The following is a 111,801-nucleotide window of genomic DNA, read 5'->3' as shown; positions in this document are numbered from 1 at the left end:
CAGCTGTCGGGCGGGATGAAACAGCGGGTGCTGATCGCCATCGCCATCGCCCTGCAGCCGGATCTGATTATTGCCGACGAGCCCACCAGCGCCCTCGACGTTACGGTGCAAAAGCGCATCCTCGATCTGCTCGACATCCTGCGGCGCGAGTCGGGAACCGCCGTGCTGTTTGTCACTCACGATCTGGCGCTGGCCGCCGAACGCGCCGACCGGATCATGGTGTTTCGCCAGGGCGAGATTCAGGAACAGGGCGCCACCGAGGCGATTGTCCGGCGTCCCCAGCACCCTTACACCCGCCAGTTGCTCCACGATCTGCAGGACGCGCCGCTGAGGCTGACGGCGGATCGTCACCGTCCGCTGGCCACGCCGGCCATTCGCGTCGAAGAGATCAGCAAACGCTTCTCGCTGGGCAAACAGGCCCTGCAGGCGCTCGACAGCGTCAGCTTTGAGGTCAGACGCGGCAGCACCCATGCGCTGGTGGGCGAATCCGGCTCCGGGAAAACCACCCTGGCGCGGATCCTGCTGGGCTTCGAGCGCGCCGACGCCGGACAGGTGACCATCGACGGTATTGACGCCGGGCATCTCAGCCGCGAGGCGCAGCGTCAGCTGCGGCGCAAAATCCAGTTCGTCTACCAGAACCCCTTCGCTTCGCTCGACCCGCGCCAGACGCTGTTTGCGATTATCGAAGAGCCGTTAAAAAACTTTGAGCGCCTCAGCGCGGCGACGCGTCGCCAGCGTGTGGAGAGCGTCGCCGCCCGGGTAGCCCTGGCCCCGGAGCTACTGTCGCGGACGCCGCGGGAGCTTTCCGGCGGCCAGCGGCAGCGGGTGGCGATTGCCCGGGCGCTGATCCTCGAGCCGGCGATACTGGTTCTTGACGAAGCGACTTCGGCGCTCGATGTCACCGTTCAGGCGCAGATCCTCGCCCTGCTGCAGCAGCTACAGCAGCAGCTTGGTCTGAGCTACCTGTTCATTACCCACGATCTGGCGACGGTGAGGCGGATTGCCGACAGCGTCACGGTGCTGCGCGCCGGCCAGGTGGTGGAGCATGGCGACGTTGGGCGCCTGTTCGCCGCTCCGCAGCAGGCCTACACCCGCGAACTGATCGCCGCCATTCCCCAGGTATCCCCACGCCTGGCTCAGGCCCACATGGAGAACGCATAATGCCTAAACGCCTCGGCTTTTTTACCCGTCTGCTCGATCAGGGCTCCGCACAAACGCGCTACCGGCTGGCGGCCGAACAGATCCGCCACGCGGAGCGCGTCGGCTTCGACAGCGCATGGATTGCCCAGCACCATTTTCATGAACAGGAAGGCGGCCTGCCTTCCCCGCTGGTGTTCCTCGCCCACGTGGCGGCGCAGACTGACCGCATTCGCCTCGGCACAGCGATTATCACGTTGCCCATGGAGAATCCGCTGCGCGTCGCCGAAGACGCGGCGGTGCTGGATTTACTCACCGACGGGCGTCTGGAGGTGGGATTTGGTTCCGGCGGCACGCCAACGTCGTTTCTGCCCTTCGGCCTGACCAGCGAGCAGCGCGGGGCGGTGTTTGCCGACCATCTGCACCTGATCCACAGCGCCTGGCGCGGCGACACCCTCAGCCACCCGGACAACCGTCTCTATCCGCCCGCGCCGCAGCTGGCGGCGCGCATCTGGATCGCCACCTTCTCGGTGGAAGGCGCCATCCGCGCCGGTCAGGCGGGGCACGGGCTGATGCTGTCGCGCACGCAGCCCCGGCCGCCCGGTGAGCCGCGCCTGCCGCTGGACGCCATTCAGAACCCGATCGTCGACGCCTATCTGGCGGCGCTGCCGGACGGCGTTGCGCCGCGGATCCTCGCTTCGCGCACCGCCTTCGTCGCCGACAGTCACGCCCACGCCCTGCAGATCGCCGAACCCGGCCTGCGTAAGCAGGCGGCACAGCACCGGGCTGCGGGTCATCTGATAGAAGGTGACAGTGTCACTGACTATCTGCAACAGCTGGATGCCCACGTGGGCGATCCTGAACATGTTGTTGCCTCCCTGGCGCAGGACAGCGTGCTGGCCCGCGCCACCGATGTTTCGTTCCAGGTGCACTCGGTGGAGCCTTCGCACCGGGATACGCTGCGTTCCATTGAGCTGATCGCTCAGCATATTGCCCCCCACATCAGATAAGGAGTCACCATGACGCTGAGTCAGGATATTCTGGGCGAACTGGCGGAGATCGCCGCCGGTTCCCCGCTCGACCAGGCGCGCGCAGTCCGCGATGCCGCTACCCGACATGCGCAGGGAAGTTATGAAGTGCTGTTCAGCCAGCAGGACGCCGATTTTCCCCTCGATGAACGCTTCGCGGTGGCGGCAAAGGTGGCGAAGCTCCATCAGGCGGACGCGCTGGCGGCGCACTATGCCGGCTTCGGCCTGGCCGATCCGACCACGGATCGTCTGGTTCCGGCGCTGGCCTTTGCCCGCCTGCTGACCTTCACCCCCGTCGAAGCGACACCCGGCGCGCTGCAGGTTCTGACAAACGCAGGCTGGAGCCTGCGGGGCATCGTCACCCTGGCGCAGCTGGTGGCCTTTGTCAGCTTCCAGAGCCGCCTGCTGCTGGGTCTGCGGGCGCTCAACCACCAGCCCATCGTTAGCGCCGATACGCCGGTGGTGGCCGGGTACTGGCACACCACCCCGCACGCGCAGAGCGGTAAAGCGGCCCCGGTGCGCTTCACCCGCGAGGAGCTGCACTGGGAACCCTGGCTGGCGGATAAACCGCTGGCGGAATTTAGCGCTGAAGAACAGGCGATTCTGGCCAAATATGGCCATAGCGATTCGCCCTACTTCCGCCTGCTGGCGCGCAACCAGCCGGTGCTGGAGCAGCGGACGCTGACCGATAAAGGCATTTTCTATACCCCGGGGGGATTGCCGCGCGCCGAACGTGAACTGGCCGCCACGGTGGCCAGTAAAATCAACGGCTGTATTTACTGCGCCTCGGTGCATGCCCGCAAAGCGGCGCAGCTGGCGAAGGACGAGACCGCCGTCGACACGCTGCTGGCGGTGACGCCGGGAGAGGATCTGCGCGGCGGGCAGTCGCCGCGCTGGCAGGCGGAAATTGACGCCGCCGCCGCGCTATCGGTGACGCCGCCCGCGCTGAATGCCAGCCATCTGGCAGCGCTTGATGAACAGGGCTTAGATACTCTGGCCCAGCTGGATCTGCTGCAGTCAGCGGCCTTTTTCGCCTGGGCCAACCGGCTGATGCTGACGCTCGGCGAGCCCTGGCGTGAGTAAGCGTCGTTAGCAAGCCTGTCGGCGCTGATGGCGGCCGTAGATGAGCAAGGCGCTCATCGCCAGAAACGACAGCGTGGCGGCGGGGAGCGCCACGCTGTTCCAGCCGAAGCCCTGGGCAATCATCATTCCGCCGCAGAAGGCGCCGATGGCGCTCCCGAGGTTAAAGGCGATCTGCCCCCCAGCCGCCCCCAGCATCTCGCCGCCTTTGGCGTTCTGCAGCAACAGGATCTGCAGCGGCGCCGACAGGGCGAACAGCCCGGCACAGCAGAAAAACGCCAGCGTCAGCGAAGCGATTTTATGCTCCCCGAAGGCAAAGATCAGCAGCAGCGTCACAGCGATCGCCCCGTCGGTGATGGCTGCGATGCGCAGCGGACTGTAGCGCCCGGAAATTTTGCCGCTGAACAGGTTGCCGACCACCATCCCCAGCCCCGCCAGCATCATAATCAGCATCATCCGGCTTTCGGCAAAGCCGGAAACGTTGAGCATAAAAGGCTTGATATAGCTGAACCACGCGAACACCCCGGCGTTGCCGAACATGGTGGCGGCAAAAATCAGCCACGGCGCCGGGGAAGCGAGGAAACGGAACTGCTCGCGCAGCCGGGTGGTGGCCCGATCATACAGCGTAGGGACCCAGCAGAAGATGGCCATAAACACCGCGACGTTAAACACCGCGATAAGCGCGAAGGTATAGCGCCAGCTAAAATGATGCCCAAGCCAGGTGCCCCCGGGAACGCCCACCAGGTTAGCCACCGTCATGCCGCCGATCATCCCCGCCACCGCGGCGGTCACCCTCCCCGGCGGCGCGATTTTCGACAGGATAATCGCCCCCACGCCGAAGAAAGCCCCGTGGGGAAACCCGGAAACCAGCCGGCCAAGCGCCAGCATGGCGTAGCTGCTCGAGAAGGTAAACAGGGTATTGCCGAGAATGCACAGGGCGGCGAGAAACAGCATCACCGATTTCAACGAAAACCGACTGGAGAGCAACGCCATGATCGGCGCGCCGATCACCACGCCGAAGGCATACCAGGCAATCATATTGCCGGCGGCGGGGATTGAAATCCCGACATCGCGCGCCATGTCCGGCAGCACGCCCATAATGCCAAATTCCGCCATGCCGAGTCCGAAAGTGCCCAGCGCCAGTGAAAAAATCGTTTTTTTCATACATCTTATAGGGGTATTGAGAGACGGCCGGCATTATTGACCATCCCGCCTCGCCACACCAGCTAAAAACGCCCGACGGCAGTATCCTCCATACAACGGCCTGATTCGTTCATGCGCTCGCCAGCGCCACCATGGCGGTCCTGCTGGCGGCAGAGGCGCCGGGCGGTGGATAATTCCCTGTAAAAATTGGTGGGCACGCAGGGACACATTGTGGATTGATCTCAAGTTAACTTGAGGTTGTAAAGTCGAGACATCGTTCACCTCGGGAGAATCATCCATGCAAAATGTTGATGTTGGCTTTACCCATGTCGCCTTTACCGTCCGCTGTCTGGCCAGCAGCATCGATTTTTATACCCGCTACACGGCGATGACCGTTATTCACCAGCGCGAACCCAACCTCCCCTCGGCGCGTAAAGTGGCGTGGCTCAGCGATCGCACCCGACCTTTCGCCCTGGTGCTGGTGCAAAGTGATGACCCTGCCGACACGCCGCTGGGTCCGTTCGGCCATCTCGGCGTCGCCTGCGCCACCCAGGCGGAGATCGATGAGAAGGTCGCCCAGGCGCGGCGGGAAGGCGTTCTGCGCCGGGAACCGGAGCAGCTGGGCGATCCTGTGGGCTATTTCGCTTTCTTTGCCGACCCGGACGGTAACACCCTGGAGCTGTCATGGGGGCAGCGAGTGGGGCTGGAAGTCATTGCCGCGGGGAACGTCAGCTAGCCCGTCCCGGGCGCGAATATTTTCCACCGCCACGCCAGTGAAGGATTACACTTCAAAGGGATACCTCGGCAACACGGAGCATGGCGATGGGTAATAAGAAAAGCGGTCATCCTGTCGACGCGGCGGTGAAGATCGCCCCGCTCGACAATAAAGCGTACGAGAAGGCGCTGCGCAAGCTCCACGTTGAGCTGGTAAAACTGCAGCGCTGGGTGGTGCATAAAGGGCTGAAGGTATGCATCGTCTTTGAAGGCCGGGACGGCGCCGGCAAAGGCGGCACGATTAAGGCGATCACCGAGCGCGTCAGTCCGCGGATCTTCCGGGTCGTCGCCTTACCCTCGCCCACCGAACGCGAGAAAAGTCAGCTCTATTTTCAGCGCTATATCAAGCACCTCCCGGCGGCTGGCGAAATCGTGATTTTCGATCGCAGCTGGTATAACCGCGCCGGCGTCGAACGGGTGATGGGCTTTTGTACCCCGGAGGAGGTGCAGAAGTTCCTCGACGGCGCGCCGATGGTGGAGCGCGGCATGGTCGAGTCGGGCATTATCCTGCTCAAGTACTGGCTGGAGGTCTCTCCGCAGGAGCAGGAGCGGCGCCTGCGGGATCGCATCGACGACGGGCGCAAGATCTGGAAGCTCTCGCCGATGGACATCAAGTCTTTCAACCGCTGGGATGAATATACCGCTGCCCGCGACGCCATGTTCGCCGCCACCGACACCGCCTGGGCGCCGTGGTTCGTCGCCCGCTCCGAAGATAAAAAGCGGGTGCGTCTGAATATCATCACCCACCTGCTGTCGCAGATCCCCTACGAAGCCTTGCCAGTGGAGCATGTTACGCTGCCGAAGCGCAAAATGGGCAAAATGAAACAGACCAATTTCCCCTTCCGCTTTATTCCGGAGAAGTTCTGATTATTTCCCGCCGCGCTGGTTAATGCCAGCGCCGGCTTTATTACCATAACCATGAATATTTCATGCGGTTGCTTTCCTCTGGAACTTGTCTCGCAAAATAAATATTAAATTTACTGCTGGGATTTATTTTTTAGTGAGTAAAGAGAATAATCACGGAACCAACCGCAAGGAGCCGATGATGAAAAGTAATACGTTACGTAAAAGACCTACCGACGTACCCGTCCAGAAGGCGTCAGCGCAGGCAGGTAAGGATCTACGGGAAGCCGATAAACAGCAACAGCATAAGGAATTCATTACCGCAATGAATGACTTTATTGCAAAAGCAGGCACTCTCACGGATGATGAATTTTTCAGGGTACTATGATGCTTGAGCAATTCAATATCTATCGAAACTGTTCTGCTCAGACAAATAAAACCCTGCCGTATTATATGATCGTGCAGAATGATTATTATGCAGACCTGGCCACGAGAGTCATTATTCCATTAATGCGACCGCAACAGTTACCTCGCTGGCATCAGCATGTCACACCAAGGATAAATATAGAATTTGACAGCTTTTTACTTTGTACGCCGATGATCAGTAATTTAAATAATAAACGGATCCAGCCACAGGATTTCGTCTGCAATCTGAGTCATGCGCGCCAGGGCGTTATCGATTCAATCGATACACTGATCACGAACTGCTGACTGCCGGGAACCCGCTCCGACATATCCGGAGCGGGTTTCGCGCTGTGACGGCTTAATTCATCCCTTCGCGACTCTCTTTGATCGCCTCCAGACGTTCGACATCGCGATACCAGCGCGGGTGATGTTTCTTCGCCCAACGGCGGCTGACCTTGCCTTCAATCATCCCCTTAATCGACCCCTTCACCCAGAACGCCATATACATATGGATAAGGATCGCGTGGATCAGAATAATGGCCGACGTCGCGTGAATTAACAGGCTGTAGCGAATCACCTGAATCGGGAAATAGTGGGCAAACCAGGGACGCCAGATAATCACGCCGGTCACCAGCAGCACAAAAATCATGCTCATGATGGTCCAGAACATCATCTTTTGCCCGGCGTTATATTTACCGACCCGCGCCACTTTATGCTCGTTGCCTTTCAGCACCTCCACAATGCCTTTCAGCCAGGGGATATCCTGTTTATCAGGGATGTTGTGATGGACAAAACGCACGAACATAAACATCAGGGCGATAAAAATCAGCACTCCGAAGAAGGGGTGCAGAATACGCCCCATCTGCGGGGTACCGAAGGTTTCCGTCAGCCACTGCAGGGTCGGGAAGAAAAACGAAATACCCGATAGCGCCACGAGGAAGAAAGCGATCACCACCGTCCAGTGACAGGCGCGATCGATAAAGGTCGTGCGCACTATCATCTTCGATTTACTCATCATGCTCCTCCTCGTCGTCGTCAACTTCCTTATTTGGCCCGATACCGATGTAGTGATAGATAAGCCCGGCAAAGGTAGCGATAAAGCCCGCCGCCGACAGCGGCTTCAGGATCCCTTTCCACAGCTCCACCGAGGTATCAATCTTCGGCGCAGCAGGCAGCTTGTGATAAAGCTCGGGCTGGTCGGCATGATGCAGGACGTACATCACATGGGTGCCGCCGACGCCCTGCGGGTTGTAAATCCCGGCCCTGGCATAGCCGCGTTTTTTCAGCTTAGCCACCCGCTCCTCGGCCACCTCCAGCATCTCTTTCTTCGTACCGAAGTGGATCGCGCCGGTCGGACAGGTTTTCACGCACGCCGGTTCCTGACCGACGCTGACCCGGTCCACGCACAGGGTGCATTTATAGACCCGGTTATCCTCTTTATTGAGACGCGGGACGTTAAACGGACAGCCGGCAATGCAGTAGCCGCAGCCGATGCAGTTTTCCTGCTGGAAATCGACGATGCCGTTGGCGTACTGAATAATCGCCCCGGCGGACGGGCAGGCCTTCAGGCAGCCCGGCTCTTCGCAGTGCATACAGCCATCCTTACGGATAAGCCACTCCAGTTTGCCGTTCTGTTCGGTCTCGCTAAAGCGCATCACCGTCCAGGATTTAGCGCTGAGATCCGCCGGGTTGTCGTACACCCCGACGCAGTGCCCCACCTCATCGCGGATGTCGTTCCACTCGGAGCAGGCCACCTGGCAGGCTTTACAGCCCACGCAGGAGGAGACATCGATAAGCTTGGCGACTTCCGCCTTATGATCCCGCGCGCGCGGCGCGGGCGTGATCGGGTTGGTCGCGGAGCGTTTAATAATGTCTTGTGTTTCCATCGCCATTGAATCGCTCCTTACGCTTTCTCGATGTTGACCAGAAACGCCTTGTACTCCGGCGTTTGCGAGTTGGAATCGCCGACGTTCGGCGTCAGGGTGTTGGCGATATAGCCTTTGCGAGCCACGCCTTCAAAACCCCAGTGCAGCGGGATCCCGACGGTCTCCACCTGCTGGCCGTTGACGTTGAGAGTTTGCAGACGGCGCGTCACCACCGCCACCGCGCGAATAAAGCCGCGCTGGCTGCTGACTTTTACCCGGTCGCCGTTGGCGATGCCTTTCGCTTTTGCCAGCCCTTCGCTGATTTCGACAAACTGTTCCGGCTGCGCGATGGAATTGAGCAGCGCATGCTTGGTCCAGGTATGGAAGTGTTCGGTAAGACGATAGGTGGTCCCGACGTACGGGAACTTATCCTTCTTACCTAAGCGAATGGCGTCCTCTTCATACACACGCACCACCGGGCTGGAGACCACCTTCGGGTGCAGCGGGTTAGTGCCAAGCGGGGTTTCCATCGGCTCGTAGTGTTCCGGGAACGGCCCTTCCGCCAGCTTATCCAGTGCGAACAGGCGACCCAGCCCCTCCTGCTGCATGATAAACGGCCCGGTGTTGCTCCCCGGCGGCGCGGTATTGAAGTCCGGAATATCATTCCCGACCCACTTGCTGCCGTTCCACTGGATCAGCATCCGCTTCGCATCCCACGGCTTGCCGTTGATGTCGGCTGACGCGCGGTTATAGAGCACCCGGCGATTGAGCGGCCACGCCCAGGCCCAGCCCAACGTATTGCCCAGACCCGACGGGTCGGCGTTATCGCGGTTCGCCATCTGGTTGCCCTGCTCCGTCCAGCTGCCGCTGTAGATCCAGCAAGACGACGCGGTGGTGCCGTCATCGCGCAGCAGCGCGAAGCTATTGAGCAGTTGCCCTTTTTTCGCCAGCGGCGCGCCGTTAGCGTCGTAGAGATCCGCCAGCGCGTAGCCGTTGTTCTCTTTCGCCACCTCTTCTGATTCCGGACGATCCGGCTGCTTGTAGTGCCAGCCCATCTTCAGCAGCGGCTCAGCGCCTTTACCACCTTCGGTGCGGTACAGTTCGCGCAGACGATGGTAAATCCCGGCCAGGATCTCGCCGTCGTTACGTGCTTCACCTGGGGCATCCTGACCTTTCCAGTGCCACTGCAGCCAGCGGCCAGAGTTAGCGATCGAACCGTCCTCTTCGGCAAAGCAGGTCGATGGCAGGCGGAAGACTTCGGTCTGAATGGCTGCCGGGTCGACATCGTTCGACTCACCGTGGTTTTGCCAGAAGGTCGAGGTTTCAGTCACCAGCGGGTCGATAACCACCATATACTTCAGCTTGCTCAGGCTGCGAACCACCTTGTTTTTATCCGGGAACGACGCCACCGGGTTAAAGCCCTGGCAGATATAGCCGGTGACGTTGCCGTTATCCATCATGTTGAAGTACTTGATCACGTCGTAAGCCTGGTCCCACTTCGGTAACCACTCAAAGCCCCAGTCGTTCTCTTTTTGCGCCGCCTCGCCGTAGAAGGACTTCATCAGGCTGACAAAGAATTTCGGGTAGTTGCTCCAGTAGTTCACCTGGTCCGGCAGGGTCGCTTTTGGCGTGTTGGCCGTCAGATACGTCTGCAGATCCGGCTGCTTATCAGAAGGCAGCGTCAGGTAGCCCGGCAGGCTGGTGGACAGCAGGCCAAGGTCGGTCAGTCCCTGAATATTAGAGTGACCGCGCAGGGCATTCACGCCGCCGCCGGCCATGCCCATATTGCCGAGCAGCAGCTGGATCATCGCCATGGTGCGAATGTTCTGCGCGCCGACGGTGTGCTGCGTCCAGCCCAGGGCATACAGGAAAGTGGTGGTGCGATCGGCGGCGCTGGTTGAGGCCAGCACGTCGCACACCTTGAGGAAGTCCGCTTTCGGCGTACCGCAGATGTTTTCGACCACCTCCGGCGTGTAACGGGAAACGTGCTGCTTCAGCAGGTTCCACACGCAGCGCGGATGGCTGAGCGTCTCATCGCGTTTGGCGTAGCCGTTTTCATCGAACTGGTAGTTCCAGGACGATTTATCATACTGGCGTTTGTCCGCATCATAGCCGCTGAACAGCCCCTCTTCGAAGGCAAAATCATCCCGCACCAGCAGGCTGGCGTTGGTGTAGTGCTTCACGTACTCGGCATTGATTTTGTTATGTTCGATCAGGTACAGCAGGACCCCCGACAGGAAGGTAATGTCGGTACCGGAGCGAATCGGCGCATAGATATCCGCCACCGACGCCGTACGCGTAAAGCGCGGGTCGACAACGATAAGCGTGGCGTCGTTGTTGTTTTTCGCTTCCATCGCCCAGCGGAATCCCACCGGGTGGGCTTCCGCGGCGTTGCCGCCCATCACCACCACGACGTTCGCGTTTTTGATATCCACCCAGTGGTTGGTCATCGCACCGCGACCAAATGTTGGAGCAAGACTTGCTACCGTTGGTCCGTGTCAGACGCGTGCCTGGTTGTCTACCGCCAGCATGCCGAGCGAACGCACAAATTTTTGCGTCAGCATGCCGGTTTCATTACTTGCTGCCGAAGCGCACAGCATGCCGGTGGAAAGCCAGCGGTTAACCGTCACGCCCTGTTCGTTCTTTTCCATAAAGTTGGCGTCGCGGTCGGCTTTCATCAGCCGGGCGATGCGGCTGAAGGCTTCATCCCAGGAGAGTCGCTGCCATTTATCAGATCCCGGCGCGCGGTATTCCGGGTAGCGCAGGCGGTTGTCGCTGTGGACATAGTCCAGCAGGCCGGCGCCTTTCGGACATAACGCGCCGCGGCTCACCGGATGGTCCGGATCCCCTTCAATATGGTAAATCGCTTCTTTGGCGTTTTTCGCGCCGTCGCCGAGGCTATACATTAATAGCCCGCAGCCAACGGAGCAGTAAGTGCAGGTGTTGCGGATCTCTTTCGCACGCAGCAATTTGTAGTTGCGTGCCTGAGCTAGCGCCATTTTGGGGGCAAAGCCCAGGGCGGCAGCTGTGGTTCCGGCCATACCGCCTGCGCAGATCTTAAAGAACTTTCTGCGGCTGACGTCCATTGCATTCCTCCATGCAGGATGTTGATTCATCGCGCGGAGGAAACTAACAGCAAAATCCCGGGAAAATTTGCGTCAAATCAAGGAGCAAAACCAACGCCCCCTTAATCGCCAGCCGCGGCCGTTTTCACTAATCCCTAGGGGTTACCCATGGCGGAAAATTTCGCCCCGCGGCGGTAAAAAGATGATATATATGCCGGCTGCATTTGCGTAACCCTCAGGATAAGCATGGAGAAAAAGAGAGCCACGACCATCGGCTTCGCCGCCATTATTTTATGGAGCACCATGGTCGGATTGATTCGCGGCGTCAGCGAAGGACTGGGACCGGTCGGCGGCGCGGCGATGATTTACAGCCTCAGCGGCCTGCTGCTGATTTTTACCGTCGGTTTCCCTAACCTGCGCCAGATCCCGCGCCGCTATCTGCTGGCCGGCAGCGCGCTGTTCGTCAGCTATGAAATCTGCCTCGCGCTATCCCTGGGCTATGCCGCCAGCCGTCAGCAGGCCATTGAAGTGGGGATGGTCAATTACCTGTGGCCCAGCCTGACCATTCTGTTCGCCATCCTGTTTAATGGTCAGAAAAGCAGCTGGCTGGTGATCCCCGGTTTGCTTCTCGCCCTGCTTGGCGTCGGCTGGGTGTTGGGGGGTGAGCACGGCCTGCAGCTGGACGAGATTATCAGCAACGTCATCTCCAGCCCGCTCAGCTATCTGCTGGCCTTTATCGGCGCCTTTATCTGGGCGGCCTACTGCACGGTGACGGCCAAATATGCCCGCGGCAAAAATGCCATTACCCTGTTCGTCCTGTTAACCGCGCTGACGCTGTGGCTGAAGTTTCTCGCCACGCCGCAGCCGCCGGTGGTCTTCAGCTGGCCGGTCAGCATCAAGCTGCTGACGGTAGCGGTGGCGCTCGGTCTGGCCTACGCCGCGTGGAACGTGGGGATCCTCCACGGCAACGTCAGCCTGCTGGCGGCGGCCTCCTACTTCACGCCGGTGCTCTCCTCCGCGCTGGCGGTGATCCTGCTTAGCGCCGCGCTATCGTGGCCCTTCTGGCAGGGGGCCGGGATGGTGTGTCTCGGCTCCCTGCTCTGCTGGTACGCGACCCGCCGTTAGCCGAGATCCCCGCCCGCCACCGGGAGGGTCACGCCGGTGATATAGCTGGCCTCATCGCTGGCGAGGAACAGGATCGCATTCGCCTGTTCCGCCAGCGTGCCGTAGCGGTGCATCAGGCTGCTGGCCACCGTCTGATCGACCACCTGCTGATACCATACCTTCTCCTGCTCACCGGGCTGCTCGTCGTTACGCGGCGTCAGGCGCGGCGGCGCCTCCGTCCCGCCCGGCGCGACGGCATTGATGCGGATGCCGCTGCCGCTGTACTCCATGGCGATCGACCGGGTCAGCGCATTGACGCCGCCTTTCGCCGCCGAGTAAGGCACCCGGTTGACCCCCGCCGTCGCCACCGATGAGACGTTGACGATGCTGCCTTTGCCCTGCTTGAGCATCCAGGGCAGCGCCGCGCGGCAGCCCCACAGGGTGGGAAACAGCGAGCGGCGGATCTCTTTCTCAATCTGGTCCGGCTGGTATTCGGCAAACGGCCGCGCCCAGATAGTCCCCCCGACGTTATTGATTAGCACATCGATGCGGCCAAAATGCGCGACCCCGTCGGCAAACGCCTGCTCGGCGCTCGGCCACTGTTCCAGGTCCGCCTCCAGCGCCAGCACCTGACTGCCGGACTGCGCCAGGGTCGCCGCCAGCTCGCGCACCCAGGGCGCGCGATCGATGAGCAGCAGAGCCGCGCCTTCCGCAGCCGCCTGCTCCGCGGTCTGGCGGCCAATGCCCTGGGCCGCGCCGGTGATGGCGACCACTTTATCGCGAAAACGCATACTACCTCCTTATGCCGCCGCGCTCTGGCTGGCGATAAATTTCTCGTACCAGAAGCCCGCCGGGGCGATCCCTCGCTCGCGCAGCGCCGTGGCGACCGCGTTGACCATCGGCGGCGGGCCGCAAAGGTAGATATCGACCTCGCCATTATTCAGCATGGCGTCGTCAAGATGATCGGTGACAAAGCCGCGCTGCGGGCAGGCGCTGTTTTCCTCCGCCACCACCGGCAGCCAGCGAAAATGGGTTAACTGCTGACGGAATGCCTCCAGCGCCTCGGTCTTCACCAGGTCGCCGTCGCGCGTGACGCCATACAGCAGGGTCACCGGGCGCGAGCTGTTCTGCGCCTGCAGGGTCTCGAGCATGGAGAGCAGCGGCGCCAGCCCGGTACCGCCGGCCAGCATCAGCAGCGGACGTTCGCCATGGCGCAGATAGAAGCTGCCCATCGGGCCGCTGAGGATCAGGCGATCGCCGGGCCGCGCCTGCCGGGTTAACCACTGGCTCATCATGCCGCCGGGCACGTTACGGATCAGGAAACGTCCTTCTGCCGAGCCTGGGCGGGAGCTGAAGGAATAGGCGCGAACGTGCGGCGTGCCTGGCACCTGGATGTTGACGTACTGCCCCGCCAGGAAGTCCAGCGGCTCATCGAGGGCGACCACCAGCTCGACGGCGGTATCGGACAGACAATTCACCTGCCGCACCTGCGCCCCGGTGTTCGTCAGGGCGGTTTTACACTGGGCGGCAGTCACTGGCACATCGATAACGCAGTCGCTGGTGGGCACCATCTGACAGGTCAGCACCTGGCGGGCCTGCGCTTCCTCGTCGCTTAGCGCTTCGTCGAGATACTCGTCGCCGAGAGCGTATTCCCCGCTGGCGCAGTGGCATTTGCAGGTGCCGCACACGCCGTCCGAGCAGTCCATCGGCAAATTCACCTTCTGCCGATAGGCGGCATCCAGGACTTTCTCTCCGGCATGGCATTGAATAAAGCGGGTAATACCGTCCTCAAAATTAAGAGCAATAGTGAAGGTCATAAGCGCCTCTTAAATGTGGTAAACGTCGATCACCTGACGGATATAATCGTTATTCAGGCGCACGGTTTTGCGCACGATCTGCGGTCTGCCGTCCTGCTCGGTCAGCGTGCAGCAGGTGGCGCCGAAAAAGGCGTCGGTGTGCTGATAGCGGTGGCTCCAGGTCACCCAGCTGTAACGCACCTCCAGCCCTTCATCGTTCTCACCCAGCAGCTCGACGTTGCTGATGATATGGGTGGTTCGCGGCTCCGGCGTGCTGGCCCCTGAGCGCTCGGTTTTAATGCGGTAGACGCGATCCTCCAGCCCTTCGCGGTTGGGATAGTAGATCAGCGAAATCTCTTTTTGCGGATCGCGCGTCAGCTGGTCATCGTCGCCCCACGCCGGCATCCAGTAGACGACCTGCGGGCTGTAGCAGCTGAGCCATTCATCCCACTGACGATCATCCAGCAGACGGGCTTCGTAGTAGAGAAACTGGCGTACCTGTTCGAGGTTCAGCATCAGGCCACCTCCACGCGCTGGGTGATCGACTGGTCATAGCGTTGCTGCTCTTGTTCAATCGCCGCCAGCATCAGCGTCTGCCAGTGATGGTGATGGGCGATATACAGCGCCTCGTCCTCCGATTTCACGCCGCTTAAGCGCGGATGAAATCCGGCGTGCTGCGCATGCTCATCCGGACCGTCGACCCAGCGCAGCGCGCCGCGGCTGAGATCGCTCCACGCCAGATTTTCGCCGAGATAGCCGCGCTGACAGGCGCTGAACTCTTCGAGGTCGTCCGGGGTGCCCATCCCGCTGACGTTAAAGAAATCCTCGTACTGGCGGATGCGCAGGGCCCGCGCCTGGTCGGATTCCCCCTTCGGCGCAAAGCACCAGATAGTGACTTCGGTTTTGTCCACCGCCAGCGGACGAATGACGCGGATCTGGGTGGAGAATTGATCCATCAGATAGACGTTGGGGTACAGGCACAGGTTGCGGGTTTCGTTGACCATCTGGTCGGCGCGGAGTTCGCCGAATTCCGCCTGCAGGCGCTCACGGTGGGCATACACCGGGCGCACCTCCGGGTTCAGCGCCCGGGTCCACAGCAGCATATGGCCGTTATCAAATCCGTAGCCGCCGCCGAGGCTTTTTGACCAGCCGTTGGCGTCCACCGCATGGGTGCCTTCCGCTTCATAATTGCGCCGCGACATGGTGGAGGCATAGTTCCAGTGCACCACGCTCACGTGGTAGCCATCAGCGCCGTTCTCTGCGCCCAGCTTCCAGTTGCCCTCGTACACATAGCTCGACGATCCCTTGAGCACCTCCAGCCCCTCCGGCGCCTGGTCGACGATCAGATCGATGATTTTGCAGGTTTCCCCGAGATAGGCTTCCAGCGGCTGCACGTCGGCATTGAGGCTACCGAATAAGAAACCGCGATAGGACTGAAAACGCGGCAGCTTTTGCAGGTCGTGCGATCCTTCCTGTTTGAAAGTGTCAGGATAGCCGCCGGTGCTTTCATCTTTGGCTTTTAATAGTTTGCCATTATTGCTGAAGGTCCAGCCGTGAAACGGACAGGTAAATGAGTTTTTATTCCCGGTTTTCCGTCGACATAACATCGCGCCGCGGTGGGCGCAGCTGTTAATTAACGCATGCAGCTCGTTCTTTTTATCGCGGGTAATAATGACCGGCTGACGCCCCAGCGTCAGGGTATAATAATCCCCCGGCTCGGCTATTTGGCTTTCATGGGCGAGAAACGCCCAATTACCTTCAAAGATATGCTTCATTTCAAATTCAAACAGCTGCGGGTCGGTAAATATCGAACGGTGGCAGCGGTAAATATGGTTTTCACGATCGACAATTAAGGCGTTGTTAATTTTGTCTTTAAGCGCTGATAGCGTTTTTTGCATGAGTCAGTCCCTCCTGCAGTATTCAGGATGAAAGAAACCGGGTGAATTGTTTGCTTTCAGGTGCAATGTCTGGCCCGGGCAACCGCGTGCCCGGGGCCGTTACAGCAGATTACGCTTTGGCGCGCAGGCGGGCGCCGCGCTGCTCTTCGTCGGCGCTGAGCGCTTTACACAGGGTGAAATCAAAACAGACCTCAGTGTGCTCTCCCTCAAGGTCGCGCATCGCGATAGTCTCGCGGTCCGTCACTTTGATCGGGTCGGCAATCAGGCCGTCGCGGGTGGCAAAGGCAAAATCATCCCACAGGTATTTATCGCCGCTGAGGTTGATCTGGCTGGTGAGATGTTTATGCCCCGGCGCGGAGACGAAGAAGTGAATGTGCGCCGGACGGTTGCCATGGCGGCCTAACCGATCCAGCAGCTTCTGCGTCGGGCCATCCGGCGGACAGCCGTAGCCGGAAGGCAGGATGCTGCGCACGCTGTAGCGGCCATCGGCGCCGGTGCGGATCCGCCGGCGCAGGTTGTATTCGCTCTGGCTCGGGTCGAAGAAGGAGTAATTGCCGAGGGTATTGGCGTGCCAGATATCGACAATGGCGTTGGCCACCGGCCGGCCCTCGGTATCGTTGACCTGGCCATGCAGCCACATCACTTCCCCGGCGTCGGCGCCATCATCCATCCGGGCGTGGCCGTCCGCCAGCGGCGCATTAGCCACATACAGCGGCCCTTCGATGGTGCGCGGGGTGCCGGTTTCCCGGCGCGCCGCCGCGTCAATGGCGTCCTGACGCAGGTCGAGGAAATGCTCCAGACCCAGTCCCGCCGCCAGCAGCGCCGCCTCCTGACGGCCGCCCAGCGCATGCAGATAGTTCACCGCATGCCAGAACTCTTCTTCGGTGACGTTATAGTCGTCGATCAGCGTACAGATATTCTCCAGCAGACGGTGAATAATGGCTTTAAAACGTTCGTTACCGCCAGGGACATGTAAACCCGCGCCTTCACGTAATAATTTCTGCACGGCTTCTTGTTGTACGAAAGCATTACTCATCATTATTCTCTCTTATCGTTGTAGGGTATTTCCCGGGTCACCCCGGCATAAGGTCAGGTGTTATTATTATTAGCTATCGTCGTCACGAACAGACGAGGGATGACGGCACAGCGCCTCGACGCGAATATCCATAAAAGGATACAGCGGCAATCCCATTAATATTTGATGTAACTCTTCGGCATCGTTGACATCGAAAATACTGACATTGGCGTAAAGACCGGCGACGCGCCAGATATGTCGCCATTTGCCTTCCCGCTGTAATTGTTGTGAATAGGCTTTTTCGCGTTGCTTTATTTCCTCCGCTTCGGCGACGGGAAAGCCAAGCGGAATATTCACGGTCATCTCCACTTTAAATAGCATGTGTTTCTCCTGTTACCCGCTACGCCTGGCGGGTGTAAAAACGCAGTTTGTCTTCATCCAGCTCGACGCCAAGACCCGGGGTTTGCGGGAGCACCACCTCGCCGTCGGCAAAGGAGAGCGGTACGCGGACGATATCGTCTTTCAGCAACAGCGGGCCGAACATCTCGGTGCCCCACTGCAGCGGCAGCGTCGACCAGGCGTGCAGCGAGGCGACAGTCCCCACGGTCCCCTCCAGCATGGTGCCGCCATACAGGCCTATCCCCGCCGCCTGGGCGACGCGGGCCAGCGCCAGTACGCTATTCGGTCCGCCGGCCTTGGCTATTTTCAGCGCGTAAGCGCCGGTAAAGCCCTGCTGCGCCAGTTGATAGCCATCGTAAGCGGTGGCTACCGCTTCGTCGGCGAGGATCGCGGTTTCAATATGCTGGCTCAACCGCACCAGCGCCGCGTTGTCGTGGGCGCTGACCGGCTGTTCGATGAGGTCGACGCCCATCGCCGCCAGCTCGCGGCAGCCTTTCGCGCCGGTCGCGGCGTCCCAGGCCTGGTTGACGTCGACGCGGATGCTGGCGCGATCCCCTAACGCTTCCACAATGGCGCGGGTATGGCGCAGGTCGGTAGCTAATTCGCGGGCGCCAATTTTCAGCTTGAATGCCCGATGGCGGCCCTCTGCTAACAATTTTTCCCCTTCGGCAATATCTTTTGCGGTATCGCCGCTGGCTAACGTCCACAGCACCGGCAAGGACGTTTGCAGCGCGCCGCCGAGCAGCGCCGACACCGGCAGGCCCAGCGCTTTGCCCTGGGCATCCAACAGCGCGGTTTCAATGGCGGACTTCGCAAAGGTGTTGCCTTTAATGGCGCTGTTCATGCGGGCGGTCAGCGCATTCAGGTTATCGGCCGGTTGCCCCAGCAGCAGCGGCGTCAGGTAATGCGTTATCGCCGACGAGATAGCCTCCGGGCTCTCGACGCCATAGCTCAAGCCGCCGATGGTGGTGGCCTCGCCAATGCCGCAGATGCCGTCGGAGCGAGTAAGGCGCACGATCACCAGCGTCTGACATCCCATGGTGGTCATCGACAATTTATGTGGCCGGATGGTTGGGACATCCACAATCCAGCTCTCAATACCTTCTACGGTGGCAGTCATTTTCGCTTCCTGATGAGATGTATAACTTTTTGTACCCACTTCCATAACGGGGAGGGCTGTGCCATTGACAATAGGGTTCGGTCTGGCGGGTGGTCAACGGCGATAATCGAAATGTTGTGCGATTATCGGCACGTTTGTTAAAAGGCGGTTAATAATGTGATCGCGGTGGTAAAACCGGCACAATTCAGGACGGTGCGGTTTGCGCACGGTATAGTGATGCCCCGTGAGCTTTGCAATGCAACGGAGAGGGAATCCATGCGTGACCATACCCCCACCACCCTAAGCGCCAGGCAGGCCGAGCACGATCCCAACTTTATGCTGTCTCTGGCTCGCGGGCTGGAGGTGCTTAACGCCTTTACCCCGCAGCGTCAGCGGCTGACCATTTCCCAGTTAAGCCAGAAAACGCAAATTTCCCGCGCGGCGGTGCGCCGCTGCCTGTATACCCTCGCCGCGCTGGGCATGGTCCATAGCCCGGATGGCCGCCATTATGAGTTGTTGCCCCGGGTGCTGGCGGTGGGCCATGCCTATCTCGCCGGCACCCCGCTGGCGAAAGTGGCGCAGACGGCGCTGGATAGCCTCGGCAAAGCCCTCGGCGAATCCTGTTCGGCGGCGACGCTCGATGGGGATAACGTGCTCTATATCGCCCGCGCCGCGGTGAATAATTTACTGAGCGTCGATCTCGGACGCGGCAGCCGTCTGCCGGCGTGGGCGACGTCGATGGGTCGCGTATTGCTCAGCGCGCTGCCGGAGGAGCAGCTGTAGGTGACACTGTCACGCGCCGTGCTCATTCGCTACACCCCACACACCCTATGCGATATGGCCGGGCTACGCGCGGAGATTGATCGGGTGCGCATGCAGGGCTATGCCCTCGCCGACCGCCAGATAGAGGTGGGCCTGTGCTCGCTGGCGGTGCCGGTGCTGTCGCGTCATGGCCAGGTGGTGGCCGCGCTGAATGTCGGAGTGCCGGCCGCGACGGTCAGCGCCGGGGCGTTAAAAGAGAAGGCCCTCGCCCCGCTACGCCGCGCGGCGATGGACCTGTCGCTACAGCTATAGCGCCGACGGCGGCTTCGTCGCCGTGGCGAGGCTGCGCCAGATCCCGGCGGCCAGCAGCAGCAGCATGACCCCCGCTGTCGCCAGCACCAGGCTGTGCGCCTGGGTAAAGGCCGCCTTCGCCGCCGCCATTAGCGCCTCCGCCACCCCGGCGGGCAGCGCCTGGGTCAGGCTGACCGCCTCGCCGATCGATGACGACGCCTGCTGCGCCATCGTCTCATTCAGCCCGGACGGTAGCACAATGGTGGCGCTGTAGCTGCGGGTGAGGATCAGGCCGAACAGCGCAATGCCGAGTCCGGCGCCCAGCTCATAGGCCATGGTTTCGATCGCCCCGGCCGCCGCCGCTTTCTCCTTCGGCGCCGCCGCCATAATGGCGGAGCTGGAGGCCAGCAGCGCGCTGGCGACGCTAAAGCCCAGCAGCGTCATCAGCCCCCAGGCCAGCCAGTGTTGAGTGCTGAAATCGGTCAGCGCCAGGCCCAGAAAGCTGAAGGCGCTCAGCAACATCCCGCCGGTAGCCACCTCGCGCAGTCCGAGCTTTGACACCAGCATCCCGGCAATCGGCCCGCTAAAGCCGCTGGCCACCATCACCGGCAGCATAAACATCCCCGCCTCGAACGGCGTTTTCTGATGCACAAACTGCAGCTCCTGCGCCATCAGCAGCTCAAAACCCACCAGGGTAATCAGGGCCGTCATCGCCATCATCACCCCGCTTAAAATAATGCGATGGGTGAACAGGCGCATATCCACCATCGGCCGGGCCGCCGACAACTGTTTGCGGATAAACCAGGTCAGCATCGCCGCCCCGCCGATCGCCACCAGCGCGGTGAGCCACAGCGCCAGCTGGCCCTTTAGGGCCGATTTGGCGCTAAACACCAGCATCAGGATCGCCGCAATCAAAATGAGCGCCTGCAGCAGGTTCAGCGGCTGGTCGCGGCGCGCGGGCTGGCGCGGCACCACTTTCGCGTTAATGGCGATAACCACCAGCACAATCGGCACGTTGATCAGGAACACTGATCCCCAGTAGAAATGCTCCAGCAGCATGCCGCCCACCAGCGGGCCAAAGGCCGCGCCGCCTGAGCCCACCGCCGCCCACAGCCCCAGCGCCATATTGCGCTGGTTGGCCTCGGCGAAGGTGCTGCGGATCCCGGCAAGCGTCGCCGGAACGATCATCGCCGCCCCCACCGCCAGCAGGGCGCGGGAGGCAATCAGCGTCAGGGCGGTCGGCGACAGCGCGGCGCACAGCGAGGCGACGCCAAAAATAGCGCTGCCGAGCAGCAGCAGACGTTTAAAGCCGATTTTATCGCCAAGGGCGCCCATCGGCAGCACCATCCCGGCCATCACCAATGAATAGATATCAATGATCCACAACAGCTCATTACCGCTGCTGCCCAGCGCGACGCTGAGGGTCGGCGCGGCCACATGCAACACCGTGGCGTCAATCGCCACCGGAATATAAACCAGCAAAATCGCCATCAGCGTCATCCATTGCCGTGACATAGCGTGTACCTCAATGTTAGAACTTGGACACATGTCCAGGATGGCGATCCTGCCGGATTGTTGAACACATGTCCAACTTTTTGTTACACTCGGCCAAAGCCAGATATCAGCGGGGTTCTATGCACTATTTACAGCGGGATGTGCGACGGGAAGGAATTATGCAGGCCGCCATGCGTCTGGCGCTGCGCGGCGGCTTCAGCGCCATGACCGTCCGGCAGATCGCCCGCGAGGCGCAGGTGGCCGCCGGACAACTGCACCACCACTTCGCCTCCATTGGCGAGCTGAAGTCCCAGGTGTTCATCCGTCTTATCCGCGAGATGCTGGACATGCCGCTGGTGGCGGAGGATGCCAGCTGGCGCGAGCGGTTATTCTCGATGATCGGCAGCGAGGATGGCCGGCTGGAACCCTATATCCGCCTGTGGCGGGAAGGCCAGGTGCTGGCCGACAGCGACCCGGACATCAAAGCGGCCTACCTGCTGACCATGACCATGTGGCATGCCGAGACCGTGGCGATCGTGGAACAGGGTCTCGCCTGCGGTGAGTTTCACTCGACCGAGCCGCCGGTGGATATCGCATGGCGTTTTATCGCCCTGGTGTGCGGCCTCGACGGGATTTACGCCCTCGGCACCCAAACCCTGGACGAGACGGCGTTTAGCCGTTACGTCAATAAGATGATTACGCTGGAGTTATTTTAGTTAAATTTTACATTTAGTAACAATTAATCCCGCTACGCTCTCCACGTGCTCTCCGACAGCACGTTTTTTTTATCTACGCTTTTTAGATAACGCCAATTAAGGGTTATTCACCGTCACCTTGTATTCAGCTGTTGACCTTATTTATTTACTCCATTCCGGGCAATTAGAGGGCAATATGTCGGTACAAAATGAGAAAGATAATCATTACCTTTTGAAAAACTGGCGGCCAGAAAATAAGGCCTTCTGGGAAAACAAGGGTCAGGCCATTGCGAGAAGAAACCTCTGGATATCAGTCACCTGCTTACTACTTGCCTTCTGCGTATGGATGTTATTCAGCGCCGTGGCGGTCAACCTTAATAAGGTCGGTTTTCATTTCACTACCGACCAGCTTTTTTTATTAACCGCACTTCCTTCACTTTCCGGCGCGATATTACGGGTCCCCTACTCCTTTATGGTACCCCTCTTCGGCGGGCGCTACTGGACCGTATTAAGTACAGTGATCCTAATTGTGCCTTGTATTTGGTTAGGCGTGGCGATCCAGAATAGCGCTACTCCATTCTGGGTATTTATTGTTATTGCGCTGCTGTGCGGTTTTGCCGGGGCTAATTTTGCTTCCAGTATGGGAAATATCAGTTTCTTTTTTCCCAAAGCCAAACAGGGCAGCGCGCTGGGGGTCAACGGCGGCCTGGGCAATCTCGGGGTCAGCGTGATGCAGATGGTCGCCCCGGCGGTGATCTTCCTGCCGATCTTCACCTTCCTCGGCGTCCATGGCGTCACCCAGCCCGATGGCTCGACCATGGCCCTGAGTAATGCGGCGCTCGTCTGGGTACCCCTCCTGCTGCTTGCCACCGCTGCCGCCTGGTTCGGTATGAATGATATCGCCAGTTCGAAGGCCTCGATTCGCGATCAGCTTCCCGTACTCAAGCGCCCGCATATGTGGCTGTTGAGCCTGCTCTATCTGGCGACTTTCGGCTCATTTATCGGCTTCTCCGCCGGCTTCGCCATGCTGGCGAAAACCCAGTTTCCTGCGGTCGACATTCTCAAGCTGGCTTTCTTTGGACCGTTTATTGGCGCGCTGGCGCGCTCGTTCGGCGGGATCATCTCCGACCGTCTGGGCGGTGTGCGGGTGACGCTGGTCAATTTCGTGCTGATGGCGCTCTTTACCGGTCTGCTGTTCCTCACCCTGCCGGGCAGCGGATCCGGTAGCTTCCTCGCCTTCTACGTGGTGTTTATGGGTCTGTTCTTAACCGCCGGGCTCGGCAGCGGCTCCACCTTCCAGATGATCGCCGTCATCTTCCGTCAGCTCACCATCGAGAGCGTGAGGCAGCGCGGCGGCAGCGAAGAAGAAGCGCAGCATGAAGCCGTGACCGATACCGCTGCCGCGCTGGGCTTTATCTCGGCAATTGGCGCCATCGGCGGCTTCTTTATCCCGAAAGCCTTCGGCACCTCGCTGGCGATGACCGGTTCGCCGGTCGGGGCGATGAAGGTCTTCTTCGTTTTTTACGTGGTTTGCGTATTGGTGACCTGGCTGGTCTACGGCCGTCGTAAACCCGCTTAACTATAACGATTTATCTGCCGGATGGCGGCTTCCGCCTTATCCGGCGTACGCGTTCGTTCGCTCATCCGGCCGGGTGGCACGATGCCGGACTTTATCGGAGCAGGAGAAATGTCATGAGTAAACTACTGGATCGCTTTCGCTACTTTAAGCAGAAAGGCGAAACCTTTGCCAACGGCCACGGTCAGGTCTACAACAACAACCGTGACTGGGAAGACAGCTACCGTCAACGCTGGCAGTTCGACAAAATTGTCCGCTCCACCCACGGCGTGAATTGCACCGGCTCCTGCAGCTGGAAAATTTATGTCAAAAACGGTCTGGTGACCTGGGAAACCCAGCAGACCGATTATCCGCGTACCCGCCCGGATCTGCCGAACCATGAACCACGCGGCTGCCCGCGAGGCGCCAGCTACTCCTGGTATCTCTATAGCGCCAACCGTCTGAAGTACCCGCTGGCGCGTAAACGGCTGATTGCGTTGTGGCGCGAAGCACTGGCTGAGTTTCCCGACCCGGTGCAGGCCTGGGATAGCATCATGCAGGATCCGGCCAAAACCACCAGCTATAAAGCGGCGCGCGGCAAAGGCGGCTTTGTCCGCTCCAGCTGGAAAGAGCTGAATCAGCTCATCGCCGCCGCCAACGTCTGGACCATCAAACACTACGGCCCGGACCGTGTCGCCGGGTTCTCGCCGATCCCGGCGATGTCGATGGTCTCCTACGCGGCGGGTACCCGCTATTTATCCCTTATCGGCGGCACCTGCCTCAGCTTCTACGACTGGTACTGCGATCTGCCCCCGGCCTCGCCAATGACCTGGGGCGAGCAGACCGACGTGCCGGAATCCGCCGACTGGTACAACGCCAGCTACATTATCGCCTGGGGCTCCAACGTGCCGCAGACCCGGACCCCGGATGCCCACTTCTTCACCGAAGTACGCTACAAAGGCACCAAAACCATCGCCATCACCCCGGACTATTCGGAAGTGGCCAAACTGTGCGACCACTGGCTGGCGCCGAAGCAAGGTACCGACAGCGCGCTGGCGATGGCCATGGGCCACGTCATCCTCAAAGCCTTCCACCTTGATAACCCGAGCGATTACTTTCTTAACTACTGCCGCACCTATACCGACATGCCGATGCTGGTGATGCTTGAGCCGCGCGACGATGGCAGCTATGTGCCAGGCCGCATGCTGCGCGCCTCCGACCTGCTGGATGGACTGGGCGAAACGAATAACCCGGAATGGAAAACCGTCGCCTGCACCGCCGACGGCAAACTGGTGGCGCCAAACGGTTCCATCGGCTTTCGCTGGGGCGAAAAAGGGAAATGGAACCTCGAACCGCTGGCTGACGGCAAAACGGTGGAGCTCACGCTGTCTCTGCTGGATATTCGCGACAGCGTGGCGTCAGTCGCCTTCCCCTACTTCGGCGGCAATGAAAACCCGCATTTCCGCAGCGTGCCGCAGGCACCGGTAACCCTTCATCCGCTCCCGGTGAAACAGCTGACGCTGGCCAGTGGCGAAAGCGGCCTGGTGGTCAGCGTATATGACCTGATTCTGGCTAACTACGGCCTGGACCGAGGGCTTGATGATGTCAATGCGGCGAAAGATTTCGCCGAGGTTAAAGCCTATACCCCGGCGTGGGCGGAGCAGATCACCGGCGTGCCGCGCCAGCATATCGAACAAATCGCCCGCGAGTTCGCCGATACGGCGCATAAAACCCATGGCCGTTCGATGATTATCCTCGGCGCCGGGGTAAACCACTGGTACCACATGGATATGAACTACCGGGGGATGATTAACCTGCTGGTGTTCTGCGGCTGCGTCGGCCAGAGCGGCGGCGGCTGGTCGCACTATGTCGGCCAGGAGAAGCTGCGCCCACAGACCGGCTGGCTGCCGCTGGCGTTCGCGCTGGACTGGAACCGCCCGCCGCGGCAAATGAACAGCACCTCCTATTTCTACAATCACGCCAGCCAGTGGCGCTATGAAAAACTGACCGCGCAGGAGCTGTTGTCGCCGCTGGCCGACGCCAGCAAATTTAGCGGCAGCCTTATCGACTTCAACGTCCGCGCGGAACGGATGGGCTGGTTGCCTTCTGCGCCACAGCTCAACGTCAACCCGCTGACCATCAAGCAGCAGGCCGAGGCCGCCGGGCTATCGCCCTCGGAGTTCACGGTGCGGTCGCTAAAATCCGGCGAGATCCGCTTTGCCGCCGAGCAGCCGGACAGCGGTAAAAACCATCCGCGGAACCTGTTTATCTGGCGCTCTAACCTGCTGGGATCGTCCGGTAAGGGGCATGAGTACATGTTGAAGTACCTGCTCGGGACCGACAGCGGTATTCAGGGGGATGAACTGGGCGCCAGCGATGAGGTGAAACCTGAGGAAGTCGAGTGGCAGACGGCGGCTATCGAGGGCAAACTCGACCTGCTGGTGACGCTGGATTTCCGCATGTCCAGTACCTGTCTCTTTTCCGATATTGTTCTACCGACCGCCACCTGGTACGAAAAAGACGATATGAACACCTCGGATATGCATCCGTTTATCCACCCGCTTTCCGCCGCCGTCGACCCGGCGTGGGAGGCAAAGAGCGACTGGGAGATTTACAAAGATATCGCCAAATCCTTCTCGCAGGTCTGCGTCGGCCATCTCGGGAAAGAGACCGACGTGGTGCTGGTCCCGCTGCAGCATGACTCTCCGGCTGAGCTGGCGCAGCCGTTCGAGGTGCTTGACTGGCGCAAGGGCGAATGCGATCTGATCCCCGGGAAAACCGCTCCGTCGATTGCCCTGGTGGAGCGCGACTATCCCGCCACCTGGGAACGCTTCACCTCTCTCGGGCCGCTGCTCGATAAGCTTGGCAACGGCGGAAAAGGCATCTCGTGGAATACGCAAAGCGAAGTCGATTTCCTCGGCAAGCTTAACTACCTCAAGCAGGACGGTCCGGCCAAAGGCCGGCCGCGGATCGACAGCGCCATTGACGCCTCCGAAGTTATTCTCAGCCTCGCGCCGGAAACCAACGGCCAGGTGGCGGTGAAAGCCTGGCAGGCGCTGGGAGAATTTACCGGTCGCGACCACACTCATCTGGCGCTGAATAAAGAGGATGAGAAGATCCGCTTCCGCGATATTCAGGCGCAGCCGCGCAAGATCATCTCCAGCCCAACGTGGTCCGGACTGGAAAGCGAGCACGTCTCCTACAACGCCGGTTATACCAATGTGCACGAACTGATCCCGTGGCGCACCCTCTCCGGGCGGCAACAGCTGTATCAGGATCATCCGTGGATGCGGGCTTTCGGCGAAAGCCTGGTGGCTTATCGCCCGCCCATTGATACCCGCAGCGTCAGCCAGATGAAGGCCGTGCCGCCGAACGGTTTTCCGGAGAAAGCGCTGAACTTCCTGACCCCGCACCAGAAATGGGGGATCCACTCCACATACAGCGAAAACCTGCTGATGCTGACGCTGTCGCGCGGCGGGCCGATCGTCTGGCTCAGTGAAACTGACGCCAGAGAGCTGGGCATTGAAGATAACGACTGGATTGAAGCGTTCAACGCCAACGGCGCCCTCACCGCCCGGGCGGTGGTGAGCCAGCGCGTGCCGCCGGGGATGACCATGATGTATCACGCTCAGGAGCGGATTATGAATATCCCGGGTTCGGAAGTGACCGGCCGCCGCGGCGGCATTCATAACTCCGTCACCCGCGTCTGTCCGAAGCCGACGCACATGATCGGCGGCTACGCCCAGCTGGCCTATGGCTTTAACTACTACGGCACCGTCGGCTCCAACCGCGACGAGTTCATCATGATCCGCAAAATGAAAAATATTGCCTGGCTGGATGACGAAGGTCGCGATCAGGTACAGGAGGCGAAAAAATGAAAATCCGTTCTCAGGTTGGAATGGTGCTGAATCTGGACAAATGCATCGGCTGTCACACCTGCTCGGTCACCTGTAAAAACGTCTGGAGCAGCCGGGAGGGCATGGAGTACGCGTGGTTCAATAATGTGGAAACCAAACCGGGCATTGGCTACCCAAAAAACTGGGAAGATCAGGAGCAGTGGCAAGGCGGCTGGATCCGCGGCATCAGCGGTAAACTGACGCCCCGCCTCGGCAATCGGGTTAGCGTGCTGTCGAAGATATTCGCCAACCCGGTGCTGCCGGCGATTGACGATTACTACGAACCTTTCACCTACGATTACCAGCATCTGCACAACGCGCCGGAGGGAAAATATCTGCCTACCGCCCGCCCACGCTCGCTGATCAGCGGCGAGCGGATGGATAAAATTGACTGGGGCCCGAACTGGGAGGAACTGCTCGGCGGTGAGTTCGAGAAACGCGCCCGCGACCGTAACTTCGAAGCCATGCAGAAAGAGATGTACGGCCAGTTCGAAAACACCTTTATGATGTACCTCCCGCGCCTGTGCGAGCACTGCCTCAACCCGAGCTGCGTAGCCACCTGCCCGAGCGGCGCCATCTACAAGCGTGAGGAAGATGGCATCGTGCTGATAGACCAGGACAAATGCCGCGGCTGGCGGATGTGCATCAGCGGCTGTCCATATAAAAAAATCTACTTTAACTGGAAGAGCGGCAAGTCGGAAAAATGCATCTTCTGCTATCCGCGCATTGAGTCCGGGCAGCCAACGGTGTGCTCCGAAACCTGCGTCGGGCGCATCCGCTATCTCGGCGTCTTGCTGTATGACGCCGACCGTATCGAAGAGGCTGCCAGCGCCGAGCATGAAACCGACCTCTATGAGCGCCAGTGCGAGGTATTCCTTAATCCAAACGATCCGGCGGTCATCGAGGAAGCGTTAAAACAAGGCATCCCCCACAATGTCATTGAGGCGGCGCAGAAATCGCCGGTCTATAAGCTGGCGATGGACTGGAAGCTGGCCCTGCCGCTGCATCCGGAGTATCGCACCCTGCCGATGGTCTGGTATGTGCCGCCCCTGTCGCCGATCCAGTCGGTTGCCGACGCCGGCGGCCTGCCCAACAACGGCGCCATCCTGCCGGCGGTTGAGAGCCTGCGCATTCCGGTCCAGTACCTGGCGAACCTGTTGAGCGCCGGGGATACCGGACCGGTATTGCGCGCGCTGAAACGGATGATGGCAATGCGCCACTACAAGCGCTCGCAAACCGTCGAGGGCGTGACCGATACCCGGGCAATTGAAGAGGTGGGACTCAGCGTTGAGCAGGTCGAAGAGATGTATCGCTATCTGGCGATCGCCAACTACGAAGACCGCTTCGTGATCCCCACCAGCCATCGCGAACTGGCGGAGGACGCCTTCCCGGAACGCAACGGCTGCGGCTTTACCTTCGGCGACGGCTGTCACGGGTCAGATACGAAATTCAACCTGTTTAACAGCCGGCGGATTGACGCCATCGACGTCAGCGGCGTGCGTAAGCATGGGGAGGGAGAGTGATGCGGATCCTGAAAGTGCTCGGTCTGCTGCTGGAGTATCCCGACGAGGTGCTGTGGGAGAACCGCGACGAAGCCCTGGCGCTGGTCAGCGCCGATATCCCTTCACTGACGCCCTTTGTCGGGGAGCTGCTGGCGGCGCCGCTGTTGGATCGCCAGGCCGACTGGTGCGAGGTGTTCGAGCGAGGGCGCGCCACCTCGCTGCTGCTGTTTGAACATGTGCATGCTGAGTCCCGCGACCGTGGCCAGGCGATGGTGGACCTGATGAATCAGTATCAGCAGGCAGGTCTGCTGATCGATTGCCGTGAACTGCCCGACTATCTGCCGCTGTATCTGGAGTATCTCAGTATTTTACCCCTCGCCGACGCCCGCGAAGGGCTGCAGAATATCGCGCCGATTCTGGCGCTGATCGGCGGCCGCCTGAAGCAACGAGAATGCTCGTATTATCAACTGTTTGACGCTCTGCTGGAACTGGCAAAAAGCCCGCTCAACAGTGACAGTGTCACCAAACAGGTGGCGGGAGAAAAGCGCGACGATACCTGTCAGGCGCTGGACGAAGTGTGGGAAGAAGAGCAGGTGAAGTTTATTGAAGATAATGCGACCGCTTGCGACAGCTCGCCTATGCAAGCTTATCAACGACGCTTTAGCCAGGATGTGGCGCCGCTGTACGTCGACATCCGCGCCGGAGGCCCGAAATGATCCAGTATCTGAACGTCTTCTTTTACGATATCTACCCTTACCTTTGCGGCGCCGTGTTTCTGCTCGGCAGCTGGCTACGCTACGACTATGGGCAGTATACCTGGCGCGCGTCATCCAGCCAGATGCTGGATAAACGCGGGATGGTGCTATGGTCGAACTTGTTTCATATCGGCATTCTCGGCATTTTTTTCGGCCATCTCTTTGGCATGCTGACCCCGCACTGGGTCTACTCGTGGTTCCTGCCAATGTCGCAGAAGCAGCTGATGGCAATGATCCTCGGCGGCGTGTGCGGGGTGCTCACCCTGGTGGGCGGAATCGGCTTGCTGGCGCGCCGCCTGACCAACCCGCGCATTCGCGCCACCTCCACCACGGCAGATATTTTGATCCTGTGCATTTTGCTGATTCAGTGCGCGCTGGGGCTGACGACGATCCCCTTCTCCGCCCAGCATCCGGACGGCAGCGAAATGCTCAAGCTGGTGGACTGGGCGCAGGCGGTGGTCACCTTCCACGGCGGCGCCTCGGCGCATCTGGACGGCGTGGCCTGGATTTACCGCGTCCACCTGGTGCTGGGGATGACCATCTTCCTGATCTTCCCGTTCACCCGTCTGGTTCACGTCTGGAGCGCGCCGGTGGAGTATTTCACCCGCCGCTACCAGGTGGTGCGCTCCCGACGCTGAGCGCTGGCGGCTGTTATCCTTCATCCTAACCGGTAGCCCGGACGCGGCCTTCGCGCGAGTCCGGGTAGTTATCGACCCGGCTCCAGCCGTTATGCCGGGCGGCGGCTGTCGCCTTACCCGGCCTACAGGGCCCTCTCACAGAGCTCATACCCCGTAGGCCCGCGCAAGCGCAGCGCCGCCGGGCAAGATATCAGGCACGGTACCTGTAATTTCGCCGGGTGGCGGCTGTCGCCTTACCCGGCCTACAGGGCGCTCTCACAGGCTCATACCCCGTAGGCCCGCGCAAGCGCAGCGCCGCCGGGCAAGATATCAGGCGCGGTACCTGTAATTTCGCCGGGCGGCGGCTGTCGCCTTACCCGGCCTACAGGGCCCTCTCACAGGCTCAGACCCCGTAGGCCCGCGCAAGCGCAGCGCCGCCGGGCAAGATATCAGGTACGTTACCTGTAATTTCGCCGGGTGGCGGCTGTCACCTTACCCGGCCTACAGGGCCCTCTCACAGGCTCATCCCCCGTAGGCCCGCGCAGGCGCAGCGCCGCCGGACAAGATATCAGGCGCGGTACCTGTAATTTCGCCGGGCGGCGGCTGTCGCCTTGCCCGGCCTGCAGGGCCCTCTCACAGGCTCATCCCCCGTAGGCCCGCGCAAGCGCAGCGCCGCCGGGCAAGATATCAGGCACGGTACCTGTAATTTCGCCGGGTGGCGGCTGTCGCCTTGCCCGACCTGCAGGGCCCTCTCACAGGCTCATACCCCGTAGGCCCGCGCAAGCGCAGCGCCGCCGGGCAAGATATCAGGCTCAGTACCTGTAATTTCGCCGGGTGGCGGCTGTCGCCTTGCCCGGCCTGCGGGGCCCTCTCACAGGCTCATCCCCCGTAGGCCCGCGCAAGCGCAGCGCCGCCGGGCATGAGGAGATTTACTTCCCGGCTTCCGGATGGGTATCGAACGCCGCCATTACCGCCGCCAGCGCCGCTTCACTAAAGCCATGTTTAGGATCGTCCACGCCCAACCCGAAGCGGGTTTGCAGCCCTTCGTACAGCGCGGAGACATCGGCAAAATCGACCTTCTCCACCACGTGGTTATTCTCCCAGTGGGTAAAGTGGAAATTGGTGAGGGTCATTTTGCCGCCGTCAGGCAGATGACGGCACATCAGCAGGTGGTGACGGAAGTGGGACTGCGGCCAGTGCGCCGACCAGAAGTTACCCATCACATAATCAGACGCATACTGGCGGCCTAAATCGAAATGGTACATCGACTGCCAGTGCTCGTGATGGTTGAACTGCAGCGTCCACTCATCACCTTCATGCACCAGACGATAGCTGCCGTGCGGCGTCTGCTGCGGGATATCGGCCAGCAGCTTGATCGGCGCGGTCAGCGTCTGGCCGCCGAAGCCAACGTCGGCTACCCAGCGCTCGCCCGCCACTTCCACCAGCAATAAACGGTGAGTGCGCGGCGGCATCTGCGGCGGATTGGCCAGCACCACCCGGCCAAGCAGGCTGCGAACATTAAAGCCTATTTCGCGCAGCGCGCGCTCCAGCAGGCCATTTTGTTCAAAACAATACCCCCCGCGGCGGCCGGCGATCAGCTTCTCTTCCAGCGCCAGGTCGTCAAGATGGATCTCGCGCGGCAGCAGGACGTCGAGGTTTTCAAAGGGGATGGCGCTGTTATGCTGCAGATGCAGTTGGCGCAAGGTATCAATGGAAACATCAGGCTCGCCCGTCCAGCCCAGACGGGAAAAATAGGCGCGTAAAAAGGGACTCATCAGGGTCTCCAGCTGTAGGTGTCCGACATTTATAGCCTATTTTTCCGCGCCGACCCTCTTTTTTGTGCGCTTGCCGTTAACCGCGCGTGCTGCGCTGCATCAGCGCCAGCGCCGTCAGCATCAGAACCAGACCGGTCAACAGCGTCAGGCTGGCCATCGCCATGCCCTGACCAACGGATCCCTGTTCAAACTGGCGCCAGATAAACACCGCCACGGTCTGCGTGCCGGCGGGCGACAGCAGCAGCGAGGTCACCAGCTCCCGGGACGCCACCGCGAACACCATCAGCATCGCCGCCAGCAGCGCCGGAAAGACCAGCGGCAGGACAATCAACCGCAGCGCCCGCAGCGGCGACGCGCCGTGCACCCGGGCGGCGGGCTCAAGGTTCGGGCCCAGCTGGCGCAGCGCGCTGCCGACATAGCGCACCGGCCAGGGCAGCAGCAGGCAGCAATAGGAGAGCAGCAGCATCCACAGCGTGTTGTAGGGCGAACGCGGCCAGAAGGGCTGATTCCACAGCAGGATCAATCCCACCCCCACCACCACGCCGGGCAGCGCCGCCGGCATCAGCGACAGCGCATCCACCACCCCGCGCCCTTTGATCTTCTGCACCATTACCAGCCAGGCGGCCAGCAGCCCCAGCGCGCCGACGATCAGCGCCGAACCTAACGCCAGCGACAGGCTGACGCCGAGGGCCGACAGGGCGTCGCCCTGCTGGTCGAACAGCGCCGCGAAGTGACGCAGCGTGACATTCTCCAGACTCACCCCGCCCGAGAGGGTGCCCATCAGGCTGGTGAGCATCATCGAGACGGCGGGGACCCCGACCGCCAGGCCGCCGACGGCCGCCATCACCAGCAGCGCGGGCAGCGTCATCCAGCCCAGCGACGCTCCGCGGTTTTCTCCCGGTTTACCGGTGACGCTGGTGACCTCCTTCTCCCCCACCAGCCGCGTTTGCAGCCACCAGGCGAACAACGCCACCGCCATCAGCAGCAGCGACAGCAGCGCAGCGCCGGTGAGATCCACCGGCCAGTCGGCCAGCTTTTTCTCAATGCCCACCGTCAGCATCACTACTCCCGCCCGACTGCCCAGCGCCGCCGGGACGCCAAACTCCTCAATGGCGAGAGTAAACGCCAGCAGCATCCCCGCCGCCAGCGCCGGGGAGAGCATCGGCAGCGTCACGTGCCAGAAGGCGCGCCAGGCGCTGGCGCCATGGACACGGGCAACCATCGCCAGCCGTTGCCCGCTCGCCAGCAGGCTGCGGGAGACGGCAAAGTAAACCACCGGAAAAATGTTAAAGGTCATCACCAGCACGATCCCGCTGCGGCTGAACAGCAGATCGTTTAGCTGCCAGCCGGTCAGCTGCTGCAGATAGCCGTGGCTTTGCAGAGCCAGCATCCACGAGAGCGCCGAGATATAGGGCGGCGTCAGAAAGGGGATCAAAAACAGCAGGTCCCACAGCCGGGGCAGCGGCAACGAAAACATACCGCGCAGAATACCGAGCGGCAGGCCGATCATCACGCTGGCCAGCGCCACGCCGCCGGCAATCCACAGCGTACCGCCGAGCATCGACGGCAGCTGGGGGTCGGCCAGCAGCGGCGCGACGCCGCCAAAGGCGTCATGGAGCGAACCGGCGCTAAAATGGGGAAAAATCGCCTGCAGCAGAATAAACAACAGCGGTAACGCGACCAGCAGCGTCAGGGCGGCAAGCGTCACGCCGGAAAGGAATTTTTGTTTCACAGCGGTTCCTGAAACGAAGCGTTCTCCGGCGGCCAGCGCCGGAGAACCGTGTCAATTAGTGGGCATACAGCTGACTGAAGCGGCTGAGGACGGCGCTACGCTCGCTACTCCCCTCGCCGCTGGTGGGCAAGACCTTCAGCGCGTCCAGCAGCGGGCGTTTGGCGGCCACATCGCGGCGAGCGGGCATCAGCCAGGCGTCGGCGACCCGCGCCTGACCTTCCGGCGACAGCACGTAATCGATAAAGGCTTTGGCCTCATCGGCATGCTGGCTGGTTTTGAGGATCATCATCGGGCGCGGGGCGATCACCGTCCCGCTGGCCGGGAAAATCACCTTCAGCGACTCGCCCTGCTGAATATTGCCGTAGGAGACATAATCCACCGCGCCGAACACCGCCGCTTTCGCCCCCTGCATCACCGGCGTCACCGCCTGGGCGTTGGGGCCGCTGACCACCATGCCGTTCTTTTTCAGATCGTCAAACAGCTGCCAGGCCTGGTCGCCCATGCTGTTTTGCAGGCCAATCAACAGATCCAGCGACGCGCCGGAGAGCGACGGGTCGGGCGTGGTCACCTTGTCTTTAAACGCCGGCTGGGTGAGGTCGCGCCACTCTTTCGGCTCCGGAGTGCCGCTTTTGCTGTTCCAGACGATGCCAAGCGCCGAGACTCCCTGGGCGATATAGTCCGCCGATTTCAGATTAGCCGGTACCTTGTCGGCATTGGCGCTGTGAAAAGGCAGCAACCAGCCCCGGTTGTGCAGATCCTCCGCGGTATCCCATGAAGCGGAGATCAGCACATCCGCCTGCGGGTTGGCCTGCTCGGCCTCCAGACGGGCCATCACTTTGCCGGTGGTGGCCTGAAAAACGGTCACCTTCACCCCGGTCTGTTGTTCAAAACCACTGGCCAGGTTTTTCGCCAGCGAGCCGGGGCCGGCAGTGTAAACGGTCAGCGCATGGGCGCTGGAGAGCATCATGGCGGAGAGAGCCATCGCGAGTACCACTCCTTTCTTAACGGTCATAACGGTGTTCATGCAACTTCCCCTGAGGTTGGCGTAACGGCGCGGACAGCGGCCACGCGGCCCGCGGATAAATGGACGATCCGGTCGGCTAACAGGTCGGCTTCACGGCGGTCGTGGGTGACATACACGGCGGTGGTGCCGAGCTGTCGCAGCAGGCGGCTCATTTCGCCACACAGCGATTCGCGCAGTTCGCTGTCCAGGTTGGAGAGCGGCTCATCAAACAGCAGCACCCGAGGCGCGGCGACGATCGCCCGCGCCAGCGCCACCCGCTGCTGCTGGCCGCCGGAAAGGCCTGAAGGTTTACGTTCCGCAAAGCCGTCGAGGCCCACCCGCGCCAGCGCCTCGCTCACCCGGCGCTCGCGTTCGGCACGGGCAACGCCGCGCATGCGCAGCGGAAAGGCGACGTTCTGCGCCACGCTCATATGCGGCCAGAGGGCGTAATCCTGGAAAACCATGCCGATATCGCGCTGTTCCGGGGGCAATCCCCATCCTGCGCGGGCGACCAGCCGATCGCCAAAGCGGATTTCACCGCTGGCCGGCACGCTCAGCCCGGCCAGCAGGCGCAGCAAGGTGCTTTTGCCGCAGCCGGACGGGCCCAGCAGCGCCACAATGCTGCCGGGTTCGATATGCAGCGAGAAGCCATCGAGAATGGGGGTCTCTGCGAAGGCGAATGAGACCGCCTGCAGAGTGATAGGGGTCAGCGCGCGCATTGTCTCCCTCCCTTGCGGGAAAGCAACCCGTGCCCGGCGGTCGACATCCGACGGGGCGCGCTCACCTGGGATAACATCAGGGGAGCCAACATATTGTGATCCTCTTTGGGACTTTGTGCTGGCGACTATAGTCAGACGAGATGACGTATTGATTACATTTTCATTGCGGCTTAACGTGTTACCTGCCAACCGACCCATTACTCAAGGAACGCCTATGAGCCGCTTTCGCCACGTGGAACTCCAGTATGCCAGCCGCCTGCTCAACCACGGCCCGACCATTTTGATCACCAGCTACGACGCTGCGTCCGACCGGCGCAACGTCATGGCCGCCGCCTGGTCGATGCCGGTGGAATTCGCCCCGCCGCGGGTGGCTATCGTGGTGGATAAAAGCACCTGGACGCGGGAAATCATCGAGCGCAACGGCACCTTCGGCATCGTGGTTCCCGGCGTGGCCGCCGCCAGCTGGACCTACGCGGTCGGCAGCGTCAGCGGCCGCGATGAAGACAAATTCAATGCTTACGGAATTCCGGTGGTGAGCGGCCCGGAACTGGGACTGCCGCTGATCGAGGAGAAGTGTCTGGCATGGATGGAGTGCCGTCTGCTGCCGGCGACGGCGGCCCAGGAGCAGTACGATACGCTGTTTGGCGAAGTGGTTTCCGCCGCCGCCGATGAGCGCGCGTTTGTCACCGGACGCTGGCAGTTCGATGACGATAAGATCAATACCCTGCATCATCTGGGAACCGGCAATTTTGTCGCCAGCGGCCGCCACGTGCGGGCCAATACTCCGGAAGAGTAGCTCTCCTCGCCTCCGGGGCAATCCTTCACCACCCTGCGCGTCTCTCCCGGGGGCGGCGCGCAGCGCCTTGCCCGGGCTACCGGATCGCAGACCGCTGAGGACGCGTAGCCCGGACAGATGCGCAGCATCTCCTCCGGGGAGAGAACTAGCGCTGCAAACGCCGCCGGTCTTCGCTGGGCGTCAGGCCAAAAACCTTTTTATATAAAGTGGTAAAGTGATTACTGTTGGCAAAGCCGCATAGATAGGCCACTTCGGTAATCGTCATATCGGTCTCGCGTAATTTTACGCGCGCCGAAACTAATCGCAGACGCTTTAAATAATTATCCGGCGTCAATCCCGTCGCCTCTTTAATATGGCGAAATGCGGTCCGCGTGGTCAGATGGAATTTCTCCGCCAGTTGCTGCCAGTTATGCTCTTCAAAACAGTGCTCCTGTAACCAGGTCAGCAATTTATGCAGCTTATATTTGGTGGTGCTATATTCGGCTTCGGTTTCGGCATGCAGAATCGTCGTCACCAGCTGGAAAAACGCGGCTTCGCGCAGAGCAATATTTTGCTCCTGCCGCAGCTCGGCAGAAAATATCTTATCCACCAGTTCCTTGCAGATATGGCGGGTGTCCGGCGCCAGCCAACCGTAGCAGGACGCATTCTGCGCAGAGAAAGTCTGTAATAAGGTATCGAGAGGCTGTAAATAATGAAAGCCTACCAACGGATTAATCAGCACATTAATTAACTTAAGCGTCCCCAGCTCATCATAATAATGAACGTCGCCAGGCTGAACGTAAAAAACGTCGCCCTGTTGAATATATAGTGGCCTGCCATTAATAACGTGTAAACCGTGCCCTTCCTCAACGATCACCAGCTCAGCAAATTCATGACTATGTTCATGGCTATTATCTTCCGGATCGCTGGCATACATGCCCAGCTTATCCTGCGGATGGGTGAAATAATACTCAACGGTCAACATCATCATCTGTAAAGTCCAAAACGGCTTACGGCGCAGAGGCAAGATAATGCATTTTCCCGACCGCCACGAGCAAGATGTTTGGAATTGTGATCGGCAACTCGCCCATCTCATTATCAGTGCCAATCTGGCAAATGCATTGGCATTGCCAGAGTGGTTGCCCCCGTGGCCGGCATCTTATGCTGCGGACAAATAAATACAGAGGATGCAGTATGTCACAGGCAATTCAGCATAATTCTCAGGTCTCGATGACCCGCCACCCGGATTTTCTACGCACCGCCGAGACGCTCCGGCCCGCGCTACGCCGCCAGGCGTACCCGCCGATCGCCGTGGTGGAAGCCCACGCCGACGCCACGGCGCTGTTTGGCTGGCGCGCTGAGCCGGTAAGTTCCCTGGCCGCGTTTTATCAGCGCGAGCTGAGCAGCGGCGATAGCGTCATTATTGATTTTGGCAGCCACTTTGTTGGCTACCTGCATTTTCTCTGTCAGAGCGTCGGGAGCCCGCCGGACGCTCCGGCCCATCTGCAGTTCACCTTCGGCGAAACGCTGAGCGAAGTATGTGAGCCGTTCAGCGATTACCAGGGCTGGCTAAGCAGCAGCTGGCTGCAGCAGCAGGATCTGTGGCTTGATGTCCTGCCGGCCAACGTTGATCTGCCGCGCCGCTACTGCTTCCGCTATCTGAAGGTGGAGGTCAAAGCCGTGTCGCGAAAGTTTCGTCTGCAGTTCAACCAGATTCAGGTGAATGCCGTTACCTCCGCCAGCGGCGCATGCCCGGCAGCGACAACCGCCGACCCGCAGCTCAAGGCCATCGACAGCGTTGCGGTTCTGACTCTGCAAAACTGCATGCAGGAGGTGTTTGAGGATGGCCCCAAACGCGACCGCCGCCTGTGGCTCGGCGATTTACGTTTGCAGGCGCTGGTGAACGATGTGACCTTCGCCCGTCACGATTTAGTACGCCGCTGCCTGTACCTTTTCGCCGGGCATACTCGTGAGGACGGTATGGTATCGGCCAACGTGTTCGTGCAGCCGGATGTCATTGCTGACGATACCTTTCTTTTTGATTATTCTCTGTTTTTTGTTGACGTTCTCTACAACTATCTGCAAAGCGCGGAGGATATTGCTACGGCCCGCGAGCTGTGGCCCACGGCCCGTCGTCAGATTGAACTGGCGCTGAAACGCTGCAACGCCTCCGGGGTTGTGCGCGAGAGCGACGACTGGTGGGTGTTTATCGACTGGCAGGCATCGCTGAATAAACAGGCTTCAGCGCAGGGCGTGCTGATTTACTGCCTGCAGCGCGCCGTCTGGCTGGCGGAGCGTTTCGAACCTGAGCTGGCCGTCCGCTATCGCCAGCGTTTACAGCAGCTTAAAGCTGCGGCCCTCGATGTCTTATGGGACGAGCAGCAAGGCTTCTACATCAGCGGCGAGCAGCGGCAAGTCTCATGGGCATCGCAAATCTGGCTGGTACTGGCGGAAGTCGGTACTCCTCAGCAGCGCCGGGAGATCATGCATAATCTGGAGCAAAATCCCCCCGCGATCGCCATGAACACGCCATACCTGCGTCACCACTATATTGCCGCTCTTCTGCAGTGCGGGCTGCGCGAAGACGCTATTGCGCAGATCAAAGCCTACTGGGGAGCAATGGTCGACTACGGCGCCGATACCTTCTGGGAAATCTTCGACCCGGCGCATCCTGATTTTTCCCCTTATGGCAGCAAGCTGATAAACAGTTATTGCCATGCGTGGAGCTGCACCCCGGCCTGGTTTATTCGCCAGTACGGACTTTAACAACAACGATAAGCGAGTTTACTTTTATGGCAGAAACAACCTTTACCCTTTGGCGGCAGCGCCTTGGCTATGGCATCGCCGACCTCTCCTGCAACCTTGTGTGGCAGATGATCTCTCTTTATCTGATGTTCTTTTACACCGACGTGATGGGCCTGCCCGCTTATTACGTAGGACTGATGTTCCTCGTGACGCGCCTGGTGGACGGCGTTGCCGACGTGCTAATGGGGCTGGTTATCGACAATACCGCCACCCGCTGGGGGCGCTGCCGTCCGTATCTGCTGATTGGCGCGATCCCCTTCGGACTGCTGTGTATTCTGGCCTTCTACGTGCCTGATTTCGGCACCACCGGTAAGCTGATCTACGCTTTTGTCACCTATCTGTGCCTGTCGTTTCTCTATACCCTCGTTAATATTCCATTCTGCGCCATGCTGCCGTTTCTGACGAACGACTCGCGGGAGCGCACGACGCTGTCGGCGGTACGTATTCTGCTCGGCTCGCTCGGCGCGACTATTGTCGCGGTCGCCACGCTGCCGCTGGTTGGCGCGCTGGGGAAAGGCAATCAGGAGCACGGCTTCTTCTATACGGCGGTGATTTTCGGCGTGATTGCCACCTTTTTTCTGCTGGTGAGCTTCCGGAACGTTAAGGAAAATATCAGCATTACTCAGGAGCGCATGACCTTAAAACGCGCCTGGGTCAGCCTGCGCGCCAACCAACCATGGTTCGTCTTCGCCATCAATATTTTCCTGATGTGGGGCGCGTTTTTCTTCCAGACCGGGGCGCTGGTCTACTTCTTCCATTATTACGTCGGTAATAACGATCTCACGGCGATCGTCGCCGGGATCTCCACCTTCGTTCCTCTGCTGGGTACCCTCACCGTTCCGCTGCTCGCCAGCCGGATGAAAAAGCGCCACGTCTATCTGGTCGCCAGCGCGATCAACCTGGTCGGCATGGTCATGATGATGGCGGCAGGCGTTAACAGCTGGGGTCTGGTTGCCGGAGCGGTCGTACTCTCGCTTGGCGCCGGACAGCGCACGGCAATTTACTTCTCTATGCAAGCCGATCCGGTGGATTACGGAGTATGGAAAACCGGCATCAATACCGCCGGCATTTTAACCTCCATCAACGGCTTTCTTGGCAAGGTGGCGATGGCGGGCGCGGGAGCCATTACCGGGGTCCTGCTCTCATCCGGCGGTTATATCGCTAATCAGACGCAAAGCGACGGCGCGATGCTGGCGATAAAAGCCTGCTACCTCTATATCCCGGCGCTGCTGATTGTCGCCTCAATGCTGTGGATGGGTCGCTTCTACCGACTCGACGACCAGTACGAGCAGATCCGCGCCGACCTTGACGCTGGACGCCGTGCGCCGTCGAACCCATCGTCCGTTGCTGGAGAAAACCACGCCCTGTAAGGCGCAGCACCCCCTACATACCTCTGAAAAAAATAAGGATTGATATGCGTATCTCTTTGATTAGCGCAGCGGTTTGCTGCGCCCTTTTTTCGGCTTACGACGCGAGTGCGGCCCCGCTCACCGTCGAACAACGGCTGGCGCAGCTGGAGGCCCGGCTTAATCATGCGGAGCAGGAGGCCGGAGAGGCCAAACGTCGGGCGCAGCAGGCGGAGCTGCGCACCAGCGCCGCGGAACAACGCGCGGCGGCAGCGGAAAAGCAGGTGCAGACCCTCAGTCAGCGCACCGCAGCGACCGAGCAAAAGCAGCAGGCTGCCGACAAACAGCTGGCGAAAAGCAGCCTCAGCGATGGCTTCGAGTTCAACGCCTACGCGCGCTCCGGGATGCTGGTTGACAGTCATGGTAAAGGCGCGCGCGGCGGGCCGGGAATCTCCCCGGCCAGTTCGCTCAACGGCGATGCCCACGTTGGCCGTCTCGGCAACGAGAAAGATAACTACGTGGAGCTCAGCTTCGGCAAAAAAATGACCTTCAGCGACGGGTCATGGGCGCACTTTAAAACCATGCTTGCCGACGGGGCAACCAACCCGGATCCATGGGTACAGGATAACGACAGCCACCACCTGAACGTGCGTCAGCTGTACGTCGAGATGGGCAATTTCGCCGATTTTTCCGGGCCGTTCAGGAGCGCGTCCATCTGGGCGGGCAAGCGTTTCGACCGCGATAATTTCGATATCCACTTTACCGATAGCGATATAATGTTCCTCGGCGGTACCGGCGGCGGGATCAATGACGTGAAGTGGGGCGATACGCTGCGCGGCGATTACTCGGTCTATGCGCGTAACTTCGGCGATCTGGGTAGCGATAACTACCAGGATAACGATATACAGAACCTGATGTTCACCGCCAACAACTTCTGGAACAACTGGCAGCTGATGACCACGGCGATGACCGCCCAGGGCAATGATGATCTGAAAGATAATACCTCGACCACCGGCAGTTACGCTCTGCGCAGCGATAATACGGCGAAAAACGGCTACTACGCGATGCTGGCGTATCACGACAAACAGCAATTCTATGGCCTCGCGCCGGGCGTATCTGAGAGCGCCCTGCAGTATGGCGGCGGGCTGGGCGCCGAGGCGCGCCAGCCCGGTAGCGATGGCGATCTTACCGAGAACGCAAAGTCCCTGCGTTTTGCGTCCTACGGCATTTTGCCGTTGGGGAAAAACTGGCAGCTTGCACCATCGGTTATCGCCCAGCATAGCGAAGATCGCTACCGCGATGGCGACCGCTACGATTGGGCAACCTTTAACCTGCGGGTTTCCCAGGGCATCACCCGCAACTTCGCCCTGCTATACGAGGCGTCCTGGCAATATATGGACCTGAATCCCAACGGCCGAACCTATCGCTATAATGACAACGTGCATCAATACCAGGCGGTGAGCGGCGATTTTTACAAGCTGACCTTCGCCCCGACGTTCAAAGTTGGCGATGTGTTGGATATCAAAGCGAGGCCGGAGATCCGCTTCTTTATCACGTGGATGAACTGGGATAAAGACCTGGATCGCTATGCGATCAACGATGATTTCGGCAGTAAAGGCTTTACCGCCGGAGGAAACTGGAACTTTGGCGTGCAGACGGAGATTTGGTTTTAATAAAGGAGCCCGTCCGGGGCAAACGCCTGGACGGGTTGATTTAAATACACGCTGTTACTTAACGCCAACGGCCGCTGCAAAGTCCTGCTGTTTTAAACCTGTGGCTTCACGTATCGCTTTCACGTCAATTTCGCTGAAGGTATGAACGTTCTGCTCCTTCGGCATTTGTTGACCTTTCTCGATCCTGACCATTTCTTCTGCACTCGCCAGCAGATCGGCAAACAATTCGTCTTTCATACCCACCTCGGTTGGCTCTCTGGCGCTTAGGATAGATGAACATGCTGTTTCTCTCAGTGCGTCGCCGGAGAAGCCCCTCCCCGGGGGCGGCGCAAAGCGCCTTGCCCGGGCTACGGAACTGCAGACCGCTGAGAACGCGTAGCCCGGACAGATGCGCAGCATCGCCTCCGGGGCGCCGGGTTACATGCTATAACCCGGCTTCTTAATCAACTGCGCCATCTGCGGGGCGATCTCACTGTCCCACACCGCCTGCCACGCGTCCGGCTCAACCTGAGTGAGCGCGACGCTGACCGCGCCCTCTTTACTGTTCAGATGGCGGATCAGCACCTCGGTAATATCGGCGGCCAGCGCGGTTTTTTGTTCGTCAGTCAGTTCACGGGGAAAGCATTTAATATCAACATGCGGCATAGCAAAGACTCCTTGTGGTGAAGGCCATAACGCTACCACAGAATGGCGGTTGCGGTTGGCATCGCGTGCGTTAAATCAGCTTGTTACGTCGTAGCGCCGCGGCCAGCTCCGGTCGCTGATAGACCGCCAGGGCGACGGCGGCAAATTTGGGCGTATGGGCGTTAAACCACGCCTGCCTGGGCCCCCAGCTATACATCGCCGCGATATAGCAGTCCAGGAGGGTAACCGACGCGCCCAGCGCCCAGGGCCCGGCGACCAGCTGCTGTTCGAACCAGAGATAGAGGTTGTTCCGGTACTGGCGACAATTTTCCACCAGCTGCTCCGCCGCGGCGGGCGCCCAGCGTTCCGGGTAGTCGGCATAGGTAAAGGTGGGATAGACATTCGCCACCAGCCAGATCAGCAGACGCTGAAACTGCTGACGCTGCGGCGTCCCCGGCGCGGGGGCCAGATCGGGGCGCTGGTCGAGGATCATCAGCGCGATGGCGGCGGTTTCGGTCATGATGCTGCCGTCGGCCAGCCTGAGGGTGGGCACCTGGCACAGCGGGTTAATCTGCCGCAGGCGCTCGCGCGCCGGGCCGGGCTGGTCAAAGCCCTCGACGTCAACCACCTCGTAGGGAATATCGGCCAGGGAGAGCATCAGCTCGCTAATCGTCGAGCCCCATCCCGGCACGCCATATACGGTAATCATGGTCTGCCTCCAGGGTAAAGCCTAAGTGTAGGCAGAAAATTGCCGCTCACCCACCCGGCATACCCTGGCCCTGGCGGTTAGTAGGTGATCCCCGGCGGGTTGACCACCGACTGCGCCACCGCTTCGCCCTGCTCTCCCCAGCGCGCCAGCACCTGTTGATATTCACCGCGGGCGATCGCCCCGTCGAGGGCGGCCTGCAGGGCAAAGACCAGACCGTTGCCTTTTTTAGTGGTCGTCGCCACCCACGCTTTTTTCGGCCCCAGGCCTACCACCCGGGTCTGGCCGTTAAGGGCCGCTTTATAGGCGGCCACCGACTGCGGACCGAAAAAAATATCCGCCCGCCCGGACTGGATATAGAGGTTGCCGGAGGCATCATCGGTCAGGTAGACCGGCTGGGCCGGCGGCCGCCCGGCGGCCCGGTTGTCCTCATTCCAGCCCAGCAGGATCCGCTCCTGATTGGTGCCGGACCCAACGATCACTTTGCGCCCGGCAAGGTCCGCAGGTCCATGCACCGCGGCGATGTCGCTGGTGGATTTCACCGAGAAGGCCAGAGAGTCCACCCGATAGGTGGCGAAATCGAACTTCTCTTTGCGCTTCTCGGTTACCGCAATATTAATCAGCGCCACGTCATAGCGGCCGGCGGCGATGCCCAGCGGCCAGTCCTCCCACGCGGTGGGCACCAGCCTGAGCTTCAGGCCAAGTCTCCCGGCCAGCAGGCGGGCTATATCCGGGTCGCTGCCGATCCGCGTGCGGTTGTCGCTGGCCAGCAGCGCCAGCGGTGGCGAATTGAGCGCCGAGATCGCCACCGTCAGCGTTCCCGGTTCCACGAAGCGGTAGCCCGGCGGAATTTTCGCTATCGCCTGCGGGTCGCGGGTGACCGGCAATGGCTGCTCATTGGCGCGCAGATCCAGCGCCGCGTGAGCGTCCAGCGCCAGGGCGCTGAAAACAAGGGTCGCTATCGCTCTGTTCATGACGGCAGCACCCTGGATAAAAACTGCCGGGTACGCGGATGCTGCGGATGGTTGAGCACCTCGTCGCTGCTGCCCTGCTCGACGATCCTGCCGTCGACCATAAACACCACCTGGTCGGCCACCTCGCGGGCAAAGCCAACCTCGTGGGTGACCACCACCAGCGTGGTGCCAGAGCGCGCCAGCTTCTTGATCACATCCAGCACCTCGCCCACCAGCTCCGGATCCAGCGCCGAGGTGGGCTCATCAAACAGGATAACCCGCGGGTCCAGCGCCAGCGCCCGGGCTATGGCGATACGCTGCTGCTGGCCGCCGGAGAGATGCCGCGACCAGGCGTCGGCTTTATTGCGCAGTCCGACGACGTCCAGCAGCTCCCAGGCACGGGCAATGGCTTCTTTGCGCGTGACCTGCCTGTGGGCGATCGGCGCCTCTATCAGGTTCTCCAGCACCGTCAGGTGCGGAAACAGGTTAAAGTTCTGGAACACGTAGCCGACGTTGATCCGCTGGCGGAGGATCTCCTTCTCTTTCATCTCATACAGCTTGTCGCCTTTGCGGCGATAGCCAATATAGTCGCCATCAATCTGAATAAACCCCTCATCGACGCGCTCGAGGTGATTAATGGTGCGCAGCAGCGTGGACTTGCCCGAACCGGAAGGGCCGAGGATCACCGTCACCGTGCCCGGAGGTATCTCCAGCGACACATCGTCCAGCGCCTTGTGGCGGCCATAGTATTTGCTGACCCCGGTGATAGAGATATGGCCATTACGAGAGCTGGGCATGGACGGCCTCCTGGGGCTGTGGTTGACGTGCGGGTTGATTCAGACGGCTGCTGCGGGCGCTGTTCACCGCCGAGCGGCGCTCACTGCGCGCCAGGCCACGTTCCACCAGGTACTGAATGGCGGAGAGGACGCTGGTGATCACCAGATACCAGGCGGCGCCGACCATCAACAGCGGGATCACCTCCTGGGTACGGTTGTAGATCATCTGGATGGTGTAGAACAGCTCCGGCATCGCCAGGACGTACACCATCGCCGTTCCTTTCGCCAGACTGATGATCTCATTGAAGCCGGATGGCAGGATGGTGCGCAGCGCCTGCGGCAGAATAATGCGCAGCGTGCGTCGCCAGGCGGGTAGCCCCAGCGCGGCGGCGGCTTCATACTGCCCGTGGTCAACGCCGAGGAAGCCGCCGCGAATAATCTCCGCGGTATAGGCGCTCTGCACCAGGGTCAGGCCCACCACCGCCGTGGAGAATTGCCCCAGCACGTTTATCGTCTGGTAGCTGGCCCAGGTGACGCCGGTAAACGGGATCCCCAGCGACAGGGTGTCGTAGAGATAGGAGAAGTTGTAGAGAATGATCAGCACGACAATCAGCGGCAGCGAGCGAAACAGCCAGATATAGCCCCAGGCGAGGCTGCTGAGCAGCCACGATGAGGACAAGCGGGCCAGCGCCAGCAGGCCGCCGAAGATCACGCTCAGCACCGTGCCAAGCAGGGTCAGAAGCAGGGTTTGCCCCAGCCCTTCGAGGATCACCGGGTCGAAGAACCAGCGGGCGAAGACGCCCCACTCCCAGCGCGGGTTAAAGGCCACCGACTGGATCACCACCGCCAGCACCAGCAGGGCCACCAGGGCCCCGACTACCCGCAGCGGATAGCGCGCCGGCACCACTTTGATCGTTTCAGATGAATGCATCATGCCTCCTCAGGCGCTGTGGCTGAAGGCGCTCACCGCCAGCGCTTTAGTGAACCGCAGTCGGCCATCGTAGGGCGGCTGACTGTACTCTTCGGGGTCTCGCGCGAGGTCGAACTGCGCCTCATACCCCTGGCTGAGATAGAGCTTGACCGCCTCCGGCTGACGAAAGCCGGTGGTCAGGTAGATATGGCTGTACCCGGCCAGCACCGCCCGCCGCTCCAGCTCCTGAACCACTTTCGCCGCTAGCCCCTGCTGGCGCAGACGGCGGTGCGTCCAGATACGTTTGATCTCTGCGGTGTGGCGATCCTTCGGCTTATAAGCGCCGGTGGCGATAATTTCGCCCTCACGCTCAAGGACGATAAACAGCCCCTGCGGCGGCAAATACCACTCGCTCAACTCCACTTCCGCATCGCGGGAAAAATAGTCACCGTAGCGGGCGGCGTATTCGGCAAACAGCCCGCTAATAATCGGCTGCAGCTCCGGTGCGTCCGGAGAAATATCGCGGAATGCTTCGCTCATCGCGCCTCCTGTCAGTCGCCCAGTCCGGGCGGGTTGATCTCCGATTGCGGAATGCTTTCCACTCCCTCTCCCCAGCGGTTAAGCACGTTGGCGTAGTCCCCGCTGGCGATAGCGCCGTTCAGCGCCGCCTGGACGGCATTCACCAGCCCGCTGTCTTTTTTCAGCGTCACCGCGATATGCGCCGCTTTCGGCCAGCCGCCGTCAACGCTGCCCACCAGTTTGGTTTTGCCGGTCAGCGCCGCCTTCCACGCGCCAATCACATTGGGGCCGAAAAAGGCATCGGCTCGTCCGGTCTGCAGCGCCAGAGTCTGGGCGGCATCATCCTTGGTGTAGACCGGGGTAAACGGCTTCAGCCCTTTTTTGACGTTCTCCGCGTTCCACGCCAGCAGGATCGCCTCCTGGTTGGTACCGGAGCCGACGATAATCTTCAGCCCGGCGATGTCTTCCGCCTTGTCAATCTTGCTCAGCGGACTGCTGCTTTTGACGTAGAAGCCCAGCGAGTCTTTGCGGTAGGTGGCGAAATCGAACTTCTCTTTCCGCGCTTTGGTGACCGTAATATTGCTGATCGCGGCATCATATTTGCCGGAGGTAACCCCCAGCGGCCAGTCTTCCCAGGAGGTGGGAACCACGTTCACCTCCAGCCCGAGACTCTCCGCCACCAGCCGGGCGATATCCGCCTCGCTGCCGAGCAGGGTTTTGTTGTCATCGGCGAAGACCGTCAGCGGCGGTGAGTTCAGGGCCGCCACCGCGACGGTAAATTTCCCCGGCACCGCCAGATGCAGATCTTTCGGCAACAGGGCAATGGCCTGCGGGTTTTTCGCTGTGTGAATGGGCGTTTTGTTGGCCTCAAGGCTTACCCCGGTGCCATTGATCTTGACGTCCTGTGCCCACGACGAGGCGCTAAATGCCAACGCGACGGCCAGCAAGAGTGTTGTTTTCTGCATAGCGTGATTCTCTTTTCTTATTTTTGGAATTGATTAGCGGGTAGCGCCAGTCCCAGACTTTCCCGCAGGGTGGCGCCCGGATAGTCGCGACGGAACAGGCCGCGCGCCTGTAACAGAGGCACCACCTCATCCACAAAGCGCGGAAAGGTTTCCGGCGTGCCGCCCTGAATAATGAAGCCGTCCGCCGCGCGCTGTTCGAACCACAGTTGCAGACCGTCGGCGACATCGCTGGCGGTGCCGGTAAAGCGCGGACGCGGGCTCGCTGCCTCCAGGGCCACCTGGCGCAGGGTTAATCCGCGCTCGCGGGCGTGACGTTTAATCTCGTCGGTGGTACTGCGGAAGCTGTTTTGCCCGAGGTCGCCAATATCCGGGAACGGTTCATCGAGCGGATACTGCGAAAAATCATGGTGTTCGAAATACCGCCCCAGATAGTTCAGCGCATCCTCGATGGAGACCAGCGCCGCGGTGGTCTGGTACTGGCGCTCCGCGTCTTCGGCGTCATCGCCGACAATGACGCTGACGCCCTGGAAAATATGCAGCTGATCCGGGGTGCGCTGCCAGGCCGCCAGCTGGCTTTTCACGTCCTGATAAAATGCCTGCGCCTCGGCCAGCGATTCCTGATGGGTAAAAATGGCATCGGCGTGGCGTGCGGCTAATTTTTTGCCGTCGTCCGACGCGCCAGCCTGGAAAATAATCGGTCGTCCCTGCGGCGTGCGGGCAATATTCAGCGGTCCGGCCACTTTAAAGAAATCGCCGTGATGATCGAGCGTATGCAGCTTATTTTTGTCAAAGAACTGTCCGGTCGCTTTATTGCGCACAAAGGCATCTTCTTCCCACGAATCCCACAAGCCTTTCACCACCTGCAGATATTCATCGGCAATGCGATAGCGCAGCGCATGATCCGGATGCTGGGCCCGGGAGAAGTTTTTCGCTGATCCTTCCAGCGGCGAAGTGACCACGTTCCAGCCCGCCCGCCCCTGGCTTAAATGGTCGAGGCTGGCGAACTGGCGGGCGGTGGTAAACGGCTCGCTGTACGAAGTGGATAAGGTCCCCACCAGCCCCAGCCGCCGGGTGACCGCGGCCAGCGCGGAAAGCACCGTTAAAGGTTCGAAGCGATTTAAAAAATGGGGAATCGATTTTTCATTAATATATAAACCGTCGGCGACAAAAATAAAATCCAGTTTTCCCGCTTCCGCTTTTAACGCCGTCTCTGTAACAAAATCAAAATTAATACTGGCGTCCGCTTGCGCCGCCGGATGACGCCAGGCGGACATATTTCCCGATGCGCCATGTAATATCGTCCCCAGACGCAATTGTCGATTTTCAGACATAGCTACCCCTTCCCCTGTCATCCATTAAATGTGTTGTAATGCCTGCTCCGCCAGACGGGCGAAATAGTGCGCTGCGGGCGCAATAAGCCGTTCGTCCGGATTAAATGCCGGATGGTGCAGACCATATTCGCTGGCGCTGCCGATACTGACGAACGCCCCGGGAATATGCTGAAGATAGACCGCAAAATCTTCACCACCGAGATGCAGATCGGCGTGGTGGGTGCAGTACCCGGCCTGGGCCGCTACCTCGCTGGCGAAGTCGGCCCAGCGGGCGTCATTGACCAGCGCCGTCGGGCCGGCATACCAGAAGACGTCAATCTGCGCGCCAAAGGCGCTGGCGAAACCGGCCGCAATCTCGCTGACCCGGGCCTTGACCCGCTGCTGCACTTCACTGCTGTGGGTGCGCAGCGTCCCCTCCAGCTCGACGCTCTCCGGCAGCACGTTCCAGGTATTGCCTCCCTGGATCCGCGTCACGCTGAGCACCACCGAGTCGAGGGTGTTCACTTCCCGGCTGGCCACGCTCTGCAGCACCGTCACCAGCTGGCTGGCCAGCAGGATCGCATCCTTGCCTTCGTGGGGGCGGGCGGCATGCGCGCCCTTTCCGGTCACTTTGAAGACGAAGCGGTCGACGTTGGCGTAGAACGCGCCGCCGCGGGTGGCAAATTCGCCCACCGGCAGGCCGGGCTCATTGTGCATGCCAAAGATCGCCGACACCTCCTCCAGCGCCCCGGCGCGGATCAGGGTTTTCGCCCCGCCAAAATTTTCTTCCGCCGGCTGGAACAGGATCCGCACCCGCCCCGGGAGTTCCGCTTCCCGATCCTTCAGCAGCAGCGCCGCTCCCAGCATTACGCTGGTGTGAATATCGTGCCCGCAGGCATGCATCACCCCTTGATTCTGCGAGCGGTAAGGCAGACCGGTCGCCTCCTCGATGGGCAACGCGTCGATATCCGCCCGCAGGGCTATCACCTTGTCGCCGCTGCCGACTTCGGCCACCAGCCCGGTTTTCAGATCGTAAGGCAGCAGGGTCAACCCACCGCTTTGCAGCCAGTCGCGGATCCGCGCAGTGGTGGCCACCTCCTGCAGGGAGAGCTCCGGGTTCTGGTGCAGCTCGCGCCGCCAGCTAATCAGTTGTTGTTCAAAGGACATTCAGCACCGCCTTGCCGTAGTGAGCCTGCGCCAGCAGGCGCAGGGAGCGCAGGCGCGCAGGCCCGTCGCTAATAGGGGTATCAATGATGAGTTCATCCAGCTGATCTTCCGCCTGCAGCGCGTCAAGCCGGGCTTTAACCTCTTCGGGAGTACCGGAGATCAGTGAGGATTCGCGGCGGTGGATGCGTGTCGGCCGGCTGCCAGCCTGGCGGGCAAAGGCGACGGCCTGCGCCTCACTGCCGACGGTCACCCGCTGGCCGTTCTCCAGCTCAACGCCCCACGCCTCCACCTGCTGCGCCAGCGCGGCGGCGGTAGCGGGATCGTCGGCGACCACCACCTGCACGGCGACAATCGCCTCGCGCGGGCTCAGCTCGCGCCAGCGGTTGAGCACCGTGCGGCGCAGCGCGCTGTCGCCATTGAGATGGGCGGCAAAGACAAAGTTCCAGTCAAGGCGGGCCGCCAGTTCAGCACTCTCCAGGCTGGCGCCGAGCAGAAAACCGTCTGCCCGGCGCGGCGGGATCGGCGTGGCGCGCAGGCTCTCTTCCCCTCCGGGCTCAGTCAGCGACAGCCAGTTATCCAGCTGCGCCAGCTGGTCGGCAAAGGCGCCTTTCTCTTCCTGATGCAGGCCCTGCTGCAGGGCGCGGGTGGAGAGCGGCAGGCCGCCAGGCGCCTTGCCGACCCCGAGATCGATGCGGCCCGGCGCGAGGGCGGCCAGCAGGTTGAAGTTTTCCGCGACCTTATAGGGGCTATAGTGCTGGAGCATGACGCCGCCGGACCCGAGGCGGATCCGCCGGGTGTGGCCCACCAGCCAGGCGATAACCAGCTCCGGCGAGGGGCTCGCCAGCTGATCGGTATTGTGGTGTTCGGCGACCCAGAAGCGGTGATAGCCCCAGGCTTCGGCGTGTTGCGCCAGCGTTAATGTACGCGCCAGCGCCTGCGCGGCGGTTTCCCCGGCGGCAAGCGGACTTTTATCCAGGATACTGATTCGATAAGACATTTCGCAGGCTCATATGAAAGTACGTGCCTGCATTATTAAAATCTCTGCTAACTATTGAGAAACAATTAATTCACATGTGTACTGCTGAAAATTAGATATGCCCGCCTGACCGCTGCGCTTCCAGCTCGCGGAGCAGCGCCTCGGCCTGCCGCGGACTGCGCAGCCGGACGAAGCGAATATGACGATATTGCGGATCCTGCATATCGGCCAGATAGCGTCGGCGATTCTGCCGCCAGGTTTTCAGCGTCCAGAGGATGATGGATTCCCGGCTGCAGAACGAACGGCGGAAACTCTCGCGGTTGCCGGTGCCCGGCCACAGCTCCTGACGGCGCCACGCCCGGCTCGCGGCCCGCCACACCGCCTGGCGCAGCGTGCGCCAGAGGCCATAATCCAGCCAGATCACCAGATCCACCTCGCGCCATTTGACCCCGCGGCTGCGATTGTAGTTGCCATCCAATACCCAGCCCGGGGTGGCCGTCGCGGCGGCAATGGCGGCGAAAAACGCCTCATCCGGCGCGCCCTGCCAGTTCGGCCGCCAGTACAGGCGATCCAGTTCGATGCACGGCAGCCCCAGCCTGTGCGCCAGGCGACGAGCCAGGGTGGATTTGCCTGAGCCGCTGGTGCCGACCACATTGATGTTCATCTCTGTTTCTCCCTGATAGCCATTTCCGTTGTTTGCCGCCTTTGCCCGGATGGGAAAAGGCAGTATGTACAGCCGCTTACGACAGCAAGCGAAAGGCAAAAAATTTCCGGCTGATCGCCCCACCTGTCATGCCGCACCAGTGGAGATAGCGCCGCCGCCGACAAAGCAGTCTTTATCCAGCGTCAGGCTGGCGATCTTATGCACCGGGCCTCGCATACAGACCTGAAAATCCGCGCCGAAGGTGATGCGCAGCTGGCCGCCTGGCATGTTGACCTCCACCCGATCGTCCACCTTCCCTAACCGGCGCATGGCGCTGGCCGCCGCGCAGCTGCTGCTCCCGGAGGCCATCGTAAACCCGGCGCCCCGCTCCCAGATACCAATCTGCAGCGTATGGCGATCGACAACTTCCACGAACTGCACATTGCAGCGTTTGGGGAACAAGGGATGATGTTCAATTTGCGGCCCTAAGCGATGAACCTGTTCCAGGTCGAGCTTATCCACGAGAACAACGCAGTGGGGATTGCCCATAGAGACCAGCACGACGGACAGGGTTTCATCCGCCAGCGGCAAGGGATAATTCACCGCCTCGGGCAAATTCACCAGGGCGGGTAACGCCGCCGGATTGAAATTCGCCCGCCCCATGTCGACGCTAATCTGATGAAAATCACGCTCCACGGTGCAATAGACGTCTCCGCCCGCCGTGTGCACTAAAAAGGGCTCATGCCCGACACGACCGATATCAAACAGATAGCGCGCATAGATCCGTAGCCCATTCCCGCTTTTCTCCGCCTCGGAGCCGTCCGGATTGATAATACGCAGCGTGGGGTGGGTTCGATCGCCGCTGTCGATCAGGAGACCATCAGAACCGACGCCATAGTGGCGATGGCACAGAATTCGAATATGCTCGTTGCTCAGCTGGTCGGCAACGGCGCGATGGCATACCAGGTAATCATTACCCAGTCCGTGATATTTATGAAAGTGCAAGGGGGTCATTGTGTGGGGTCGCCTGGCGCTACGGGTATGTTTTTCCATCTTACAATACCTGCCCCGGCAGAATGAATTAAACAATAAGGGTTAACCGCTCTGTTCATTCTGCTCCCCTGCAGGCATCACGCTTCCTCCGCCTGCGCGGCGCCGTGACCGACGCGGAAGCCATTTATGCTGGAATAACCGGATATTAACATCAAAATCACTGATGATAATGGCTAAAAAATGGTCGTGGATGACCGGTTAAACGCCGGGCTGCGACCCGGCGAGCAGGTGGCCATCGCCCGTGGATAACGGATGCAAAAGCAGCGAACTGCCCCCCCGCCGTCCCCTGACAACCTCGCGCTTACCCCAGTCGACGCCAGCATACCAGCGCTTTCATTCTGTTGCGGGAAACTCTGCGACGCTGATCTCATTGATAAATCTGTCAAATGCTATCGGTAAATGTTTTAGGTGCGTAACTATTAGGTTACGTGTAGGATTCAGCGCCATGTCTGAGCTTATCTCCTACGTCAGAATGATGAGAAAGCCAGCATAATGTGCCAGCCGTCCTCCACGCCGGCTGCAAACATGGGCATTGACAGGAAACTGATACATCAATGAATACGAAACACGACACTGCAGCGGAGCACCATGCTGCAAAACGCCACTGGCTCAACTCACATGAAGCGGGTTATCACAAAGCGATGGGCAACCGTCAGGTACAGATGATCGCCATCGGCGGCGCCATCGGTACTGGTTTGTTCCTCGGCGCCGGGGCACGTTTACAAATGGCAGGGCCAGCGCTCGCACTGGTCTATCTGGTCTGCGGCATCTTCTCTTTCTTTATTCTTCGCGCCCTCGGCGAACTGGTTCTCCACCGCCCCTCGAGCGGCAGCTTCGTCTCCTATGCCAGGGAATTCCTCGGCGAAAAGGCCGCCTACGTGGCCGGCTGGATGTACTTCGTTAACTGGGCAATGACCGGGATCGTCGATATCACCGCCGTGGCGCTGTATATGCACTACTGGGGCGCGTTTGGCGATGTGCCGCAGTGGGTCTTCGCCCTCGGCGCGCTGGCCATCGTCGGCACCATGAACATGATCGGCGTGAAGTGGTTCGCCGAGATGGAGTTCTGGTTCGCGCTGGTCAAAGTGCTGGCGATCGTCGCGTTTCTCGTGGTTGGCACCATTTTCCTCGGCTCCGGTAAGCCGCTGGACGGTAATGCCACCGGCTTCCACCTGATCACCGATAACGGCGGCTTCTTCCCGCACGGCCTTCTGCCGGCGCTGGTGCTGGTGCAGGGCGTGGTCTTCGCCTTCGCCTCCATTGAACTGGTGGGCACCGCGGCCGGTGAGTGTAAGGATCCGGAGACGATGGTGCCGAAGGCCATCAACAGCGTGATCTGGCGTATCGGCCTGTTCTACGTCGGGTCGGTGGTGCTGCTGGTGCTGCTGCTGCCGTGGAACGCCTACCAGGCGGGACAGAGCCCGTTCGTTACCTTCTTCTCAAAACTGGGCGTACCGTATATCGGCAGCGTGATGAACATCGTGGTGTTAACCGCCGCCCTCTCCAGCCTCAACTCCGGCCTCTACAGCACCGGGCGTATTCTGCGCTCCATGTCGATGGGGGGCTCCGCGCCGAAGTTCATGTCGAAGATGAGCCGTCACCACGTCCCTTACGCCGGGATCCTGGCGACGCTGGCGGTGTACGTGGTCGGGGTGTTCCTCAACTATCTGGTGCCGTCGCAGGTGTTTGAGATCGTCCTCAACATCGCATCGCTGGGGATCATTGCATCCTGGGGCTTCATCGTGGTGTGTCAGATGCGTCTGCGCAAAGCGATTAAGGAAGGGAAAGCGGCTCAGGTGAGCTTCAGAATGCCTGGAGCGCCGTTCACCTCCTGGCTGACGCTGCTGTTCCTGTTTAGCGTGCTGGTGCTGATGGCCTTCGATTATCCGAACGGCACCTATACCATTGGCTCCATCCCGTTGCTGGCGGTGCTGCTGGTGGCGGGCTGGTTTGGTGTGCGTAAGCGCGTGCATGCGATTCACAGCACAGCGCCGACGCTCAAGCAGTAAATGGCAGGACTCCCGGTTTGTCCATCGCGGGCAAACCGGGAGGTCAGGACTTAGTTATCCTCAACCAGCTGCGACACGTCGCTGCTGTTAATTTCCCGCTTATTACCAGACTCATCGATATAGCTGGTCATCCCCGTTTCTTTATCCAGCTGCGGCTTGCCGTGGGTGACGATCGTCTGACCGCTTTTGGTGGTCATAACGTAGTTGGACGAACAGCCGGCCAGCAGCGCCAGCATCGCGCCGGCGCAAATCACCATGAATGGTTTTTTCATTTTATCTCCACTGATTACCACTGCCCGCGCGAGGCGGGAAAGCGTTAAGTGTATAACCTTCAGGTTTATCAGGCCAATACGCGTTTGTAACAGAGGGTGAGATGCCGGGCGCAACCACCGGTGACGATGGTCGTCGCGCCCGGAACCTTACAGGGCGATGCGGATCACGTCGTCCGGCGCCGTGGCCTCTTTCTCACGGCTGGATGCTTGTTTCACGCTGACGTACAGCGTTTTGCCGTCATCAGAGAGCGCCAGGCTGTTGGGATGGGTGGGCGTTTTAAAGGTCTTCACCACCTTATAGCTCTTGCCGTCGATAACGCTCACTTCCCCCGCCTTACGGTGCGTCACATAGGCTTCGTTGCGGGTGGGGTTAAACAGCACCGCCAGCGATTCCGGCGCGTTGATTTTCTCCAGCACTTTGCCGTCGCGGGTATCGACCACCAGCACTTCCGGCTGCTTGCTGTCGGTAATAAAGGCGCGGTGACCGGCGGTATCGAGGCTCAGGTTAAGGTAGAAATGCGCCTTGCCGTCATCCAGCAATTTTTTGCGCGACACAATGGTGTTGCTCTCGCTGTCGATGGTCAGCAGTTCGCCGTCGGCATTGGTGGTATAAAGGCGTTTCGCCTGCGGATCGATCGCCAGGCCGGTGGCCATCGCCCCGGTGCCGGTAATCGTCGTTTTCAGCTTCAGGGTAGCGCCATCCACCACCCAAATCACGCTCTCTTTGCCCAGACCGGTAATGTAGATAGTGTTGGTCTGCTCATTGACCGCCAGCTCGCGCGGCTGCAGCGGGCGCACGGTTTCACTGCGCTGACGCTCGTCCAGCACCAGTCGCCCCTTCACAGCGCCGGTTTTGGCGTCAATGGCGGTGACGGTGCTGTCGACGGTATTACCAAACCACAGCGTACCGGTGGCATGGTTGATAGCGGCGCCAAACGGCTTCAGATCGTTGTGAATAATCTGCGTCACGTCGAGGGTGGTGGGGTCAAGACGATAAACAATCCCCCCTTTGTCCAGCGAACGACTTTGCGAAGTGGCGACCCACAGCGCGTTCTCCTGCTGGCTGTAGGCCATTTCGTAGGCCCCTTTCCCGACGGCCTTGCGCAGCATCTCTTCCGCGGCGTGGGCGCTAAAGCTGCCTGCCAGCAGCAGAGAAGTGAATAACAGTGAATGGCGCAGACGCGGCGCGGCAAACTGACGTAATGACATGACGACTCCCTTTGATGAACCTGTATGTGCTGACCCGACATCGCTTCCGGCGGCAAAGTCATGGCTCTGCCTTATTTTGAATGCGAATAGTAATCATTAATTATCTCAAAGTGGAGCGCTAATTGTTGTTGCCCGATAAATTCGTCAGCCTGGAGCACTATCCGTTAACCAACGGCAGTTAATAATTTTCAAATATTTTACAAACGGGGTAACATATATACATATGTTCCATTTGGTTCGTCTCCCGAGTACTATCGATGAAAATCCTATCCGTGCGACACGCGGCCCTGCCGGCCCTGCTGCTGCCGCTCATCGCCGCCGCCCAGGCCGCCGATGAACAAACCATGGTGGTGACCGCTGCGCCTACCACTGTTTCTGAACTGGATACCCCCGCCGCCGTCAGCGTGGTCAACGGGGATGAGATGCGCCAGGCCGCGCCGCGCGTCAACCTCTCTGAATCGCTGGGCGCCGTGCCGGGCCTGCAGGTGCAGAACCGGCAAAACTATGCTCAGGATCTGCAGCTGTCGATTCGCGGCTTTGGCTCCCGCTCCACCTACGGCGTGCGCGGCCTGCGCATCTATGTGGACGGCATCCCGGCGACCATGCCCGACGGTCAGGGGCAGACCTCCAATATCGATATCGGCAGCGTCGACACCATTGAGGTGCTGCGCGGCCCCTTCTCTGCCCTCTACGGTAACTCGTCCGGCGGGGTGATCAACGTCACCAGCCAGACCGGCACCCAGCCGCCCACCGTGGAGGCCAGCAGCTACTATGGCAGCTTCGGCACCTGGCACTATGGGATGAAAGCCACCGGCGCCGTTGGCGACGGCAGCCACGCAGGCGATGTGGATTACACGGTGTCGACTAACCGCTTCACCACCCATGGCTATCGCGATCACAGCGGCGCGCGCAAAAATCTGGCCAACGCCCGGCTGGGGGTGCGCATCAACGACGTCAGTAAGCTGACGCTGCTGCTGAACAGCGTTGATATCAAAGCCAATGACGCCGGCGGCTTAACCGCCGATGAATGGCGCGATAACCCGCGCCAGTCGCCGCGCGGCGACCAGTATAATACCCGCAAGGATACCCGGCAGACCCAGGCTGGCCTGCGCTACGAGCGCCAGCTGAGCGACCAGGACGATCTCAGCGTCATGATGTACGCCGGGGAACGCGAAACCACCCAGTACCAGTCGATCCCGCGCGCGCCGCAGCTGAAGCCGAGCCATGCCGGTGGGGTGATCGACCTCACCCGCCACTACCAGGGGATCGATACCCGGCTGACCCATCGCGGCGAGCTGCTGGTGCCGGTCACCCTGACCGCCGGTCTTGACTACGAGAACATGAGCGAGCGCCGCAAGGGCTATGAAAACTTTGTGATGGTCAACGGCGCGCCGCAGTATGGCGAACAGGGCGCGCTACGCCGTAACGAACGTAACCTGATGTGGAACGTCGACCCTTACCTGCAAACCCAGTGGCAGCTCACCGACAAACTTTCGCTCGATGCCGGGGTGCGCTACAGCTCGGTATGGTTCGACTCGAATGATTACTACATCACCCCAGGCAATGGCGACGACAGCGGCGATGCCAGCTATCACAAATGGCTGCCCGCAGGCTCGCTGAAGTATGCCCTGACCGACGCCTGGAACGTCTACCTCTCCGCTGGCCGCGGCTTCGAGACGCCGACCATTAACGAGCTGTCATACCGCGCCGATAACCAGAGCGGTCTCAATTTCGGCCTTAAGCCCTCCACCAACGACACGGTGGAGATCGGCAGCAAGACGCGGATCGGCAATGGGTTGCTCACCGCCGCCCTGTTCCAGACCGATACCGATAATGAGATCGTTGTCGACAGCAGCAGCGGCGGACGCACCAGCTATAAAAACGCCGGCAAGACCCGTCGTCAGGGGATAGAGCTGGGACTGGATCAGCAGTTTGGCGAGAGCTGGCGCCTGAAGGCGGCCTGGACCTGGCTTGACGCGACCTATCGCACCAACGTCTGCGGCGACGCCAGCTGCAACGGCAACCGTATTCCGGGGATCGCGCGCAATATGGGTTACGCCTCCTTCGGCTATCAGCCGGAGCAGGGCTGGTACGCCGGGAGCGATATTCGCTACATGAGCGACATCATGGCGAACGACGAAAACACCGCCAAAGCCCCTTCCTGGACGGTGGTCGGCCTGACGACCGGCTATAAGTGGAGCTATGGCAGGATGGATATGGATCTGTTCGGCCGAGTCGACAACCTGTTCGACCGCGAATACGTCGGGTCCGTCATCGTTAACGAGTCCAACGGACGCTACTACGAGCCCGCGCCGGGACGCAACTACGGTATCGGACTGAACCTCGCCTGGCGCTTCGAGTAACGCCCGGCTTCGCCCGCGGACCGGCGGGCGAAGGCGTTACCCTCAGGCGCTGGCGCCCGGGACGCTGATTAAAGCAGGTTTCTCAGGGACAATTCGAAAATGATCTTTTCCGCCTGGCAGGAGAAGGCGATGGACAGATCGAGTTTCACCTCGTCGCCGGCGGCGGCGAGCGTGTAGTCAACCTTCGGTGGTTCACTGGCCGGCGCCGCTGCGGCGGCACGCTCGCGAACGGCGGCTACGGTTGACTCCGCTTCCTCGCGGCTCGGGAATAACTTCTCAGCCCGGTAGACGCAGTCCTCGTTATCAATAATTGTCCCGACATCAATGGCGCAGCCTTTGGTGCTGCATTTATCTACTACATCTTTCATCGTCATAACCTCTTGAGTTTTCTTAAGGATAAGAATCCGCTCGCCGAAAAGCAAACCATTAATATCCGTAAGGATTAGCGATTTTTATTCTATCGCGCCCCGCCGGGCGCTAGCTTGCGCCACCGCAAGGCGAGGCATGATGACGCAGGACCACCGCGACTCACCGCGCGATTGCCCCTGCAACCGTGCTAGCCATCACACTATTCTGCACACTTTCTCGTCTGCCTCGCGCCGCAGCGTTAGTCTGGTCACAGAACAACGCCAACAAGGAGCTGCTATGGCACTGCCGATAATGATTGATTGCGATCCGGGACATGATGACGCGATCGCCCTGGTCCTCGCCCTCGCCTCGCCGGAGCTGGAGGTGAAAGCCGTCACCGCCTCCGCAGGCAACCAGACCCCGGAGAAGACCCTGCGCAACGTGCTGCGTATGCTGACCCTGCTGAACCGCGCGGATATTCCGGTCGCCGGCGGCGCGTGGAAGCCGTTAATGCGCGATCTGATCATTGCCGATAATGTGCACGGGGAAAGCGGACTGGATGGCCCGAACCTGCCGGAGCCGGCCTTTTCGCCGCAAAACTGCACCGCCGTCGAGCTGATGGCCAGGGTGCTGCGCGAAAGTCAGGAGCCGGTGACGCTGGTGGCCACCGGGCCGCAGACGAACGTGGCGTTGCTGCTCGCCAGCCATCCTGAGCTGCACGCGAAGATCGCCCGCATCGTGATCATGGGGGGCGCCATGGGGCTGGGCAACTGGCAGCCGGCGGCGGAGTTTAATATCTACGTCGATCCCCAGGCTGCGGAGATGGTCTTTCAGTCGGGGATCCCGGTGGTGATGGCAGGCCTGGATGTCACCCACCGGGCGCAGATCCTTCCTGCAGATATTGAGCGATTCCGCCAGATTGGCAATCCGGTATCAACCATCGTCGCCGAACTGCTCGACTTCTTTATGGCCTACCATAAGGACGAAAAGTGGGGCTTCGACGGCGCGCCGCTGCACGACCCCTGCACCATCGCCTGGCTCCTCAAGCCGGAGCTCTTTACCACTATCGAGCGCTGGGTCGGCGTGGAAACGGAAGGCAAATATACCCAGGGGATGACGGTGGTCGATTACTACCATCTGACCGGCAATCCGCCCAATACCACCCTGATGCTGGATGTGGACCGCGAAGCCTTTGTCGATCTGCTCGCCCAGCGGTTAGCCTTTTACGCCTGATATTCATGCAGCGCCTCTCTTCCCGGCCGGGAGAGAGGCGCGTTCAGGCTATACCCGGCGTATTAGTCGTCCGCCGACACGCGGATCACCACCTTACCAAAGTTTTCACCTTTCAACAGGCCGATCAGCGCCTGCGGCGCCTGCTCCAGACCGTCGATCAGCTGTTCGCGATATTTAATTTTACCCTCCTGCACCCAGCGCCCCATCTGCTGCTGGAATTCCGCGATCCGATGCCCATAATCCTGGCCGATAATAAAGCCCTGCATCCGAATGCGTTTCTTGAGGATGGTCGCCATCAGCAGCGGCAGACGGTCCGGCCCGTCCGGCAGACCGGTGGCGTTATAGCCGCTCACCAGCCCGCAGACCGGAACCCGCGCCGCGGTGTTGAGCAGCGGCAGCACCGCGTCAAAAACCTTGCCGCCGACGTTTTCGTAGTAGACGTCAATGCCCTGCGGGCAGGCCTGGGCCAGCTGTTCGGCAAAGTCCGCCGCGCGATGGTCAAGGCAGACATCAAAGCCTAAGGTGTCAACCGCATAGCGACATTTCTCCGCGCCGCCGGCGACGCCGACGGTACGGCAGCCCTTAATTTTGCCGATCTGTCCGACCGTAGCGCCCACCGGCCCGGTGGCCGCAGCGACCACCAGCGTGTCACCCGGCTTCGGCTGGCCAATGTCCAGTAATCCCATGTAGGCGGTGAAGCCCGGCATCCCCAGCACCCCCAGCGACCAGGACGGGTGCTGCGGGTTGTCCCCCAGCTTCACCAGCCCGCTGCCGTCGGAAAGCTCATAATCCTGCCAGCCGCTGTAGCCCAGCACCCAGTCGCCGGGTTGAAAATCATCATGCTGCGAGGTCACGACGCGACTCACGGTCCCGCCCACCATCACCGCGCCGATGGCCACCGGCGGTGAATAGGACGGCGCGTCGCTCATCCGCCCGCGCATATAGGGATCCAGCGATAAATAAACGGTACGCAGCAGAACCTGACCCGGCCCCGGGGTGGGCACCTCGCGCTCTTCCAGGCGGAAATGCTCTGCCGTCGGTTCACCATGGGGACGGGAAGCCAGTACCCAGCGGCGATGGCGTTGCGGTTGTTCTGACATAGCAAACTCCTCTTGTTAGCAGACAGTACTGAGGCTAGCTGCTTTATGCGCAATGCGCTTTATCATTAAGAGCCGGATGGCGATTGATTAAGGCGCACCACCAGATAGACGCAGGTCTCTGCGGATTCATTGATAAAGCGGCAGTCGTTCGGTGGGCCGAGCTCCAGACAGTCCCCGGTCTGCATCTCGTGGCGGGTATTCCCTTCCAGGAACACCAGCTCGCCCCGCTGCAGCCAGATCAGCTGGCGTGCCAGCGCATAGGACGAAGCCGGCATCGGCACATCGCTGCCGGGCGGCAGCTCGATCTGCACCAGGTCAATGGGCAGATCGCTGCGCGGCGAAACGTGGCGGCGGAGATAGTGGCTTTGCGGGTCGTGCCATACCGGCTGGCTGGCAAAACGCAGCAGCTTGCCTTCCTGCATTTCCGCCCTGGCGATCAGGGTCGACATACTGATGCCGAAGGCGCCGGAAAGGCGGCCCAGCATCGACGCCGTCGGGCTGCTTTCGCCGCGCTCGATTTTATGGATCATCGCCCGCGAGGCGCCCGCCCGTTCGGCCAGGTCGTTCAGCGACCAGCCACGGGATTCGCGCTCGATGCGGATGCGCGCGCTGATACGCTGATTGAGGTTGTCTTCTATAGTATTCATAACGTAACACTATAGTGTGGGCGCAGGCATTACACAACCGCCCGTCGGGCCGCATAACCCCTGGCCCATCAGGAAAAAATTTGCTGAAAACGGATGACAGCGTGGCGTTCATTATTGTAATAATATCGTACTACTATAGTGTACGAAAACTGAGGTTTGCTATGTCCATCCGCCCTGCCATTAAAGACGATTGCGCGGCGATCGCCGAGATTTATAACCACGCCGTCGTGCATACCGCCGCTATCTGGAATGACAAAACCGTGGATACCGACAACCGCATCGCATGGTTTGAAGCCCGCCAGCTGGCAGGCTTTCCGGTGCTGGTGAGCGAGGAAAACGGCGTCATTACCGGCTATTCCTCCTTTGGCGACTGGCGCGCGTTTGACGGCTTTCGCCACACCGTGGAGCATTCGGTGTACGTTCACCCCGAGCACCAGGGGAAAGGCCTGGGCCGCAAACTTCTGGTCGCCTTGATCGCCGAAGCGCGTCGGCTGAATAAACATGTGATGGTCGCCGGGATCGAGTCGCAGAACCACGCCTCGCTGCACCTGCATGAAACGCTGGGCTTTATCACCACCGGGCAGATGCCGCAGGTGGGAACCAAATTTGGTCGCTGGCTGGATCTGACCTTTATGCAGCTACAGCTTGATGCGCGCCAGGACCCGGACGGCCAGGCATGAATGGGTCGCTTACCCTCGCCTTTCTGGTGGCCGCCGGCGTAGGCCTGGTGGTGCAGAACACCCTGATGGTGCGCATCACCCAGTCGGTGTCGACGATCCTCATCGCCATGCTGCTCAATTCGCTGGTAGGTATCGTTATTTTCGTGACCTTGTTGCTGCTGCGCCAGGGCGTCGCCGGCTTTCATGAGCTGGCCCTGAACGTGAAGTGGTGGACGCTGATCCCCGGCATGCTGGGATCCTTTTTCGTCTTCGCCAGCATCAGCGGCTATCAGACCGTGGGCGCAGCCACCACCATCGCGGTACTGGTGGCCAGCCAACTGGTCGGCGGGTTGATCATGGATTTAATTCGCGCCCACGGCGTACCGCTGCGGGCGCTGATCGGGCCATTATGCGGCGCGGTGATGCTGGTGGTGGGCGCCTGGCTGGTGGCCAGACGCCAGTTCTGAGCGCCTGTTCAGAGGATCGCGCCGCCTTTGGTCAACTGCTCGCGGCGCGCGTCCTGCTCTTCCTGATGCTGTCGCCCATGGTGAGCGATGGCGGTGCGCAGGCGCTGCTGTTGAGTATAGCGTTCCTCACGACTGAGCTGCGCGTCATCGCTCAGGGCGATCAGCAGCTCATTCATATGCGCGATAACGCCCTCGGCAAGGATGTCATCGACTTTAACGATGACCTCATCCAGATGTGCCATTCTGTTCTCCTTTCACTTAATTCAGCTTCGCTTTGGAAAAATCGCTCCCCATCATGCTCACAGTGTAGCCGCTGACGTTGCTGCGGGTGGCATAGAAGGTCTTGCCGGTCGCCAGGGTGATCCACGGCGCCTGCTGGTAAAAGATCTCTTGCGCCTGTTCGTAGAGTTTGGCGCGCGCCTGCGGATCGCTCACCAGCAGGGCTTTCTTCACCAGCGCGTCATACGACTTATCGCACCAGCGGGCGGCATTAGAGCCGGTCTGGATATTATCACAGCTGAGCAGCGTGCCGGCAAAGTTGTCCGGGTCGCCATTGTCCGACATCCAGCCGTACAGCGCGCTGTCGTGTTCGCCTTTACGCATGCCGGCCAGGTATTCGCCCCACTCATAGCTGACGATCTTCGCTTTCACCCCGACTTTCGCCCAGTCGTTTTGGATCATTTCAGCAATGCGTTTTGAGTTCGGGTTGTAGGGCCGCTGAACCGGCATCGACCACAGGGTCACTTCCGCCCCTTGCTCCAGACCCGCCTGTTTGAGCAGCGCCTTCGCTTTCTGCGGATCGTAGTCGTAGTCCGGGAGGTCTTTTTTATACCCGAGCATGGTGGACGGGATCGGCGACTTCGCCACCGTACCGGAATCGAGGAACACCGCCCTGACGATGGCCTGTTTGTCGGTGGCGTAGTTTAACGCCTGGCGCACCAGCACATTATCAAACGGTTTTTTCTCGGTGTTGAACGCCAGATAGCCGACGTTCAGCGCCTCGACGGCGTGCAGTGTCAGATCATTATTGCCCTTGATCACCGGGAACTGTACCGGCGAAGGCGCTGGAATAATCTGGCACTCGTTAGTCTGCAGTTTAGCCAGCCGGGTCTCGACGTTCGGCGTGATGGAGAAGATCAGGTGCTTCGTCGGCACCTCGCCTTCCCAGTAGTGGGGATTGGCGATATAGCGGATTTGCGAATCCACTTTATACTGCTGCAGAGCATAGGGTCCGGTGCCGACAGGCCAGTTATCGACGTTTTCTGGCGTTCCTTTCTTCAGCATCGCCTCGCCATATTCCGCCGACAGAATAGAGGCGAAGTCCATTCCCCAGTCGGCAAGAAACGCCGCGTTCGGCTGATTGAGCACAAACTGGACGTGATAGTCATCGACCTTTTTCACCGACTTAATCAGCTTATCGAGGCCCACATCGTGGAAGTACTCATAGTTCCCCTGCGACACCTTGTGATAAGGATGCTGAGGATCCATCTGGCGCAGTACCGAAAACAGGACGTCGTCGGCGTTAAAATCGCGGGTCGGTTTGAAGAATTTATTGCTGTTGAACTTCACCCCCTGACGCAGCGTGAAGGTCCAGGTTTTGCCATCTTCAGAGACATGCCACTCGGTGGCCAGCGACGGGATCGGCGTGTTCTTCACCGGGTCAAAGGTGACCAGACGGTTATACAGCACCTGCGAGCTGGCGACGAACGACGGGCCGGAGCTGGCGATCTGCGGGTTGAAGGACTCCGGGGAGGCCTCTGAGCAATAGACCAGCGTGTCATTGCCCGCGGCCCATGCGGCGCTGGCCGGCAGCAGCGCGCTCAGCAGCAGCGCCAGCGTGGTTTTCCCTGTAGACATGGTTATAAGCCCTGATTATTGATTATAAGAACCGTAATAACAGCACAGCCCCTGGCCCCCGGCAAATAATCAATGGCTATCACCTTATGCCAATCGCGCTGAATTTGCTGGTTTAATCGGCGTCGCGCTGCTTTTTGCGCCAGGTACGGTTGGGATGTTGTGAGCTACGCACAATTCCGGCAAAAAAATGTGCGATAACCGCCCCGCTCACGCTCGCCGCCAGCCGCGACCGGTACACTGGAGGAACCGCAGAACAAGAGGTTACCCCCATGACAATCACCTGCAATCTGTACATTGCCGGCCAGTGGCACGATGCCGAAGACGGTCGGACCTTTACCCGGCGCCACCCTGCCCACGACGACGTCGCCTCGGTTGCCGCTGCCGCCAGCCTCGCCGACGGTAAACGCTGCGTCGAGGCCGCGGCCAGCGCCTTCCCGCAGTGGCGCGATACATCCCCGGCGGAACGGCGACGCTTACTGCTCGACGCGGCGGAACATATGCTGCTGCGGGAAGCTAAATTTATCGCCGCCATGGCGGCGGAGACCGGCGCCACCGCGCACTGGGCGGGATTTAACGTCCATCTGGCGGCCGATATCCTGCGCGAAGCGGCGGCGCTGACCACCCAGATCGAAGGGCAGATCATTCCATCCAACGTGCCGGGCAATCTGGCGATGGGGGTCCGCCAGGGTGCCGGCGTGGTGCTGGGCATGGCGCCGTGGAACGCGCCGCTGATCCTTGCCACCCGGGCGCTGGCGACGCCGCTGGCCTGCGGCAACACGGTGATCCTCAAGGGCGCTGAGCTCTCCCCGGCTACACAAGGATTGATTATCGACGCCCTCGACGCGGCGGGCTTCCCGCCGGGCGTGGTGAACTATCTCACCTGCGCGCCTCAAGACGCGCCAGCGCTGGTGGAGTCGCTGATCGCCCATCCGGCGGTGCGGCGCGTCAATTTTACCGGCTCCACGCCGGTGGGGCGGATTATCGCCCGCACCTGCGGGCAGTATCTGAAACCGGCGGTGCTGGAACTCGGTGGCAAAGCGCCGCTGCTGGTCCTCGACGATGCCGACATTGAGCAGGCGGCGGCGGGCGCCATTTTTGGCGCCTTCGCCAACGCCGGACAGATCTGCATGTCCACCGAGCGCATTATTGTCGACAACGCCGTGGCGGAGCGCTTTATCCCTCTGCTGACCAGGCGCGCCGCTTCTCTCCCCGCCAGCCTGACCGGCCCGGTGGTCGACATGAACACCGTCACCCGCTGCAACGCGTTAATCGACGATGCCTTAGCCAAAGGCGCCCGCCTGCTGACCGGCGGCAAAGCCAGCGATACCCACATGGCGCCTACCTTGCTGGACGGCGTCACCCGCGAGATGCGGCTGTGGAACGAAGAGTCCTTCGGCCCGGTAAAAGCGATTATTCGCGTTAATAACGATGAAGAGGCGCTGGCGGTAGCCAACGACAGCGACTATGGCCTTTCCGCTGCGGTCTACAGCCGCGACAGCGCCAGAGCGTGGAACCTGGCGCAACGTCTGCAAACCGGCATCTGCCATATCAATGGTCCAACCGTTCATGATGAAGCGCAAATGCCGTTTGGCGGCTGCAAAGCCTCCGGCTATGGCCGGTTCGGCGGTCGGGCCGGGATTGCGGAATTTACCGAGCTGCGCTGGATAACGCTCCAGACCCAGCCTCGCGAACTGCCATTCTGACGCTGACTCCCCCTTAGCCGTGGCTGGCGATAAGCTGCGCCAGCCCTTCCGGGTTTTCCCACGCCATCGAGTGCCCCGCGTGGGGCACAATCCCGACCGGGATCCCTTGCGCCTCTACCCGTTCGATATCCGCATAAGGGAGCGACTGCTCGCCGACGATCAGCATCTTCTGACAGCGCAGCTGGCAGAGCTGAGTAAACCAGGGGGTGTCGCTGCCGTGTATCAGGCTGCTGGCGGCTCGCCAGACGGCCCAGGGGGCGCTGTTTTGCAAACAGCCGGCCCAGGGCGAGCGCTCTTCCGCCAGCATCCTGGCGTAACCTTCGGCGATAAAGGCCGCCTCTGACTGCGCCGCTATGCGCCTGCTGTACTCGCCGCCTCCGGCGAACAGGTTGGGTTCAGAAACCAGCAGCGTCGTCACCCGCTCCGCCAGCAACCCTGCCGCTTCAATGGCGATGCTTCCCCCCATGCTATGCCCGTACAGCGCGAAGCGCTGCAGGCGCAGGTGGTCGAGGACTTGCTCCACTCCTTGCGCCTGGCTATGTATGTTGTAACTAAAGTCGTGCGGTTTATCGCTGTAGCCGAAGCCCGGTAGATCGATAAGTATTTTGCGCCGCCCGTTGAGCGCGGGGGCGCTGGCAACGCGGGGGTAGTCGTAAGATGACGCGCAGCCGAGGCCGTGGATAAACACCAGCGGAAGCCCCTCTCCCGGAAGATCGAGCCAACGCAATGTGGCGCCTGCGACGGACAAAAAGAAACCGTTCACCTGTTTGCCTCCATGATAAGGTTACTGTGTTTTTATACAGTAACCTTATCCATGCCGCCACCCTTTTCTGTCGTCCGCCGCCGGAGCGTTAAAACAGCGAGACGAGGAGCGCCATCGGGAAGCTGAACGGCCAGGTGGCGCCGATCAACAGGGCCGCCAGCAGGCGGATCACCCGGCTCTCTTTGGTTAAAAACCAGCTAATTACGGCGCAGATCACGCCCATAATGGCGTAAAACACCAACATTTTTTGATATAACGTCATTCTTCGTTTTCCTTCCCTGAGGAGCGTTCCATGGTGGGATAATTATCTGCCATGACGTCGTGATTCAGAGATACCTGTATAACAAATTCAGAATTGGGCTGAATATTCAGAACAAAGCCCGATTCGTCTTAATCCGATAGCGCAACCGCGCCCGCCGTACTATACCTTTAGGGACTTACTCATTAAGGTGGCGTTATGGATGTCTCCAGCAAGACCGTCGTTATGATTAATGTCTGCGCCGCGTTCGCGCTTATCAGCCTGCTGTCGGTGAGATTTGGCTGGTTTTAATCATTTTACTCAGCAACGAAACCTAAAAAAGCAGCCCTCTGGGCTGCTTTTTTACGTGCGGAGGCTCGCGCCTATATTAGGGTCATAAACAATACGGGCTGAGTGGCCTGCGATAATAACCTTGTTTAGCGCAGGGTTATAATGAGGCAAAACATTCACTTTCTCACTATCCCATTCGGCGGCGGCGCAAACGGCCTGCCCCACTCCCGCGCTCTCACAGCCCTGAATACGTTTTGCCGGCGCGTTACCATAGCTCAGCGCCACGGTGCCGACAGCCAGCAGAATAAAAGCAAAAATTTTCACAGCGACATCAACGTTAAAACCGAATATGCGTGAAATGATCGCATGAGCGGCGGCGGAAAGTCAAACCCGGGAGCGTGCGCCACCGCGCTGGCGCGTATGGCGGATTGACGCGCCGGTTATTAAATATTGCGAATAAATATTACCCGTTAACCGTAAATATAAAAGCCTTATTTATCGTCGTGAAATAGTTTCTGTTCAGCGCAATCTGATTCGTCTGATAAAGATAATATTTCGCCAATCGCAAACCAAAAGATTATCGCGCGTTGGCCGAAAATGCGATATACCGCGCAGGCGCTGGATCTTAATAAGATAAAAGGCGGCTACAAGCCGTTGTAACTTAAACTTTTCATGTCAGGCCTCGCTGGCGAGGGCCCCCAATAGCGCTAAATGACAACAAATATCATTTGCCTTCTCTTCAGAGAATACTTACATTCATAACTATTGGTAATGTTTTTAGCGCTGTGCGCTTTTCTATTTCGAGGTGGATATGTCCGGAATCATCACCCTGGTCATCGCGCTGATCCTGCTGGTCGCGGCGGTGTATAATCTTATTTCCTATATACGGGACCGTCGCAGCGCCAGCTTGCCGAGCAAAAAAACCAAGCGCTGAACACGGTTAACGCGATTTCCTTCCTGCGCCAGCATCGCTGGCATACTCCTCTTCCTGGCTTAGTGCGGACATAAAAAAAGCCCCTGCCATCAGGCAGGGGCCGGTATTGGGTCGCAAACCGCGACGTTGCCGCCTCACCCGCCGGGCGCGACGCGCCCAGGGTGACTGGCGAACCCCATCCGGCGCTTATCTCCGGCACTCACGATGGCTTAGCTCTTGAAGGGGTATCAGAATAATCTCACATTCCCCGCCGCGAGTTTTAACCATTTTTGCCATCGTGACTATTAGCGAACTAACACACCCGTTGCGTAATCATTCGTTGCCGCTTATGGGTCAATCCGTTAGCCATGTTTAACCATCACATGGCGGACCAAGGTGTAATCCTCAAGGCCGTACATCGACATGTCTTTCCCATAGCCCGACAGCTTCTGGCCGCCATGCGGCATTTCACTCACCAGCATAAAGTGGGTGTTGACCCAGGTGCAGCCGTACTGCAGCCTGGCGCTGAGCCGGTGGGCGCGGCCAACATCTTTCGTCCACACCGAAGAGGCCAGACCATACTGGGAGTCATTTGCCCAGCTCAGGGCCTGCGCTTCATCGCTGAAAGGCGTCACGCTGACCACCGGGCCAAACACTTCGCGCTGCACGATGGCATCTTCCTGCCGGGCGCCGGCGAGCAGCGTCGGCTGGAAATAATAGCCGGCGCCGTCCGCCCGATTGCCGCCGGTCACCACTTTAATATGCGGTAGCGCCTTGGCGGCTTCCACCGCGGCGCTAACGCGCTCAAGATGGGCCAGCGAGCTCAGCGGTCCCAGCTCGGTGGAGGCATCCTCCGGCGCTCCCATTTTCAGGCTGGCCACCGCCGCCCCGAGCTTCTCCACCAGCTGCTCATAAATACCCTGTTGGGCGTAGATCCGGCAGGCGGCCGTACAGTCCTGGCCGGCATTGTAAAACCCGAAGGTCCGAACGCCATCCACCACCGCATCGATATCCGCGTCGTCAAAGACGATGACCGGCGCCTTACCGCCCAGCTCCATATGGGTACGTTTAATCGACGAGGCGGTATGGCCGATGATATGCGCGCCGGTGGCAATCGACCCGGTCAGGGAAACCATTCGCACTTTCGCGTGGGCGGTCAGCGGATCGCCCACCGTTTTGCCGCGGCCGAACAGTACGTTGACCACCCCTTCCGGGAAAATATCTTTTGCCAGCTCAGCCAGCTTCAGCGCCGTCAGCGGGGTGATCTCGGAGGGTTTTAGCACCACGCAGTTGCCTGCCGCCAGCGCCGGGCCCAGCTTCCAGGCCGCCATCATCAGGGGATAGTTCCACGGCGCGATGGAGGCCACCACGCCCACCGGGTCGCGACGGATCATCGAGGTATGCCCTTCCAGATACTCTCCGGCCGCCATTCCCGGCAGGCAGCGGGCGGCGCCGGCGAAGAAGCGGAAAACGTCCGCAATGGCCGGCATCTCATCGTTAAGCACGCAGTGCAGCGGCTTGCCGCAGTTCAGCGACTCCAGCTGCGCCAGGGTCTCCGCCTGCGCCGTGATGGCATCCGCCAGCTTCAGCAGACATTCCGCGCGCGTTTTCGGCGTCGTCTGGCTCCAGGCGTCGAACGCCCGATCCGCCGCCTCAACGGCGGCATCCACCTGGGCCGCTGTCGCTTCGGCAATCTCCAGGATCACATCGCCGGTCGCAGGGTTGTATACCGGCACCTTCTCGCCTTCACCTGCCACTAACTTACCGTTTATCAAGAGGTTGTGTTGCATAGCATTATCCTGTTTCATGGTTTTATTTCCCGTTTCCGGCGACGTTATCGCCGTCGCGGGTGAGCCACCAGGCCCCTAAGATTGGTATCGTTGTTACCAGCATCACCAACAGCGCGACAACGTTGGTGACGGGCACATCTCGCGGCCGCCCCAGCTGATTCAGTAACCACAGCGGCAAAGTTCGCTCATGCCCTGCGGTAAAAGTCGTGACGATGATTTCATCAAATGACAGGGCGAATGCCAGCATCCCGCCCGCCAGCAGCGCCGATCCCAGATTGGGCAGCACCACGTAGCGAAAGGTCTGCCAGCCGGTCGCCCCCAAATCCATCGAGGCCTCCACCAGGCTCCAGGAGGTCCGGCGGAAGCGGGCGATGACGTTGTTAAACACCACCACCACGCAGAAGGTCGCGTGCCCCACCACGATGGTCAGCAGACCAGGCTCAAGGCTGACCGCTTTAAAGGCGGTCAGGAGCGCCAGGCCGGTAATAATCCCCGGCAGGGCGATGGGCAGCAGCAGCAGTAGCGACACCGCGTTCTTACCAAAAAAGGTGCTCCGCCACAGGGCTCCTGCAGCAAGCGTGCCAAGCACTAAGGCGATGGCCGTCGACAGGGCGGCAATTTTAAGTGACAACGTCACTGCCTCCAGAATATCGCTGCGCCCTGCCGCCTCGCTGAACCAGCGCAGCGTCAGCCCCTGCGGCGGAAAACTGAAGGCGGCATCTTCCGTATTAAAAGCATAGATGGCGATGATCAGCAGCGGAAAGTGGAGAAAGACCACCCCGCCCCATGTCGCCAGTTTCAGATACCAGGGTGCGCGTTCAGAGTGCATCGAAGGCCCCCAGACGTTTCACGAACGCCAGATAAAGGGCAATCAGCACGATCGGCACGAGGGTAAATGCCGCCGCCATCGGCATATTGCCGATCGCCCCCTGCTGCGAGTAAACCATATTGCCGATAAAGTACCCCGGCGGGCCGACCAGCTGCGGCACGATAAAATCGCCCAGCGTCAGCGAAAAGGTGAAGATAGACCCGGCGGCAATCCCGGGAATAGCCAGCGGCAGGACCACGTAGCGGAAGGTCTGCCGCGGGGCGGCGCCAAGATCGGCCGAGGCCTGCAGCAAAGAGCCCGGGATACGCTCCAGCGCCGCCTGCACCGGCAGGATCATAAAAGGCAGCCAGATGTAGACGAAGACCAGGAAGCGTCCGAGTCCGGAGGTGGATAAGGTGTTGCCGCCCACCGCCGGGACGGTCAGCAGAGCGTTCAGCGCCCCTTCCAGCCCGAGATGGCCGAGGAACCACTGCGCCACGCCATCTTTGGCTAACAGCAGCACCCACGCGTAGGCTTTGACGATATAGCTGGCCCACATCGGCAGCATGACCGCGATATAAAAGAAGGCCTTCATTTTGCCGCTGGTGTAGCGCGCCATATACCAGGCCATCGGCAGCGCCAACAGGGCACTGGCCAGCGTCACGCACAGCGCCATGACCAGGGTGCGAACGATAATGTCGTAGTTGGCAGGGTTGAACAGCGCCTGCAGATTGGCCAGCGTGAAGTCGCTGGTCACCGACATGGTGAAGTCGTCAAAAGTATAGATACTCTGCCACAGCAGGGTCAGCAGCGATCCCAGATAGACGATGCCAAACCACATCAACGGCCCAAGCAGCAGCAAAAACAGGCCCAGCGCCGGCCGGCGCCAGAAGATCCCCGATACGCGTCCGGCCTGCGCAGGAACAATCGCCATGGTCATCTCAGCCTCCGCTTTCCAGCGGGGTCATCGCCGCACGCGACCATGACGCCTGCACCGTTTGCCCGGTTCGCGGAACGCTCGCCGCCGCCGCGCCGTCGATATTGGCCTGGCTGACCAGCAGCTTGTCGCCATCCGCCAGCCGGAGCTCGATCCGCGTTGCCGCCCCCTGATACTGTACCGCCTGCACCACACCCTGCACCTGCACTTCGCCGCCGCCCTGCAGGCGAACATGTTCCGGGCGCAGCGACCAGCAGCCCGCCAGGCCGCATAGCCGCCGGGCCGCCTCGGCCTCAAAAACGTTGGCGGTGCCGACAAAACCGGCGACAAAGGCGGTCTTCGGATGCAGATAAAGATCCTGCGGGGCATCCACCTGCTCAATGCGCCCGTTGTTAAACACCGCCACGCGATCGGACATCGACAGCGCTTCGCTCTGGTCGTGGGTGACGAAGATGAAGGTGATCCCCAGCGACTGCTGCAGCTTTTTCAGCTCCATCTGCATCTGCTCGCGCAGCTTTAAATCCAGGGCGCCCAGCGGCTCGTCGAGCAGCAGCACCCGCGGCTGGTTCACCAGCGCCCGGGCGATGGCGACCCGCTGCCGCTGACCGCCAGAGAGCTGGGAAGGCTTGCGATGGTGCGCAAAACCGAGGGCCACCTTCTCCAGCGCCTCCTGGGCGCGGGCATGGCGCGCTTTCTTCGCCACGCCTTTGACCATCAGGCCGTAAGCGACATTGTCGAGGATCGACATATGGGGAAACAGCGCATAGTCCTGGAACACGGTATTGACGTCCCGCTGCCAGGGCGGCAGCTCGCTGGCCGGCTGACCGAAGATCCGGATGGTGCCGCCGGAGAGCTGCTCAAAACCGGCAATCAGCCGCAGGCAGGTAGTTTTCCCCGAGCCCGAAGGTCCCAGCATGGAGAAAAACTCGCCGTCGCGGATACCAATGCTGACCCCGTCCACCGCCCGCACATCGCCATACAGGCGCGATACATTCTGAAACTCGACCGCGTACGTCATTGTTTGCCTCCGATCCTTAGCGGCCGCCCATTATCGCAATGTAGTCCTGCGTCCAGCGGCTGTAGGGAACGTATTTCCCCCCCTCGGCAACCGGCGTTTTCCAGAAGTGGATGCGGGCAAACTGGTCATAGCCGTTGGTCTCACAGCCCTTCTCTCCGAGCAGCGCGCTGGCTTTACAGCCCTCAGGCACCACCGGCAGCGAGCCGAACCAGGCCGCTACATCGCCCTGCACCTTCGGCGTGAGCGACCAGTTCATCCATTTATAAGCGCAGACCGGGTGCTTCGCCTCGCTGTGCAGCATGGTGGTATCCGCCCAGCCGGTCACCCCCTCCTTCGGAAATACGGTAGCGACAGGCTGGCCTTCCGCCTTCAGGCCGTTGGCCTGATAGGGCCACGAGCTGGAGGCGGCCACCCCTTCGTTTTTGAAGTCGTTCATCTGCACGGTGGCGTCATGCCAGTAGCGGTGGATCAGCGGTTGCTGGTCACGCAGCACCTTCAGCACCGCGTTGTACTGGGTTTCGGTCAGTTGATAGGGATCTTCGATCCCCAGCTGCGGTTGGGTGGCTTTGACAAACAGCGCAGCGTCGGCGATATAGATCGGGCCATCATAGGCCTGCACCCGCCCCTGATTGGTTTTGCCATCCGGAAGATCCTGCTTCACGAAGACCACGCTCCAGCTGTCCGGCGGCGTCGGGAATACGCGGGTGTTGTACATCAGCAGATTCGGTCCCCACTGATACGGTGTGCCGTAAACTTTGCCCCCGACGTTAAACCATGCCCCTTGCGCAATGCGCGGGTCGAGAGTGTGCCACCCGGCAATCAGCGCTGTGTTAATCGGTTGAACGCGTTTGCCCATGATCAGACGCAGCGAAGCATCGCCCGAGGCAGTCACCAGATCGTAGCCGCCCTTGGCCATCAGGCTAACCATTTCGTCAGAGGTGGCGGCAGTTTTCACATTAACCTGACAGCCGGTCTCCTTTTCAAACTGGCTGACCCAGTCGTACTGCTTGTCGGTCTGACCGCGTTCGATATACCCCGGCCAGGCAATAATATCCAGCCGCCCTTCCGGTTTATCCAGCGAGGTGAGTGGCTCAGCCGCCTGGACGGTCAGGCAGGCCATCCCCAGCACATAAAGGCTGCAACGGGCCAATTTTTTGCTCATCAGGTGTTACTCCTGTCACAAGGGAATTAGCGGCAGCCGTGCCGTAAAAATATCTCCTGAAATAAGGGTAGTCAGCGGATTAACGCCCTCGGGGGAATTTATTCAGGTTGTGACCCGGGACGCATTACGCAAAAATCGCCAACACAAGACTGACTTTATGGATTATAGACAACGAGTTAGAGAAAAAGGAGGGGTATGCGTATTTCCTATGGTGAGCGCCGGTAAAATAATGACCGGCCTCGATAAAAATCCATCTTCGTTTATTTTTAGCGATTGTTTATCGCGGCGAAAAATAGTCAAAGCGATCAGGAAAGCTGCTCACGAATTAGCTCGCCCAGGCGCTTCACCCCCTGCTCTTCGCGTTCTCCCCAGCCCCAGGCGGTATTAAAGCGGAAAAACGAGGTCCAGCTGGCGGAGGTGGAGAACATTTTTCCCGGGGCGATGCTGATGTGCGACGCCAGCGCCCTGGCGCTCAGCACGCTGGCGTCGGCCCCTTCCGGTAGTTCGATCCACAGAAAATAGCCGCTGTCGCTGTGATGGATAGTGACCTCCGGCGGCAGATGGCGCAGCAGCGCCTGCCAGGCCTGCTGTTTACGTTCCGCCAGCTGGCGGCGGAGACGGCGCAGATGGGCGTCATAGCGTTTGGTCGACAGGTAATCCACCAGGGCTAACTGCATCGGCGAGCTGGTGGAGAGCGTACTCATCAGCTGCAGCTGCTGGATTCGCCGCGCCTGTTTCCCGGCCGCCACCCAGCCGATGCGAAAGCCGGGCACCAGACATTTTGAAAACGAACTGCAGTGCAGCGTCATATCCTGTTGATCCCAGAACTTCGCCGGCAACGGCTTCTCGCGGCCAAAGTAGAGCTCGCTGTAAACATCATCTTCAATCAGCATCACGTCATAGCGCGCCAGCAGCGCCACCAGCGCTGCTTTTTTTTCGGCGCTGAGGGTGAAGCCGAGCGGGTTCTGGCCGTTGGTCATCAGCCAGCAGGCCTTGACCGGATAGTTTTGCAGGGCCGCCTCCAGCGCCGTCAGGTCAATGCCCTCTTTGACGTCGGTGGCCACCGACAGCGCCTTCAGACGCAGCCTCTCCAGCGCCTGCAGGGCTCCGTAGAAACAGGGATTTTCCACCACCACCCAGTCGCCGGGCTCGGTCACCGCCTGCAGGCTGAGGTTTAGCGCCTCCAGCGCTCCGGCGGTAATGACGATCTCGTCGGGCGAGACGTTCATCCCCTGCAGGGCATAGCGCCGGGCAATGGCGTGCCGTAGCTCCGCGTTGCCCGGCGGTAGGTTCTCAATCACGCTCATGGCGGTGGCGGTTTTACTCACCTGCGCCAGCGAACGGTTAAGCTGCTGGAGTGGGAAGAGACGCGGGTCCGGGAAGGCCGAGGCAAAGGGCAGCATTGACGCCTGGCGGCTGGCCTGGAGCACCTCAAAGATGTAAGTATTGATATCGACCGCTTCATCGCGGGTCACCTGAGCAGGCGGCGCCGGCTGACGAAGCTTCACCGGCTGGGGGGCGACGTAATATCCCGACTGCGGTCGGGCGACGATGCGCCCCTGGCTTTCCAGTAGCTGATAGGCATGGCTGACGGTCATAAAGCTCATGCCGCTGCTGACCACCTGCTCGCGCAGCGAGGGGAGCCGATCGCCCGGCAACCAGACGCCAAGCGCGATCTGGTCGGTCAGCTGCTGCGCCAGCTGTTGATACTTTTTCATTGTCACCCTTTCCTTTCTGCAACCTCCCTTTATCATATATCAGTTGTTATAAATTAACACTTTTAAGTAACTGTTATGTAAAACAGCGCAACCCGGTCACACAGAACGCCCGCAGGAAAGGTTCACGAGAAAATTGTCCAAAAAAACGATATGATGCATAACCAAAAAATGAACATGATACCGATGGTAATACATAAGCTATGTAATCCTTTTTCTGACATGACCATTCCCTTTTATTGATATCCTGAGAATAAAATACAAAGCACGGCTAAATACGACAATTTAAAATTATTTAATCCATAATTAACTGACTCATCCTTTTTACTGATTCTCATACTAGCAAACGTGTGCAGACGTTAAATTCATTAATAAAGAACAGATAATAAAATGCTATATCTGTCGTAATCAGAGGATATTGCTCACAAAAATTAAACGACCGCGCTTTTCCGGGCAGCTACAGGTCTAAGCTGATCCGTAAGACTACGATAATACAGTGAAATAGATTATTAATATTTTCCTGGCCAACAATCTGGCTTTGCTTTCAGCGTTAAACATGACGCTTTTCACCCGAGGGATCTCCATGTTGGCGGTCCCCGGAGACCGGCAAAAAGATCATAACAGCCGCCAACTGTTATGATAAAAAATGAACCGACTGCCTCTGCCCCCCTTGCCGCCACCCTGCCTAAAATTGCGCTGAATCAATTTTGTTGTGGAGTCCTGCATGTTCGGTCTTGATGCATTCCATCTGGCGCGAATTCAATTCGCCTTTACGGTCTCGTTTCATATTATCTTTCCCGCCATCACCATTGGCCTGGCAAGCTACCTGGCGGTTCTCGAAGGCCTGTGGCTGAAAAGCAAAAATCCCACCTGGCGCTCGCTGTACCATTTCTGGTCGAAGATCTTCGCCGTCAACTTCGGTATGGGAGTGGTGTCCGGGCTGGTGATGGCCTATCAGTTCGGCACTAACTGGAGCGGTTTTTCGCAGTTCGCGGGCAGCATCACCGGCCCCCTGCTGACCTATGAAGTCCTGACGGCGTTCTTTCTGGAAGCCGGTTTTCTCGGGGTCATGCTCTTCGGCTGGAACCGCGTGGGGCCGGGGCTGCACTTTTTCGCCACCTGCATGGTGGCGCTGGGGACTATCATCTCGACCTTCTGGATCCTCGCTTCCAACAGCTGGATGCAGACCCCGCAGGGGTTTGAGATCGTCGATGGTCAGGTGGTGCCCGTCGACTGGCTGGCGGTGATCTTTAACCCGTCGTTCCCCTACCGCTTGCTGCACATGACGGTGGCGGCATTTCTCAGCAGCGCGCTGTTCGTCGGCGCCTCGGCGGCCTGGCATCTGCTGCGCGGCAATCAGTCGCCAGCGATCCGCAAGATGTTCTCCATGGCGCTATGGATGACGCTGCTGGTTGCGCCGGTCCAGGCGCTGATCGGCGATATGCATGGCCTGAACACCCTGAAACACCAGCCGGCAAAAATCGCCGCCATTGAGGGCCACTGGGAAAACCCGCCCGGCGAGCCGACGCCGTTACTATTGTTTGGCTGGCCAGATATGGAACAGGAGCGCACCCGCTACGGGCTTGAGATCCCGGCGCTGGGCAGTCTGATCCTCACCCACAGCCTGGATAAACAGGTGCCGGCGCTGAAGGAGTTCGCCCCTGAGGATCGCCCAAACTCCACCGTGGTGTTCTGGTCATTTCGCCTGATGGCTGGTCTCGGCATGCTGATGCTGCTGCTCGGGGCGCTGGCCCTGTGGCTGCGCCGCGGCGACCGGCTGTACCACTCGCGGCCGTTTCTGCGCTTTGCCCTGTGGATGGGCCCCTCAGGACTGATTGCGATTCTCGCCGGCTGGGTGACCACCGAAGTGGGCCGCCAGCCATGGGTGGTGTATGGCGTTCAGCGCACCGCCGAGGCGGTTTCCGCCCACGGCGATCTGCATATGTCGGTCAGTTTGTTGACCTTTATTGTGGTTTACAGCGCCGTCTTCGGGGTCGGCTACAGCTACATGCTGCGCCTGATCCGCAAGGGGCCGCAGGAGGTGCAACCCGCGACAACCGGTACGCCAGCCCGCCCGCTGTCCGCCGCTACTGAAGGTTATCTGCAGAAGGAGTCTCGCTAATGGGTATCGAATTATCGGTGATCTGGTTCGTGATTATCGTCTTTGCCACGCTGATGTACATCGTCATGGACGGCTTTGATCTGGGCATTGGCATGCTGTTCGGCACGGTCCGGGGCAGCACAGAGCGCGACGTGATGGTGAACAGCGTCGCCCCGGTATGGGATGGCAATGAGACCTGGCTGGTGCTGGGCGGCGCCGGTCTGTTTGGCGCCTTTCCCCTCGCCTACGCGGTGATAATCGACGCCCTGTCGATCCCCCTGACCCTGATGCTGATCGGCCTGATCTTTCGCGGCGTGGCCTTTGAATTTCGTTTCCAGGCCACGCCGTCGCACCGGCCATTCTGGGACCGCGCCTTCTTTGGCGGTTCCCTGCTGGCGACCTTCAGCCAGGGCGTGGTGGTCGGAGCGGTGATCGACGGTTTTACCGTCAGCGGTCGCGCCTTCAGCGGCGGCATGTTTGACTGGCTGACCCCGTTCAGCCTGTTTTGCGGACTCGGGCTGTGCGTGGCCTATGCGCTGCTCGGCGCTACCTGGCTGGTGATGAAGAGCGAAGGCGCGCTGCAGCAGCGGATGCGCAGCGCGTCGCGACAGTTGCTGGTTGCCCTGCTGGCGGTGTTTGCCGTCATCAGCCTGTGGACGCCGCTGGCGCACCCGGCGATCGCCGCCCGCTGGTTCAGCCTGCCGAATCTCTATTTCCTGCTGCCGGTGCCGCTGCTGGTGCTCCTGATTAGCGCCTGGCTGTGGCGCACACTGCCTCTGCACGACCGCCATGTCTCGCCTTTCACCCTAACGCTGGGCCTGGTGTTTCTCGGTTTTAGCGGCCTGGGGATCAGCATCTGGCCGCATATTATTCCGCCATCGATTACCTTGTGGCAGGCCGCCGCCCCGCCGCAAAGCCAGGGCTTTATGCTGGTGGGCGCGCTGCTGATTATTCCGGTTATTCTTGGCTATACCTGCTGGAGCTATTACGTGTTCCGCGGCAAAGTCCAGCCAGGGGAGGGTTATCATTGATGAAAACCGTCTGGTCCACACGTCTGCTGTGGCTGATCGCGCTGTGGGGAGGCAGCGTGCTGACGCTGGCCGCCATCAGCCTGCTGTTTCGCCTGCTGATGACCGCCGCAGGTCTTAAAGTTTGAACCAGGATGCAGAGAAATCGGGATCCGGAGTTCTCCATCTTGTCTTCACTTTTACCTGCTGAAATACGCGGACACATCAGAAGAAAGGATATTGCTATGAAGAAGTTAGCTTTTCTGTCTGCCGCGATGACGCTGGGAATATCGTCATGGGCTTTCGCTGCCGACAACCCGCCGCCGCCGCCAGAAAAAAGCGCGCAGCATCAGGGTAAATCGGCGGCGAAAAACGGCCAGCACGACGGTAAGCAAGCGCAACACAACGGCAAGCAGCCGCGGCATGATGGCAAGCAGCCGCAACGAGACGGCAAACAACCGCAGCATGGTGGTAAGCAGCCGCCAAAAGGCGGTGAGCACAGCGGGAAACCACTGCCGCCAAAAGCGTAATCCCTCACGCCTGGCCTTCTGCGCCAGGCTTTTTTCACCCTCTTTCAGCAGACATTGACAAACCCTTGCCCTTCTTTGATAAACCGGGAAAAAAACCTGCACAGCGCCTGGCATAGTAAGCCCACGCCATTGATTCACAGAGAAAAGGTATGTTGAGGAGAAGCATGAGCGCCCTGCTGTTGCTGTGCGCGCTTTTTTCCGGGCATCTGCTGGCCCACCGTCAGGGGCACGATTACTTTCCGATACAGAGCCTCGAGCAGCAGCTGCTGCACGAGGCGGATAGCGATGAGCTTCGCAGCCGGTGCGAAGAGAACGCCGCCGACCTGCGCGAGCATCACCGCTGGCAGGACGCCCGCAAACCGCGGGCATCACACAGCCAGTAGCGTCGCCGCGGATCAGGCCCCTTTGCGCTTCGGCAGGGTCTTCATCAGCTCGTCCGGGCTGACGGAGGCCACGATGCTACCCGGGTGCGGCATTTTGAGGATATGGTTTTTGATCTTGCCGACCACGTGCATTTCGCACGGACGGCAGTCAAACTTCAGGGTCAGCACTTCATCGCCATGGATCAGCTGCATCGGCGTGGCTTTCCAGCTCTTGATGGAGCCTTTCGCCTGTTTCGGACAGAGATTGAAGGCAAAGCGCAGGCAATGTTTAGTGATCATCACCGGCACATCGCCCTTCTCTTCGTGCGCTTCATAGGCGGCGTCAATCAGCTGCACGCCATAGCGCTGGTAGAACGCCCGCGCCTTGTGGTTATAGACGTTGGCGAGGAAGGAGAGATGGGTCTCCGGGTAGACCGGCGGCGGCACAGAGACCGGCTTACGGGTGCCGCGCTGCCAGGCGTTGAGCCGCGCGTCATCCAGCATTTCGGCCGTTTCACGCCGCAGCTGGTTGAGCAGGCTGTTGGGCACAAACAGCGGCGGCAGATTGACCTGCACCTCGCGCGCATAGTAAATGGTTTGCCCCAGTTTTGTGACACCGTCACGGAGGTTGGCCAGCGCTTTCTCCGCCTGGTTAGCTTCGGCGAACTCCCCGTCAAGGGTGTGGGTCACGCTGACGCCATCTTCACAGGTCATGGTGAGAACCAGCTGCTCCTGCCAGCCGCTTAGGGTGACGTCTACGGCGATGCGGCGTTCGCTGGAGGTCTTCAGCAGCGCCTGCTGCCAGTTGTGATCGAGGTTGCGGTTGAGCGCCTGATGCGGGCGCACTTTGTGCAGATCCGCAGGCATCTCGTTCGGCCACACCCGATAGCGATTTTCGCCGGTTTTTTCCACGTTATTGGCGCGGAAGCCCACCACTTCACGCTTAATCATCACGTTAAGGCCATCGCCGTTGGTTAACGGTTCGCTGACCTCGACGTCGAGATGGTCTTTACCCACCTTCAGCACTTCGCCCACCGGCAGTCCGATAAATTTTGGCGAATCAAAGGCGCCGATATCGCCTTTACGGGCATTAACGAAGTAATCGGTGCTGCCGCGGTGGAAGGTTTTATCGGTGGACGGGATAAAGAAATGCTCGGTGCGCCCTGCCGAGGCGCGCGCGAGATCGCCGCGGTCTTCAATGATGGCGTCCAGCATCTGGCGGTAGTGAGCGGTGATGTTTTTCACGTAGCTCATGTCTTTGTAACGGCCTTCGATTTTGAAGGAGCGCACCCCGGCATCGATCAGCGCCGCCAGGTTGGCGGTCTGGTCGTTGTCTTTCATCGACAGGAGATGTTTTTCATAGGCCACCACTCGCCCCTGATCGTCCTTCAGGGTATACGGCAGGCGGCAGGCCTGCGAGCAGTCGCCGCGGTTGGCGCTGCGTCCGGTCTGGGCGTGGGAAATGTAGCACTGGCCGGAATAGGCCACGCACAGCGCGCCATGGATAAAGAATTCGATGGTGGCGTCAGTATTATCGTAGATGGCCTTGATTTGACTGAGGTTCAGCTCGCGCGCCAGCACGATCTGGCTGAAACCGGCGTCTGAGAGAAACTTTGCTTTCTCCACGCTGCGGATGTCGCACTGGGTGCTGGCGTGCAGCTCGATCGGCGGCAGGTCCAGCTCCATGATCCCCATATCCTGGACAATCAGCGCATCGACGCCCGCGTCGTAAAGGTCGGTAATCAGCCGCTGCGCCGGCTCCAGCTCATCGTCATGCAGAATGGTGTTCAGCGTCACAAAGACCTTGGCGCCGAAGCGATGGGCGAAAGGCACCAGACCGGCGATGTCGCTCAGGCTGTTGCTGGCGTTGTGGCGGGCGCCAAAGCCAGGTCCACCGATATAAACGGCGTCGGCGCCGTGAAGGATCGCTTCGCGAGCGATACCGGCGTCGCGGGCAGGACTAAGAAGTTCAAGACGATGATTGTGCAGGCGCATACGCGTGTTGTTATCCAGTATAAGGGGGTCGAAATGGCGGCTATTGTAGTCAGAACCGGGCGCAGACGAAAACCTTTTCCGCCGTCGCGGGACGACGAATTTTCAGTTTTCAGCAAAGTATTGAAGGAAAAGATATTTCCCTCAAATCACCGTACAGAGTACTGTCATCACGTATTCCGGATTTTCCTCGTCACGTTGTGAGTGGTTATCATCAGTCATCTTGTCTGGCCGCGGGTTCGCCCGCGGTTTTTTCTTTTGGATAGTGGATAAGCGAATGGAAATGAGCCGCCTGGGCGCCGCTGTTCCGGTAGGCATGCGCCGCATCGCCGGCGAAGCGCCGACCCTCACCCGCCTGCAGCGAGTGCCACTCCCCCTGTAAGCAGAGATCCAGGGTACCGCTAATCACGACAACATGCTCAATCACCCCTTGCTCATGCGGCGTCGATTCGCTCAGCGCCCCGGGAGCAAGGGTTATCGAGAAATGATCAAAGCGCAACTCCGGGTCCCACGGGAAGACCGGGGTCACCACCATCGCCTGCTGCTGCGGGTCAAACGCGGAGGGCGCCGCGCCGTCATCCGGAACGATAAACGCCGAAAACGGCACGTTCAGCCCGGTGGCAATCTTCCACAGCGTCGCGACCGTCGGACTCGATTCATTCCGCTCAATCTGCCCGAGCATGGCTTTCGACACCCCGGTCTCTTCCGCCAGACGCGACAGGCTCCAGCCGCGCTGCTGACGCAGATTTTTGAGGGTGGCCGCCAGGTGTTGCGCAATATTCATCCTACCTCCTGATTTTTCAGCCCAGAGTATACCTCCATTTGCCTGATTCAACAGGGCGATTAGCGGCATCGCGGGCCGTTTGCGACAAGAGCCGCGGTGCGCAGCCCTCACCACGCAGGAACCTTGTGCGCTAAAACGCACAATGATAGAGTAATCGGACGTTATAACGCACAAGAGAAAACTATGCGCTCGTTTACCGTTCCGCTTCCCAGCCTGTTCGCCGGCTTCGTCGCCGTGCTGGTGGGCTACGCCAGCTCTGCCGCCATCATCTGGCAGGCTGCCGCTGCCGCCGGCGCCACGCCCGGGCAGATCGCCGGCTGGATGACGGCCCTGGGCCTCGCCATGGGCGTCAGCACCCTCGCGCTGAGCGGCTGGCGAAAAGTGCCGGTGCTCACCGCCTGGTCAACGCCGGGCGCCGCCCTGCTGGTCAGCGGCCTGCAGGGGGTGACCCTCCCTGAGGCGGTGGGGGTATTTATCTTCGCCAATGCGCTGATCGTCCTCTGCGGCGTTACCGGCCTGTTTGCCCGGCTGATGAAAATCATTCCCCATTCGCTGGCCGCCGCGATGCTGGCCGGCATTCTGCTGCGTTTCGGTTTGCAGGCCTTCGCCGGCTTCCAGGATCATCTGCTGCTGTGCGGCGGCATGCTCGCCGCCTGGCTTCTGTGTAAGGCGCTGTGGCCCCGCTTCGCCGTGGTCGCCGCGCTGGTTGCCGGGGCGCTGATTGCCGCGGCCTCCGGGGAGGTGGCCAGCGCCGCTGTGCCGCTGGCGTTTGTGGCGCCGGAATGGATCGCCCCGCAGTTTACCCCGGCGCTGCTGCTCAGCGTCGGCCTGCCGTTCTTCCTCGTGACCATGGCCTCACAGAACGCGCCCGGGTTCGCTACCCTTCAGGCATCAGGCTATGCCGTACCGGTCTCCGCGCTGATCGTTGTCTGCGGGGGGCTGGCGCTGCTGCTGGCGCCGTTTGGGGTCTACTCGATCTGTATTGCGGCGATCACCGCCGCCATCTGTCAGAGCCCGGAAGCGCACCCGGATCCGCAGAAGCGTTGGCTGGCGGCCATGGCCGCAGGCGGTTTTTATCTGCTGGCCGGTCTGTTCGGGGGATCGATCACCGCGCTGATGTCGGCCCTGCCGACAGCGTGGATCCAGATGCTGGCCGGCCTGGCGTTGCTCGGCACCATCGGCGGTAGTCTGTTTCAGGCGGTACATCAGGCCAGTGAGCGCGACGCGGCGGTGCTGACCTTTCTGATCACCGCCAGCGGCGTGACGCTGGCGGGAATTGGCTCGGCATTCTGGGGCGTGGTGCTCGGCGGAGTGAGCTACGGCGTGCTATCCGCGCTGCGCCGCCCGTAGCTGGGTCGGCGTCAGGCCGGTGGCGGCTTTGACCCGATGGCTGAAATGGCTGGCGGAGCTGAAACCGCAGGCCAGAGCGATCTCGGTGAGCGGCAGCGCGCTGTGGCAGATCAGGTTTTGCGCCTTCGCCATTCGCTGCTGCATCACATATTGATGCGGAGCCATATTCAGCGACTGGCGGAACATACGGGCAAAATGAAATTCACTCAGTCCCGCCTGCTGCGCCAGGTCGGCCAGGGTCAATGGCTGATCGAGGTGAGCGTCGATCCAGGCCAGCACGTGACGCTTCACCCCCGGCGCCAGTCCCCCGGTGACCGAGGGCAAACGCCACTGCACGGTGGCATAGTGCTGGATCAGATGGGTGAGCAATAAACTGCTGGCGGCGCTAAGGGTCAGCTGGTTCGCCGGCTGTCGCCAGTCATTAGCCAGCAAAAACTGACGATACACGGTGGTGATTTTGTCATCGCTGGCAAAGGTTTTCTCCTGCAGGGTGAAGTTCGCCGGGCTGCGATCCCACACCTCCTCCCCGACACGGCGCAGATGCGCATCGGTACAATAGAGATGGACAAACGACAGATCGCCGCGGATATCCCAGACGCTTTCATCGCCTTTCGGCATCAGGCAAAAGCGATCCGGGCCGCCGCCATTCTTCCAGCCGTGCGGCGTCTTTTGATAGCTTTCATAACCATCGGCGACGTACAGGCTTAAGGTATGATGATCGCTGCGTACCGTTACGGTATCGCAGTTGTTATACCAGGCGGCCAGTTGAATACCGGAATTCAGCTCCACGGTGCCCTTCAGCACCGCGTTCTGTCGCCGTAATGTTTCAAACGTCCCGTAACCCATCGCCTTCACGCATCTGTCCTGTCTGGAAAAACTCTAGTCTAGGGAGACTGCGACGCGGTTTCCAGTCCTCACCGCCGGCGAAAGACAAATAAGCGCAAGAATTTGCAAGCCGACAACAAGCGGGTGAAAGCCGCAGGTTGCGGCAGGCGGCATACTCCTCCCTTCAACAGGCAGAGGAGAATCAGGGTGAACGCATTACTTTATGCACTCGTTGTCGTTATCTGGGGAACGACGTGGATTGCGATTTTTTTACAGCAGGGGCCGGTGGCGGCGCCGGTATCGATTTTCTGGCGGTTCGCCGTGGCCAGCGTCACGATGCTGGCGATTCTGCTCGTCACGCGACGTCTGCGGCCGCTGGGCGCGAAGGACCATCTCTGCTGCCTGCTGCAGGGCTGCTGCGTCTTCTGCTTCAATTTCTGGTGCTTTTATACCGCCGCCGCCTGGATCAACACCGGTCTGGAATCGGTGATCTTTTCCATGGCGGTGCTGTTTAACGCCATCAACAGCTTTCTTTTCTTCCGTCAGCAGCCGCCGGGACGCTTCTGGGCTGCCGCCGCGCTCGGTCTGGCCGGTATCGTCACCCTGTTCTGGGATGACCTGCTGGCCAACGGGCTGAACGCTTCGCTACTGTGGGGGATCGGTCTGAGCGCGCTGGGCACTTACGGCTTTTCGCTGGGCAATATGTTCAGTATTCGTCACCAGCGGCGGGGGCTGGAGACGCTGACCACCAACAGCTGGGCGATGCTGTACGGCACGCTGGTGATGGGCGCCATCGCACTCCTCCGCGGGGATAATTTTATGCCGGAGTGGACCGTCAGCTATCTTGGCGCCCTGCTTTACCTGGCGCTGTTCGGCTCAGTTGTCGCCTTCGGCGCCTATTTCACCCTTGTGGGACGCATCGGCGCCAGCAAAGCCGCCTACAGTACGCTGCTGTTTCCGCTGGTCGCCCTGTCCATCTCCACCGTTTATGAAGGCTATGTATGGCACAGCAACGCCGTTATCGGACTGGCGCTGATCCTGTTGGGTAATCTGGTGATGTTTGCCAAACCGGAACAGCTGCTGCTGCGCCGAAAGCTGGCCTGAAACGGCGGAAGATAAAACAGCGCCGTCGGCAGACGGCGCTGGCGAGATTACCGCTGGGAAGGGTCGAATTTGACGGCGTCGACCGCCATATCATCGATCACCTGCTTCATGGTTTCGATGGTCAGCGGCGTGTTTTCATTGGCCAGGGTTTTTCCTTCCCCTTTACGAACCACTTTGATCACCGGCTTGTTGGTGCTGGCGTCAATCAGTTCGGCTTCAAAATAGAGGTCGGTGTCCATCGTACGATGGCCGGTGGCGGCCTGAGTACCGGCAACAATCATCGCGACCGGAACCACTTCATAGAACTGCAGCCCTTCTTTGCTGGAGTCCACCCCGGTGATCGCCCCGCGGAAAATAAGGCTACGCTTGCCGGCGGTGGTAGCCAGCGGTTTACGCTCGGAAATGGCCTGTTTGAGCTGTTTGTTGGTGTAATTAAGAATATCCTGCAACGCCTTTTCACCGACCTGGGTCGTCGGCTTCGGTACCGGATAGTACGTTACCGGATGGTAGACGACATTATCGTAGTTAGCCGGATTGTAGTTTGGGTCGATCCAGCGCAGCTCCGACTTGCCGGAGGCCGTGGTGGCTTCTTTCAGGTTGGAATAATCTTTTAAAAAGCCCGAATACTGATTCGGCTGCGCCAGTTTGGACGCACAGCCCGTCAACGCTAACATCCCCGCCAGAGCGGCGACTTTAAATAACACGCGAGTACGCATAAAGAGATCCCTGTAAATGCAGTTTTTTCGGCAGACGTTATAGCAGATAAGACCCAGTAGTTTTGTGACAAAATGAGGGCTTCGTCAAGGAAGATATACAAATATTGATGGGATCAACATTACGTTATTAAATAATTACTTAATAGGTGAACAGGTCGCCTTTAACCCTCTGTTCAGCGAGGCTTTTCGCGCGTCTTTATCCGATGGGTATTAGCGCAAGGCGGCGCGGTCAATCTCAGCCATATCACGCGCCGCTGAGGATTATGCGGGCTTGCGCGCCAGCAGCGTGGCGAAGCGCAGTTTGATCCGGTTGCCGCTGGCGTCGGTCCGATGCAGCTCACCGACGTCCTCATTGTATTTCAGTAATTCCCAGCCTCGGTAGTACTCCCGAAGTTCATCGGGTTTAAAAGCAAACGGGAAGCCGACGGTGCAGGGATAGTCCTCGGTGTCCATCGCCGCGACAATCAGGTTATAGCCCCCGGCGGCGGTGCAACGCTGCATATTGGCGATGAGTCCCGGGATAGCGCCGGCCTCAAGAAACATCATCACCACGGTGGAGAGGATCAGATCATACTCGCCGTCAATGGTCAGGCTGTTGAGGTCTTTCACCGCGGTCTGCAGATTATCCAGCCCTTCGGCGGCGCGAATAGTCTCCAGATTATTGATGCTCATCGCATTTTTATCCCACGCCGTCACCGTGAAGCCGTTCGCCGCCAGATAAAGGCTGTTACGTCCGTTGCCGCAGCCCAGATCCAGCGCCCGCCCTGGCGGCACCATCGTCGCGGCATGCAGCACCTCGGAGTGGGTGCGGGTCAGGCCATATTTATCACTAAAATAGTCCGCGTCACGCGTTGTCATGATCCTTCCTTCTTATTCAGGAGTGTTTCCCGGTCGACCTGTAGCAACAGTTTCCCGCTAACCAACAGCAGCCCTGTGCGCAGCAGCAGCAGGCCGATGACCAGATTGCTAAAAATAAAGAGCGGCAGCGCCAGATGATGAAAAAAGCCGTCCGCCTTCGCCTGGCCCAGATGCAGGCCGGTAGTGGCCAGTGCGGAAATACCGAACGAGAAGCTCCAGAAAGAAGCATTGAACGGCTGGCGAAGATACCAGGGCATCAGACGCAGCATAAACAACAGCTGCAGCAGACCGTAGCCAAACAGCAGCTTAGCAAAGGTATCAGCCTCCCCGCCGTTGACGCTGAGCCAGGCGCTGCAGGCCACCAGCGCCGGCGCCAGCTGGATCCCCAACGACGTGCGCAGCGCGGTCGGCAGTTCGCCTGCGCTGCGCAGACGATGGAGGATAGCCGGCTCAAGGCTCAACCAGGAGAAGACCCCGGCGCCAAGGAATACCAGTCCGGCGTCGGTAAACCCCAGCGCGCCGCAGGCCATCGCGCTGATAAAATTATTCGCCACCGTGGGCAGATACAGCCCCGGCGTGGTGGCCTCGCGAGGATGGTTTCCCCGCCACAGGCCGCCGCTTTGCCAGGCGGCATAGGCGAGCTGCAGCGCCACGCCCGGCACAAACAGCCCGATGGCCAGCGGCCGGCACCAGGGTACCAGACCAATCGATACCAGCAAGGTAGTGGCGGGAAACAGGCTGACGAAGCTGCTGCTGACGGGATGTCGCATCTCCTGCAGCACACTCGCCGGAAAGCGGATCGCCCGGCTGATAAACGCCATGCTGAGCAGGACCCACATCGCCATCGCCAGCGTCACCAGCCCATCACCAATGCTGCGGCTGACCGGCCAGAGGGTGCTGGCGTAACGCCAGGCAAAGCCCATCCCGATGGTGCCGAGCACCATGCCAAAGTAACCCGCCGGCAGGTTCAGCACCTGCCGCGACGTATGCGTTTTGTTCATTTTATTGATGATATCAATTTAATTTGAAGTTGCATTCTAAAGGAACCTTATCCCACGCGCTACGGCGATCTTTGCTATGTTTATGTTAACCATAAGTAATGAGGATCGGGAATGCGTAAATACCGTCTCAGCGAACAGACCCGGCAGTATTGTTACCAGGCAGAGGATGGCAAACAGTGCGTCACCCTGCGCCAGATCGTGGCGCTTATCGATTTCGCTGACGTCAAAGCGGGCAGCGAAGGCGGCTGGGTGGAGGAGGAAAGCGCTCTCAGCCAGCAGGGAGAGTGCTGGATCTACGATGCCAACAGCGTGGTCTTCGCCGGGGCGCGCATCCTCGACGATGCCCGACTCCATGGCCCCTGCGAGGTCAGCCATGGGGCTATCATCAGCGGACGGGCATCCATTCACGCCTCGCAGATCAGCCATCACGCGCAGATTGGTGACAACGTCACGATTAGCCTGAGTACGGTGCGCGGTGACTGTCGCCTCGCCGACGAGGCGCGTCTTCTGCCCCACTGTCAGGTGATTGCCGCCCGCGGGCTGACCGCCGACCGCGACAAAGTGCTGCAGATTTATCAGCGAGCCACCGTCAGCGCGTCGCGCATTCTCCATCAGGCGCAGATCTATGGCGAGGCCTACGTCGAGCACGCTTTTGTCGAACATCGGGCGGAAGTCTTTGACCACGCCAGGCTTGAGGGAAACGAGGAGAATGACGTTTGGGTGTGCGATAACGCGCGGATTTACGGGCATGCCCGTCTGATCGCGGGTCGCGGCGAGGATGCCATTCCCACTGTGCGCTACAGTTCCCAGGTTGCGGAGAATGCGGTGATTGAAGGTAACTGTCTGCTAAAGCACCGGGCGATGGTGGGCGGCGAGGCGCAACTGCGCGGTGGACCGATTCTGCTTGACGACGACGTGCTGATCCAGGGTCGGGCTGTCATCGTCGGCGATGTGATCGTTGAGCACCAGGTCACGCTTGGGGACGAGGTGCAGATTGCCGCGCGGGAAGGAGAAGCCATTCACCTGCGCGGCCCGAAGACCCTCGACGGCCAGCAGCAGATCACCCGAACGCCGCTGTTAGGCGCCCTGTAGCGCCTCGTCGCGGTCAATAATGCGGGCGTAGATATTCTGATCGTCATAGCTGCCGTTCAGATACTCGGCCTGGCGGAGACAGCCTTCCAGAACAAACCCGTTACGCAACGCCACCTGGTTGCTACGGGTATTCGCCACCCGACATTTGATTACAAACCGGCGCACCAGCCCGCTGCGGGCATAATAGTGGATAAAGGCCTGCAGGGAACGGGACAGATACCCCTGCCCCTGGCAATCTTCATCGATCCAATAGCCAATATAGGCCGTCTTATTCTGCGGCTCGATCTGGTTGAACGACAGAACGCCAATCGGCCGCTTATCGAGAAACAGCAAAAACATTTTGGCGTAATCCCGCTGGTGCAGCATCACGTTACCCTGCACATGGCGGCGGGTCTCCTCTTCGCTGCGCACCTCTCCGGCCCAGCTGAGCGACTGCTGTAGCCAGCGCTGGTTTTTCACCACCAGCTGGTGCAGGTCGCTGACGTAACGCTCATCAATGGCGGTAAGCGTCAGTCCCTCGGTCACCGGGATCGATTCTGGTACTGCTGGAATGTCTGTGGTCATGGGGCTCTCTACGGGCCCGCAGGGGGTGCCTGGGGGCCACGGCTGTCACGGGGTTATTTCATGATCCGGTCGTCAACGTAGTTACGTTTATCCGGCGCCGGCGGGAAGTACTGATAGAGCCAGGTTTCGCTGATGGCTTCTCCCTGACAGCGCAGGAACAGACGCATCTCCACCGGGTCGGTCGAGTCGGAGGTCGGATACCAGTCGAAGAGGATCCGGTAGCCATCGAATGGCTCGACGTAGAGGATCTCAATCTGCTTCGCTTCGCCGCTGGAGAGGGTGATCACCGGTTCAATACCGCGCGGCGCGGCCGCTTTCAGATCGCCGCCGACAAAGTCGATGGCAAAACGACGCGCCCACTTGTCCGGGTAGTGTTCCCCCGGCGCCCATCCCTCCGGGAAGCCCCCCATCCCGGTGCGGGTGGCGAGCACACGCGCCAGCGGGGTGCTCACCGGCGGCTGCGCGCTCCAGTAGAGACGGTAGCGGAAGTCCAGTTCGTCGCCCGCCTTCACCGTCTTTTCCGGCTGCCAGAAGCAGACGATGTTATCCAGCGTTTCACCGGTGGTCGGGATCTCCATCAGGCTGACCGCCCCTTTGCCCCACTGGTTACGCGGCTCCACCCACAGGCTGGGACGCTTGTTATACCAGCCCATCACGTCCTGGTAGTGGGAGAAATCGCGGTCCAGCTGCAGCAGACCAAAACCGCGCGGGTTCTTGTCCTGGAAGGCGTTGAACTGCAGCTTCTGCGGGTTGTTCAGCGGCCGGCAGACCCATTCGCCGTTGCCCAGCCACATCGACAGCCGATCGGAGTCGTGGATCTGCGGGTGGATGGTATCGCACATCCGACGCTCGTTGTTGCCGCAGCTGAACATGCTGGTCATCGGCGCGATACCCAGCTGTTTGATATCCTTGCGGGCGTAGAGATGGTTCTCCACGTCCATAATGACCTGGGTATCCTGGCAGTGGATGGTGAACTTGTAGGCGCCAGTGATGCTCGGGCTGTCCAGCAGAGCGTAAACGGTGAATACCGTGGCGTCTCCTTTGACCGTTTCGAACCAGAAAGAGGTGAAATCGGGGAACTCTTCCGGGGTATCGGTAAAGGTATCCACCGCCAGCCCACGGGCCGAGAGGCCGTACTGGTAGGTGCTGTCTACCGCGCGGAAATAGCTGGCGCCGAGAAACGCCACGATATCCCGGCGCGCCAGCTCAGGCGCTTTAAATACCCGGAACCCGGCGAAGCCGAGGTCGGACTGGCCTTCCAGCTGGCGGGTATCCACCCCGGCGTCATTGTACTTGAACAGCTCCGGACGGAAGTGGATCTCGCGCGCCTGCTGGGTGGCGGCGTCTAAAGAGAACATGCGCACGCGGCGACGGAATCCCATCCCGACGTGGAAAAACTGGATATCCAGTTTGCGTTCTTCAATATTGTTCCACAGCGAGTGGTTGGCGTCATACTGGATGCTGTTATAAGCCTGCGGGGTGAGATTGGCCAGCGTCGGCGGCAGATCGCGCGGGGCGCCGCCCCACGGCTGGCGCGCCAGATCGTGAGCCATCGCCTGCAGCACGGCATAATCAAAACGGCGTGTCTGCCCGTCGGCAATGCCCGCGTCTTCAGCAAACGCGGCCTGACTGAATAAGGAAGCGACTCCTGACGTTCCGCATACGGCGGCAACAGCCATGGAAGATTTAAGAAAACGTCTGCGGTTCATGCCTGAGAAAGCGTCCTTCTGCACGGGTGAATTGATTCGCAACGCGTCATCACGCTGCGTGATAATTTCCGCCCACTCTAGACAAAAACGATTAATAATCCAATTGTTGCCCGCAGAAAAACGGTAAAAAAGCCCTGTCTACCAGAACAGGCTGTTTTTTCATCACCGGCGGAGGGAGAGCGCAATATCCAGCCCAGGGCCCGCCTGCAAACAAAGCGGACAGCACTCATCCCGTCTCATCGCCGGGGCGTTTCTTAGCCGCCCGCGGCCTGCAGCTGAGCCGCGACCTGCTGAGCCGCGACCCATCCCCTTTATTCGAGGGTCACGTGATGCTTCATCACCCGGCGAAACAGCGCCAGCCGGGCGCGCATAAAGCGATTCTCCACTTTAAAGCCGGCACGCTTATGCAGGCCAATGCGCAACAGACGATCCCGTCCGCGCACGCACGCCGGCCAGCGCACCGCGCCGGCAAGCACCTGCTCGCCGCTGGCGACGCGGGCAAACTGGGCCCAGTAGTCAGCGACCTGAGCGGCGAAGGCCAGATCCGCTTCACTGGCATATTGCCGCACCGGGTCGGTGAGCCGCAGGTTATCAAACACGTAGGGTACCTCGTTGCCGTGCCAGGCGCCGTGCGGATAGACATCATGCTCCGCTTCCGCCACATAATCGAACCAGTACCGCCAGCATGGCTGGCCCACGCGCTGCTGGGCCTGCATCACCACATAGCCGAGGGTGGTAAACGCCATATCCCGACAGACTTCCCGCCCCAGCGCTTCATCCCCCTTCACGCCGGGATAGAGGAGTTTGATCAGTCCCAGCCCAAGACGGCGCTCGCGGCGCAGCTTCTGGATCTGCCCGGCGATATCGACCCCAAACACCGCCATCACGCTGGCTTCATCGCTATTGGAGCCGATCATCACCGGCATCGGATGCTGGCGCCCGGCAAAAAAGGTCTCCAGCATCGGCTGCGGAAGCACCACATCGCCGGCGATGGGCGCTGGCCCGATATTCAGCGGGGCGGTTAGCGACCAGAAGGCCTCCGCCGGGATCGCCCGCAGTTGTTCGGCGCTGGCCTGCGGCAAGGCGAAGCGTTCCGCCAGCAGGCGGCCTTTCTCCAGCGCCTTTTCTCGCGGCAGGTCGGGTAAGGTATACCCGCTCTGAATAATCGCTTTATGGAACAACCCTTTCGCTTTCGGCGAGGCCATCAGCGACAGCACGCTGCGCGCCCCGGCGGATTCGCCAAACAGCGTAACGTTGGCGGCGTCGCCGCCGAAGGCGTGAATATTCTCCTGGACCCACTGCAGGGCGGCGATCTGGTCGAGCAGCGCGAAGTTATACAGACGCTCGCCCGCCTCTTCCTCCAATGCCGGATGGGCGAAAAAGCCAAGATGGCCCAGTCGGTAGTTGACCGTCACCACCACCACGTCGCGGCTGGCCAGCGCCAGGCCATCGTAAGGCGGCAGGCTGCCGGCGCCGATGGTAAACCCGCCGCCGTGCAACCAAACCATCACCGGCAGCGGCTGCGCTGCGCTGGCGGGGGCCCAGACGTTGAGATAGAGACAGTCTTCGCTGAAGCGGCCGGGATCCCCGCCGCCAAGTTCGCGGCAGTAGTCAATGTCCTGCCAGCTGGCGGCGGAAAAGGCGTCGGCCTGACGCACGCCATGCCAGCGGGCGGGAGGCTGCGGCGCGCGCCAGCGCAGCGGCCCCACGGGCGGCGCGGCGTACGGAATGCCGCGCCAGATATGGATCCCCTGCTCTGCGCTCCCGGCCAGCGTGCCCTGCCGGGTTTTCGCCAACGGTTTCGACGGATGTTGCATAACCTGCTCCCTGTAAGGCTGATGCCAGCAGGGTACTGATTTTACAGCAGACCGCAACGTCGTTTGCTGCGCTCCTCCGCCTGCCGGTACAGTTCAAACTCATCCTGCACCGGGCAGCCCAGCGCCGCCTCAAAGGCTTCGCGGCTGGCATTCCCGTGGCTGCGCGCCTGGGTTTCGTTACCCAGATTGGACTGAAAAATGCCCGCCGCGCTGACCGGTAAAAAATCCTCATAGACGATGGGCTGGGCCACCACCCATCCGCGCTCGATCAGCGGCTGGGGATCGTCGCCCGGGCGAAACGCCTGGCGATGGGCCTCGCCAGCCGGCGTCAGGCGGTAGCGAAACCAGGCCAGCCCCTGCTGACGCAGCAGAAATTCGCTGTCGGGAAATTCGCGGAACACCTCCTGCAGATGCAGCTGGTGGCTGAGATTGTCTTTGCCGGTCCCTGCCGCCTGCAGCAGCCGGTCGTACAGCGCGCGCCCTTTCGGCGTCAGCGCCACGCCGCGCTGCTCAATTTCGCCAAAGCGGGCGCTGTGGGTGCCGCGGTGTTCGCCGGCGAACATCACCGGCTCCTCAAGCGCCTTGAAGCTGGTCTGCCGCAGGAGGATCGGTACCTCCCGGCGCGGCGGGCCTTCGATCAGGGCCTTTGGCTCAATACCGCACTCCGGCATCAGGGCCTGCGCGCGGTCAATATCCAGCGTCCGCGGCGTGAGGTGGTTGATATGGCATCCCGGGAAGCAGACCACATCGGCAATCAGGCGATGCTCGCGATGCAGCGCGTGGTAGGTCTCCTCATCGACGGTGGCATGCCGGTGCCAGCGGAAGGTCTCCAGCGCCTCCTGCACAAACTCGCGGGCTTCCGCTGGGGTGAACGCCCCTTCGGCTTCGTGCCGGGCGATCAGCGCCAGGCAGCGGGGAGTGAATATGTTGCGCCGGGCGAGGATCGCCTCGGCCCGCTCGCGCAGAGCGCGGTTTTCGATCAGCTCCAGACGCAGCAGCGAGGTAAAAACCCGAAACGGATTGCGCGCCAGCGCGGCATCGTCGACAGGACGAAACGCCGTGGAGTGAACCGGCACGCCGGCCTGCGAGAGATCGTAATAGCTGACGGGATACATCCCCATAATGGCAAACATGCGACGCAGCGTCGCCAGTTCCTCCGCTGTGCCCACGCGGATCGCCCCGTGGCGCTCAACGTTCAGACGCGCCAGCTCGTCGGCGTTGGCCAGTTGTTCATGCAGCTTCGGATTATTTTCCAGTACCGCCAGGTTGACGTCAGCCACCAGCTCCAGCAGCGTCCCGTACTGCGGAACTTCCTGCTGGTACATGGCCGACATGGCCTGCGAAAAGTGCTCCCGAATCTCATCAGCCGTGATGGTGTTCGCCATGATGTGTTACCTCCAGTGAATACTTCCTGGAGTGTAGGAAAGCTGCCTCCCGGCGGGGGGAAGAATTTACAAACTGTGATGGCGATAACCTGCTTCCGGTCACGGGCATAGCGCAGAACATAACCGATGGTTATGAAAAACACTCGGTAATTTCACTTTAAATTAACAATACATTTACACACACTGTTTCTGGCGACATTACAACAACATGCCCCTCTACCCTCTATACGGAGTACCCGATGAACGATAAATGGTCCCCGCGCGAGGTTATCCATCGCGATTACAGTAGTCACCCGCCCGCTTACGCCCCGGGCTATAAAACCAGCGTCCTGCGCTCCCCGAAAAACGCCCTGATCTCCCTGCAGAACTCGCTGTCGGAGATCACCGGCCCGGTGTTTAGCCGCGACGACCTGGGTCCGCTGGATAATGACCTTATCCTTAACTATGCCAAAGAAGGCCTGCCGATTGGCGAGCGGATCATTGTGCACGGCTACGTGCGGGATGGCTTCGGCAGACCGATGAAAAACACCCTGGTGGAAGTCTGGCAGGCCAATGCCGGCGGCCGCTATCGACATAAAAAAGATCAGTATCTGGCGCCGATTGACCCGAACTTCGGCGGCTGCGGCCGGGTGCTGACCGACGAGAACGGCTATTACTGTTTTCGCACCATCAAGCCCGGCCCCTACCCCTGGCGCAACCAGGCCAGCGACTGGCGTCCGGCGCATATTCATTTCTCGCTCTCGGGCGACGCCTGGGCCCAGCGCCTGATCACCCAGATGTATTTCGAAGGCGACCCGCTAATCAAGCAGTGCCCGATCGTCAGAACCATTAATAATGACGACGCCGTGCGCACCCTGATCGCCGAGCTGGACATGCACGCCGCCGTGCCGCTGGATTGTCTGGCCTACCGCTTCGACCTTGTTCTGCGCGGCCATCGCGCCACGCTGTTTGAAAATCGCACTCAGGGGGCCGCCCGATGAAAGAGTATCTGCCTGAAACCGCCTCGCAGACCGCGGGACCCTATGTTCATATCGGTCTGGCGCCGGACGCCGCGGGTTTCCATATTTTTGAGAAAAATTTTGGTCCGGTTCTCACCACCGCCGATACCGTCGGGGAACGGATCACCATTGAAGGCCGGGTTATCGACGGCTCAGGAACCCCGGTCCGCGATGTGCTGCTGGAGATCTGGCAGGCCAACGCCGCGGGACGCTATAACCATCCTGACGATCGTCAGCAGCAGAAAGCGGTCGACCCGGGCTTTCGCGGCTGGGGGCGCACCTGCTCTGACTTCACCTCCGGCGTCTGGCGCTTTGAAACCATCAAGCCCGGCGCGGTGGTTGGCCGCGATGGCCGTCTGATGGCGCCGCACGTCAATCTGTGGGTGGTGGCCCGGGGGATCAATATTGGCCTCAATACGCGGATGTATTTTGCCGATGAGCACGAGGCCAACGCCAGCGACCCGGTGCTGAATCTCATCGAGTGGGAGGTGAGACGCAAAACCTTAATCGCTGAGCGCGAAGTTCGCGGTGCGGAAGTGGTCTATCGTTTCGACATTTATCTGCAGGGCGAGAACGAAACCGTCTTTTTCGATATCTAGCGGCCATGCTGACCACCGCCGTCGCCCCGCACAGCCGGGGCGGTGGCGTGTTAAACCATAGGGGAAGATCTTGTAATGTAATCAGCTCAAATGTTAAAAATATTTTGCTATCTGGTTATCAAATTTAAACAAGGCCGCTTGTCTCTTTCACCGCTGTGTTTTTAACATCATCTTACTATGGAAAAAAATGGTCTCTTCAGTCAGCGCATTCGCTTGCGCCATCTACACACCTTCGTGGCCGTCGCTCAACAGGGAACGCTGGGGCGCGCGGCTGAAACTTTAAATCTGAGCCAGCCAGCACTTTCAAAAACGCTTAACGAACTTGAACAGCTGACCGGTACCCGTCTGTTTGAGCGGGGACGTCTGGGGGCGCAGCTGACCCTGGTCGGGGAACAGTTTCTGACTCATGCCGTGAAGGTGCTTGATGCCCTTAACTCGGCGGGCCAGGCGCTGAACCGTAAAGAGGGCCTGAATAACGACATTGTACGCATCGGCGCGCTACCTACCGCCGCGCTGGGGATCCTGCCGACGGTGATCGGCCAGTTCCATAAGCAGCAAAAAGATATCACGCTGCAGGTCGCCACCATGAACAACACCATGCTGCTCGCCGGGTTAAAGTCCGGGGAGATCGACATCGGCATCGGACGGATGTCCGATCCGGAGCTGATGAGCGGCCTGCATTACGAACTGCTGTTCCTGGAATCCCTTAAGCTGGTGGTTCGTCCGGGACATCCCCTGCTGCAGGAGACGGTGACCCTCAGTCGGGTGATGGAGTGGCCGGTGGTGGTCTCGCCAAAGGGCACAGTGCCGCGGCAAAACGCCGAAGCGCTGCTCCAGAGCCAGGGGTGTAAAATGCCCGCCGGCTGCATCGAGACTCTGTCCGCTTCCCTGTCGCGCCAGCTAACGGTTGATTTTGACTATGTCTGGTTCGTCCCTTCCGGGGCGGTGAAAGACGATCTTCGCCGTGGCGTACTAACCGCCCTGCCGATTGCCACCCAGGGCGCCGGGGAGCCCATCGGCATTTTAACCCGCGTCGATGCGACGCTGACCCCCGGGACGCACACCCTGCTCAGCGCTATTCGTAAATCAATGCCTGCCTGATCCGCCGCTCCCCCGGCCCGTCGCGGCCGGGGAGCCGACGCCGACTGAGACACATTCAGCAAAATAATCATTTAGTGCGAAATTATTTATTAACATTTGCGCAAATTTCTTTAACAGATCTATCATATCGCGATTTCACCAAATGGTTCATATGAAATCAAAGCAGGCAATAAATTTGGCTTTATGAAGATACAAACCGCTTCATTCAAAAATAAAACAAAATAACTTTGTTTCATTTGGTTCGTAATGAGGTGGCTGGTGTGGTTAAGGAGATTTCATGACAACTGGCAACGCGCCGCGCGGATTCCCCCGGATCCTGCAGTGGCTTCTCGCCGGACTGATGCTGATCATCGGTCTGGCTATCGGTATTCTGGGGGCAAAACTGGCTCTCGTCGGCGGCACGCTGTACTTTGCGCTTATGGGCGTGGTGATGGTTATCGCGGCAGTGCTAATTTTCCGTCGCCGCCGCGGCGGGATTTTGCTGTACGCCGTGGCGTTTATCGCCTCAGTGATCTGGGCGATCGGCGACGCTGGCTGGAACTTCTGGCCGCTCTTCTCGCGCCTGTTCGCCCTTGGCGTGCTGGCCTTTCTCGCCGCCCTGGTCTGGCCTTTCCTCGCCAGCCCGCCGGCGAAAAAAGGCCCGGCTTTTGCCATCGCCGCCGTGCTCGCCGTGGCGCTGGCGGGAAGCTTTGGCTGGATGTTTAAATCCGAACCGCTGGTCAGCGCCACGGAAGCGGTACCGGTGAAACCCGTCGCGCCGGGCGAAGAGCAGAAAAACTGGGCGCACTGGGGCAACACCACCCACGGCGACCGCTTCGCCGCTCTCGATCAAATCAACAAGCACAACGTCAACCAGCTGCAGGTAGCCTGGGTGGCGCATACTGGGGATATTCCGCAGAGCAATGGCTCCGGCGCGGAAGATCAGAATACCCCGCTGCAGATTGGCGATACCCTCTACGTCTGTACCCCATACAGCAAAGTGCTGGCGCTGGATGTCGACAGCGGCAAAGAGAAATGGCGCTATGACTCCAAATCCTCTTCGCCTAACTGGCAGCGCTGCCGCGGCTTAGGCTATTACGAAGATAGCCAGGCGCAGACGACGCCAGCGTCAGGTGCCCAGCCTGCCGCCTGCTCCCGTCGTCTGTTCCTGCCGACGATCGATGCCCGCCTGATCGCCATTGATGCCGACACCGGCAAACTGTGCGAGAGCTTCGGCGATCGCGGTATTGTCGACCTCAGCGTCGGAATGGGCGAAGTCAAAGCGGGCTACTATCAACAGACCTCCACCCCGCTGGTCGCGGGCAATGTGGTGGTGGTGGGCGGCCGCGTCGCGGATAACTACTCTACCGGCGAACCGCCGGGGGTGGTCCGCGCGTTTGACGTCCATACCGGTAAACTGGCCTGGGCGTGGGATCCGGGTAATCCGGCGCTGACCGGCGTACCGCCGGAGGGCCAGACCTATACGCGCGGCACGCCGAACGTCTGGTCGGCGATGTCTTACGACGCGAAGCTGAACCTGATCTATCTGCCGACCGGCAACGCTACGCCAGACTTCTTCGGCGGCGAACGAACCGCGCTGGACGACAAATACAGCTCCTCCATCGTCGCTGTGGATGCCGCGACCGGCCAGGTACGCTGGCACTTCCAGACCACCCACCACGACCTGTGGGACTTTGACCTGCCGTCTCAGCCGCTGCTGTACGATCTGCCTGACGGCAAGGGCGGCACCACCCCGGTGCTGGTGCAGACCAGCAAGCAGGGCATGATCTTTATGCTCAATCGCGAAACCGGCGAGCCGGTGGCGAAAGTGGAAGAGCGACCGGTGCCGGTGGGCAACGTCAAAGGCGAGCGCTACTCGCCGACGCAGCCTTACTCGGTGGGAATGCCGATGATCGGCAACCAGACGCTGACCGAGTCCGATATGTGGGGCGCGACGCCGATCGACCTGCTGCTGTGCCGTATCCAGTTCAAAGAGATGCGCCACCAGGGGGTCTTTACCCCGCCGGGGGAAGACCGCTCCCTGCAGTTCCCGGGCTCGCTCGGCGGCATGAACTGGCGCAGCGTCTCGGTGGATCCCAACAACAGCCTGATGTTCGTTAACGATATGCGTCTCGGTCTCGCCAACTATATGGTGCCGCGCGAGAAGGTAGCGAAAGACGCCAGCGGCATTGAGATGGGCATCGTGCCGATGGAAGGCACGCCGTTTGGCGCCATGCGCGAACGTTTCCTGTCGCCGCTGGGCATTCCGTGCCAGAAACCGCCTTTCGGCACCATGTCCGCTGTGGATCTGAAAACCGGGAAACTGGTGTGGCAGGTGCCGGTAGGCACCGTAGAGGATACCGGGCCGCTGGGGATCCGCATGCATATGCCGATTCCGATCGGTATGCCGACCCTTGGCGCGTCGCTGGCGACGCAGTCCGGGCTGTTGTTCTTCGCCGGCACTCAGGATTTCTACCTGCGCGCCTTTGATACCGCTAACGGCAAGGAGATCTGGAAATCCCGTCTGCCGGTTGGCAGTCAGTCCGGCCCGATGACCTACGTGTCGCCGAAAACCGGTAAGCAGTACATCATTATCAATGCGGGCGGCGCCCGTCAGTCTCCGGATCGCGGGGATTACATTATCGCCTATGCGCTTCCTGACCATCACTGATTGACCTAAGCAAAAGGGCCCATTCGGGCCCTTTTTTGCTGCTGACGAAACGCCTTGCGCGTTAGCGATTACTGGTCGCCAAAGTGGATCACGGTGCGAATCGATTTGCCTTCATGCATCAGGTCAAAGGCCTCGTTAATTTGCGCCAGCGGCAGGCGATGAGTAATAAACGGGTCGAGGCGAATTTTACCCGCCATCGCGTCTTCCACCATTCCCGGCAGCTGGCTACGGCCTTTCACGCCGCCAAAGGCGGAGCCGCGCCACACCCGGCCAGTCACCAGCTGGAACGGACGGGTCTTGATCTCCTGCCCGGCGCCGGCCACGCCGATAATGACGCTCTCGCCCCAGCCTTTATGGCAGCATTCCAGCGCCGCGCGCATAACATTGACATTACCGATGCACTCGAAGCTGAAATCCACCCCGCCGTCGGTCAGCTCAACGATCACATCCTGAATGGGCTTATCGTAGTCGTTGGGGTTGATAAAGTCGGTAGCCCCCATCTCTTTCGCGAGAGTGAACTTATCCGGGTTAGTATCGACCGCCAGAATGCGCCCGGCTTGCGCCTGCACGGCGCCCTGGATCACCGCCAGGCCGATGCCGCCCAGACCAAAGACCGCGACGGTATCCCCGGGCTTAACCTTCGCCGTGTTGTGCACCGCGCCGATGCCGGTGGTCACGCCGCAGCCCAGCAGACACACTTTATCCAGCGGCGCCTGCGGATTGACTTTCGCCAGCGAGATCTCAGCGCAGACCGTGTATTCGCTGAAGGTGCTGGTGCCCATGTAGTGATAAATCGGTTCGCCGTTATACGAGAAACGGGTGGTGCCGTCCGGCATCAGCCCTTTGCCCTGGGTGGCGCGCACCGCCTGACAGAGATTGGTTTTACCCGACTTACAGAACTTGCACTCGCCGCATTCGGCGGTATACAGCGGGATGACATGATCGCCCGGCTTAAGACTGGTGACGCCCTCGCCCACTTCCACGACCACGCCGCCGCCTTCATGGCCCAGCACCGCCGGGAAGACGCCTTCGGGATCGTCGCCGGAAAGGGTGAAGGCATCGGTATGGCACACGCCGGTATGGGTGATTTTCACCAGAACTTCGCCTTTTTTCGGCGGCGCGACGTCAATCTCTACGATTTTTAACGGCTGACCGGGGCCAAAGGCCACTGCTGCGCGTGATTTCATAACTGTCTCTTCCTCGTCGTGATGTTATTTTAAATAAGATCGTAGCAGATGACCGACCTCTGCCATTCTCGCGGCCCGCTGGTCCGGGGTGGTGTCGCCGCTGACCAGCTCGTCCTGCAGGTGGATCTCCACCATTTCGCCCATCAGACCGTTTGCCGCCCCGCGAATCGAGGCGATCTGCTGCAGGATAGTCATACAGGGTTCGCCTGACTCCAGCGCGCGTTCAAGGGCTTCAACCTGGCCGCGGATGCGGCGTACGCGGCTGAGGGCCCGTTTTTTATCTTCAGGTGAATGTGGCACGATAACGCCTCCGTATCATATAGGGGGGTATACTATATTTTATTAGCCGCAAAGGCAAAAAAAACCCCGTCGCGGGACGGGGTCTGAATGTTGAAGCGAGTGATTCAGCGCTTACGGGGCATCATTCGCAGCAGGGTATTATCTTTCCACCAGTAATGATGGAGCAGCGCGGCAAAGGCATGCAGGCCAATCACGAAGTAACCGGCATTCGCTAACCATTCATGGATCGCTTTCAGGGTGTCCACCCGCTCAAAATCGCTCTGCGGGGCATACGGCATCGTCAGGCCAAAGGCGTACCAGGGATTCCCGCGCCAGTACATCATCACCATGCCGATCAGCGGCAGGGCAATAAACAGCAGATAAATAACCAGATGGCCGAGATGGGCGAAACCGGTCATCATTGGCGACGGCTTCGGCACGATCGGCGGCGTCGGCGTTTTCAGCCGCACCAGCAGACGCGCCGCCATCAGCACGCAAATGGCGATCCCGCAGGAAACATGAATCATATTAATCAGCGGCCGATCGCTGCGGGGGAAAAATCCGCGCAGCTCCATCGCCGCATAGGCCACCACCACCAGCAAGAAGACCAGCCAGTGGATGCCAATCTGCAGGCCGGAATATTTATCGCGCATGGAATATCCTTAATGGAAAGTGTGATGCTGCCAACATAGCGGCCTTCCCTTAAATTTTCATTAACCTTTACGTTGAATTAACAAATGATTACCGCATTGTGCCGAGCCGCTGCGCCCGGGCCACGCGAACGGGCGCCGGATACCATGCGCTATTACAAAATTAAACAGTTTTGTTACCTGCCGCCGTGCTCTCCCCTCTATAGTTGAGAACATCTGTCGGCCACGCTGCGTATGGAGATAAAAATGAAGAAAATCAGCTTACCGCTATTGCTGCTGACCGCGTTGGCCAGCCCGACTTTCGCCGCGGACTGTCAGCCTAACGGCATCGGCGGCTCATTTTGCATTAACGATGACGGGACCACCACCGACACGGTGCCGAATGAAGTCAACGGTATGGATACGTATTCGAACAATGGCGGATACAGCAGTTCTCTGCCCGACCAGTCGGGGGCAGAGGAAGCGCTTGAAGGGTCAACGCTGTCGACGCAGCAGGACAGCGTCGCCAGCAGCGGTCAGGGAGACAGCGCCCTGGCGGGCCGCGACTGGCATTCGCCGTCCAATCTGAATGATGGCGCCGCCACCTCCAGTATGAGCCTGCTGGATAAACCCTGAGGCCTGGCGTCAGGCAAAGCTCCAGCCTGCGGCGCCGATGGCGACGGCGAACAGCAGGCAGGCCAGCGCCGTTTTGCGTAACAGCATGGTATAGAAGGAGATGGCGACGCCAACGAATACCACCAACAGAATGGGCCACATGCTTAATAACAACAGCAGAAAACCCTCAATATTATTATGGATTACGCTTTCCACACCCGCATCCCTGCCTCATCGTCGATAAAGTAAGCAGAATTTAATATGTAACATGAATACATTCAAATAAAATATAAATGTAAATGATTATGCGCCGCATTCTGCTGCGCCGGCCGGGCCTGGCGCAGGCGTTTGTTTCTTTTGCCTTTTTTCAATCGTTTTAAAGCGTTAGGTATCTGTTGTATAATGACGTGCACTTTAACTAAAAAAAGAGTGCGACCATGATTGATTCCTCATTGCCATTAACCGACATTCACCGCCACCTTGACGGTAACATCCGGGCCCAAACCATCCTCGATCTTGGCCGCGAGTTTAACATCCCCCTTCCCGCTACCACCCTTGACACGCTGCGTCCCCACGTCCAGGTCACCAGCCTGGAGCCCGATCTGGTCAGTTTTCTCGCCAAGCTCGACTGGGGGGTGAAAGTCCTGGCCTCGCTGGAAGCCTGCCGTCGCGTGGCATATGAGAACGTCGAAGACGCGGCGCGCAATGGCCTGCACTACGTGGAGCTGCGCTTCTCCCCCCGCTATATGGCGATGACCCACCAGCTGCCGGTCGACGGCGTGGTAGAGGCAGTGATCGCCGGGGTACGTGAGGGGTGCCGCGATTTCCAGGTCGATGCCCGCCTGATCGGCATTTTGAGCCGCACCTTTGGCGAAGCGGCCTGCCAGGAAGAGCTGGCGGCCCTGCTCGCCCACCGCGATGGCATCACCGCCCTCGACCTCGCTGGCGATGAGCTGGGATTCCCGGGGGCGCTGTTCCTCAGTCATTTTAACCAGGCCCGCGATGCCGGGTGGCATATCACCGTCCACGCTGGCGAAGCGGCCGGCCCGGAAAGTATCTGGCAGGCCATCCGTGAACTGGGCGCCGAGCGCATCGGCCATGGGGTAAAAGCGGTACAGGATCCCGCCCTGATGGACTATCTGGCCGAGCACCGCATCGGGATTGAATCCTGCCTCACCTCGAACGTGCAAACCAGCACCGTGCCCTCTCTGGCCCAGCATCCGCTGAAGCAGTTCCTTGAGCACGGCGTGCTGGCGAGTCTCAACACTGACGATCCGGCGGTCCAGGGGGTCGACATTATCCACGAATACACCGTGGCGGCGCCGGCGGCGGGGCTGAGCCGGGAGCAGATCCGCCAGGCGCAGATCAACGGTTTGACTCAGGCGTTTCTCAGCGAACAGGAAAAAGCCGCGCTCATTCAGCGGGTGGCCAAAGGCTGATTACCGGCCCGGCAGCCGCGCTGCCGGGCTATTTTTCACACCAGGCTGAGCGTGGCGCGGTGCCGGGCCGACTCGATACCGAGCTCAATCAGGGTCATGATCTGAATCGCCTCGCTGGCCGGGACCGGGTTTTCTCCCACCCCGTTGAGCGCATCGCGGATAGCGGCATAGTAAGCGGGATAATTGCCCGGCAGCGTCAGCCACGTCTCCTCGCTGCGTTCGTCGCCTTCAGCGCGAGTGAGGGTACCGTCACGCATATCATACCCCCAGTCCTCCTGCGGCAAACGCTCGCCATTTTTCAACCGCTCCTCCTGCGGGTCGAGACCGTACTTGATATAGCTGGCCCGCGAGCCGTGGACGATAAAGCGCGCGCTCTCCGCGGCGGCGAGCAATGTGCCGTGCAGCACCACCCGCCGCTGGGGATAGGCCAGCACCGCGTGAAAATAGTCGGTGGATTGCGCGCCGGGCCGAAGCTGAGCGAGATCGACCGTGATGCTCACCGGCAGACCAAACAGCGCCACCGCCTGGTCGAGCAGATGCGGTCCAAGATCATACCAAATTCCGCTCCCGGGGCCCGCCTGCTCCCGCCAGCGCTGGCGCACCTGCGGCCGGAAACGGTCGAAATGTGATTCGAAGTAACACACCTCTCCCAGCTGGCCTTCGTTGATCAACGTTCTGACCGTTAAGAAATCACTGTCCCAGCGCCGGTTGTGAAATACCGACAGCACCCGACCACAGTGCTTCGCCAGGCTCTCCAGCTCGCGAGCCTGTGACAGTGTCACGGTAAAGGGTTTATCCACCACCACGTGCTTCCCGGCCTCCAGCGCCGCTTTCGCCAGTGGGAAGTGCGTGTCGTTCGGCGTGGCGATGACCACCAGATCGATCTCCGGGTCGTTCAGCAATTCACTCGCCGCACTGACCACCTTCACGCCAGGCCAGTCGGCATGAACTTTGGCCGCGTCGCTGCTGGAGACCGTCGTCAGCGCCAGGCCCGACGTGCCGCTGATTAACGGCGCATGAAACGTTTTGCTGGCGTAGCCATAGCCCACCAGCCCCACCCGGATCGCATCACTCATGTTACCGCCTCGCTTATTCAGCTGATGTCAATATCTGGTTAATGAGAATATTCTTACAAACCGCGACTCAAACTTATCATTTTTCCACTTACGGTTTTACCGCATGCGTGCAAAATCAGACAGATACCCCTTGTGATCTGCTGACCATGGAGTAACATTTCCCACTGTGTTCAAAGGATATTGAAGTGTTATGACGACTGTTTTTACCCGTATTGTAGAACTTATTGGCTGGATTGTTTTTGGGATTTCCGCACTGCTTTTGGTTATCGCGCACCATATTGATAATTACCAGTCGCCACCGCCAGCGGATGTGGTGCAGACAAAGTAGCGCCGCCGTGAAACAGTGACCTGCTTCGCAACTGTGCAACCGGTTTCAGAAACCGGTTGCACACTTCTCCTTGCTTTGATTACACTCCCTCTATCATCAGACTGGGAGCTTTTTCATGGCCGCTTTTCCGCAACATTTTTTATGGGGTGCCGCTACCGCAGCGTATCAGGTCGAAGGTGGGCACGACGCTGACGGTAAAGGACCGTCAATCTGGGATATTTACTCTCACCTGCCGGGAACCACCTTTGAAGGGACCACCGGCGATATCGCCGTCGATCACTATCACCGTTTTCGCGAAGACGTGGCGTTGATGGCCGAGATGGGCCTGCAGAGCTATCGCTTTTCCATCTCCTGGCCCCGCCTGCTGCCCACCGGGCGCGGCGAGGTTAATGAAGCAGGCGTGCAGTTTTATAGCGATCTGATCGATGAACTGCTGGCGCATAATATTGAGCCGATGATCACCCTCTATCACTGGGACCTGCCGCAGGCCCTGCAGGATGAGGGCGGCTGGGAAGCACGCAGCACCGCCGAGGCCTTCGCCGAGTACGCCCGCCTGTGCTACGCGCGCTTTGGTTCGCGGGTGAAGCTGTGGGCAACCTTTAACGAGACCATTGTCTTCATCGGCCACGGCTACATTAACGGCCTGCATCCCCCGGCCGTTCGCGATCCGGCGCGCGCCATCCAGGCCTGTCATCACGTGTTTATCGCCCATGCGCTGGCGGTGAAGGCTTTTCGCGAGATGGACGTGGCGGGCGAGATTGGTTTCGTCAATGTGCTGCAGCCGCATACCCCACTCACCGACAGCGAGGCAGACCGGCAGGCTACCGACCTGGCTGACGCCATCCATACCCACTGGCTGTACGATCCGGTGCTAAAAGGCGCCTATCCTGCTGCCCTGCTGGCGCAGACTCAAGCGCTGTGGGGCGTACCGCGCTTTGCTCCAGGGGACGACGCGCTGCTGCGAGACAACCGCTGTGACTTTATCGGTCTGAATTACTATCGTCGGGAAACGGTATCCGCCCAGCCGCCCGAAATCCCCACCGGCGGCGAGCCTGGCGTGGAGGGGTTATTCTATTTCGTGCGTAATCCGCAAAGCACCTATACCGAATGGGGCTGGGAGATCTGGCCGCAGGGGCTGACCGACGGCATTATGATGATCAAGGCGCGCTATGGCGATATCCCGATCTATATCACCGAGAATGGCCTTGGGGCGAAAGACCCGATTATTGCCGGTGAGGTGGTCGACGATCCGCGAATCGACTATCTGAGCAGCCATATTGGCGCCCTGGAAAAGGCGCTGGCGCAGGGAGCGGACGTCCGCGGCTATTATCCCTGGTCGTTTATCGATTTGCTGAGCTGGCTCAACGGTTATCAAAAGCAATATGGCTTTGTCTATGTGGACCACCAGCAAAATCTGGCACGCAAACGAAAGAAGAGTTTTTATTGGTACAAATCTGTTATTGCCAGCCGCGGCGAACAGCGTTAATCTTCTCCTGCGGGCGCCATTCGGCGCCCGGTCTGATTTAGAATATTCTTAAACATCTCCCTGCTCTTCAAGGTTGGCTTTGCTCCTTGTCATGGGTTTTTATAACCTGAATCATGCCACGCGGCCCCGGCAGAAGGCGCCGTTGGTTGAGAGTAGGTTTAGTGAATGCTGATAATATTCAACGTAATTATTCCGATTATAAAATGGATACGAAAATGACCGTTCTGGACTATTTATTAAAATTCCGCAAAATCAGTTCGCTGGAAAGTCTTGAAAAACTATTTGATCACCTTAACTACTCCCTGACTGACACCGAAGAGATCGTTAATATGTATCGCGCCGCCGACCATCGCCGGGCAGAGCTGGTTTCCGGTGGTAAATTGTTCGATGTGGGCCAGGTGCCTAAATCCGTTTGGCGATTCGTGCAGTAAGACTGTCATCCTTCACGCCAGTTGCTTATACTTCCCGGCCTGCTTTTATATACTGGCGTTGAATAGGGGAGAAACATGACGTCTCAATCTGCGGAGCGCATCGGCGGCTGGCTGTTGGCACCGCTGGCCTGGTTGCTGTTGGCGCTGTTGAGCGCCTCGTTATCGCTGCTATTTTTTGCCAATGCCCTCATGTCGCCGCAGACCTGGGCCCTGCTGCGCGCCATGAGCACCGGACACATGGCGCTGTGGGTCGCCTCGCTGCTGTTTGCCATCGCCATGTGGTTTTATACGCTCTGGCTGACCATCGCCTTTTTCAAGCGGCGCTCGCTGGTGCCGAAACACTATATTATCTGGCTGCTCATTACGCTGCTGCTGGCGATAAAGGCGTTTGCCTTCTCCCCCGTTTCGGATGCCCTTGCTCTGCGTCAGCTACTGTTTCCGCTGCTGGCCGCCGCGCTGCTGGCGCCCTATTTTCGCCGTTCACAGCGGGTCAAACGGACCTTTGTTAATCCGTAAAAACCCCACACTTAACCTGTTGTCGCCGGTATCGTTTTATTCGATAATAAGCGGCTTTTTTTCGTTTCAGGTCGCATGATGGCTGATTATTTACTGCTCTTTATCGGTACTGTCCTTGTCAATAACTTCGTTTTAGTGAAGTTCCTTGGCCTGTGCCCGTTTATGGGTGTTTCCAAAAAGCTGGAAACCGCAATGGGAATGGGGCTCGCGACCACCTTCGTGATGACCCTGGCCTCTATTTGCGCCTGGCTGATTGATACCTGGATCCTTATCCCGCTAAATCTGGTTTATTTACGTACCCTGGCCTTTATTCTGGTTATCGCCGTGGTGGTTCAGTTCACTGAGATGGTGGTGCGTAAAACCAGCCCGGCGCTTTATCGCCTGCTGGGGATCTTTTTGCCACTGATCACCACCAACTGCGCGGTGCTTGGGGTGGCGCTGCTGAACATCAATCTGGGCCACAATTTCCTGCAGTCGGCGCTGTACGGTTTTGCCGCCGCCGTCGGCTTCTCGCTGGTGATGGTGCTGTTCGCGGCGATCCGCGAGCGTCTGGTGGTGGCCGATGTCCCCGCGCCGTTCCGCGGTAATGCCATCGCGCTGATTACCGCCGGTTTAATGTCTCTGGCCTTTATGGGCTTTAGTGGTTTGGTGAAGTTGTAATGAGCGCAGTCTGGATAGCCGTGATCGCCATCAGCCTGTTAGGGCTGATTTTCGGCTTAATACTGGGGTATGCGTCGCGCCGTTTCGCGGTGCAGGACGACCCGGTGGTGGAAAAAATTGATGAACTGTTGCCGCAGAGCCAGTGTGGGCAGTGCGGCTACCCTGGCTGCCGCCCCTATGCGGAAGCGGTGGGCGTGCAGGGTGAGAAAATTAACCGCTGCGCGCCGGGTGGCGAAGCGGTGATGTTAAAAATCGCCGCCCTGCTCAACGTCGACCCGCAGCCCGTCGACGGCGACGAGCAGGTAGCCGAGCCGGCCCGCATGCTCGCCGTGATTGACGAGCCGATCTGCATCGGCTGCACCAAATGTATTCAGGCGTGTCCGGTGGATGCCATTGTCGGGGCGACCCGCGCCATGCATACCGTGATGAGCGACCTGTGCACCGGCTGCAACCTGTGTGTTGCCCCCTGCCCGACCCAGTGCATTTCACTCGTTCCGGTGGCGACGACCCCGGAAACCTGGAAATGGGATCTGAATACGATCCCGGTGCGAAATATTCCTGTGGAACAACATGTTTAAGCTATTTTCCGCTTTCCGAAAAGATAAAGTCTGGGATTTTAACGGCGGTATTCACCCGCCGGAGATGAAAACCCAGTCTAACGGCACCCCGCTGCGCCAGGTTTCCCTGCCGCAGCGCTTTGTGATCCCGCTGAAGCAGCACATCGGCGCCGAAGGCGAACTGTGCGTCAAGGTCGGCGACCGGGTGCTGCGCGGCCAGCCGCTGACCCGCGGTTGGGGAAGAATGCTGCCGGTTCACGCTCCCACCTCCGGCACCGTTGCCGCTATCGCCCCGCACACCACTGCCCATCCGTCCGCGCTGGCGGAGATGAGCGTGATCATTGACGCCGACGGCGAAGACCGCTGGATCGAACGCGACGGCTGGAGCGACTATCAGACCCGCACCCGTGAAGCGCTGATTGAGCGCATCCACCAGTTTGGCGTTGCCGGCCTCGGCGGCGCGGGCTTCCCCACCGGCAGTAAACTGCGCGGCGGCGGCGATAAAATTAAAACGCTGATCATTAACGCCGCCGAGTGCGAACCCTATATCACGGCGGACGACCGTCTGATGCAGGACTGCGCGGCGCAGATTGTCGAAGGGATCCGCATCCTTGCCCATATTCTGCAGCCTGACGAGGTGCTGATCGGCATTGAAGACAATAAGCCGCAGGCCATCTCGATGCTGCGGGCGGTGCTTTGCGACGCCCATGGCATTTCGCTGCGCGTGATCCCCACCAAATACCCCTCCGGCGGCGCCAAGCAGCTCACCCAAATTCTCACCGGCAAACAGGTACCCCACGGTGGTCGCTCTTCGGACATTGGCGTGCTGATGCAGAACGTCGGTACAGCCTATGCGGTGAAACGCGCAGTGATTGACGGCGAGCCGTTAACCGAGCGCGTGGTCACCCTCACCGGCGAGGCGGTAACCCGGCCGGGCAACGTCTGGGCGCGCCTTGGCACGCCGGTGCGCCATCTGCTTAACGACGCCGGCTTCTGCGCCAGCGCCGAGCCGATGGTGATCATGGGCGGGCCGCTGATGGGCTTTACCCTGCCGGGGCTCGACGTCCCGGTGGTGAAGATCACCAACTGTCTGTTAGCGCCCTCCGCCAGCGAAATGGGCGAGCCGCAGGAAGAGAAAGGCTGCATTCGCTGCAGCGCCTGCGCCGACGCCTGCCCGGCCGATCTGCTGCCGCAGCAGCTTTACTGGTTCAGCAAAGGCCAGCAGCACGATAAAGCCACCGCCCACAATCTGGCGGACTGCATCGAATGCGGCGCGTGCGCGTGGGTATGCCCAAGCAATATTCCGCTGGTGCAGTACTTCCGTCAGGAGAAAGCCGAGATCGCGGCGATTCGTCAGGAAGAGCAGCGCGCTGCGGAAGCCAAAGCGCGATTCGAGGCCCGACAGGCGCGCCTGGAGCGTGAGAAAGCGGCCCGCGCCGAGCGGCATAAAAAAGCCGCCGTCCAGCCTGCCGCCAAAGATCAGGATGCGATTAACGCCGCCCTGGCCCGGGTACGTGATAAACAGCGCGACGCCGCGCAGCCTATCGTGATTCAGGCCGGCGCCAGACCGGACAACAGCGAGGCGATCGCCGCCCGCGAAGCGCGGAAGGCCGAAGCCCGGGCGCGTAAAGCGCAGCAGCAGGCCGCGCCGGCGGAAACTCCGTCGACCGACGCTGCCGATCCACGCAAAGCGGCCGTGGAAGCCGCTATCGCCCGCGCCAAAGCGCGCAAAGCTGAACAGCAGGCCGCGGCGGCGGAAGCCCCGTCGGCCGAGCCGGCCGACCCGCGTAAAGCCGCGGTGGAAGCCGCCATCGCCCGCGCTAAAGCGCGCAAAGCCGAACAGCAGGCCGCGCCGGCGGAAGCCCCGGCGGCCGAGCCGCGTAAAGCCGCCGTGGAAGCCGCT

Annotated in this window: 106 protein-coding genes and 3 pseudogenes (1 of these 109 only partly in view); 49 read left to right on the top strand and 60 right to left on the bottom strand. The window is 60.0% G+C overall.

What is annotated here, in order from left to right; translation table 11 throughout:
* The 3 genes in view from ACOI6Z_RS19015 to ACOI6Z_RS19005 are tightly spaced (at most 9 nt apart) and all read left to right on the top strand, a layout consistent with a single transcriptional unit that may run on beyond the window.
* Window positions 1-1,161, top strand: partial view of a dipeptide ABC transporter ATP-binding protein gene (locus tag ACOI6Z_RS19015; protein WP_044523453.1) — the 3' portion only. It extends 456 nt beyond the left edge of the window; the window shows 1,161 of its 1,617 coding nt (coding positions 457-1,617); its start codon lies beyond the left edge, outside the window; the stop codon is at window positions 1,159-1,161.
* A complete protein-coding gene (locus ACOI6Z_RS19010; protein ID WP_065812591.1) occupies window positions 1,161-2,147 on the top strand; it encodes a putative FMN-dependent luciferase-like monooxygenase in 987 nt (328 codons plus the stop codon). The genes ACOI6Z_RS19015 and ACOI6Z_RS19010 overlap by 1 nt, the downstream gene beginning before the upstream one ends.
* Window positions 2,148-2,156: 9 nt before the next feature.
* Window positions 2,157-3,248: an alkylhydroperoxidase domain protein gene (locus tag ACOI6Z_RS19005; protein ID WP_044523456.1), complete on the top strand. Its 1,092-nt coding sequence runs from the start codon at window positions 2,157-2,159 to the stop codon at window positions 3,246-3,248.
* A gap of 6 nt (window positions 3,249-3,254) precedes the next feature.
* Here the strand turns inward: ACOI6Z_RS19005 and araJ are convergent, their stop codons facing one another.
* Window positions 3,255-4,409, bottom strand: coding sequence for an MFS transporter AraJ (araJ, locus tag ACOI6Z_RS19000; RefSeq protein WP_023289841.1), 1,155 nt, complete (start codon window positions 4,407-4,409; stop codon window positions 3,255-3,257).
* A 277-nt stretch (window positions 4,410-4,686) separates the two neighbouring features.
* Between araJ and ACOI6Z_RS18995 the strand changes: the two genes are divergently transcribed.
* From ACOI6Z_RS18995 to ACOI6Z_RS18980, 4 genes are all read left to right on the top strand, one after another.
* Window positions 4,687-5,124: a VOC family protein gene (locus ACOI6Z_RS18995; RefSeq protein ID WP_023289842.1), complete on the top strand. Its 438-nt coding sequence runs from the start codon at window positions 4,687-4,689 to the stop codon at window positions 5,122-5,124.
* A gap of 86 nt (window positions 5,125-5,210) precedes the next feature.
* Window positions 5,211-6,029 (top strand): polyphosphate kinase 2, encoded by an 819-nt coding sequence (gene ppk2, locus ACOI6Z_RS18990; RefSeq protein WP_023289843.1) that lies wholly within the window; start codon window positions 5,211-5,213, stop codon window positions 6,027-6,029.
* 178 nt (window positions 6,030-6,207) lie between these two features.
* The gene (locus ACOI6Z_RS18985; protein WP_048297594.1) at window positions 6,208-6,393 is read left to right on the top strand and encodes a hypothetical protein; all 186 of its coding nucleotides are present in this window, start codon (window positions 6,208-6,210) and stop codon (window positions 6,391-6,393) included.
* Complete coding sequence (locus tag ACOI6Z_RS18980) at window positions 6,390-6,716, top strand: CcdB family protein (RefSeq protein ID WP_048297595.1); 327 nt, start codon at window positions 6,390-6,392, stop codon at window positions 6,714-6,716. The genes ACOI6Z_RS18985 and ACOI6Z_RS18980 overlap by 4 nt, the downstream gene beginning before the upstream one ends.
* A 52-nt stretch (window positions 6,717-6,768) precedes the next feature.
* Here ACOI6Z_RS18980 and fdnI read toward each other — a convergent pair whose 3' ends face one another.
* Genes fdnI through fdnG form a run of 3 tightly spaced genes read right to left on the bottom strand, consistent with a single transcriptional unit; the run spans window position 6,769 to window position 11,361 of the window.
* The gene (fdnI, locus tag ACOI6Z_RS18975; RefSeq protein WP_232712513.1) at window positions 6,769-7,425 is read right to left on the bottom strand and encodes a formate dehydrogenase-N subunit gamma; all 657 of its coding nucleotides are present in this window, start codon (window positions 7,423-7,425) and stop codon (window positions 6,769-6,771) included.
* Complete coding sequence (gene fdxH / locus ACOI6Z_RS18970; protein ID WP_032453008.1) at window positions 7,418-8,302, bottom strand: formate dehydrogenase subunit beta; 885 nt, start codon at window positions 8,300-8,302, stop codon at window positions 7,418-7,420. The genes fdnI and fdxH overlap by 8 nt, the downstream gene beginning before the upstream one ends.
* A gap of 11 nt (window positions 8,303-8,313) precedes the next feature.
* Window positions 8,314-11,361, bottom strand: a complete 3,048-nt coding sequence (gene fdnG / locus ACOI6Z_RS18965; RefSeq protein ID WP_148720954.1) for a formate dehydrogenase-N subunit alpha — start codon at window positions 11,359-11,361, stop codon at window positions 8,314-8,316.
* Between the two features lie 225 nt (window positions 11,362-11,586).
* Here fdnG and yddG point away from each other — a divergent pair, with 225 nt between their 5' ends.
* Entirely contained in the window at window positions 11,587-12,465 is an 879-nt protein-coding gene (gene yddG / locus ACOI6Z_RS18960; protein WP_420687479.1) for an aromatic amino acid DMT transporter YddG, read from the top strand.
* Here the strand turns inward: yddG and benD are convergent.
* The 7 genes from benD to ACOI6Z_RS18925 all read right to left on the bottom strand — a co-directional run bounded on the left by benD (window position 12,462) and on the right by ACOI6Z_RS18925 (window position 18,717).
* Entirely contained in the window at window positions 12,462-13,235 is a 774-nt protein-coding gene (benD, locus tag ACOI6Z_RS18955) for a benzoate diol dehydrogenase BenD (RefSeq protein ID WP_023289850.1), read from the bottom strand. The genes yddG and benD overlap by 4 nt on opposite strands.
* Before the next feature lie 9 nt (window positions 13,236-13,244).
* The gene (gene benC, locus ACOI6Z_RS18950; protein ID WP_065812588.1) at window positions 13,245-14,261 is read right to left on the bottom strand and encodes a benzoate 1,2-dioxygenase electron transfer component BenC; all 1,017 of its coding nucleotides are present in this window, start codon (window positions 14,259-14,261) and stop codon (window positions 13,245-13,247) included.
* A 9-nt stretch (window positions 14,262-14,270) separates the two neighbouring features.
* The gene (benB, locus tag ACOI6Z_RS18945; protein WP_023289852.1) at window positions 14,271-14,756 is read right to left on the bottom strand and encodes a benzoate 1,2-dioxygenase small subunit; all 486 of its coding nucleotides are present in this window, start codon (window positions 14,754-14,756) and stop codon (window positions 14,271-14,273) included.
* Window positions 14,756-16,138, bottom strand: coding sequence for a Rieske 2Fe-2S domain-containing protein (locus ACOI6Z_RS18940; RefSeq protein ID WP_044523467.1), 1,383 nt, complete (start codon window positions 16,136-16,138; stop codon window positions 14,756-14,758). Before ACOI6Z_RS18940 ends, benB begins: the two co-directional genes overlap by 1 nt.
* Before the next feature lie 109 nt (window positions 16,139-16,247).
* The gene (catA, locus tag ACOI6Z_RS18935; protein ID WP_032453017.1) at window positions 16,248-17,174 is read right to left on the bottom strand and encodes a catechol 1,2-dioxygenase; all 927 of its coding nucleotides are present in this window, start codon (window positions 17,172-17,174) and stop codon (window positions 16,248-16,250) included.
* Window positions 17,175-17,243: 69 nt separating this feature from the next.
* Complete coding sequence (catC, locus tag ACOI6Z_RS18930; RefSeq protein WP_023289855.1) at window positions 17,244-17,534, bottom strand: muconolactone Delta-isomerase; 291 nt, start codon at window positions 17,532-17,534, stop codon at window positions 17,244-17,246.
* 19 nt (window positions 17,535-17,553) lie between these two features.
* Complete coding sequence (locus ACOI6Z_RS18925) at window positions 17,554-18,717, bottom strand: muconate cycloisomerase family protein (protein WP_074423623.1); 1,164 nt, start codon at window positions 18,715-18,717, stop codon at window positions 17,554-17,556.
* A gap of 171 nt (window positions 18,718-18,888) precedes the next feature.
* Here ACOI6Z_RS18925 and ACOI6Z_RS18920 point away from each other — a divergent pair.
* Window positions 18,889-19,725: pseudogene (locus tag ACOI6Z_RS18920) on the top strand (IclR family transcriptional regulator domain-containing protein).
* Here ACOI6Z_RS18920 and kmrA read toward each other — a convergent pair.
* Window positions 19,720-21,219: an efflux MFS transporter KmrA gene (gene kmrA, locus ACOI6Z_RS18915; RefSeq protein ID WP_065812587.1), complete on the bottom strand. Its 1,500-nt coding sequence runs from the start codon at window positions 21,217-21,219 to the stop codon at window positions 19,720-19,722. The pseudogene ACOI6Z_RS18920 and the gene kmrA overlap by 6 nt on opposite strands.
* A gap of 119 nt (window positions 21,220-21,338) precedes the next feature.
* On the opposite strand from kmrA, the gene ACOI6Z_RS18910 reads away from it, so the two are divergent.
* The 6 genes from ACOI6Z_RS18910 to narI all read left to right on the top strand — a co-directional run bounded on the left by ACOI6Z_RS18910 (window position 21,339) and on the right by narI (window position 30,239).
* Window positions 21,339-21,914, top strand: a complete 576-nt coding sequence (locus ACOI6Z_RS18910) for a TetR family transcriptional regulator (protein ID WP_065812595.1) — start codon at window positions 21,339-21,341, stop codon at window positions 21,912-21,914.
* 175 nt (window positions 21,915-22,089) lie between these two features.
* On the top strand, window positions 22,090-23,472 hold the full coding sequence (locus ACOI6Z_RS18905; protein WP_023289860.1) for a NarK family nitrate/nitrite MFS transporter: 1,383 nt from the start codon (window positions 22,090-22,092) through the stop codon (window positions 23,470-23,472).
* A 113-nt stretch (window positions 23,473-23,585) separates the two neighbouring features.
* Complete coding sequence (locus tag ACOI6Z_RS18900) at window positions 23,586-27,326, top strand: nitrate reductase subunit alpha (protein ID WP_065812586.1); 3,741 nt, start codon at window positions 23,586-23,588, stop codon at window positions 27,324-27,326.
* Complete coding sequence (narH, locus tag ACOI6Z_RS18895; RefSeq protein ID WP_023289862.1) at window positions 27,323-28,867, top strand: nitrate reductase subunit beta; 1,545 nt, start codon at window positions 27,323-27,325, stop codon at window positions 28,865-28,867. Before ACOI6Z_RS18900 ends, narH begins: the two co-directional genes overlap by 4 nt.
* Complete coding sequence (gene narW / locus ACOI6Z_RS18890) at window positions 28,867-29,562, top strand: nitrate reductase molybdenum cofactor assembly chaperone (protein ID WP_023289863.1); 696 nt, start codon at window positions 28,867-28,869, stop codon at window positions 29,560-29,562. The genes narH and narW overlap by 1 nt, the downstream gene beginning before the upstream one ends.
* Window positions 29,559-30,239, top strand: a complete 681-nt coding sequence (narI, locus tag ACOI6Z_RS18885) for a respiratory nitrate reductase subunit gamma (protein WP_023289864.1) — start codon at window positions 29,559-29,561, stop codon at window positions 30,237-30,239. The genes narW and narI overlap by 4 nt, the downstream gene beginning before the upstream one ends.
* Before the next feature lie 908 nt (window positions 30,240-31,147).
* On the opposite strand, the gene nhoA is transcribed toward narI, so the two are convergent.
* The 4 genes from nhoA to ACOI6Z_RS18865 form a co-directional block, all read right to left on the bottom strand.
* Window positions 31,148-31,993 (bottom strand): N-hydroxyarylamine O-acetyltransferase, encoded by an 846-nt coding sequence (nhoA, locus tag ACOI6Z_RS18880; RefSeq protein ID WP_017900510.1) that lies wholly within the window; start codon window positions 31,991-31,993, stop codon window positions 31,148-31,150.
* A gap of 76 nt (window positions 31,994-32,069) precedes the next feature.
* Window positions 32,070-33,725: an ABC transporter permease gene (locus ACOI6Z_RS18875; protein WP_065812584.1), complete on the bottom strand. Its 1,656-nt coding sequence runs from the start codon at window positions 33,723-33,725 to the stop codon at window positions 32,070-32,072.
* Window positions 33,726-33,780: 55 nt separating this feature from the next.
* On the bottom strand, window positions 33,781-34,749 hold the full coding sequence (locus ACOI6Z_RS18870; RefSeq protein ID WP_048297610.1) for an ABC transporter substrate-binding protein: 969 nt from the start codon (window positions 34,747-34,749) through the stop codon (window positions 33,781-33,783).
* Window positions 34,746-35,447, bottom strand: coding sequence for an ABC transporter ATP-binding protein (locus ACOI6Z_RS18865; RefSeq protein ID WP_064154551.1), 702 nt, complete (start codon window positions 35,445-35,447; stop codon window positions 34,746-34,748). Before ACOI6Z_RS18865 ends, ACOI6Z_RS18870 begins: the two co-directional genes overlap by 4 nt.
* Before the next feature lie 214 nt (window positions 35,448-35,661).
* Here ACOI6Z_RS18865 and ACOI6Z_RS18860 point away from each other — a divergent pair, with 214 nt between their 5' ends.
* Complete coding sequence (locus ACOI6Z_RS18860; RefSeq protein ID WP_048297612.1) at window positions 35,662-36,243, top strand: flavin reductase family protein; 582 nt, start codon at window positions 35,662-35,664, stop codon at window positions 36,241-36,243.
* 145 nt (window positions 36,244-36,388) lie between these two features.
* Here the strand turns inward: ACOI6Z_RS18860 and ACOI6Z_RS18855 are convergent, their stop codons facing one another.
* Window positions 36,389-37,213, bottom strand: a complete 825-nt coding sequence (locus tag ACOI6Z_RS18855) for a helix-turn-helix domain-containing protein (protein ID WP_044523479.1) — start codon at window positions 37,211-37,213, stop codon at window positions 36,389-36,391.
* 203 nt (window positions 37,214-37,416) lie between these two features.
* On the opposite strand from ACOI6Z_RS18855, the gene ACOI6Z_RS18850 reads away from it, so the two are divergent.
* From ACOI6Z_RS18850 to ACOI6Z_RS18840, 3 genes are read left to right on the top strand one after another with little or no spacing between them, the layout of a single operon-like run.
* The gene (locus ACOI6Z_RS18850; RefSeq protein WP_420687478.1) at window positions 37,417-38,988 is read left to right on the top strand and encodes a sugar hydrolase; all 1,572 of its coding nucleotides are present in this window, start codon (window positions 37,417-37,419) and stop codon (window positions 38,986-38,988) included.
* A gap of 26 nt (window positions 38,989-39,014) precedes the next feature.
* Window positions 39,015-40,397 carry a glycoside-pentoside-hexuronide (GPH):cation symporter gene (locus ACOI6Z_RS18845; protein ID WP_065812582.1) on the top strand — a complete coding sequence of 461 codons (1,383 nt, stop codon included), beginning with the start codon at window positions 39,015-39,017 and terminating at the stop codon, window positions 40,395-40,397.
* Window positions 40,398-40,441: 44 nt separating this feature from the next.
* Window positions 40,442-42,046 carry a carbohydrate porin gene (locus ACOI6Z_RS18840; protein ID WP_065812581.1) on the top strand — a complete coding sequence of 535 codons (1,605 nt, stop codon included), beginning with the start codon at window positions 40,442-40,444 and terminating at the stop codon, window positions 42,044-42,046.
* A gap of 60 nt (window positions 42,047-42,106) precedes the next feature.
* On the opposite strand, the pseudogene ACOI6Z_RS18835 reads toward ACOI6Z_RS18840, so the two are convergent.
* From ACOI6Z_RS18835 to dapF, 12 genes and pseudogenes are all read right to left on the bottom strand, one after another.
* A pseudogene (locus ACOI6Z_RS18835) lies at window positions 42,107-42,283 on the bottom strand (transcriptional regulator); the annotation flags it as partial.
* 180 nt (window positions 42,284-42,463) lie between these two features.
* Window positions 42,464-42,691 carry a tautomerase PptA gene (pptA, locus tag ACOI6Z_RS18830; RefSeq protein ID WP_004891592.1) on the bottom strand — a complete coding sequence of 76 codons (228 nt, stop codon included), beginning with the start codon at window positions 42,689-42,691 and terminating at the stop codon, window positions 42,464-42,466.
* Between the two features lie 70 nt (window positions 42,692-42,761).
* Window positions 42,762-43,379 (bottom strand): glutathione S-transferase family protein, encoded by a 618-nt coding sequence (locus tag ACOI6Z_RS18825; protein WP_023289870.1) that lies wholly within the window; start codon window positions 43,377-43,379, stop codon window positions 42,762-42,764.
* Window positions 43,380-43,456: 77 nt separating this feature from the next.
* The gene (locus ACOI6Z_RS18820) at window positions 43,457-44,308 is read right to left on the bottom strand and encodes a transporter substrate-binding domain-containing protein (protein WP_072413454.1); all 852 of its coding nucleotides are present in this window, start codon (window positions 44,306-44,308) and stop codon (window positions 43,457-43,459) included.
* A gap of 38 nt (window positions 44,309-44,346) precedes the next feature.
* The gene (locus ACOI6Z_RS18815; protein WP_032453069.1) at window positions 44,347-45,126 is read right to left on the bottom strand and encodes an amino acid ABC transporter ATP-binding protein; all 780 of its coding nucleotides are present in this window, start codon (window positions 45,124-45,126) and stop codon (window positions 44,347-44,349) included.
* Window positions 45,110-46,036, bottom strand: coding sequence for an amino acid ABC transporter permease (locus tag ACOI6Z_RS18810; protein WP_050533419.1), 927 nt, complete (start codon window positions 46,034-46,036; stop codon window positions 45,110-45,112). The genes ACOI6Z_RS18815 and ACOI6Z_RS18810 overlap by 17 nt, the downstream gene beginning before the upstream one ends.
* A gap of 9 nt (window positions 46,037-46,045) precedes the next feature.
* Window positions 46,046-46,555, bottom strand: a complete 510-nt coding sequence (locus ACOI6Z_RS18805; RefSeq protein WP_004202731.1) for a GNAT family N-acetyltransferase — start codon at window positions 46,553-46,555, stop codon at window positions 46,046-46,048.
* Window positions 46,556-46,566: 11 nt separating this feature from the next.
* Window positions 46,567-48,830 (bottom strand): annotated as a pseudogene (locus ACOI6Z_RS18800) (NtaA/DmoA family FMN-dependent monooxygenase).
* A 24-nt stretch (window positions 48,831-48,854) separates the two neighbouring features.
* On the bottom strand, window positions 48,855-49,976 hold the full coding sequence (locus ACOI6Z_RS18795) for a M20 peptidase aminoacylase family protein (RefSeq protein ID WP_065812579.1): 1,122 nt from the start codon (window positions 49,974-49,976) through the stop codon (window positions 48,855-48,857).
* Window positions 49,966-50,973 carry an MsnO8 family LLM class oxidoreductase gene (locus tag ACOI6Z_RS18790; RefSeq protein WP_065812578.1) on the bottom strand — a complete coding sequence of 336 codons (1,008 nt, stop codon included), beginning with the start codon at window positions 50,971-50,973 and terminating at the stop codon, window positions 49,966-49,968. Before ACOI6Z_RS18790 ends, ACOI6Z_RS18795 begins: the two co-directional genes overlap by 11 nt.
* Before the next feature lie 91 nt (window positions 50,974-51,064).
* Window positions 51,065-51,616, bottom strand: a complete 552-nt coding sequence (locus tag ACOI6Z_RS18785) for a (d)CMP kinase (protein ID WP_044523492.1) — start codon at window positions 51,614-51,616, stop codon at window positions 51,065-51,067.
* Window positions 51,617-51,742: 126 nt separating this feature from the next.
* Window positions 51,743-52,609, bottom strand: a complete 867-nt coding sequence (gene dapF / locus ACOI6Z_RS18780; protein ID WP_420687504.1) for a diaminopimelate epimerase — start codon at window positions 52,607-52,609, stop codon at window positions 51,743-51,745.
* Between the two features lie 593 nt (window positions 52,610-53,202).
* On the opposite strand from dapF, the gene ansP reads away from it, so the two are divergent.
* Window positions 53,203-54,657 carry an L-asparagine permease gene (gene ansP / locus ACOI6Z_RS18775; RefSeq protein ID WP_023289881.1) on the top strand — a complete coding sequence of 485 codons (1,455 nt, stop codon included), beginning with the start codon at window positions 53,203-53,205 and terminating at the stop codon, window positions 54,655-54,657.
* Between the two features lie 50 nt (window positions 54,658-54,707).
* Here the strand turns inward: ansP and ACOI6Z_RS18770 are convergent, their stop codons facing one another.
* Window positions 54,708-54,929 carry a YgdI/YgdR family lipoprotein gene (locus ACOI6Z_RS18770; RefSeq protein ID WP_002906779.1) on the bottom strand — a complete coding sequence of 74 codons (222 nt, stop codon included), beginning with the start codon at window positions 54,927-54,929 and terminating at the stop codon, window positions 54,708-54,710.
* 147 nt (window positions 54,930-55,076) lie between these two features.
* Window positions 55,077-56,138: a YncE family protein gene (locus ACOI6Z_RS18765; protein ID WP_065812576.1), complete on the bottom strand. Its 1,062-nt coding sequence runs from the start codon at window positions 56,136-56,138 to the stop codon at window positions 55,077-55,079.
* 257 nt (window positions 56,139-56,395) lie between these two features.
* On the opposite strand from ACOI6Z_RS18765, the gene pqqU reads away from it, so the two are divergent.
* Window positions 56,396-58,501: a TonB-dependent receptor PqqU gene (gene pqqU, locus ACOI6Z_RS18760; RefSeq protein ID WP_065812575.1), complete on the top strand. Its 2,106-nt coding sequence runs from the start codon at window positions 56,396-56,398 to the stop codon at window positions 58,499-58,501.
* Window positions 58,502-58,569: 68 nt separating this feature from the next.
* Here the strand turns inward: pqqU and ACOI6Z_RS18755 are convergent, their stop codons facing one another.
* On the bottom strand, window positions 58,570-58,869 hold the full coding sequence (locus ACOI6Z_RS18755; protein WP_064154763.1) for a DUF406 domain-containing protein: 300 nt from the start codon (window positions 58,867-58,869) through the stop codon (window positions 58,570-58,572).
* A gap of 277 nt (window positions 58,870-59,146) precedes the next feature.
* Between ACOI6Z_RS18755 and rihA the strand changes: the two genes are divergently transcribed.
* On the top strand, window positions 59,147-60,082 hold the full coding sequence (gene rihA, locus ACOI6Z_RS18750) for a pyrimidine-specific ribonucleoside hydrolase RihA (RefSeq protein WP_060589490.1): 936 nt from the start codon (window positions 59,147-59,149) through the stop codon (window positions 60,080-60,082).
* Between the two features lie 62 nt (window positions 60,083-60,144).
* On the opposite strand, the gene ACOI6Z_RS18745 is transcribed toward rihA, so the two are convergent.
* Window positions 60,145-61,182 carry an NADP-dependent oxidoreductase gene (locus ACOI6Z_RS18745; RefSeq protein WP_044523497.1) on the bottom strand — a complete coding sequence of 346 codons (1,038 nt, stop codon included), beginning with the start codon at window positions 61,180-61,182 and terminating at the stop codon, window positions 60,145-60,147.
* A gap of 65 nt (window positions 61,183-61,247) precedes the next feature.
* Entirely contained in the window at window positions 61,248-61,829 is a 582-nt protein-coding gene (locus ACOI6Z_RS18740; RefSeq protein ID WP_023289886.1) for a helix-turn-helix domain-containing protein, read from the bottom strand.
* 161 nt (window positions 61,830-61,990) lie between these two features.
* Here ACOI6Z_RS18740 and ACOI6Z_RS18735 point away from each other — a divergent pair, with 161 nt between their 5' ends.
* Both ACOI6Z_RS18735 and ACOI6Z_RS18730 read left to right on the top strand, forming a co-directional pair.
* The gene (locus ACOI6Z_RS18735) at window positions 61,991-62,509 is read left to right on the top strand and encodes a GNAT family N-acetyltransferase (RefSeq protein WP_023289887.1); all 519 of its coding nucleotides are present in this window, start codon (window positions 61,991-61,993) and stop codon (window positions 62,507-62,509) included.
* The gene (locus ACOI6Z_RS18730; RefSeq protein WP_023289888.1) at window positions 62,506-62,955 is read left to right on the top strand and encodes a DMT family transporter; all 450 of its coding nucleotides are present in this window, start codon (window positions 62,506-62,508) and stop codon (window positions 62,953-62,955) included. Before ACOI6Z_RS18735 ends, ACOI6Z_RS18730 begins: the two co-directional genes overlap by 4 nt.
* An 8-nt stretch (window positions 62,956-62,963) precedes the next feature.
* Here ACOI6Z_RS18730 and ACOI6Z_RS18725 read toward each other — a convergent pair whose 3' ends face one another.
* Window positions 62,964-63,197 carry a YdcY family protein gene (locus ACOI6Z_RS18725; RefSeq protein WP_023289889.1) on the bottom strand — a complete coding sequence of 78 codons (234 nt, stop codon included), beginning with the start codon at window positions 63,195-63,197 and terminating at the stop codon, window positions 62,964-62,966.
* A 16-nt stretch (window positions 63,198-63,213) separates the two neighbouring features.
* Window positions 63,214-64,812 carry an ABC transporter substrate-binding protein gene (locus ACOI6Z_RS18720; protein ID WP_023289890.1) on the bottom strand — a complete coding sequence of 533 codons (1,599 nt, stop codon included), beginning with the start codon at window positions 64,810-64,812 and terminating at the stop codon, window positions 63,214-63,216.
* Window positions 64,813-65,081: 269 nt separating this feature from the next.
* On the opposite strand from ACOI6Z_RS18720, the gene ACOI6Z_RS18715 reads away from it, so the two are divergent.
* Window positions 65,082-66,515, top strand: coding sequence for an aldehyde dehydrogenase (locus tag ACOI6Z_RS18715; protein WP_065812574.1), 1,434 nt, complete (start codon window positions 65,082-65,084; stop codon window positions 66,513-66,515).
* 13 nt (window positions 66,516-66,528) lie between these two features.
* On the opposite strand, the gene ACOI6Z_RS18710 is transcribed toward ACOI6Z_RS18715, so the two are convergent.
* Together ACOI6Z_RS18710 and ACOI6Z_RS18705 are read right to left on the bottom strand one after the other, a co-directional pair.
* Window positions 66,529-67,278 carry an alpha/beta fold hydrolase gene (locus tag ACOI6Z_RS18710; protein WP_101991794.1) on the bottom strand — a complete coding sequence of 250 codons (750 nt, stop codon included), beginning with the start codon at window positions 67,276-67,278 and terminating at the stop codon, window positions 66,529-66,531.
* Window positions 67,279-67,366: 88 nt separating this feature from the next.
* Window positions 67,367-67,540: a GhoT/OrtT family toxin gene (locus ACOI6Z_RS18705; RefSeq protein ID WP_008804686.1), complete on the bottom strand. Its 174-nt coding sequence runs from the start codon at window positions 67,538-67,540 to the stop codon at window positions 67,367-67,369.
* 195 nt (window positions 67,541-67,735) lie between these two features.
* Between ACOI6Z_RS18705 and yncL the strand changes: the two genes are divergently transcribed.
* Window positions 67,736-67,828, top strand: coding sequence for a stress response membrane protein YncL (gene yncL / locus ACOI6Z_RS18700; RefSeq protein WP_002906891.1), 93 nt, complete (start codon window positions 67,736-67,738; stop codon window positions 67,826-67,828).
* A 51-nt stretch (window positions 67,829-67,879) separates the two neighbouring features.
* Here yncL and ACOI6Z_RS18695 read toward each other — a convergent pair whose 3' ends face one another.
* Window positions 67,880-68,131 carry a hypothetical protein gene (locus ACOI6Z_RS18695; protein WP_032428864.1) on the bottom strand — a complete coding sequence of 84 codons (252 nt, stop codon included), beginning with the start codon at window positions 68,129-68,131 and terminating at the stop codon, window positions 67,880-67,882.
* A gap of 487 nt (window positions 68,132-68,618) precedes the next feature.
* On the opposite strand from ACOI6Z_RS18695, the gene ACOI6Z_RS18690 reads away from it, so the two are divergent.
* Complete coding sequence (locus tag ACOI6Z_RS18690; protein ID WP_004175940.1) at window positions 68,619-68,741, top strand: small membrane protein; 123 nt, start codon at window positions 68,619-68,621, stop codon at window positions 68,739-68,741.
* Window positions 68,742-69,082: 341 nt separating this feature from the next.
* On the opposite strand, the gene patD is transcribed toward ACOI6Z_RS18690, so the two are convergent.
* From patD to ACOI6Z_RS18660, 6 genes are all read right to left on the bottom strand, one after another.
* Window positions 69,083-70,510: an aminobutyraldehyde dehydrogenase gene (gene patD, locus ACOI6Z_RS18685; RefSeq protein ID WP_065812572.1), complete on the bottom strand. Its 1,428-nt coding sequence runs from the start codon at window positions 70,508-70,510 to the stop codon at window positions 69,083-69,085.
* A 22-nt stretch (window positions 70,511-70,532) separates the two neighbouring features.
* Entirely contained in the window at window positions 70,533-71,339 is an 807-nt protein-coding gene (locus tag ACOI6Z_RS18680) for an ABC transporter permease (RefSeq protein ID WP_065812571.1), read from the bottom strand.
* Complete coding sequence (locus tag ACOI6Z_RS18675) at window positions 71,329-72,258, bottom strand: ABC transporter permease (RefSeq protein WP_004202776.1); 930 nt, start codon at window positions 72,256-72,258, stop codon at window positions 71,329-71,331. Before ACOI6Z_RS18675 ends, ACOI6Z_RS18680 begins: the two co-directional genes overlap by 11 nt.
* A 1-nt stretch (window position 72,259) precedes the next feature.
* Window positions 72,260-73,273, bottom strand: coding sequence for an ABC transporter ATP-binding protein (locus ACOI6Z_RS18670; RefSeq protein WP_065812570.1), 1,014 nt, complete (start codon window positions 73,271-73,273; stop codon window positions 72,260-72,262).
* 16 nt (window positions 73,274-73,289) lie between these two features.
* The gene (ydcS, locus tag ACOI6Z_RS18665) at window positions 73,290-74,435 is read right to left on the bottom strand and encodes a putative ABC transporter substrate-binding protein YdcS (RefSeq protein ID WP_023289895.1); all 1,146 of its coding nucleotides are present in this window, start codon (window positions 74,433-74,435) and stop codon (window positions 73,290-73,292) included.
* Between the two features lie 305 nt (window positions 74,436-74,740).
* Entirely contained in the window at window positions 74,741-76,153 is a 1,413-nt protein-coding gene (locus tag ACOI6Z_RS18660; RefSeq protein WP_032453089.1) for a PLP-dependent aminotransferase family protein, read from the bottom strand.
* Window positions 76,154-76,874: 721 nt separating this feature from the next.
* On the opposite strand from ACOI6Z_RS18660, the gene ACOI6Z_RS18655 reads away from it, so the two are divergent.
* From ACOI6Z_RS18655 to ACOI6Z_RS18635, 5 genes are all read left to right on the top strand, one after another.
* Entirely contained in the window at window positions 76,875-78,272 is a 1,398-nt protein-coding gene (locus ACOI6Z_RS18655) for a cytochrome ubiquinol oxidase subunit I (protein WP_004202782.1), read from the top strand.
* On the top strand, window positions 78,272-79,282 hold the full coding sequence (gene cydB / locus ACOI6Z_RS18650) for a cytochrome d ubiquinol oxidase subunit II (RefSeq protein WP_023289897.1): 1,011 nt from the start codon (window positions 78,272-78,274) through the stop codon (window positions 79,280-79,282). The genes ACOI6Z_RS18655 and cydB overlap by 1 nt, the downstream gene beginning before the upstream one ends.
* Window positions 79,282-79,407, top strand: a complete 126-nt coding sequence (locus tag ACOI6Z_RS18645; RefSeq protein ID WP_044523515.1) for a DUF2474 domain-containing protein — start codon at window positions 79,282-79,284, stop codon at window positions 79,405-79,407. Before cydB ends, ACOI6Z_RS18645 begins: the two co-directional genes overlap by 1 nt.
* A 96-nt stretch (window positions 79,408-79,503) precedes the next feature.
* Window positions 79,504-79,788, top strand: a complete 285-nt coding sequence (locus tag ACOI6Z_RS18640; protein WP_065812568.1) for a hypothetical protein — start codon at window positions 79,504-79,506, stop codon at window positions 79,786-79,788.
* Window positions 79,789-79,937: 149 nt separating this feature from the next.
* Window positions 79,938-80,171, top strand: a complete 234-nt coding sequence (locus ACOI6Z_RS18635) for a DUF2554 family protein (RefSeq protein ID WP_065812567.1) — start codon at window positions 79,938-79,940, stop codon at window positions 80,169-80,171.
* 12 nt (window positions 80,172-80,183) lie between these two features.
* On the opposite strand, the gene ACOI6Z_RS18630 is transcribed toward ACOI6Z_RS18635, so the two are convergent.
* Window positions 80,184-82,145, bottom strand: coding sequence for a peptidase U32 family protein (locus ACOI6Z_RS18630; protein WP_049013246.1), 1,962 nt, complete (start codon window positions 82,143-82,145; stop codon window positions 80,184-80,186).
* Between the two features lie 33 nt (window positions 82,146-82,178).
* Here ACOI6Z_RS18630 and ACOI6Z_RS18625 point away from each other — a divergent pair, with 33 nt between their 5' ends.
* The gene (locus ACOI6Z_RS18625) at window positions 82,179-82,346 is read left to right on the top strand and encodes a hypothetical protein (protein ID WP_032429169.1); all 168 of its coding nucleotides are present in this window, start codon (window positions 82,179-82,181) and stop codon (window positions 82,344-82,346) included.
* A 10-nt stretch (window positions 82,347-82,356) separates the two neighbouring features.
* Here ACOI6Z_RS18625 and ACOI6Z_RS18620 read toward each other — a convergent pair whose 3' ends face one another.
* Window positions 82,357-82,926, bottom strand: a complete 570-nt coding sequence (locus ACOI6Z_RS18620; protein ID WP_023289901.1) for a helix-turn-helix domain-containing protein — start codon at window positions 82,924-82,926, stop codon at window positions 82,357-82,359.
* A gap of 183 nt (window positions 82,927-83,109) precedes the next feature.
* Here ACOI6Z_RS18620 and ACOI6Z_RS18615 point away from each other — a divergent pair, with 183 nt between their 5' ends.
* Window positions 83,110-84,276 carry a benzoate/H(+) symporter BenE family transporter gene (locus ACOI6Z_RS18615; protein WP_044523523.1) on the top strand — a complete coding sequence of 389 codons (1,167 nt, stop codon included), beginning with the start codon at window positions 83,110-83,112 and terminating at the stop codon, window positions 84,274-84,276.
* On the opposite strand, the gene ACOI6Z_RS18610 is transcribed toward ACOI6Z_RS18615, so the two are convergent.
* Complete coding sequence (locus tag ACOI6Z_RS18610; protein ID WP_044523552.1) at window positions 84,253-85,122, bottom strand: helix-turn-helix domain-containing protein; 870 nt, start codon at window positions 85,120-85,122, stop codon at window positions 84,253-84,255. The two genes, ACOI6Z_RS18615 and ACOI6Z_RS18610, sit on opposite strands and share 24 nt — an antisense overlap.
* Window positions 85,123-85,308: 186 nt before the next feature.
* On the opposite strand from ACOI6Z_RS18610, the gene ACOI6Z_RS18605 reads away from it, so the two are divergent.
* Complete coding sequence (locus ACOI6Z_RS18605) at window positions 85,309-86,205, top strand: DMT family transporter (protein ID WP_023289904.1); 897 nt, start codon at window positions 85,309-85,311, stop codon at window positions 86,203-86,205.
* 47 nt (window positions 86,206-86,252) lie between these two features.
* On the opposite strand, the gene ACOI6Z_RS18600 is transcribed toward ACOI6Z_RS18605, so the two are convergent.
* From ACOI6Z_RS18600 to tehA, 3 genes are all read right to left on the bottom strand, one after another.
* Window positions 86,253-86,921: a DUF3313 domain-containing protein gene (locus tag ACOI6Z_RS18600; protein WP_004202796.1), complete on the bottom strand. Its 669-nt coding sequence runs from the start codon at window positions 86,919-86,921 to the stop codon at window positions 86,253-86,255.
* Between the two features lie 261 nt (window positions 86,922-87,182).
* Window positions 87,183-87,779, bottom strand: coding sequence for a tellurite resistance methyltransferase TehB (gene tehB, locus ACOI6Z_RS18595; protein WP_048297634.1), 597 nt, complete (start codon window positions 87,777-87,779; stop codon window positions 87,183-87,185).
* Window positions 87,776-88,780, bottom strand: a complete 1,005-nt coding sequence (gene tehA / locus ACOI6Z_RS18590; protein ID WP_048297635.1) for a dicarboxylate transporter/tellurite-resistance protein TehA — start codon at window positions 88,778-88,780, stop codon at window positions 87,776-87,778. The genes tehB and tehA overlap by 4 nt, the downstream gene beginning before the upstream one ends.
* A gap of 111 nt (window positions 88,781-88,891) precedes the next feature.
* Between tehA and ydcK the strand changes: the two genes are divergently transcribed.
* A complete protein-coding gene (gene ydcK, locus ACOI6Z_RS18585; protein WP_023289907.1) occupies window positions 88,892-89,872 on the top strand; it encodes a YdcK family protein in 981 nt (326 codons plus the stop codon).
* On the opposite strand, the gene rimL is transcribed toward ydcK, so the two are convergent.
* From rimL to ACOI6Z_RS18565, 4 genes are all read right to left on the bottom strand, one after another.
* On the bottom strand, window positions 89,858-90,436 hold the full coding sequence (gene rimL, locus ACOI6Z_RS18580; protein ID WP_032453097.1) for a 50S ribosomal protein L7/L12-serine acetyltransferase: 579 nt from the start codon (window positions 90,434-90,436) through the stop codon (window positions 89,858-89,860). The two genes, ydcK and rimL, sit on opposite strands and share 15 nt — an antisense overlap.
* A gap of 53 nt (window positions 90,437-90,489) precedes the next feature.
* Entirely contained in the window at window positions 90,490-92,145 is a 1,656-nt protein-coding gene (locus ACOI6Z_RS18575; protein WP_048297636.1) for a glucan biosynthesis protein D, read from the bottom strand.
* A gap of 311 nt (window positions 92,146-92,456) precedes the next feature.
* Window positions 92,457-93,962 (bottom strand): carboxylesterase/lipase family protein, encoded by a 1,506-nt coding sequence (locus tag ACOI6Z_RS18570; protein ID WP_023289910.1) that lies wholly within the window; start codon window positions 93,960-93,962, stop codon window positions 92,457-92,459.
* A gap of 41 nt (window positions 93,963-94,003) precedes the next feature.
* Window positions 94,004-95,347, bottom strand: coding sequence for a VOC family protein (locus ACOI6Z_RS18565; protein ID WP_023289911.1), 1,344 nt, complete (start codon window positions 95,345-95,347; stop codon window positions 94,004-94,006).
* Between the two features lie 239 nt (window positions 95,348-95,586).
* On the opposite strand from ACOI6Z_RS18565, the gene pcaH reads away from it, so the two are divergent.
* The 4 genes from pcaH to ACOI6Z_RS18545 all read left to right on the top strand — a co-directional run bounded on the left by pcaH (window position 95,587) and on the right by ACOI6Z_RS18545 (window position 100,695).
* Window positions 95,587-96,327, top strand: coding sequence for a protocatechuate 3,4-dioxygenase subunit beta (gene pcaH, locus ACOI6Z_RS18560; protein ID WP_004202816.1), 741 nt, complete (start codon window positions 95,587-95,589; stop codon window positions 96,325-96,327).
* A complete protein-coding gene (gene pcaG / locus ACOI6Z_RS18555) occupies window positions 96,324-96,944 on the top strand; it encodes a protocatechuate 3,4-dioxygenase subunit alpha (protein WP_023289913.1) in 621 nt (206 codons plus the stop codon). The genes pcaH and pcaG overlap by 4 nt, the downstream gene beginning before the upstream one ends.
* Window positions 96,945-97,121: 177 nt before the next feature.
* The gene (locus ACOI6Z_RS18550) at window positions 97,122-98,045 is read left to right on the top strand and encodes a LysR substrate-binding domain-containing protein (protein WP_023289914.1); all 924 of its coding nucleotides are present in this window, start codon (window positions 97,122-97,124) and stop codon (window positions 98,043-98,045) included.
* Window positions 98,046-98,322: 277 nt separating this feature from the next.
* Window positions 98,323-100,695 (top strand): membrane-bound PQQ-dependent dehydrogenase, glucose/quinate/shikimate family, encoded by a 2,373-nt coding sequence (locus ACOI6Z_RS18545; protein ID WP_420687477.1) that lies wholly within the window; start codon window positions 98,323-98,325, stop codon window positions 100,693-100,695.
* Window positions 100,696-100,763: 68 nt separating this feature from the next.
* Here the strand turns inward: ACOI6Z_RS18545 and ACOI6Z_RS18540 are convergent, their stop codons facing one another.
* The 3 genes from ACOI6Z_RS18540 to cybB all read right to left on the bottom strand — a co-directional run bounded on the left by ACOI6Z_RS18540 (window position 100,764) and on the right by cybB (window position 102,814).
* Window positions 100,764-101,882 (bottom strand): S-(hydroxymethyl)glutathione dehydrogenase/class III alcohol dehydrogenase, encoded by a 1,119-nt coding sequence (locus tag ACOI6Z_RS18540; protein ID WP_023289916.1) that lies wholly within the window; start codon window positions 101,880-101,882, stop codon window positions 100,764-100,766.
* Between the two features lie 24 nt (window positions 101,883-101,906).
* A complete protein-coding gene (locus ACOI6Z_RS18535; RefSeq protein WP_004202822.1) occupies window positions 101,907-102,182 on the bottom strand; it encodes a metal/formaldehyde-sensitive transcriptional repressor in 276 nt (91 codons plus the stop codon).
* 104 nt (window positions 102,183-102,286) lie between these two features.
* Window positions 102,287-102,814 (bottom strand): cytochrome b561, encoded by a 528-nt coding sequence (cybB, locus tag ACOI6Z_RS18530; RefSeq protein ID WP_023289917.1) that lies wholly within the window; start codon window positions 102,812-102,814, stop codon window positions 102,287-102,289.
* Between the two features lie 243 nt (window positions 102,815-103,057).
* On the opposite strand from cybB, the gene ACOI6Z_RS18525 reads away from it, so the two are divergent.
* A complete protein-coding gene (locus ACOI6Z_RS18525) occupies window positions 103,058-103,426 on the top strand; it encodes a hypothetical protein (RefSeq protein WP_004202826.1) in 369 nt (122 codons plus the stop codon).
* Window positions 103,427-103,435: 9 nt separating this feature from the next.
* Here ACOI6Z_RS18525 and ACOI6Z_RS18520 read toward each other — a convergent pair whose 3' ends face one another.
* Window positions 103,436-103,621 carry a hypothetical protein gene (locus ACOI6Z_RS18520; RefSeq protein WP_004202827.1) on the bottom strand — a complete coding sequence of 62 codons (186 nt, stop codon included), beginning with the start codon at window positions 103,619-103,621 and terminating at the stop codon, window positions 103,436-103,438.
* A gap of 221 nt (window positions 103,622-103,842) precedes the next feature.
* Between ACOI6Z_RS18520 and add the strand changes: the two genes are divergently transcribed.
* Window positions 103,843-104,844 (top strand): adenosine deaminase, encoded by a 1,002-nt coding sequence (gene add / locus ACOI6Z_RS18515; RefSeq protein ID WP_064157929.1) that lies wholly within the window; start codon window positions 103,843-103,845, stop codon window positions 104,842-104,844.
* Between the two features lie 35 nt (window positions 104,845-104,879).
* Here add and ACOI6Z_RS18510 read toward each other — a convergent pair whose 3' ends face one another.
* Window positions 104,880-105,920 (bottom strand): oxidoreductase, encoded by a 1,041-nt coding sequence (locus ACOI6Z_RS18510; RefSeq protein ID WP_044523534.1) that lies wholly within the window; start codon window positions 105,918-105,920, stop codon window positions 104,880-104,882.
* Window positions 105,921-106,110: 190 nt separating this feature from the next.
* Between ACOI6Z_RS18510 and blr the strand changes: the two genes are divergently transcribed.
* From blr to rsxC, 7 genes are all read left to right on the top strand, one after another.
* Entirely contained in the window at window positions 106,111-106,248 is a 138-nt protein-coding gene (gene blr / locus ACOI6Z_RS18505; RefSeq protein ID WP_012541534.1) for a division septum protein Blr, read from the top strand.
* Between the two features lie 115 nt (window positions 106,249-106,363).
* Entirely contained in the window at window positions 106,364-107,734 is a 1,371-nt protein-coding gene (locus tag ACOI6Z_RS18500) for a GH1 family beta-glucosidase (protein WP_065812564.1), read from the top strand.
* Between the two features lie 215 nt (window positions 107,735-107,949).
* A complete protein-coding gene (gene ydgT / locus ACOI6Z_RS18495) occupies window positions 107,950-108,165 on the top strand; it encodes a transcription modulator YdgT (RefSeq protein WP_004202843.1) in 216 nt (71 codons plus the stop codon).
* Between the two features lie 75 nt (window positions 108,166-108,240).
* On the top strand, window positions 108,241-108,681 hold the full coding sequence (locus ACOI6Z_RS18490; RefSeq protein WP_023289920.1) for a DUF2569 domain-containing protein: 441 nt from the start codon (window positions 108,241-108,243) through the stop codon (window positions 108,679-108,681).
* A 78-nt stretch (window positions 108,682-108,759) separates the two neighbouring features.
* Window positions 108,760-109,341: an electron transport complex subunit RsxA gene (rsxA, locus tag ACOI6Z_RS18485; protein WP_002907658.1), complete on the top strand. Its 582-nt coding sequence runs from the start codon at window positions 108,760-108,762 to the stop codon at window positions 109,339-109,341.
* Window positions 109,341-109,919 (top strand): electron transport complex subunit RsxB, encoded by a 579-nt coding sequence (rsxB, locus tag ACOI6Z_RS18480; protein WP_065812563.1) that lies wholly within the window; start codon window positions 109,341-109,343, stop codon window positions 109,917-109,919. The genes rsxA and rsxB overlap by 1 nt, the downstream gene beginning before the upstream one ends.
* A partial coding sequence (gene rsxC / locus ACOI6Z_RS18475; RefSeq protein WP_420687476.1) for an electron transport complex subunit RsxC occupies window positions 109,912-111,801 on the top strand: 1,890 nt, incomplete at its 3' end. The genes rsxB and rsxC, both read left to right, overlap by 8 nt.

The organism is Klebsiella sp. C239 (genome assembly GCF_048822715.1).
Lineage (GTDB): Bacteria > Pseudomonadota > Gammaproteobacteria > Enterobacterales > Enterobacteriaceae > Klebsiella > Klebsiella quasipneumoniae.
Note: the sequence above shows the minus strand (reverse complement) of the source record. Positions and strands in the feature narration are given on the sequence as shown.

What these genes read in the sequence shown, in the direction of transcription:
- ACOI6Z_RS19010 (WP_065812591.1), top strand. Translation starts at nt 1,161, where the DNA reads ATGCCTAAACGCCTCGGCTTTTTTACCCGTCTGCTCGATCAGGGCTCC.
- ACOI6Z_RS19005 (WP_044523456.1), top strand. Translation starts at nt 2,157, where the DNA reads ATGACGCTGAGTCAGGATATTCTGGGCGAACTGGCGGAGATCGCCGCC.
- araJ (WP_023289841.1), bottom strand. Translation starts at nt 4,409, where the DNA reads ATGAAAAAAACGATTTTTTCACTGGCGCTGGGCACTTTCGGACTCGGC.
- ACOI6Z_RS18995 (WP_023289842.1), top strand. Translation starts at nt 4,687, where the DNA reads ATGCAAAATGTTGATGTTGGCTTTACCCATGTCGCCTTTACCGTCCGC.
- ppk2 (WP_023289843.1), top strand. Translation starts at nt 5,211, where the DNA reads ATGGGTAATAAGAAAAGCGGTCATCCTGTCGACGCGGCGGTGAAGATC.
- ACOI6Z_RS18985 (WP_048297594.1), top strand. Translation starts at nt 6,208, where the DNA reads ATGAAAAGTAATACGTTACGTAAAAGACCTACCGACGTACCCGTCCAG.
- ACOI6Z_RS18980 (WP_048297595.1), top strand. Translation starts at nt 6,390, where the DNA reads ATGATGCTTGAGCAATTCAATATCTATCGAAACTGTTCTGCTCAGACA.
- fdnI (WP_232712513.1), bottom strand. Translation starts at nt 7,425, where the DNA reads ATGAGTAAATCGAAGATGATAGTGCGCACGACCTTTATCGATCGCGCC.
- fdxH (WP_032453008.1), bottom strand. Translation starts at nt 8,302, where the DNA reads ATGGCGATGGAAACACAAGACATTATTAAACGCTCCGCGACCAACCCG.
- yddG (WP_420687479.1), top strand. Translation starts at nt 11,587, where the DNA reads ATGGAGAAAAAGAGAGCCACGACCATCGGCTTCGCCGCCATTATTTTA.
- benD (WP_023289850.1), bottom strand. Translation starts at nt 13,235, where the DNA reads ATGCGTTTTCGCGATAAAGTGGTCGCCATCACCGGCGCGGCCCAGGGC.
- benC (WP_065812588.1), bottom strand. Translation starts at nt 14,261, where the DNA reads ATGACCTTCACTATTGCTCTTAATTTTGAGGACGGTATTACCCGCTTT.
- benB (WP_023289852.1), bottom strand. Translation starts at nt 14,756, where the DNA reads ATGCTGAACCTCGAACAGGTACGCCAGTTTCTCTACTACGAAGCCCGT.
- ACOI6Z_RS18940 (WP_044523467.1), bottom strand. Translation starts at nt 16,138, where the DNA reads ATGCAAAAAACGCTATCAGCGCTTAAAGACAAAATTAACAACGCCTTA.
- catA (WP_032453017.1), bottom strand. Translation starts at nt 17,174, where the DNA reads ATGAGTAATGCTTTCGTACAACAAGAAGCCGTGCAGAAATTATTACGT.
- catC (WP_023289855.1), bottom strand. Translation starts at nt 17,534, where the DNA reads ATGCTATTTAAAGTGGAGATGACCGTGAATATTCCGCTTGGCTTTCCC.
- ACOI6Z_RS18925 (WP_074423623.1), bottom strand. Translation starts at nt 18,717, where the DNA reads ATGGAAGTGGGTACAAAAAGTTATACATCTCATCAGGAAGCGAAAATG.
- kmrA (WP_065812587.1), bottom strand. Translation starts at nt 21,219, where the DNA reads ATGTCACGGCAATGGATGACGCTGATGGCGATTTTGCTGGTTTATATT.
- ACOI6Z_RS18910 (WP_065812595.1), top strand. Translation starts at nt 21,339, where the DNA reads ATGCACTATTTACAGCGGGATGTGCGACGGGAAGGAATTATGCAGGCC.
- ACOI6Z_RS18905 (WP_023289860.1), top strand. Translation starts at nt 22,090, where the DNA reads ATGTCGGTACAAAATGAGAAAGATAATCATTACCTTTTGAAAAACTGG.
- ACOI6Z_RS18900 (WP_065812586.1), top strand. Translation starts at nt 23,586, where the DNA reads ATGAGTAAACTACTGGATCGCTTTCGCTACTTTAAGCAGAAAGGCGAA.
- narH (WP_023289862.1), top strand. Translation starts at nt 27,323, where the DNA reads ATGAAAATCCGTTCTCAGGTTGGAATGGTGCTGAATCTGGACAAATGC.
- narW (WP_023289863.1), top strand. Translation starts at nt 28,867, where the DNA reads ATGCGGATCCTGAAAGTGCTCGGTCTGCTGCTGGAGTATCCCGACGAG.
- narI (WP_023289864.1), top strand. Translation starts at nt 29,559, where the DNA reads ATGATCCAGTATCTGAACGTCTTCTTTTACGATATCTACCCTTACCTT.
- nhoA (WP_017900510.1), bottom strand. Translation starts at nt 31,993, where the DNA reads ATGAGTCCCTTTTTACGCGCCTATTTTTCCCGTCTGGGCTGGACGGGC.
- ACOI6Z_RS18870 (WP_048297610.1), bottom strand. Translation starts at nt 34,749, where the DNA reads ATGAACACCGTTATGACCGTTAAGAAAGGAGTGGTACTCGCGATGGCT.
- ACOI6Z_RS18865 (WP_064154551.1), bottom strand. Translation starts at nt 35,447, where the DNA reads ATGCGCGCGCTGACCCCTATCACTCTGCAGGCGGTCTCATTCGCCTTC.
- ACOI6Z_RS18860 (WP_048297612.1), top strand. Translation starts at nt 35,662, where the DNA reads ATGAGCCGCTTTCGCCACGTGGAACTCCAGTATGCCAGCCGCCTGCTC.
- ACOI6Z_RS18855 (WP_044523479.1), bottom strand. Translation starts at nt 37,213, where the DNA reads ATGATGATGTTGACCGTTGAGTATTATTTCACCCATCCGCAGGATAAG.
- ACOI6Z_RS18850 (WP_420687478.1), top strand. Translation starts at nt 37,417, where the DNA reads ATGTCACAGGCAATTCAGCATAATTCTCAGGTCTCGATGACCCGCCAC.
- ACOI6Z_RS18845 (WP_065812582.1), top strand. Translation starts at nt 39,015, where the DNA reads ATGGCAGAAACAACCTTTACCCTTTGGCGGCAGCGCCTTGGCTATGGC.
- ACOI6Z_RS18840 (WP_065812581.1), top strand. Translation starts at nt 40,442, where the DNA reads ATGCGTATCTCTTTGATTAGCGCAGCGGTTTGCTGCGCCCTTTTTTCG.
- pptA (WP_004891592.1), bottom strand. Translation starts at nt 42,691, where the DNA reads ATGCCGCATGTTGATATTAAATGCTTTCCCCGTGAACTGACTGACGAA.
- ACOI6Z_RS18825 (WP_023289870.1), bottom strand. Translation starts at nt 43,379, where the DNA reads ATGATTACCGTATATGGCGTGCCGGGATGGGGCTCGACGATTAGCGAG.
- ACOI6Z_RS18815 (WP_032453069.1), bottom strand. Translation starts at nt 45,126, where the DNA reads ATGCCCAGCTCTCGTAATGGCCATATCTCTATCACCGGGGTCAGCAAA.
- ACOI6Z_RS18810 (WP_050533419.1), bottom strand. Translation starts at nt 46,036, where the DNA reads ATGCATTCATCTGAAACGATCAAAGTGGTGCCGGCGCGCTATCCGCTG.
- ACOI6Z_RS18805 (WP_004202731.1), bottom strand. Translation starts at nt 46,555, where the DNA reads ATGAGCGAAGCATTCCGCGATATTTCTCCGGACGCACCGGAGCTGCAG.
- ACOI6Z_RS18795 (WP_065812579.1), bottom strand. Translation starts at nt 49,976, where the DNA reads ATGTCCTTTGAACAACAACTGATTAGCTGGCGGCGCGAGCTGCACCAG.
- ACOI6Z_RS18790 (WP_065812578.1), bottom strand. Translation starts at nt 50,973, where the DNA reads ATGTCTTATCGAATCAGTATCCTGGATAAAAGTCCGCTTGCCGCCGGG.
- ACOI6Z_RS18785 (WP_044523492.1), bottom strand. Translation starts at nt 51,616, where the DNA reads ATGAACATCAATGTGGTCGGCACCAGCGGCTCAGGCAAATCCACCCTG.
- dapF (WP_420687504.1), bottom strand. Translation starts at nt 52,609, where the DNA reads ATGACCCCCTTGCACTTTCATAAATATCACGGACTGGGTAATGATTAC.
- ansP (WP_023289881.1), top strand. Translation starts at nt 53,203, where the DNA reads ATGAATACGAAACACGACACTGCAGCGGAGCACCATGCTGCAAAACGC.
- ACOI6Z_RS18770 (WP_002906779.1), bottom strand. Translation starts at nt 54,929, where the DNA reads ATGAAAAAACCATTCATGGTGATTTGCGCCGGCGCGATGCTGGCGCTG.
- ACOI6Z_RS18765 (WP_065812576.1), bottom strand. Translation starts at nt 56,138, where the DNA reads ATGTCATTACGTCAGTTTGCCGCGCCGCGTCTGCGCCATTCACTGTTA.
- pqqU (WP_065812575.1), top strand. Translation starts at nt 56,396, where the DNA reads ATGAAAATCCTATCCGTGCGACACGCGGCCCTGCCGGCCCTGCTGCTG.
- ACOI6Z_RS18755 (WP_064154763.1), bottom strand. Translation starts at nt 58,869, where the DNA reads ATGAAAGATGTAGTAGATAAATGCAGCACCAAAGGCTGCGCCATTGAT.
- rihA (WP_060589490.1), top strand. Translation starts at nt 59,147, where the DNA reads ATGGCACTGCCGATAATGATTGATTGCGATCCGGGACATGATGACGCG.
- ACOI6Z_RS18745 (WP_044523497.1), bottom strand. Translation starts at nt 61,182, where the DNA reads ATGTCAGAACAACCGCAACGCCATCGCCGCTGGGTACTGGCTTCCCGT.
- ACOI6Z_RS18740 (WP_023289886.1), bottom strand. Translation starts at nt 61,829, where the DNA reads ATGAATACTATAGAAGACAACCTCAATCAGCGTATCAGCGCGCGCATC.
- ACOI6Z_RS18735 (WP_023289887.1), top strand. Translation starts at nt 61,991, where the DNA reads ATGTCCATCCGCCCTGCCATTAAAGACGATTGCGCGGCGATCGCCGAG.
- ACOI6Z_RS18730 (WP_023289888.1), top strand. Translation starts at nt 62,506, where the DNA reads ATGAATGGGTCGCTTACCCTCGCCTTTCTGGTGGCCGCCGGCGTAGGC.
- ACOI6Z_RS18725 (WP_023289889.1), bottom strand. Translation starts at nt 63,197, where the DNA reads ATGGCACATCTGGATGAGGTCATCGTTAAAGTCGATGACATCCTTGCC.
- ACOI6Z_RS18720 (WP_023289890.1), bottom strand. Translation starts at nt 64,812, where the DNA reads ATGTCTACAGGGAAAACCACGCTGGCGCTGCTGCTGAGCGCGCTGCTG.
- ACOI6Z_RS18715 (WP_065812574.1), top strand. Translation starts at nt 65,082, where the DNA reads ATGACAATCACCTGCAATCTGTACATTGCCGGCCAGTGGCACGATGCC.
- ACOI6Z_RS18705 (WP_008804686.1), bottom strand. Translation starts at nt 67,540, where the DNA reads ATGACGTTATATCAAAAAATGTTGGTGTTTTACGCCATTATGGGCGTG.
- yncL (WP_002906891.1), top strand. Translation starts at nt 67,736, where the DNA reads ATGGATGTCTCCAGCAAGACCGTCGTTATGATTAATGTCTGCGCCGCG.
- ACOI6Z_RS18690 (WP_004175940.1), top strand. Translation starts at nt 68,619, where the DNA reads ATGTCCGGAATCATCACCCTGGTCATCGCGCTGATCCTGCTGGTCGCG.
- patD (WP_065812572.1), bottom strand. Translation starts at nt 70,510, where the DNA reads ATGCAACACAACCTCTTGATAAACGGTAAGTTAGTGGCAGGTGAAGGC.
- ACOI6Z_RS18680 (WP_065812571.1), bottom strand. Translation starts at nt 71,339, where the DNA reads ATGCACTCTGAACGCGCACCCTGGTATCTGAAACTGGCGACATGGGGC.
- ACOI6Z_RS18675 (WP_004202776.1), bottom strand. Translation starts at nt 72,258, where the DNA reads ATGACCATGGCGATTGTTCCTGCGCAGGCCGGACGCGTATCGGGGATC.
- ACOI6Z_RS18670 (WP_065812570.1), bottom strand. Translation starts at nt 73,273, where the DNA reads ATGACGTACGCGGTCGAGTTTCAGAATGTATCGCGCCTGTATGGCGAT.
- ydcS (WP_023289895.1), bottom strand. Translation starts at nt 74,435, where the DNA reads ATGAGCAAAAAATTGGCCCGTTGCAGCCTTTATGTGCTGGGGATGGCC.
- ACOI6Z_RS18660 (WP_032453089.1), bottom strand. Translation starts at nt 76,153, where the DNA reads ATGAAAAAGTATCAACAGCTGGCGCAGCAGCTGACCGACCAGATCGCG.
- ACOI6Z_RS18655 (WP_004202782.1), top strand. Translation starts at nt 76,875, where the DNA reads ATGTTCGGTCTTGATGCATTCCATCTGGCGCGAATTCAATTCGCCTTT.
- cydB (WP_023289897.1), top strand. Translation starts at nt 78,272, where the DNA reads ATGGGTATCGAATTATCGGTGATCTGGTTCGTGATTATCGTCTTTGCC.
- ACOI6Z_RS18645 (WP_044523515.1), top strand. Translation starts at nt 79,282, where the DNA reads ATGAAAACCGTCTGGTCCACACGTCTGCTGTGGCTGATCGCGCTGTGG.
- ACOI6Z_RS18640 (WP_065812568.1), top strand. Translation starts at nt 79,504, where the DNA reads ATGAAGAAGTTAGCTTTTCTGTCTGCCGCGATGACGCTGGGAATATCG.
- ACOI6Z_RS18635 (WP_065812567.1), top strand. Translation starts at nt 79,938, where the DNA reads ATGTTGAGGAGAAGCATGAGCGCCCTGCTGTTGCTGTGCGCGCTTTTT.
- ACOI6Z_RS18630 (WP_049013246.1), bottom strand. Translation starts at nt 82,145, where the DNA reads ATGCGCCTGCACAATCATCGTCTTGAACTTCTTAGTCCTGCCCGCGAC.
- ACOI6Z_RS18625 (WP_032429169.1), top strand. Translation starts at nt 82,179, where the DNA reads ATGGCGGCTATTGTAGTCAGAACCGGGCGCAGACGAAAACCTTTTCCG.
- ACOI6Z_RS18620 (WP_023289901.1), bottom strand. Translation starts at nt 82,926, where the DNA reads ATGAATATTGCGCAACACCTGGCGGCCACCCTCAAAAATCTGCGTCAG.
- ACOI6Z_RS18615 (WP_044523523.1), top strand. Translation starts at nt 83,110, where the DNA reads ATGCGCTCGTTTACCGTTCCGCTTCCCAGCCTGTTCGCCGGCTTCGTC.
- ACOI6Z_RS18610 (WP_044523552.1), bottom strand. Translation starts at nt 85,122, where the DNA reads ATGGGTTACGGGACGTTTGAAACATTACGGCGACAGAACGCGGTGCTG.
- ACOI6Z_RS18600 (WP_004202796.1), bottom strand. Translation starts at nt 86,921, where the DNA reads ATGCGTACTCGCGTGTTATTTAAAGTCGCCGCTCTGGCGGGGATGTTA.
- tehB (WP_048297634.1), bottom strand. Translation starts at nt 87,779, where the DNA reads ATGACAACGCGTGACGCGGACTATTTTAGTGATAAATATGGCCTGACC.
- tehA (WP_048297635.1), bottom strand. Translation starts at nt 88,780, where the DNA reads ATGAACAAAACGCATACGTCGCGGCAGGTGCTGAACCTGCCGGCGGGT.
- ydcK (WP_023289907.1), top strand. Translation starts at nt 88,892, where the DNA reads ATGCGTAAATACCGTCTCAGCGAACAGACCCGGCAGTATTGTTACCAG.
- rimL (WP_032453097.1), bottom strand. Translation starts at nt 90,436, where the DNA reads ATGACCACAGACATTCCAGCAGTACCAGAATCGATCCCGGTGACCGAG.
- ACOI6Z_RS18575 (WP_048297636.1), bottom strand. Translation starts at nt 92,145, where the DNA reads ATGAACCGCAGACGTTTTCTTAAATCTTCCATGGCTGTTGCCGCCGTA.
- ACOI6Z_RS18570 (WP_023289910.1), bottom strand. Translation starts at nt 93,962, where the DNA reads ATGCAACATCCGTCGAAACCGTTGGCGAAAACCCGGCAGGGCACGCTG.
- ACOI6Z_RS18565 (WP_023289911.1), bottom strand. Translation starts at nt 95,347, where the DNA reads ATGGCGAACACCATCACGGCTGATGAGATTCGGGAGCACTTTTCGCAG.
- pcaH (WP_004202816.1), top strand. Translation starts at nt 95,587, where the DNA reads ATGAACGATAAATGGTCCCCGCGCGAGGTTATCCATCGCGATTACAGT.
- pcaG (WP_023289913.1), top strand. Translation starts at nt 96,324, where the DNA reads ATGAAAGAGTATCTGCCTGAAACCGCCTCGCAGACCGCGGGACCCTAT.
- ACOI6Z_RS18550 (WP_023289914.1), top strand. Translation starts at nt 97,122, where the DNA reads ATGGAAAAAAATGGTCTCTTCAGTCAGCGCATTCGCTTGCGCCATCTA.
- ACOI6Z_RS18545 (WP_420687477.1), top strand. Translation starts at nt 98,323, where the DNA reads ATGACAACTGGCAACGCGCCGCGCGGATTCCCCCGGATCCTGCAGTGG.
- ACOI6Z_RS18540 (WP_023289916.1), bottom strand. Translation starts at nt 101,882, where the DNA reads ATGAAATCACGCGCAGCAGTGGCCTTTGGCCCCGGTCAGCCGTTAAAA.
- cybB (WP_023289917.1), bottom strand. Translation starts at nt 102,814, where the DNA reads ATGCGCGATAAATATTCCGGCCTGCAGATTGGCATCCACTGGCTGGTC.
- ACOI6Z_RS18525 (WP_004202826.1), top strand. Translation starts at nt 103,058, where the DNA reads ATGAAGAAAATCAGCTTACCGCTATTGCTGCTGACCGCGTTGGCCAGC.
- add (WP_064157929.1), top strand. Translation starts at nt 103,843, where the DNA reads ATGATTGATTCCTCATTGCCATTAACCGACATTCACCGCCACCTTGAC.
- ACOI6Z_RS18510 (WP_044523534.1), bottom strand. Translation starts at nt 105,920, where the DNA reads ATGAGTGATGCGATCCGGGTGGGGCTGGTGGGCTATGGCTACGCCAGC.
- blr (WP_012541534.1), top strand. Translation starts at nt 106,111, where the DNA reads ATGACGACTGTTTTTACCCGTATTGTAGAACTTATTGGCTGGATTGTT.
- ACOI6Z_RS18500 (WP_065812564.1), top strand. Translation starts at nt 106,364, where the DNA reads ATGGCCGCTTTTCCGCAACATTTTTTATGGGGTGCCGCTACCGCAGCG.
- ydgT (WP_004202843.1), top strand. Translation starts at nt 107,950, where the DNA reads ATGACCGTTCTGGACTATTTATTAAAATTCCGCAAAATCAGTTCGCTG.
- ACOI6Z_RS18490 (WP_023289920.1), top strand. Translation starts at nt 108,241, where the DNA reads ATGACGTCTCAATCTGCGGAGCGCATCGGCGGCTGGCTGTTGGCACCG.
- rsxA (WP_002907658.1), top strand. Translation starts at nt 108,760, where the DNA reads ATGGCTGATTATTTACTGCTCTTTATCGGTACTGTCCTTGTCAATAAC.
- rsxB (WP_065812563.1), top strand. Translation starts at nt 109,341, where the DNA reads ATGAGCGCAGTCTGGATAGCCGTGATCGCCATCAGCCTGTTAGGGCTG.